Consider the following 115343-nt stretch of genomic DNA (forward strand, 5'->3'; position numbering starts at 1 on the left):
AATACAAAACGGATAAAGGCAAAATTAAAAATGAGCCCGGTGCAATACCGGACTCATTTTTATCAAGCTGCCTAATGAAATAACCGTGTCTAACTTTTAGGGGTCACTTCACAATTAATAATTGCAAAATGGCTTTTTAACTTATTTTAAATCGTCAATTGTGAAAGCACCTGGAAGTAATTGCCCAACAGTCACTTCTTTTTCATCACCTTTTACATTCGTTAGTAATACAGGCATTTTCGGATCACAGAATTCAGCAATTACTTGTCTACACGCACCACATGGTGAAATCGGTCCATCAGTTTCTCCTGTAATAACTAAGTAACTAAAATCGCGCTCCCCTTCTGATACCGCTTTAAATATTGCTGTTCTTTCTGCACAGTTACATAAACCATAAGAAGCATTTTCTATATTACAACCAGTATAGATTTTCCCTTCTTTCGTAACTAACGCTGCGCCAACAGGAAATTTAGAATACGGAATATACGCTTTCGATAACATCTTGTTTGCTTCTTCAATATATTTTTTCTTATCCATATTATTTCCCCCTCAAAGTAAATGAAATGATCATTAGTCAGTAATAACTGTATGAACTAATTTAGGAGCCACTGCTGTTTCAGCAATAGAGATGTTCTCATAAATTTTTGCTTTTACATCTTCTACATTTTCACGATTTGCGTAGATTGTTACGAACGGCTCGCCTTCTTTTACTGCATCGCCAACTTTTTTACGTAACATTAATCCTACTGCTAAATCGATTTCATCTTCCTTCGTTGCACGACCTGCACCAAGTAACATAGCTGCAATACCAATCTCATCTGCAACAATGTTAGAAATAACACCTGAAGTTTTTGCAGGTACATCAATTACATACTTCGCTTGTGGCATTTTTTCTGGATTGTCTACAATTGAGCTATCTCCGCCTTGATTGCTTAAGAACTCTTTAAATTTCGCAGTTGCTTTTCCGTTTTTCATCACTTCAATTAGCATTTCACGAGCTTCTTCTAACGTATTTGCTTTTTTCGCAAGTACGACCATTTGACTTCCTAATACAAGTACTAATTCTGTTAAATCTTCTGGACCTTCACCTTTTAACGTATCAATCGCTTCTTTCACTTCTAGAGCATTACCAATCGCAAATCCAAGAGGTTGTGACATATCTGAAATAACTGCCATTGTTTGACGTCCTACGTTATTTCCGATACGTACCATTGCATGTGCTAATTCTTTAGCATCTTCTTCTGTTTTCATAAATGCACCAGCACCTGTTTTTACATCAAGTACGATTGCGTCAGCACCAGCTGCAATTTTTTTACTCATAATTGAACTTGCGATTAAAGGAATTGAGTTAACAGTTCCTGTTACGTCGCGTAATGCATAAATCTTTTTATCTGCAGGTGTTAAGTTTCCTGTTTGTCCAATAACAGCTACTTTGTCACGGTTTACAATATCAATGAATTGTTCTTTCGTAATTTCAACGTGGAATCCTTCTACCGCTTCTAATTTATCAATTGTTCCGCCTGTATGTCCTAAACCACGACCAGACATTTTTGCTACTGGTACATCTAAAGCAGCTACTAACGGTCCTAATACTAATGTTGTTGTATCACCAACACCGCCAGTTGAATGTTTGTCTACTTTAATTCCTTCAATTGCTGATAAGTCGATCGTTTCTCCAGACTCAACCATCGCCATCGTTAAATCTGCACGTTCGCGATCTGTCATATCTTTAAAGAAGATTGCCATTGCAAGCGCACTCACTTGATAATCAGGGATACTTCCGTCTGTATATCCATTAATAAAGAATTTGATTTCTTCAGTCGTTAATTCTTTGCCGTCACGTTTTTTTGCAATAATATCTACCATTCTCATTACAATCACCATTCCTTTTTATATTATATAAATCTATTAAAATAATAAGCCAACGATTGTTGCTGATAAGAAACTTACTAATGTTGCACCGAATAGTAATTTCAAACCAAATCTTGCGACTACATTCCCTTGCTTTTCATTTAAGCTCTTAACTGCCCCTGCAATAATCCCAATTGAAGAGAAGTTTGCAAATGAAACTAAGAATACAGAGATAATCGCTGTCGTTCTATCTGAGAAATTAAAGTTTCCTTGTGCTAAATCTGTCATAGCGACAAATTCATTTGATACTAATTTTGTTGCCATAATATTTCCGGCATTAACTGCTTCATGCCAAGGTACACCCATAATAAATGCAAATGGTGCAAATGCATAACCAAGAATTTCTTGGAATGAAATACCGATTACACCTTTAAATACTGCATTAATGAATGCGATAAGAGCAACGAAACCGACTAACATAGCTGCTACTGTAATCGCAACTTTAAATCCATCAATAATGTATTCCCCTAATACTTCAAAGAAGGTCTTCTTCTCTTCTTCTTGTACTTCTAACATATCTTCTTCCTCAGTAACTTCATATGGGTTAATGATAGAAGCAATGATGAAACCACCGAATAAGTTAAGCACTAAAGCGGTTACAACATATTGTGGTTTTAATAACACCATATATGATCCAACGATAGACATAGAAACTGTAGACATTGCTGATGCACATAATGTATACATTCTTTTCTCTGGCAATAACCCTAGTTGTTTCTTAACTGAAATAAATACTTCAGATTGTCCTAAAATCGCAGATGCAACAGCGTTATATGATTCTAGTTTCCCCATTCCATTTACTTTACTTAATGCTAGACCGATAGATTTCACAATAATAGGTAATACTTTAATATGTTGCAAAATACCTATTAAGGCTGATATAAATACGATTGGCATTAATACACTTAAAAAGAACGAAAACTCTTTTTGATTTACTAATCCACCAAATACGAAATTCACACCGTCAGCGGCATATTTTAATAGCTCTCCAAAACCATCTGCTATTCCGCTAATTAATATATTCCCTACACTTGTATTTAATAATAGAAACCCCAAAATGAATTGTAATATAACCATCGTTATGATTGGACGATATTTGACTTTCTTTCTATCATTACTAGCAAGCCAAGCGATACCTAAAATCAATACGAGGCCAAAAACACCGATTAAGTATTTCATAAGCCGTTTCCTCCCATTCGTATCCGCTTACATTTTTTTCAATTATTAAAGCAATAGATATACTTTAAACGTATATCTATTGCTTTAAGCTTTTATCGATTAGTAGTTATCTGTAGCACCTTTTGCATCATTTAATACGATTGCAACACTAGCACTTGCTCCAACGCGAGAAGCTCCAGCAGCTACCATTTTGTCTGCATCTTCACGTGTACGAACACCGCCAGATGCTTTTACACCAACGTTTGGTCCTACTGTTTTACGCATTAATGCGATATCTTCAGCAGTTGCTCCGCCAGTTGAGAATCCAGTTGAAGTTTTTACGAAATCAGCACCAGCTTTTACTGATAATTCACAAGCACGTACTTTCTCTTCATCTGTTAATAGGCAAGTTTCAATGATTACTTTTACAAGAGCTTTTCCTTTTGCTGCTTGTACTACTTCATAAATGTCTTTTTCAACAAGTTCGTTGTCGCCATCTTTCAAAGCGCCTACGTTGATTACCATATCAACTTCAGTTGCACCTTTTGCAATAGCATCTTTTGTTTCAAATGCTTTTGTTTCAGTAGTGCTTGCTCCTAATGGGAAACCGATTACAGTACAAACGTCTACATCATGTCCAGCTAGTTCATCAGCCGCTAATTTTACCCATGTTGGGTTAATACAAACAGAAGCGAATTTATATTCCTTTGCTTCTTCGATTACTTTCATAACATCTTCTTTAGTAGTATTAGCTTTTAAAATTGTATGGTCAATTAACTTTGCAATGTTCATTATCTTCACTCCTCATATCTTTTAACAACTTCATTCTAACTCTTAGTTGAACAAATGTAAATACACTTTTGAAATTTTGTTCATTCTTTTTTAAAAGGCATTTTCTTGTAGTAAATAAAGCGCATTCTAACAAAGAACACTTCATATATAATCAAATTTTCTATGTTAACAATGGTAGTATGTATCTCCATATCCATAATTATTTTTAAAAAGGCAATTTGTGTTCAAAAAAGACTCCTATCATTCATACATAACAAAATAAAAGGAGTTCTCAATATGTTAATTTTGAGAACTCCTTTTATTTCTAACCTTTTTGATAATGTAACAGTTCTTTTGCTGTATGCTGATCGATAATTAATACATTTGCATACCCGCCACGTAACGCACCATCAATTGCTTTTATTTTTCTATTACCACCTGCAACTAAAATAGAGCGTTTCTTTAATTTCAGTTCCTCTAACTCAATTCCAATGGTACGCTTATTGATTTCTTCACTACTAATATTTCCGTCTCCATCAAAGAAACGTGAACAAATGTCACCGACCGATTGTTTTTTGAGTAAATTTGTTTCATCCTTATCGAAATAACCTAATCGGAATAATAGCGCTTCGTCTCGCACTGTTCCTACAGTGAAAATTGCAATATTCGCTTGTTTTCCCATTTCGATAATGTGATGAATATGTCGATCCTGCTCCACTAATTCTTTTGTCACTGCATTATCAAATATAACCGGAAGAGGTAGATTTCTTGGCGTCGTTTGAAAAGCATCTGCAAATAAAGCTATCGTCTCATTCGCATATGTATTTACACTTGAATGACTAATACCACCTTTTAGCTGGACAACCTCTACCCCTTTTACATGTTGCGGTACGATTTTTCTAGCGATTTCATACATAGTCATGCCCCAGCTTACACCAACAATATCACCGTTTTTAACCGTCTTTTCCATATACTCAGCAGCATATTTACTTATATACTCTGTAATCGTTGCATATTCCGGTACTGGAGAAAATACCACATGTGCCTCTAACAAGTTGTACTTTTCTTTCAGTAAATTCCCGACGTTATCTAAATCAGCAAATGGATCAGCGATGCTAATTTGAACAAACCCTTTTTCTTTCGCGTACTTTAACAATCTAGAAATCGTCGGTCTTGAAATATTTAATTTATTAGCAATTTCTTGCTGACTATAATCTGATTGATAATATAATCTTGCAACTTCAACGCTTAATTGTTGTTTATCTTTTTCCATAGTAACTCATTACAAATCCCTTCCTGTATTTCCCTTTCGTTACAAGCATTATACAGCTTTATGCAAAAAAATTCGACTACCGAATTTTATCTAACTGAACTTCTATTCCACTTATTATATACAATGAAACCTTATTGTGTAGATTTACAAACCCAATATAGAAACACTTAAAACATATAAATCGGTTTATATGTAATTCTTTATTGCTTTTCCTGTAGTAACGATAACAAAGCCGTTCAATAAGAAACATGAAACATCGTCTAAAAGCTATTCAAATACCCCTCATAAACAAAAGATACTGTTCATAAGGGGTATGTATTCAATTTAAGTTTATAAAAATCGGATGGAAACACTGCAAGTTCTCACTTATTTAGAATAAGAGAAAAGATGATGTTTTATTTGTTCAATAAAATAATGATGGTGTATATTATCGTTAGATACGCGACTTGCCATAATAGCTCCCTCCATTGAAGATGCAAGAAAAGAAGCGAGCGATATAATATCTATATCTTCTTTAAGTTCTTGTTTCTCTATTCCTTCTTTTATGAGAGAAGCCATTAACATTACTGTATCATCATAACCTTTTGCTGCTGCTTTTTGTAATTCTGGAAATACTCCAGTACTTTCAATTGCGCTATTAAGTAATGGACAGCCTCCAGCAATAGGAGGATTATTAGCTGCATCTTGATATACAAGGAAAATTGCAAGGATTTTATCTATTGCTGTCTTTTTATTTTCCATTGCTTTATGAAAATGACTCCACATAATCTCACCACTTTTGTCATAGGCAGCAAGGACAATTTCTTCTTTACTTTTGAATCTACGATAAATAGATCCTTTAGGTAGTTCAGTAGCTGTCATTATATCCTGTATGGATGTGCGAGTTATCCCATTAGTATTAAATAAATATAAAGATGTTTCAATAATTTTTTCTTTAATCTTATCAACTTTAGTCATACTTTGTAATCCTCCTAATAAAAACGAGCTTAATATTCCAGGTGATATTTACCATCTATTTTCTTGAATTTTTTTGTAAGTATAAATAAGTTTGGAACAAAAATATATTATCCATCCCTATATTATGTGAACCTCAAACAATACAGTTTGAAAAGAGGTAATCAAATTGTATTATCTATATCATTCAAATAAATTTTCTGTCAAAATTAACATGTCCAATTATTTAATTCAGTCCTGTTATACAACTAATTTCACCTACAATTGTAGAAGGTGTAAAAATATATAGTTAATTTTAACGTATAGACTATGATTATTATATATAATTTTTATTAATATGTTTAGCTAAAGTGTTTGAACTACTCCCACTTTCACTTCGTATATTAGGATATCTCCCGCAGTCCTTGCAGTTAAAAGCCTTATCACTTCATTCTATAAAAAGCTAATTGTCAAAAATTAATGAGTACTGAAATTTGCTTGTAAATAAGCAACTGAGATATAAATATATTTGTTATTTACCATTTTTATTTTATTAATAATTTATAAAAGGGGTTTAAAAAACTAGAAACTTATAGTATCATTAGTTTCCGAACCGAACGGTCCGGTTCGGTATTAAATAAATATATTTTAGAAGGAGAACCTAATGCAGCAAGAAAAATCAAAGATTCTAAGTAACTTAATTATGGAGGTAATAAAGTGAACTTTATAAAAATGAATAAAAAAGAAATTATTATGCTAATAGTTTATACAATGTTTGCACTACTCCAAATTGGCTTGTTCATATTATTTGGCCTATCACTTTTAACTAACAGTAATTTAGTTGAATCAGAATTTGCTCTTAGTGCCATCGGTTTGACTGTACCTGCTATTGTAGGAATAATTTTCTTTAGGAAAGAAATTATTGAAAGTTTTACTTATTTTAAAGAGAAAACAATTTTGAAAATAGTAAGCATTCCTATGGTGGTTTTACTTATGGTAATTGTGGAAAATTCTATTATGCATTTTCTAAACATAGGTCAGCCAGAGAACCAAGAACAGGTCCTTACAAGGGGCGCAGAGGTGCCTATTATATTCACATTACTTCTATTTGGGATTATAGGGCCAATAATTGAAGAAATCATATTTCGTCATATATTAGTGAATCGTTTTTCGGAATATGTTGGTACTGCTATTGCATCCATCGTTTCGATTATAATTTTTGCAGGTCTTCATTCAAATCAACTTTCGGATCTTGCTATATATTTACCTGGTACGGTGATGCTTACTGCGGCTTATCTTATTTCTAATAGATCCCTTGCATATGTTATAGCGATACATATGTTAAACAATTTTATTCCTTTTATTTAATTGCATATGTCATAACAAGACATATGTAATTGAAGGTTTTGATGCAAAAATACTCTATGTTTCTATCGAGTATTTTTGGTACCAGAACCACTTTTTCTAAAGCATAAGAAATCTTATCAAAACTACAACTTATTAGGAGAGTATCGGTTATGATTGTAACAACAACGTCTGGAATTCAAGGTAAAGAAATTATTGAGTATATTGATATTGTAAATGGTGAAGCTATTATGGGTGCAAACATTGTCCGCGATTTATTCGCTTCAGTTCGTGATGTTGTCGGTGGCCGTGCTGGTGCTTATGAAAGTAAGCTAAAAGACGCTCGTGATATTGCAATGGACGAAATGAAAGAACTTGCAAAACAAAAAGGTGCGAACGCTATCGTTGGTATTGACGTAGATTACGAAGTTGTACGTGATGGAATGTTAATGGTTGCTGTCAGTGGTACAGCTGTACGTATATAAGTAAATAAAAAAACTGTTCCTCCCTTGGAATTTATACTTTGAGGAGGGGCCTGGTTCTGTTGCAGATTTTAAAGAATAAAAAGAGATGTTGATAAAGCATTATACGTCGAAAAAACACAGTTTGAGTGTAAACTGTGTTTTTTTATATAGAAGCCTCATCCCATCACTATCAAGCTAAAATTTTGTGTTAACTTGTAAAAAATGTACATTTTTTACTTTGGGGTAATTTTGAATCCTTAAGCTTATGGGCATGTGCTGGTACCCTCTAATACTGTACAAATTTTTTATAAATGGTTGTAAGGTTCTACGTTTTTGACCATTCTGTACAACGATAACTTTGGTTTATTGATTTCACCTGTAATCTGGTAGCCTATCCTCTGATACAATTTAATGGCAAGTTGGTTCTCTTTCTTTACCGTCAGAGAGCATTTGGCAAAGCCTTGCAGCGAAGCTTGTTCCTCAGCAAACTCAATTAATCTGGTACCTATCCCTAGTCCTCGACTTTCGGGCAGTAAGGCAATTGTTCCGATGTGAAACTCGTCATCTTCTCCCTCCTTCAAGGTAAACATGGAATAAAGCATTTTGATATTCAGAATGTTATAAACAACAAAACCCAGCTTTCGGAACGAAAGCAGCTGTTTAAAAGTGGGCCAGGCAAGACGATTTAAAACGGGTATGGGATAGCAAGTAATCATCCCTAAAGTTTTCCCGTCCATTTGAGCTTCATAGGCGTATTGATGACTAAAACGGTTGTTCTCCTGCCGCCATAGCTTACAAAATGTCCAATCGACTGTGTTCTTCTCCTCAGATCCTGCAAGTGGAAACGCCATGTATTCCAATGCCATTACATTTAGCTGGGCGCCGACCATGGATTGATGAACAGCCTTTACAATAGAGATTTTATTCATTATCCTATTGCTCCTTTTCACTTTCTATATTATTAATATTAATTATCATGGATTTGAATCAGTTCACTTCCCTCTCAATTCATCCTTAGCTTTGAAACCATAATAAAATGTATTTAAAACAAGCTCTGCAGCAGATTTTTTAGCCACATTTCCTTCATGTACCTGTTCCCAGGTATGGAAAAGCAGAGCATAAAGCGTATTCAAAATCCATTCACTGCTAACTGTTTGCTGAAAGTAACCTCTTTGTTGTAGCAATTCAATAACGCGTCTTAAGGGTTCCCTCAGCTTCTCTTCTGCTTCACCTAATTCTTTGTTGTTAAATACAGATGCATCATGACCTAGAAAATAGATTTTGTCACCTAAAGGGATTAACGCTTCAATGAGTTCCGGGATATAGTTTTCGCTTCTTTCCTCATCCAGTGGAATCTGGTTTACAGTATCACTTACCAGTTGTATAGCCCGATGGCCCAAGAACAGCATCAATTTCTCCCTGCTTTCGACGTAGCGATGGAGTGTAGCAATTCCAATTCCCGCATATTCCGCAATTTCATTCATCGAAGCAGTAGGATTTTCAACAAGCAATATAGTAGCTGAATCAAGAATTGCATTAAATCTCGCTTCCTTCAACGCTGACAAGTCTTTCTTCATCGTCAATCTCTCCCTTTTTCTGTATAAAGTCGTCATTTTTGATAGATAAATATATCATTTGATATTATAATAAACAATCTCAAATAAAGTGTCCAGCTGCTGAATGTAGCTTTTCAAAAAGAATTATATTCCTGAAACTGATAGTACTTTGAATGTTTCATTTTTAGCATTTCATTATTTAGATAACGATGAAGAAATTAAATTCTTTAATGTAATAAATACAAGAGCCAAAGGAAATGGTACGAGTTACTTTCTGCATAAAGTTATCGGTTTATTTTAAAATTCACTTCCGGGTATTTGGTTATCAGCCTTTTAAGGGTTGAGCCGTCATCCTTCTGTTTTACATACTGGTCAAAAAATGCCAGGCTGAATTCGTTAATAATATGATGAACTTCCTTTGGATTTTCACCTGGGCTCTGCAACAGAGGTGAGAACAAATGTAAATCGGTAAAGCTTGTATGATCCGTATGAGGAATGACTATTGACATACCACCGCCAGCTAACCCGCGTCCGTATCGCTCCCTCACTTCAAAGGGATCTGCTTCATCAGGCTCTTCTGCATTCATGAGCAGAAATGGTTTTCCAATGCCACTTTCAGGCAAGATTTCACCATACAATGTACCATCCATATTGATAGCTGCTTTGACACGAGAATCTTTTGCAAGTATTTGTGCTGCGGTAGCTCCACCGTAAGAGTGGCCAAACATTCCAATTCGCGAGGTATCCAGTCTTCCTGTAAAGAAACCGGTCTCATCGTTTTCGTTAAGTTTCTCTATCTGATTAAGGACAAAGCTGACATCTTCCTCCCATAATTTTATGTGACTATCTCCTTCATCAGTTAAATTGATGGGCTGTACGTAAGCAGTTCGACCACCTGGAAAGACGGTAGCTGCAGCATCAAAGGTATGATCGATACTTAGAACAATATATCCTTGACTAGCCAACTCCTCAACTTGAAACGTGTTTTGATTACGAAAACCATTAAAACCATGAGAGAAGAGTAATATGGGATAGTGATTCTCTGAGTCTGAGAGTTGTAAATCCATAAACGAATGAGACTTTACCAATTCCATGTGGCTGAATGCAAATGCAGGAATAGACAATGTTTTTTCCAATCCCTTGGAGAGCTCATTTATGTTACGAATATAAGGTTCTGGATCCCCCTTGCTTTTTTCAGCTGCAGGATACCAAATTTGCACCATCAGTTCGCGCCGATCGTTTGGATTTTTTGAATATGGTTCATTTCTCTGATGATCAACCCAATGATATAGCTTCGTACCGACCCTATGTGGACCAGTTGGTTCTTCAAATGAAAATACTGGCATAAGTAAGGGTAGCGCAACTGCTACAGACAAATAGATACATAGTAACGAAGTCTTAACTATGAATATACCCGAACTTCTAAAGCCCTTTTTCCGCCCAGCTAATAAATAGCATAAAATTAAGATAACTGGGGATACATATGCCGGAATCATCTGCCACCTAAAACCTTCTGCCAATAACTGAACTGTAACCATTACAACGGCAATCAAAGTAGCTAATTTAGACCACTTTTTCGTTTCTCTGCCTATTAACAGTATCCAACTCAATAGACTAAAATTCACTACTATCAAAACAACTTCCCAGAAATTCATTGGCCTATCTCCTTTGCATGCATTTTACTTCTAATTAAAGAGGTAGTTTTCAGCCTAAGCAAAAGCAGATGAAACACCTATATAGTTGCACCAATTATGCTTAGTAACCGTTTCATCCACTCTACTCCTTTATTCAAATTAAAAACTTAAAATGCCCAGCTACCTTTACGAAAAATTGGTTCTACAGTTCCATCTGGTAGAATACCGTCAATGTCCATCTCACTGCTGCCAATCATAAAGTCCTCATGTGTTACTGAAATATTTGCCCCTAACGTTTCAAGCTGATCGTTTTCTAAATCTCTTCCACCCTCTAAGCAAGTTGGATAAGCTTTACCAATCGCTAAATGGTTCGATGCATTTTCATCAAACAATGTATTAAAATATAAAATTCCCGATGCTGAAATTGGTGATTCATGTGGTACAAGTGCTACTTCACCTAAATAGCAAGAGCCTTCATCCACATTAATAAGCTCTTGTAATAAATCATGTCCTACCTGTGCTTCAGCTTTAACAATTTTTCCTTCTTCAAATGTCAGTTTAAAGCCATCGATAATATTCCCTTGATAAACTAATGGTTTTGTATTGCTTACATAGCCATTTACACCTTGTTTCATCGGTAACGTATAAACCTCTTCTGTCGGCATATTAGCCATAAAGATAGTATCATCAGGAGTTTTACCACCTCCAGTAACCCATTTATGCTGTGGTGCTAATGCAATTGTTAAATCAGTACCTGGCGCTGTATAGTGAAGCTTCATATATTTTTTATCGTTCAGTAGGACCGCACGAGATTCTAAATTTGTTACATGTTCACGCCATTTTTCAATAGCACTGCCGTCACCAATACGAACAGCTTTAAAAATAGCCTCCCATAATGCTGGTACTTGATCCTCAGTTGCTAAACCTGGGAACACCTTCGATGCCCACTTTGGTGAAGTAACTGCTACCATCGACCAAGCTATTGAATCCTTCATTACGGCGTTGCGATTGTTTCTCAGAGCAGCTCCTGCTACCTTTTGATAGGTAGCTAGACGATCAGATGAAATACCTGTAAATTTATCAGGATCTGTAGCATCTATCATTAATAGTGCTCCTTTACGTTCGATCAGCTCATCATTCATTTTGACTATCCACTCTGGGAAGCGATTAAATTCTTCATCTGAGGCATAATCAAAGTAAGCACGTTCCATTTCTTCATCCGAAAAATTAACATGAACACGCCCTGCCCCAGCCTTATAAGCCTCTTTCACAACTATACGGGCGAAATCCAATGCATCCACTGATGTATTGACTAATAAGTATTGCCCTGGTTGAATATTGACACCGATTTTCACCGTAAGTTCTGCATATGCTTGTAATTTTTCTTCAAAAGTCATATTATTTACCTCGCTTTTATTAAATTGGTTTTGAATTCCCCTCACTAACTTACTTTCTGAACAGGTTTTCTCAGAATTTCCATTTCCCATTTTTTATTAGAACATGATAACAACTAATGGATTTTTTCTACTACTCATATATTTAATTTCTAAACTTTGATTCAATTAATATTGATTTGTTTTTCAAAAAATCTAATCGAAGGGTATCAAACACTACATAAAGTTATAGAGTTCTTTATTGTGAAAGCTCACTCATTTCTTCCCAATCTTTTCAATGCTGCTGTACCTAAAGACTTACCATCAATGGGGCGTTTAACATTCTCAATCACTCCTTTATCTTTACAAAAGTATTTTTGATAGATAAACATATCATTTGACATAAGATTAAATCATTTTAAATGAAATATCAAGCCATGAAATTTAATTTTTAAAAAATTCGGTAAAAAACCATATAAAAATAGATTCTATCAAAGGGAGCGATAACGGAAAAATTTTTACGCACACATGGATACGAAATTACTGCTCAAAAATACCCTCTTACATTTATCTGCAAGGGGGTTTTCTTTTTATTCATTTTGCAAATAAACAAACGTGTTTCCACTTTACCTATTTTTTCATGTTTACATTATCCTATCTAGATGAAGCTATCTCCTAGAGGTAACGCCACATGCCCATCAAGTTAAGAGTTAAATTGCCCCCATAGAAAGGAAAACTGAATCGGATTGTATGAATAATTATGAAGAGATAGAATTTTCGTTTTGGAGATATTTCAAAAGTTTAGCTTGATGGGTATGTGAATCTCCTCTCTATAACAAATATTTTTTAGTAAATGTTAAAAATTTTACGAGAATGTAATTTTTTAACATTTTAATTTTTCTCAATTGTATAACTTTATTTTTGAACTATACTTAATTCGTAATCCCAAAATTAGGAAAGGAGCTTTGAGATAGGACATTTATCTTAATTGTTTACTTAGAGGAGTGATTTAAGAAATCAATGAAGGTAATGTGTTTCTAAATTAATCAGGAAGGGAACTTGAAGTGTTACTATGCTTTTTTTTACTCATCTAAAGATATCATCAACATTTTTTTATAAGTGTGAATTTAAAAAATCCACTTTCGGCATTAGTGAAAAAACTGATATTTCGTATGTAAGTAATAATGAATTTTAACGAAGGGACTGATCTATATGAACAGAAGAAAGAATTGTAGATTACAAAAAACTATAAAGGTGTTTGCAACATCTGCTATTTTAGCAACCACGTTATTTACACCTATTATGTCAAACAATTTAGATGTACATGCTGAAACTGCACAAACTGCAACTCAATTTGAACAAAGAGAGTTTGACCTTCCAGGTACAGGAAGTTTTTGGGATGAAGCAAAAAGAGAAAAAAGAAGTGAGCAAAAAAATTATATGCCAACAGGCATATATGTGAAACCTAATGAACAGGTTACAATTACAGTATCAGGAACGCAAAAGATTAGAGCCATTATTGGGACACATCAATATGATAAAGAATGGGGAAAAGAAATTGATCTTTCACCTGGCTCTAATACCATCTCTTCACCAAACGGCGGCGTATTAGGGTTAGATAATTTTCAAAGCACAGGAACAGTTAAGGTGCAAGTAACGCAAGGCGGTAGCCCTATTCCTTTCTTTGTATTAGGGAAACACACAAAAGCAGACTGGATTGCCATGATGAACAACTATCCAAATGCGCATGCAGTACAATTGAAATCAGAACGAGCGGTGCTAACTGTAACTCGTGATAGTGCCAATAAATATATTGTAAATCAAGATCCTGTGCCCCTATTAAATAAATATGATGAAATGATTCGAGCGCAAGACAAGTTAGCAGGGCTATCTGAAACAGATCCTAATCCTTTACATCGTTCAACTCGTCGTATTTGGGCCTTTGTAGAAAATCCTAACGCACAAAGTTGGGGCATGTATGCAAGTTGGGATGGAGCCGTCTTTACGACTGCTGGTGAAGCTATCAAAAGTACTTTAAATGTCAATGAGTTTGGGTGGGGACAAATGCATGAAGCGGGACATGCACGACAACAATATCCATGGACGTGGAATGATTTAAGAGGTATGGGTGAAGTAACTAATAATCTATATTCTTTAGCTGCATTCAAGAAAATATACCCAAATATACCAACACGTTTAGATACAGAGGGAGATTATAATAGAGCTTTTGCGTATTTAAAACAAACAAATAAGGAATATAAAAATATTGACGACCTGTTTGTAAAACTTGTTATGCTTTGGCAACTTCATTTGGCATATGGGGATGATTTTTATCCAAATCTCCACAAATTATATCGTGAGATACCAGAGGATCAACTTCCCAAAACAGACGAGGATAAAATACAGGCATTTATTTACAATACATCGAAAATAGCAAAACAAAATGTACTGCCATTCTTTGATAAATGGGGATTGAAAGCAACACAAGAAACGAGACAAAAAGTAGAAGCTTTAAACAATCCAACATTAATTGCACCTATATGGGAAGCGACGGATGCTAAACCTGTTAAACCACTTGCTGTATTGTCAAAAAAAATAATGAAGGCAAGTGCAAATAGTGAGGAATCAACGGGCTCAGCTAGTAAGGCGATAGATGGAAAAACAGATACATTTTGGCATAGTACTTGGACACCAAATCAATATCCTTACAATTTGACACTAGAACTTGGTGATACACGTACCATTTCACAATTGGCATATCTTCCAAGGCAAGATTGGTCAGAAAATGGCCGTATTTTAACTTACAATATTTATACGAGTGTAGATGGCATTACGTATGACAAAATATCATCAGGAACATGGGAAAATAATAGTGATAAGAAAACGGCAACATTTACCCCAGTTACTGCAAAGTATGTAAAAGTGGAAGTAACGAAAGGACAGAATGGATTTGCTTCAGCAGCTGAAGTAGATATTTTAGGGTATTAATTATTTTCACTTGTAAATGAGTATATGATCACAGGGTGGATTTTGAAATATTTTGAGGATCTGCCCTGTGATATTTTTTGCGTATTTCATGTTCTGTTTTCACTTTATAATTTCTGATAGGAAATTAAGTGAATAAGTTTCAGTTAATACTAATAAAGTAAAAGTCTATAATGATTCTTCAAAAATTTCTTCCTCAAAAAATCTTTTTTGTTTCAACATTTTTCTGACTACTTAGTTTTTCAAACACTGCTTCTGCTTCTTGACCATAATCTCTAAATGTACCTCCAGCAACAGAATCAATTTCTAAATATTTTTCCTTTGAAATCAGATTAGGAGTTAAGGAACCCTTATTCTCATCTCCTACTAAAGACATGTACATAAATATAAGTAGAAATATAACTAATAATCCTAATGTTATTTTCCCTATTTATTGTCTCCTGTTCTAAAAAAACAGTTTCTGTCTATCATACCAACAATAGGGAATGTCCTTTTAGAATTTATAAAAAATATAAAAATACATGACAAACTTATATATAATTGCAAGTTCAACCCTTACAAAAAAACAAGATAAAAAAATAAACAGCAGAACTAGTCCACTGTTTACTTCGCCACGCCTTCATGTAATTTTTCTGTATAATCCTTTACATCTTTCCAGCTATCTTTCGCTGTATGTAAATCTTCTTTTATAAACGTAAACTCTTCCGGACTAATTCCTTTTACGTTTTGTAGTAAATTATTATATTTTGCACCTACTGTATACCATTGATTTGATATATTTTGCAATGCTATAATTGCTGCATCAATTGTTTCTGTCATGTTTGTTGTTTTATTTTTTACATCAGTCAAAATTAAGACTTCTGCTTGCGCTCCTGAAATTCTATCTTTTAAATTAGCGATTTCTCTTTCTGCATTTGCGATATCTTTTTTCGCAACCGCGATCATTGGCCCGCCAGCAAGACATGTTATTAGCGCTACGCAAAGTACGCCACCAGCAATGACCATATCATTACTCTTTTTAATTGAATCGTTATATGTATTTATTTGTTGCTCTAAAGCTGGAATACCAGCATTCGTACTTGCCAATATCGCTGTTAACTGATTTGTATCCTCTTTGAAACTATTTGTATCTTTCGCCATTCTATCGCGAAAAGCTTTCAAATTCCCTAATAATCCATCTACCTCATTTTGATTCTTTACAATATCCGCATACAACTTTTCTAAATCCGCTTTTAATTTTCCGCTATCCTTTTGATCAATCGCTATTAACATGTCATTATAACACGATTGAAAAGTATTATTGTAATTAATAATATTTTGATCCGTTTTCATAATTTGAGGCTTCATATTATTTAACCAATATGCTGCATTAACTTTTGCATCTCTTTGATGCTGAATCATATTCCCTTTAAATTCACTATTAATCGAACTTATTTTACTTAAATCCGTCTCTTGTTGATTTTGAATTAATTTTGCATATGAATCCATTGCAAATATACTTGATGTTGTTTGTGCCATTACTTCTTGGAATCCAGCTGGTCCAAGAGAATAGTTTTTCACATTTTCTTGTAGCACCTTTACATTTTGTTCTGCTGCAAAAGGATGTAAAGGAAATACGTTACTCGTTGCCACCCCAGCAATCATTACCGCTAAAAGACATTTTTTATAAAATCGTTTCTGCATATTTTTCACCTATTCTCTTTATAAGGATATCAAAAGCTCCTGCTCACAACTGAACAGGAGCTTCAAATCATTCATCAACACTTAACGCTCTAACGATTCGTATTCGATTATGCTTTTTTCGTATCTACTACTTTAATATCTTCAGCATAAATCTTTTCTGCATAGTCTTTAATGTTTTTCCAGCTATCTTTCGCAATGTTTAAATCTTCTTTAATGAAAACTAGGTCGTTTGGACTAATAGAATCTACATTTTGAAGTAAAGAATTGTATTTTGATCCCATTGTGTACCATTGGTTTGAAATATTTTGTAACGCTGTAATTGCAGTATCAATTGTATTTGTTAAATACTCTGTTTGTGTTTTAATGTTCGTTAATCCTGCTACTTCTAATTGCGCAGTTGTAACTTGTCCTGTTATCTTTTGAATTTCTGCTTGTGCATTATCAAGCTCTTTCTTCGCTAATACGATTCCAGCTGTACCACCGCCTACAGCTGCTGCACCACCTGCAATTAATGCTACTCCTAGCGGTGTTCCTGCGCCCGTAGCAATAACTACTGCACCACCGATAATTGCAATTGGTCCTAGAGCTGTCGCAACAGATGAACCGATAATAATTGCATTATATTTACTAATTGCTTCATTGTACGTTGTAATTTGATTTTGCAGAAGCGGAATCCCTGCATCTTGACTAGCTAATATAGATGTAATTTGATTTGCATCACCCTTGAAGTTTTGCGTATCCGAAGTCATTTTATTTCGGAATTTCTTCAAGTCTTCTACTAACTGATCCACTTGTGCTTTATTTTCATTAATACTACTTGATAATCTAGTTAAGCCTTTCGTAAGAGTCGCTTTATCCTTTACATCAACTGCAGCAACTAAAGTATCATAATAGTTTTGGAATTTCGTATTGTAGTTAATGATGTTTTGATTCGTTGAAATAAGCTGTGGCTTTAATACATCTAACCATTGCTTCGCATTTCCTCTAGCTGTATCTTGATGCTGAATCACCTTTCCTTTTAAAGCTGCATCAACAGTCGATACATTTCCAAAGTTAACATTACCTTGTTTAATAATTGTTAAAGCATACAGATCCATTACTAAAGCATTTGAACCTGTTCTTTCCATTGCATCTTTCAAGCCTTCTGGTCCTAATGAATATTCTTCATAGTCATTATAAGCTTTTGCTACCGCATGAACTGGAGCTTGTTTCACTGTACTTTCAGCTGCATACGTATGAGCCGGCATAATATTTCCTGCTGCAAATACTGCCATCAGTGCTGATAGAGCCATTACTTTATAAGGTTTTTTTGTCATTTTTCTTCTCTCCCTATATCGCTAATTATTTTTCTGTTTAATGTACTTCAACGTTTGTAACGTAATCTTCAAATTGATTTGTTTGCTTATTCATTTCATCACTTACTTTTTTAATTTGATTGAAATGTTTTTGAAGTAAACTACTGCCTGTATACGTGCCTTCTTCAACATTTGTTTGAATTTGGATCATATTATTATTTAAAACTTTCCAATCCGTTAATAACGTTTCTAAAGTTGTAATTTGACGATCAATTAATTCTGTAAAGCTATTTACTTGATCTTCAACGAATGTAATTTGAGTCGCCTCTGCTTCAGTTTGTGATAACTTTTGAATAAGTGGTAATAACTCTTTTTGCTTTTGTTGAATGCGAAGAGCTGCTTCTCTCGTTTGACTATCTGCAGCATTTACAATTTCATTACTTAAAGTACCGATAGAAACAAAATCAATTGTTTTCGTTTGTGCAGTTTGATTTGTGATTGTAAATACTTGTTTACCGATATTAATAGAACCTTTAATGATTTCTTGAGGTCTATTCAAAATAGTAGTTAGTTCAGCTTGAATTTCTCCTTGAATTCTTTTAATATCTTCTCTTAATTTCACAATATCTCCACTTGATCCTTGCAGTGTTTTTATTGCTTCATCGGCTTTAATTGATAAGTTGTTACTATCTTTATCTAATACCGTTTTAAATCGATTTAACTCTAATAAATCTTGCTCCATACTCTCTTGGATGCTTTGTACTTGCAATTGTAATTTTCCATATGCACTCATAAAATCTGCTTTTGCTTGCTGATCTTCATTTACGTTTCCTGCTAGTTCATAGAGCTTACTATAATAGCTATTAAATCTAGTGCTGTATCTCATCATCTCTTGATTTAAGTCAATTAGCTTCGGATTATATTCATCAATCCACTCTCGTACATTCGCCTTTGCAAACTTTTGATGATTCGTTAAGCTACTCATCGCATTTACCTTAATGTCTGGCTGTTGCAAAATAATTAATCCGTATGCTTGAATAAGCGGTGATTGTGATCCTAACATTCTAATTGAATTGGATAATGTATTTGGAGCAATTACATTTTGCGCATATACTGTTTTCACTTCCGTTTGCCCCTCCTTAGCGTAAGCGCTTACAGGAATGAAGCAACTCGTAGATACTGCTGTAACCAATAACCCTGTAATTAAAGTCTTTTTCACTTTAACTCCTCCTATGTATTAGCAACTATTACTATCGCATTTTATTATTCTATTTTCTTGCCCATAATTTGAGATGATTAAAATAGAGAACGTTCTCACCGTGATCCATGTATGAACCACCTCTCTCGTATTGCTACAGTACTTACTTATCGTCACAAAACATTTTATTATTTTTCATATGTGTTTAGTATGAATAATATTGTATAAATTTTCTATTTCATCGAAATCCCCACATTCACACAGTGAATATATTACATAAAAATATTATTCATTTTAAACTAAACAACATACGTAAATATGAAATTTCGTTTTGTTTTCATATAAGTTTTGTACTGTAAGGTCATTTAAACACAGCTGTTTATATAACGTAAAGAAGTATTTTCATTCCCTTTATTTTCAAGCTTTCATGTCCTTATTTCAAAATATAATCCGATTCACTTTATCGATTGAAATATCTACATATCACAACAGAAAACACTACTTGCAAACAACCGATAAAATTATATTGATATAATTTTTTAACCCCGTATGCAATTATGCATAGCATATACACAAAAAGGATAGCTTCATTTTCATGAAACTATCCTTAAAAAATCTTCTTATTTTTTCAAATGATATGGAACTGTCGTAATAACAACATTTCTTTTATAAAGTAAATACGCACGTATGAGTAAACTGGATTGATTATGAAGAATGTTATGCCAACCTTTTTTCGGAATGAACTGTGGTATAACGACCGTAACGCGGTAATTCGATTCACTTGCCTTATATTGCACTGTATCAATGAACTTCGTTAGCGGCTGAATAATACTTCTATAATGAGAATGTAATGTAACAAGCCTTACTTCAGGTTGCCACTTCTTCCATTTCTCTTCAAATTTCTTTTCTTCTTCTCTGTCAAAAGCAACATATACAGCGATAACTTGATCTGCCGAAAGAGACTTCGCATAGTTCAATGAATTTTCTACTACATGCGTCATACCTGCTACAGGAACGACAATTACATTCCCCTCAATTGGAATAAGAGGCTCGCAAGTTTTTAAACTTAATTGATCACCCACTGCATCATAATGCTTCTTAATTCGATGGAATAAGAAGATAATAACTGGTAAGAAAATAAGAATCGACCAAACTTGTGCAAATTTAGTTAAAAAGAACATGCTCATTACGATAAAACTAATAACTGCACCAATTAAATTAACCGTTAATCTTAAAGCCCATCCTTCAGGCTTTTCGCGAAGCCATTTTAATACCATTCCTGTTTGAGAAAGTGTAAATGGAATAAATACACCTACTGCATATAGTGGAATTAAATGTTCTGTTTGTCCTTGGAAAGCTACAATTAAAATAATCGAAGCAACTCCAAGTATAATAATACCGTTTGAGTAACCTAGACGGTCTCCTCTAATCGTAAACATTCTCGGTATGAATTTATCTTTTGCAAGGTTAACCGCTAATAAAGGAAATGCAGAATAACCTGTATTAGCAGCAAGAATTAATATTAAAGCTGTTGTACCTTGTATGAAATAGTACATGAAATTACGTCCAAATGTTTGTTCAGCAATTTGAGAAACAACTGTTACTTCTTTACTCGGAGTCACTCCGTAATAATAGGCTAAAAACACAATTCCTGAAAATAACACAGCAAGTAATGCACCCATTGCAAGCAATGTTTTTGCAGCATTGTTTGGCGCAGGATCTTTAAAGTTCGGAATTGCGTTTGAAATTGCTTCAACACCTGTTAAAGCAGAACTACCTGATGCAAATGCTCTTAGTAATAAAAATAAACTAATCCCTGCAACTGGTGTACCAATCGGCGCATGTAAAGTGGGTGAAACATGACCAGTTAAAATATTATATATGCCTACACCAATTAATATAAATAATGCTAAAACGAATAAATAAACAGGATATGCTAAAACGGAAGCTGATTCCGTTACTCCTCTTAAATTTAAGATCGTAATTAATATAACAAATATAACCGCAATAATTACGTTGTGTGCATGTAAGCTAGGAAATGCAGACGTAATTGCATCTGTACCAGCGGACACACTTACCGCAACAGTTAAAATATAGTCAACTAATAAAGATCCTCCAGCAATTAAGCCTGGATTCATCCCTAAATTTTCTTTTGATACAACATACGCTCCCCCGCCATGCGGATAAGCAAAAATAATTTGACGATAAGATAAAATAAGGGCTGTCAATAATACTAATACCCCAACAGCGATCGGAATGGAATACCAATAAGCGATCGCTCCAACACCTGCTAAAGCAATTAAAATTTGTTCTGGACCGTAAGCAACTGATGACAATGCGTCAGAAGATAAAATAGCTAAAGCTTTCGTTTTATTAAGCTTCTGTTCTCCAAGCTCCGTTGATTTTAACGGTCTTCCAATTAAAAATCTTTTAATAGATGAAACCAATGCTGTCCACTCTCCAATAATTTTGTACGAACTTTACTGCTTGTTACAGCCAGTAAACGATTTCCTCAGAAAACAAAAAATGTCTACAAGCCATAGCGAAATAGACTTGTAGACATTATTTTTTTTGTCGCACAAGCTCCACCTTCCTTCTCAATATAACGCTTACGAGGTTAGCTGTCGGATTCGGGCCTATGAGTAGCCCTACCTTTTTCAAGGATTCACCCCATCGGATTATGTACTAATCCGTAAAAACGGGTCCCCCGTACCATGCGGTTTCAGCGATTTAGAAAATTGAAACTGTGGATTATAATACTCCTTTATTTTCAAAAAGTAAACAAAAATTTTTAATAAGAAAAAAATTAAAATGATTGTGCATAATCCACTGAGAAATATACATAATGAATACTAAAAAATCCGCAAAGGAGACCCATATGTCTAAAGAAAAGAAGCCTATTTTTTCCGATTCATATTTAGATGCAGTAGCAAATGAAATTAATCAGTTATATGGTAAACGTGAACAGGAAATAAATTTGACAGATAGAACGAAAAGAAATAAATAATTTGTCATACAAAAAATAAAAAAGATAGCAATACACTTATATATTGCTATCTTTTTTATTTTTTCATACATCTAATTCTATTACAGATTTGTTAAAGGTCATCTCTTCATACACCTTTAAATTTTGATATATAGTGCCTAATAATGGTGCCGCTATAGAAAATTGCTCTGCTACATCCAGTAAATATCCTTGCAAGTGCTTCCCTTCAATAAACGAACCCTTCTCCATATCACGTTGCATCGATGACTTCATATCATACGAAATTTTATCAATCGTTTTCATATGTTCCTCGGCAATATTTTCCTTTACGGGAGCTCCTAATACTCTCATGATTTGTACAGATTCCTCAAATACATTACGGATAAAATCACGGCCGCCTTCACTTTCACGGATTGGTCCAATTGGTGCACGCATTAACGTTGTCACACCTGACATTACAGTAATAAATAAATATTTATGCCACATATCTTGCGTAATATTTTCACTTAAAACAAAACTAGATTTCGTACCTGCAAATGCTTTAGAAATATGCTTTACTCTCTCTGAATTTTGAGACTTAATTTCTCCAAATACAAGTCTGTTAGCAGCGCTAGTTTGTACAATTTCTCCTTGATCGTTTAACGTCGTCTCGATAAAGCATAAACCGCCAATTACTTTTTCTTCGCCGAATTCTTTTTGTAATAGCGATAAATGAGCGATACCATTTAACAATGGAATGATTACAGTATTTTCGCCAACAAACGGCTTCAAATCTTGAATTGCCTCGTTTAAGTGATACGCTTTTGTTGAAAATAAAATGACATCAAATGGAGAAGTTCTCTCTTCTTTCGTTATTAATTTCGGTTGAAAGGAAAAATCCCCGTTAACACTTCGGATTACAAGTCCTCTTTCCTCTAATTGTTTTTTCCGTTTACTACGAACAAGAAATGTAACATCTTCTCCCTTTTCGACTAATCTGCCACCAAAAAATCCTCCGACTCCACCAGCGCCTAATACTAAAATCCGCATACAGCATCCCCCTTTTCAAAATAAAATTTTATAACTTTTAGTATACATAACATTATACATGTCCTCTGCTAAATAAGCTGAATTTTCACTCTCAATTGAGTATAAAAGAGTGGTTATTTTCAAATAAATTTGGGCATGTTGTTTCTATAGCATATATGGAAAGGACACAATGTAGATGGAGGCAATACAATCAATTGAGGAAAAAGGTGTAGCAACAGCTATATTTCAATTTATATTCCCGTTTTCGTTTAAAGCTGGATATGAACAAGAGATGTTCCCTTTCTTACAAAAAAACGATTTTCGTCCTTTTCGGCTCGATCATCTCGATGATGAAAATACATATTATGGGGAGTTTAAAGTTTCACATCAAAATATGGAAGCATACTATCTTTCATTTACAAATAAAATTCTCTTTCCTCACTCAGAGCATCAAAAGGGCTTGCAACGTTATTCAAAGGACCTTAACTTAACTGGACATTTAACAACAAACCTTATTTCAATCCCATTCAAGATACACTCTATTGATGTAACACTTTGTCCTTATGAACTTGGCTTCTTAACAATTCGAACAGAAGTAAACACTGCTCCAAACATGACTTTATCTGAAGCAATCGAATTCGCTGCTCGCTTCCGTGTACTTGAAACTAAAAATGATACAAATGAGACTATTTGTATTGAATATAACGGAAAAAAGTATTCCCAAGTTGAAAAATTCATTTTTGGTTATTTATTTCATGGCGTAACTGATTTCTTTGAAAAGAAGAGATTAAGAAGTTCATACTTTCAAACCTTCCCTTTCTTCGAAGACCAAAGAATGTACGTCCAAACTTTATTGTCACTAAAAGAAGGTATGGAACTTAATGAAGTGGATGTTTATCGTACTTCTAGTCTTTCCGGATTAACAAGTGATGGTAAGCTATATGTGAGCGCAAATAACCTTCCTTACATTCATGACTATTTAAAAAAACACGCTTACCAGAGATGGGCTCCAAATCGTTATTTCATAATGGAAGAACATATTTTTACATGTGTAACAAATGAAGGAGAACGCGAAATCGCTAAACTTGCTAGTCAAATGTACGGGGAATTTTATTACGCTTTATTATTAAACCTATTCCATAAAATTGTTTTATTAAAAATGGCGAACGCCTATGCTGAGCTAAACATTGAACAAGATACTAATGAAATAGAGAAATTAATTTATTCGATCAATTCGTTCACTGCTAATTATTTTTCTTTAGAATTAGTATCCCAATCACAAAGTGAAGATATTTTCTTTCGTTTAAGAAAACTTTTTAATATTGAGGTTCTATACTCGAACGCGAAACAAAATCTTGATAGTTTGTTTAAATATCAAGAAAATGTCGCCTCTAAAAAAGATAGCCTTTTATTATTAATTTTAACGCTCTACTCTGTAGTGGGCCAAATGTTAGGGTTTACTATGATTGACCTTTTAAGAAACACCGATTCAAACAAAATATCGTCACCTCTTGAATTTTTCGCTCTATTAATTGCGATTAGTGGCATTGTCATTTCACTTATTTTAGGAGCCCAAAGTTTATACCAATGGGGTCTACAACATAAACGAAGAAAAGCTTGGGTAAAACAAACTGTACTTTCTGCCGTTAAAGAGAAAGAAGATAAAAATTAAAAAAGGTTATTTTCAAATTCTTGGCGCGCTGCAGTAAGTGAAATTTTTATGAGCGATTTTCCGATTATATCGGCGCAACTCGAAATATATCAGCGATTTTTTTAATATATCGACTTACCGACAAATGACAGGACCGGATAATAAAAAAAGGGTGCTCCAAAATAAAACTTGGAGTACCCCTTTTATTATACGAATTCAGTTTACTTCCCTGCTTCGATTTGCTCTAATGCAGCAGCTACTTGCTCTTCCGTTAATTCATGTTGTATTACGTAGCGGTTACGTGGACTTACACGACATTCATGAGAACATGCACGTAAATATTTCGCTTCGTTTTCTTCAGAACATAAAATTTTCTTATTACATTCTGGATTTGAACAGTTTACATAGCGCTCACAAGGTTCACCTGTAAAGTGGTCTTTACCAACGATAACATGTTCTTTTTGGTTTACTGGTACAGCGATACGCTCATCGAACACGTAACATTGTCCATCCCAAAGCTCACCTTGTACTTCTGGGTCTTTTCCGTACGTTACAATTCCGCCGTGAAGCTGACTTACATCTTCGTAGCCTTCGCGAACTAACCAACCAGAAAACTTCTCACAACGAATTCCGCCTGTACAATAAGTTAAAATCTTTTTACCTTCAAGTACTTCTTTGTTTTCACGAATCCAATCTGGTAATTCACGGAATGATTCGATATCAGGTTTAATCGCACCTTTGAAGTGACCTAAATCAAATTCATAATCATTTCGTGCATCAATGATAACTGTATCTTCTTGTTTCATTGCTTCATAAAAATCTTTTGGCTCTAAATACTTCCCAGTTATTTCGTGTGGGTTAATGTCATCTTCTAGACGAAGTGTAACTAACTCTGGACGAGGACGCACGTGCATTTTCTTGAATGCATGACCATCAGCTTCATCTATTTTAAATACGATACCGTCAAAACGTGGATCATTGTTCATTGCTTCCATGTATTTCTCTGTTTGTTCTACAGTTCCAGAACAAGTTCCGTTAATACCTTCTTTCGCTACAAGAATTCTTCCTTTTAATTCAAGTGAATTACAAAATGCTAAATGCTCTGCCGCGAATTCTTCTGGGTTTTCAATTGTTGTGTACATGTAATATAGTAATACTCTGTATGGTTTTGTAGTTGTCAATGTATTTCTACCACCTATCTAATTTTTAAAATCATGTATAAGTTAACGTTCATATCAAAACATATATAATAAGAAAATGAATCCCATTTTCTTTTCTTTATACTATTTTCTATCAGTTAACAAAAATAAAAAACAAGATTACACATCAAAACACTATGGTTATGTTGTAATCCCAATATATTATATATCATACAAATGCAATTCCATCAATTAATATGCTGTATTATCAGCTTTATGTTCACATAAATTTCAAAAACAGCCCTTTAATTCACTATGTTTCCCCACGTCATCACACCATAAACTCCCAATTCATTTTACATTATCACACCATCCATTGCATAAAGGCATATAATTTGCATTAAGGAAACTTTCGTGTTCAAATGAAATTATCACATAACATATTTAAATGTATTGAAATAATGAGTAAGAATAAATACAATAATTTCATCAAGTTAACATTTTAAAGGGGAAAACTACTATGAATAAAGATATAACAAAAGATGAACATCTCCCTTCTGAAAGTACAACCGTACAATCAGCTCACTTAGCTTTAAGTGGAGAAACAAAAGGCTGGAAAAGACTGTTACCATTTTTAGGACCCGCTTTTATCGCGTCCGTTGCTTATATTGATCCTGGCAACTTTGCTACAAATATCGCAGCTGGTTCACAATATGGATATTTACTATTATGGGTTATACTCGCTTCTAACTTAATGGCTGTATTAATCCAAACTTTATCAGCTAAATTAGGAATTGCTACAGGAAACAATTTACCCGAAATAGCTCGTGAAAACTTTCCAAAGCCTGTGTCTATCGGTTTATGGATACAAGGTGAACTAGTTATTATGGCTACAGATTTAGCGGAATTTATTGGAGCTGCATTAGGACTTTACTTACTATTTGGAATCCCGATGCTACCTGCCGCTTTAATTACAGCAGCCGGATCATTTATTATTCTTGAGTTTCAACGTAGAGGATTTCGTCCACTAGAAGCTATTATTACAGGAATGATTTTCATTGTAGTAATTGCTTTTGGGATTCAAGTTTTTTATGCAAAACCAGAATTAAGTCCCCTTCTTTCAGGACTATTTATTCCAAAATTCCAAGGTGTAGACAGTATATTACTTGCAGCAGGGATTTTAGGTGCGACAGTTATGCCGCATGCAATCTATTTGCATTCCGCCTTAACGCAGCGCCGCGTAGTCGGAACAAATGATGAACAAAAGAAAAAGATTTTCCGCTTCGAGTTTATTGATATTATTATTGCAATGGTTATTGCTGGAGCAATTAATGCAAGTATGTTAATTGTTGCTGCTGCACTATTCTTTAAAAACGGCTTGCACGTTGAAGATTTAGATGTTGCTTACACTCAATTTACCAACTTAGTAGGTCCTATATCAGCTGCTTTGTTTGGAATTGGGCTCTTATCAGCAGGACTATCTAGCTCTTCTGTCGGTACAATGTCGGGTGATATTATTATGCAAGGTTTCATTCGCATGCATATTCCGTTATACTTACGCCGATTTATTACAATGATTCCACCATTAGTTATTATCGCTTTAGGTGTAAATCCAACTTACGCTCTAGTCATGAGCCAAGTCGTCTTATCATTCGGTATTGCATTTGCACTAGTGCCACTTATTATGTTTACAAGTAACAAAAAGATTATGGGTGCACTCGTTAACCACCGTATAACAACATTTATCGCTTGGATAATTGCAGCACTCGTTATCGTTTTAAATATCTTCTTACTGTATCAAACATTTGTAGGGTAATGAAAAAAGGGTATTCCAATTTTAATTTGGAGTACCCTTTTTGGATGAAATGATTTTCTTCTAGTTACCACTTGTGTATGTCCCTCTTTCCGGCATCATGACACCATTTTCAGTTCGAAAGTAAAGTGGCAATCCTTCCGCAAAAAACATACTTACCTTAGACGGATCTTGCCTTTGATGATGAATATGTAAATGCGGCTCACTTGAACTTCCTGAGTTACCGACTTGAGCAAGAAATTCTCCTTCATTTACATGTTGTCCTTCTCTCACATTAATTGATCCTTTCTTTAAATGGGCAAGAATTAAAAATGTGCCCGTTTCATCTAGTCGTAAATAAATATGATTCCCAGCCATTGACTGAAAATTATCCGATCCCGGAACTAAATCTTGTTCATTATTATTAATTGATACAACCGTCCCAGAAGCTGGTGCCATTACTTTCGCTCCATATATTCCGTAATCCTCTAACTTACTACTTTTCACTTCAGCAGGTGGAATGAGAATATCATATGCCCACCTTTCATTTGGTTTTATAACGTGATAGTTCATTTCTAACCGATCACCACCCCAACCTATTAATGCTCGCTCATTCAAAGGAAAACGAACTACTGCTTTAGGACTCATCGATTGTATATCTGCTGGATAAGCAATTCTACCTATATTAGCAAACCAACCGACAGGCCAAGCTCCAATGATAGAAAACAGAATGATTAAAAATAGCGTTCTATCTATCCGCTTTCTAAAAATGCCTTTCCAAAAAAATATTATTACTGATCCTACCAAGAGGAAAACTGAAATAAAACTAAAAGCCTGTATACTCCACCAAACAAAAACTGATGTAACACCATTAGCTACATAAACTAAGATCCAACTTATAATTAAAAAAGAAACTATAATTACTAATAAAAATGCCTTCCACATGTCGCGTCCCTACTCTCATATCCTTTTTCTCAATGATACAAAGTAAAAATTACGACATATAAAAGAAATACTTACGACTTTCTTACTTTTTTATACTGCGGTAATTTCACAGTAAAAACTGTTTCTTTATCGTTACTACGTACAGTGATATCCCCTTGATGGAGATCGGCTATACTTTTTGAAATTGCAAGTCCTATTCCTTTCCCGCCCGTATGAGAACTACGTGATTTTTCACTACGATAAAATTTCTCAAAAACGTAAGGAAGGTCCTCTTTCGGAATGCATTGTCCAAAATTTTTAATTTCTACTTCAACATTCATTGTTTTATTGGAAATTTCAATTGCAATTTCCTTTCCATCTTTTCCATACATAATACTATTACCTATTACATTTTCAAATAGTCTCACTATAAGTGCTACATCAACTTCTACATGCAGCACTTCATCACTTTTAATATAAAAGCTCATATTAGCATCATCTAATTGTGGTACAAAGTCAATCATGATTTGTTCAATTAATGCTTTCATATCTACTTCATCTTTATGTAATTCAATCTCTCTATAATTTATTTGACAGTATTCTAATAAATCATCTATTTGATGTTTTAATTCATAACTTTTTCGCTTTAATATACTTACATACTGTTCACATTCCTCTCCATTCGAATGAAGTTTATTTCCTAACAGGTCCGCATAACCGATTAAAGATGTTACTGGCGTTCGTAAATCATGAGAAATATTACTAATCATTTCATTTTTCATTTCCTGTGATTTTTTTTCATTCTCGATAGACTCTTTTAAGCTTTTCGCCATTCTATTAACATTTGCCGCTAGTTCACCAATCTCGTCATTTTTCAAAATAGGTATATGTATTTCAAAATTACCGTCACTTATTTCCTTCAGGTTCTTGTTAATTTGAGACAACCTTTTCATCAGTGTTTTTGTCATACATGCAAAGTATGTTGTAGTAAAAATCAAAAAAACTATAAAATATAAAAATGAATATTTTTCCTCTAAAACATTAACCTGACTATATATATTTCCAACTAAAATTTGAAACACTATTATACTTACAGTCGCTAACAAGATGCTACATATGAATGCGATAAAAAACTTAGCTCTAATGCCTTGTAATGATTTAATCTTCAATTTTATATCCGACTCCCCAAACATTTTGAATAAACTTCGGTTCTTTTGGATTCTCTTCAATTTTATTTCTCAATCTTGCAATATGAACCATTACTGTATTATTACTTTCATAGGCTCTTTCGTTCCAAACGCTCTCATATATTTCTTCAATTGTGAACACACGATTCCTTGCAGCTGCCATTAAGTGTAAAATATCATATTCAGTTTTCGTAAGATTGATTCTTTCTCCATATAACATTACTGTTCTCGACACTTCATCTATTTCTAAACCTCTAATATTTATTTTCTTTTCCATTACTTGGGGAGCATTTTGATTGAAATATGTATACCTTCTTAATTGAGCTTTCACTCTTGCGATAAATTCAATTGTACTGAACGGCTTCACAATATAATCATCTGCCCCAGTACTAAATCCAATTACCTTATCTACATCCGATGATTTCGCGCTTAAAAACATAATTGGTAAACTATGTTTCTCTCTAATCCTTCTACAAAGTTCTATACCATCCATTTGAGGCATCATAATATCCAAAATAGCAAGTTGAATACTGTTATTATTTATTATTTCTAAAGCCTCTTCTCCGTTATGAGCACTAAAAACTTTAAAACCTTCTTGTTTTAAATTCACATTAATAAATTGAATAATATCTTTATCGTCATCTACAATTAATATCGAATTTTTTTCCATTTCCAAACCTCTTTTTTGAAATATATTCCACATCTAAGTTTATCATAAATCAAATCTACCCTTACACCTTGAATAATCTTTATTTTCAGATTAAATTATATAATAACAAATACATTCTATTTTCATGTGAAAAGGAGCGAAAATATGTTTCCTTTATTAAAAACTGAAAGACTTATTTTAAGAGAACTTACCGAAGAAGATGCACCGCGTATACTACAATGCTTTTCTAATACTAATGTACTGCGCTATTATGGCCAAAAACCGTTACAAGATGTTGATCAAGTGAAACAAATCATTCATAACTTTAAGTTGAGTTACAATGCAAGAAATGGTATAAAATGGGGAATCGAATTAAAAGACAAGAAAGAACTCATCGGTACCATTGGTTTTCACGATTGGTCTTCTGAGCATAAACGAGCCAATATAAGTTATGCCTTTTTGCCTGAACACTGGGGAAAAGGCTATGCGACTGAAGCTGTTTCTGAGGTTATATCATACGGTTTCCATACGATTCATTTAAAGCGGATCGGGGCAATTGTATTTCTTGAAAATGAAGCTTCCAATAAAGTACTATTAAAATTAGGCTTTGAAAAAGAAGGTGTTCTAAAAAATTATATGTATCAAGATGATATCCCATATGATACGAATTTTTACGCTTTATTAAAATCAGTTTAATAGAATTTATGTGTAAAAAACCTTACTTTTAAAAAGTAAGGTTTTTTGTATTTATTCATTAGCAATATAAGCATTCTTATAAGTATAAATACCACCAAATTGATGTTTTTCAATCCCTTTTACATAATCCTTTTGTACATACGCTGAGCCAATATGATAAAGCGGTGCCACAGCTGCATCTTCTAATAATACCTGCTCAGCTTCTCGCAACGCTTCCCATCGTTTTTCCGTATCTAGTACAAAATCCGTTTTCGCTTTCTTTATTAATTTATCGTAACGAACATTAGAATAATTCATTTTATTATTCGGATTCCCTGTCGTAAATAACTCTAAATAACTAATTGGGTCTTTATAGTCAGGTCCCCAATTTGCCATAGTTATATCGTAATCACCTATTTGTTCTAACTGTAATTTTTGCTTAAATGGCTGTTGTTTAATTTGTATCGTTAACCCTTGCAAATTCTTCTCTAAATCACCTTTTATATATTCTGCCATACGTATTGCGTTATCTTGTTCGAACGTTAAGAACTCTAGGTTTACTTGTTCTACCCCAAGCTCTTTTTTCGCTTCTTCCCAAAGTTTTTTCGCATTTTGCAAATCATATGAGGAAATATCTCCATTTTCTTTTCTAAAATCTTTACCAGTCACTTCATTTACATGACCAACTGGTACAAGTCCACTTGCAGGTTTTGCTCCGTTATTAATAAAGTGAGCAACGAAATCATCTTTATTTAACGCTAATGAAATAGATTGACGCACCTTTTTATTTGCTAACGCGTTATTTTTTTCATTAAAACGAAGCATAGCAATTCCAGGATCACTCGACATATGTAATTCCTTATTCCCTTTATACTTGTCTACAACTTGCGAATTAATAGGTACTCGATCCAAATCTCCGGCTTCATATAAATTTACAGCTGTCATTGTATCCTTTAGGATATGAAAGTTTATTTCATCTAATTTCACTTTCTTTCGATCCCAATATGTAGTATTTTTCTTTAATTGAAACTCTTGTTCATGCTTCCATTTTTCTAATACAAATGGACCGTTATATATGAGATTACTAGGTTCCAATGCATAATTGTTTCCTTGTTCTTTCAAAAATGATTCATGCTGTGGTAAGTATATAGGTAGTGCTAACAACTGTAAAAAATACGGAACTGGCTGTTCGAGTTCAACTTCTAACGTATAATTATTTATCGCTTTAACCCCAAGTGCATCAAGAGGCATTGTTCCCTTATTGATCTCTTTCGCATTTTTTACATAAAAGAGCATGGACGCATATTGAGAGGCTGTTTCAGGGTTAATTGCACGTTTCCAAGCAAATATAAAATCATTTGCTGTTACACTATCCCCATTTGACCATTTTGCATCTTTACGCAAATCAAATGTATATTTCTTACCATCTTCACTTCTTTTAAACGATCTTGCTACTGCTGGAATAGGCTGATCTTGATCATTTAATACATATAACCCCTCAAATATATTCTGCATAACGTGGGCTGATGTACCATCCATTGTTTTCGCAGTGTCCAGAGAAGGAATTTCTTCTGATACTGTTACATTTAACACTTGTTTTTTAACCTCTGTATCACTTTTATTCGCTTTATTATTACAAGCTGTTAATAATAAAGATGTAACAAGTGCCATTACCATTAAATGGCTCTTTTTTCGCTTCATGAGTTGTTCTCCTTAAATATAAAATATTATAAAGCGTAATATATTATAGCAGAAATACTAACAGAAAGATGCGACATTCTTTTGAATATTTATTCGTTCAAGAAAAAAGCTATCCTTTTAAAAGGATATGGATTACCTTGGAATCTTTTCGATTTTCAACGAAAAAAACATATAAACTAATAGGAGCTTAACTTTTCCACAATAAAATTGAAACGAATTGTCGCTTCAATAAATATTTTTCATTTTATGAAACAAATTGTAATATCATGGAAACATATAAGGACTGTACTATAAGTTTCTTTTTTTTTGTATTGTGAACATAAAAAGGTAGCTGAGATTATATTGGATTTAGTATGAAATCTAGGGGGGGAATTCTATACAAGTACAAGAGATAACCCTAGAGGAAAATAAAAAATACATGTTAATAGGTGGGAAAGTGCGATCTATTATTCCAGTTGTAAAATATCTCAAATATTTAGATAACACCTGTAAAAGTAGTAATACTCAAAAGACATACTATTATGCCTTGAAGCAGTACTTTATATATTTAAGATAGACTGAAAAAGATTACAAAGAAATAAAATTAGAAGATTGGACAGATTTTATTGGATGATTATGTCATCCATACAATCGTTTACATATAGCTTGCTTTTTACCCTTAAAATCTAAAAAGGCGGAACAAATAGTTAGAGTCTTAAATCTTTTGCACCAGAACCATAAAAAGGATTGAAACAATTCGGAACATAAATAAACAAAGACGAAGTCCTAAATCAGACTCCGTCTTTTCGATGTACAAAGAACTACAGTAATTAGTGCCATTGCTTTAAGTCCATTTCTAATCTGTAGACCTCTCTATATTCTTTCCAGCTTTGCACCAGAACCGAGACTTAGAACACTCAGGACTTGTTCACGTAAAACATCGTCTGCCAGAGCCGGGGTATTGCCCGTCCATGCGATATATCCATCTGGGCGAATCAAAAGACATCCATGCTCGTCGCTTCCCCAAAGGCGTGCCAAGTCACCGTAAGGGTCCTGCACGCTCAATCCTGGACCAATCTGCACAATCTCGATTTCAATACCCGTATCGGTTACTAGCTTGCTTGCTGCGTTAATCCAACCCTCACCTTGAAGCCAACAAAACAGGGTAAACTGACCTCCACCTACTAAATCCAAAGTTGAGACTTTGAGACCATCGCGAACCAACCATCCATGAGGCAATTTGTGACCAGGAATACACGAAGGGAAATAGTATAAATCTTTTTCACAATCAAAATTAATTTTCTGGATTCCTTTACCACTAATCGCCGTCGAATGATAGTGAATGTTCGTTTCCACGCCCAAGGCTGCAAATTCATAGGCTTTAAGACTTATAGCTTCCCTAAGTTTTACTCGCGTGACAGCATCCGAATTACTCGTCCCTTTCAGCGATTTGATACCGGTCAGCATATCTTCAGCACTGTATTGTCCATCAAGGTTAAGTGCTTCAAATATTGGTTTAAATTCCCGAACACTTTTATTAGCACGTTTTACTATCCTTTCACCAACAGGAGCACGTTCAACACTGTAAGTATCGAGTAAAGCTGATCCTGCCTTTCCTTTTAGCACAAACGCAATCTTCCAGCACAAATTATATGCATCTTGAATGGATGTATTTGAACCAAGTCCATTGGATGGGGGATGACGATGCACCGCATCCCCCATGCAAAACACCCTACCTTGGGAATATTGCGTTGCGTACATCTCATTAACCGTCCAGATAGATTTGTTTTTTATCTTAATTTCTATTTCAGAATCACCAATCAGTTGACGGCAAATGGAAATGGCCTCTTCCGTTGTTAGTTCTGGTGCGGGTTGGTTAATGTCATAGCCCCACACAATTTGCCATTCATTCCAAGGTCTTACCATGCGTAACAAGCCTAAACCGATCCCCCCAATATTTGCACCAGGTTGTATAATCCACCACAGATACCCAGGACGATGGGCAATGTGCTTCGTCAAATCGGCATCAAAGATGATGCTAATACTACCTCTTTTCCCCATCTCACCAGCCATCGGCAAACCTAAATCCGTGGCAACTTTACTACCTGCTCCATCAGCGCCTATTAAATATTTGCATCGAATTTGATATATCTCTCCAGTAAGGCGGTCTAACACATCAACCGTAACACCTTTCTCATCTTGTATATGAGAAAGATATTCCGTATCAAAGCGGACGTGTGAACCACGTGATGCAGCGTTTGAAAGTAGAATCGGTTCAAAGAGATGCTGAGGCAGATCATATTGTTCACACGGACTAGCTTCCAAATAATCCGTAGTCCGCTGTGGACTGTTCATTCCAAAAGGAAATCGACCGATCTCATCTCCTGTGAGAGATGTACAAAACACCACATCCCCCATAATTTCTTTTGGAGATGCCTTCGCAATTACTTCATCGGAAATGCCAAGGTCTCTGACAACTTCCATTGTTCGCTGACTCACATAGTGGGCACGTGGTGAGTTTGCCAACCACCTGTGTTTAGTGATGATAGTATTCTCGATGCCGTAAGAACTTAACATCAATCCAGCAGAGGAGCCTGCAGGCCCGCTTCCAATAATCACAACATCAGTTTCCAGCATAATACATCCTCGCTTTCTTTTATTTTATGAAACTTTTTAATTTTGATAGAGGCATATTGGATTAGTTTTCTTATGTACTGGCAAAAGGGAAATTCCAAGCTTCAAAAGAAGCTAACCACTCTAGATCAGAGGAGGCGTATCCAACTATTTTCGCTTGAATTTCTTTGTAATTTTGCAGTTCACTCGTGCCAAGTGACCATTCCTCCTACAGAAACCTAGCAACAAAGTAGTAGAAATTACGATGATACTTCAAATAATAAGCGATGAAGTAACAAGCATCGATCCACCATTTTTCATGTTATTCAATAGATACTGATTCTTCCAAGTTTACTCGGATTAATAAAAGTAAGAAATGCCGCCTGCTTTAAGTAATACGGTATAAAATTTAAACATCTGGCATTTCGAACAATAGACCTTAATCCATATGCACCAATTACCAAATCAGCATAACCCTCGCTACTATTATCGAAATACAAACGAACCCCTTTACCATAATTAAGAAATTTCTTAAGACGCTTTCCAAATTTGAGTGTACCAAGATTAAGGGTATTGACCACCAAGATACAAAAATCTCCATGCTGTATCATAAAGTAGAATGAGCAGTACTGCTCAATTATTTCATCATCCAAGGTCAACTCGGCAAATATCTCTCCTGTATATGTATTTTGGCTCGTGAATGTCTTGCGTTTACCATGAGCTTTGACCACGTTAGGAATGAGATGAAATCCAGTACGAATTTAAAAAACTCAAATCCCTAACATACACTATAATCAAAATTCTCAACCTCAAAACATTATAGGGATTGCAACTCCTCCAAGGCCATCGTCAACAACCGAAATGAGTTTAATTTTGGCCTCCTCCACTGGTATTAATTCTTGTCAGACATCAGTTCTAGCAACCTTTCTCGATTATCTATCATATTGGGGATGGAATCCATTTCCTCAACCTTCTCTACGAATTGCCAGAAACTATCGCTTTGATTTTTACCATATGTAGAAGCCATACTCACAAGCCTAATTTTTGACATAAAGTCTGGTATTTGATCCGGATTCTCGGGATCGCGAATGGTTCCTGCATTCAAAAAGTACGGAAGGAATGAAACATCCGGTGTATCAGGTGTCCACACTAAATAGAGTTCTTGAGGCTTATCTGTCACATTTGCAAATCCGTGGACGATATTTCGTTCAACATAAAATAACTCCTTAGGTCGCATTTGTACTATTTGTAATGTATCTTTCGGAGCACCTTTACCTGGAGCTTTCTCAAGGTCTGGATACCTGTTCTTACCTACAAAAATCGAAAAGCCTCCATTCGGTGCATAGAACCATTCATCTATCCAGTGATGAACGTGAGGTGGCGGTCCAACATGTGGTGGTACAACCAACTTGGCAAATAAGTATTTGCCCCCCGTTGTTTTTCCAGTTTGAATAAAATCAAAGGTTTCTCCTGCTGGCCCGAGGATAAGAGGCTCGTTCGCATCTTTCAATAACTCTGGAAAATCGAAAGGCTTATAATCTCCCACGTGCTCATTTTGGACTTCACTCTGTTCATCTGTATGCATTTTTTGGACCATATGTTTCACTCCTAGTCATTTTAGATTTTGCTCTCCAAATCTGAAATGGGTTAAATTTGAAAAACAACATTATTTTAACATAAATTAAAGATTTAGGAAGTGTTTTTTCAGAAAAATCAGTTTGATAAAAAATTCAATTTCATATACATATTTTAAAGTTATAATTTTAGATTGATTATACGAACGAAAGTTTAATATAATTAAAAATTTTCATACATACATCATAAAGGTTTTGTTGCAAAGTTTTCTAAATAAGACTACACCCTAGAATAAAGATAAAGAGAATCAAAAATACGATTTTTTAAAGGTAAACAATTCTTGGCTATTACTGTTGTTTTTCTCGAATCCATCTTGATGAACCTGAGGTCCTACAAGAACGAGGCGTTCCTGTTTCCTCTATAATATTCATTGCTTTTAATCCTCAAATACGGAAGTCTGATTTATCAAATATAATTATGAAGCGGTTTTTTAAAAAAAAGCAAAGAACTGTCTCAAAAGCCCATTTACTAACTTCTGAGACAACTCTATCATTCTTTCATTTTAAACCCCCTTTCTTTTTGCTTCTTTTCTTCCTTTATGAGCTAGGTAAAAATATTTACTCGCTTGTGAAGGGTGACCATTCTCATAAAGTTTAACTGCCAATATATCTGAATACTCTAGGATATATTGCCATAAGCCTTCTTCTTCAAAAAAGATAAAGCTTTCTACGATAACCTTTTCTAATTCTTCAACTGGTACTTCTTCAATTATTGCTTTTAAAATAGTAAAGTGATGTTCATATTCTTCTTGATCTAATTCCTTAGAAACCTCCATCCCCTTCTCAATCATTCTTAATGCGACTTTAGTTTCACCTAATTTAAAATTTTCCCTAGCCTCTAAAAAAATAGATCTAAAATGATTTGGTATTTTATTTGTTACTTCCGATAAATAACAAATCGCTAGCTTGGAAAGGTTTTGTTCCGAATACATGTATCCTAAATTGTGTGTTGTTTTTAAAATAAAGTTCTCATCATTTTTATTATTTCTTTTTTCAAGAATATCCATAGAAGTGGTTAAATAAATTTCTGCATGTTCAAACCTTTTTAATTGTATATACGCATGTCCTAATACGTTATAACATCTTGCAATTTTAAATTCATGTCCTAAATATTTAGAGAATATTCCTTTTGCTTTAGATACATGCTCAATAACCATGAGTGGTTGATGGAGATAAGAGTAAAATATAGCATAATTAAGATAAAATTCTGCTTCTTCTACTTCATCAGGAATATACTTTAAATCAGTTTCTGCTTTTTCATATAATTCTTTTGCCTTTTTATAATTTCCAAGTGTAGTTTCATGAGATGCTCTAAAAAAGTAATAATAATACTCCATCAGACTGTCTTTCGGAATATCCAAGGATTGAATCTTATCTGTATCTACAGAAATTTCCTTATCTAATTCTGTATATCTATATGTTAAAAGTGAGTAGTACAGCATTAAATCTTGATTTTCTTTTATATTTTCAATTTCAGCTTCAAGTTCTTTTTTTAGTTCTTTTGCGCTTTCAACATTTTGCATGCGAATTTCAAGATACCATTTATCAAGAAGTGCTTTTACATCCTCTTTTGTAATCACTTGTACATTCATAGACTCTTTCCCCTTTATCTGTAAATTACTTACATAATACCAAAAATAAACAGATAAATACATTTAATATTCTAAATGTTTGATCATGGAGATATTTCTCAATAAAATAACCTTACTAGTTAAGTTAATTATGTGAACAGCCCTAGAAACGAACCTTATATCTAAATTTACCGAAAATTCATAATAACAATAGCCAAATAATAGCATTTTACTACTAGATTATTTTTCCGAAAATTCAAATTTAAATTGAGAAAGATTAAACACGCTTACATATCTATGGTTAGAGTTATAAAATTTTATGTATGAAATTTAAGATTTTAATTCATACATATCAGGGGGAAGAAAAAAATGAAGAGAACTAAGAAACTATTAGTAATAGGAATTTCAGCAGCTAGTATTTTAGCTTTTCAAGATTTTAGTGGTTACCAAATAGGACAACCGCACAAAGTTATGGCCGCAGAAACATATCTAAAAGTATCGAATCAAACCGAACTTTTAGAAGCTTTGAAAAAAAACAACAGTGCTATCGAGATTATGCAAACATTTACTGTTGATCAACCAATTAAAATTCCAGTTAATGTAACAATTAAAGGGAATACAAAAGATACCAAGCTAATATTCCAGTCAAACATTGACGGTATTGAAGTTACGAATAATAATTCTATTTCTAATTTACGTATAGAAGTATCACCTAAAAATAGAGCTATTTATAACTCTTATACCCAAAATTCGATAGGGAATCTAAAAGTTGAAAATGTAGAAACAATTGGTAGTGTCGAAATTCTAGCGAAATCAAAAGTTCAAAATGGAAATATAGCTATTAAAAATTTACATATTATTGAGGCCGATGTGTTAGATAAATTAGAAAGACCAACAGGTTTCGGTGTATCAGTTATCCAAGGTGCATTAACTATTTGGAACCAACAACCATCAAAAGACTCAAATCTTTCGGTTCATTTAGACGAGATAAACATTGGTGAAAAAGGAAAACCAGTTTTGGGAAGTGGTATTTTTTTAAGTGGATATGGACATAATGCTCTACCAAATAATAATGGAATATTAACCGCCGATGTTGTTAATACTGGTGAAATTCACTCTACAGGGAATATTAAGTTTGGGACACCTGATGTTATTTCTGGTGGTGTATTTGTAGTCCATGGCGCAAAGGTAAATAATTTAACTAATAAAGAAAAAGTCACAACGTATGGCGCAAATGATATGGTACTAGATAATTGGGGTGAAGTATCACAATGGATTGCACAAGACTCTATTATATCTTATGGACCAAGTGGAGTTGGATTTGTTAATTTTGGTAAAATAGATAAACTTAATGTACTGGGCACAATAGAAACATTTGGTTTAGGCGCTCGTGGTTTTAATGCATACACTGGTGTAATTGGTACTGCGAATTTCCAAAAAATTATCACACATGGTGATGGTGCTACTGGTATACAAACAAGTACTCAGGTTGAAAATATAACAGTAAACGATGGGATTTTCACATATGGAAATATAGGAGATTCTTTAGTACAAGGTGTTATTAAGAAAATTGCAGCTCATGGACTAAGTCTATTAAAAGGTACGAATGCAAACAAAATTGAGATTAATGGTGGGATTCATGTTGAAGGAAAGGATGTAAATACCTTGAATGTTGAAAACGGTGTTTATATGAAATCATTGATTGTAAATGAACAAAGTAAAAATTAACTGGATTCTTGTCGACTGCTATAACACGAGGCTTTTTTGCTTTCTAATCTCTTATTTTTCTTAGGTAACAATCGATTGTACTTCCTTTCGAATCAACGGCACGATACACGTATATCCATTGCTCTTTTTATTAATTCCATAAGACATTTAACTATGAATAAATTTTGTTTTTCGTATTAACTTTAATAACTTTTTACTAATAGCCATAGTAAGCATCACCATAAAGCTAAAAAAACACCCCAAATCAAAACAAAAAAATATGCATTTTTTTGTTTTGATTTGGGGTGTTATAAAATTTTTAAGTTGATAGGCATGTAGTCATAAGGAGGACGCCTATTTGAGGAGAAACCATTTTAGTGAAAAGCTCACGTTGAGTATTTTTACATATCTCTCAATTGTATTATGTAAGACCGCCATTTGAAAATATTACCTGTCCATTAATCCACCGTCCTGAAGTTACTAAAAATATTACAATATCGGCAATGTCTCCTGGTGTACCTAGACGTTCAAGGGGTGCTGCTTTAGAAAGATTATCGATTGTTTTCTCATCTTTTCCGTCCAAAAATAATGGTGTTGTAGTTGGGCCTGGGGCCACCGTATTAACTGTGATACCTTTACCACGCAATTCGCGAGCCAATATCATTGTCATTGATTCAACCGCTGCTTTACTTGCAACGTAAGCACCATATGTTAGGAATTTTGTACGAGTAACAGAAGTAGAAAAATTGATAATGGCACCACCCTTGCGGACACGTCGCGCGGCTTGTTGGGAGATTACAAAAGCTCCGCGAATATTTGTACGGTACATTTTATCTAGATCAGCTAAGTTCATATCTGCGATAGAGCTGAGTATCATGATACCTGCTGTATTGATTACAGCGTCAACTCCCCCCCATCTTTCTTCAACTATATCAAAAACTTCTTGCATAACTTTTTCATCTGCAACATCTCCACCTATACTAATTGCTTTTCCTCCTTGCTTTACAATATCATTCACTACAGTATCCGCTTTAAACTTATTGCCAGAATAATGCACAGCAACAGCAAATCCATTATCGGCTAATTTTTTTACTATGGCTTGTCCAATACCTCCAGAACCTCCTATAACAAGTGCAATACGTAAATCTTGTGTTTCATTAAATATTTTTTTCATGATAACTCTCCTTTGTTATTACAGTATAAGTAACACAGACTGGTTTACCTTCTCCTATAAAACAAACTTCAGCATTACCACTAGATATTTTAATGATTTCTGTATTCTAATATAACAAAACACCCCCCTTTTATGCTTCGCTGAGTATCTATTCTTTAAATAAAAGTAAATTCCCTCCCTAAACTAACCTCTTGTTAGAATAAATATCAAATTAACATTTATAGATATTTTGCAAGATTTTTAAAAATTAAGATAATCTTTCTGGACTTATCGTTCCGAAATGTTTATACTAAATTACATGAATGGAGGTGTTGTAAATTGGGTAGAAGTATTAGTTTTAACAAAGAAAATGCTTTGGATAAAGCTATGTATTTATTTTGGGAGAGAGGTTATGACGCTACATTTATCTCAGACCTTATTAAAACGATGGAAATAAGTCGCTCTACTCTCTACGATAGTTTTGGAGATAAGGATGAATTATTTAAACTGGTTTTAGAACATTATAAAAACTATAGCTATAAAAAGAGACAATTACTTTTTAGTGGTATAAACACGAAAGCATCACTTAAATCCTTTTTTTATAAACATATTGAAAAATGCTATTCAGATCACATTCCAAAAAGTTGTATTATAACCAACTCTTCACTGCTTATTGGACATATTGATCCTTCCATAGAAGAAATACTTATAAATGATTTTAATGAACTTGATAAAGTATTTAAACAAGTCATTGAAGAAGGAAAAAAGAAAGGAGAAATCTCACAAGATGCTAACTCTGAATTAATGGCATATTCTTTATTAAGTTTAAATCATAGTATTAATTTAATGTCCAGATATAAAAAAGAGAAAGATTTAGCCTATCATCTAGTGGATAAGACTATTGCAGACCTATAGTCTTTCTTTTTTAAAGTTTCTGGAACGAACGTACCAAAATAAATAAAAGGAATGATAAAATTGACTAAAAAGACAAATTTTCTAATATTTATTTTAGCAATTAGTTGTGGTTCACTTGCTGCAAATATTTATTATGCACAACCAATTGTACAATTCATTGCAAAAGATCTGAACATTTCTTCTGATTTATCTGGATTGCTCACTACTTTGACACAAATTGGGTATGGATTGGGGTTATTTTTTATCGTACCGATCGCTGACTTATTGAAAAGTAAGAAAATAATAGGAATTCTTATCGCGCTAACTATTTTTTCATTAATTGGTACGCTAATTTCGACAAACGGAATTATTTTTTTACTATTAACAACTATAATTGGCATTGGGGCCTGTGCAGCTCAAATGTTAGTTCCACTAACAATGAGAATCGTGCCAATTGAAGAGGCAGGTAAATATGTGGGTAAAGTGATGAGTGGTTTATTGATTGGGATTATGATTGCTCGCCCATTATCTATCGGAATAACAGAGTGGTTTGGCTGGAGAATGGTATTTCTTTTTTCATTAATAACCCTAGTTACCGTATTACTGTTAATTCTAAAATTTTTACCCAACTATGAAGTTATCTCAACTAGTAACATGACATATCCAAATTTAATAACTTCTATGGTAAAGCTACTAATAAATACTTCTCCTTTACAACAAAGAGCTTTTTATCACGCATGTTTATTTGCTGCATTTAGCCTTTATTGGACAGCTATTCCAATTTTATTAAGATCAGAGCCATTACATTTTTCAAATAATGAAATTGCATTATTTGGCTTTGTTGCAATTGCTGGAGCTTTATTAACTCCTACTATTGGTAAAATAGCAGATAAAGGTTATATTTTTACAATGACTAATGTATCAATGGCACTCGTACTATTATCGATCGTACTATTATTCTTTGTTCAAGATCATTCACTATTTAGCATAATTTTAATTCTTATCTCAGGTATCTGCATTGATATTGGTGTAGCAGGAAATTTATTATTAGGTCAAAAAATTATCTTTGGTTTGAATCCCGAGATAAGAAACAGACTTAATGGATTATATATGACTATTTTCTTTTTGGGAGGAGCCTTTGGTTCATGGATTGGAAGTTATACTTACTATAAATTTAATAGTGAAGTAACTTTACTCATTGGAGCTGCTTTACCTTTAATCGCCTTAATAGTTCATTTAATACACAATAATACAATAAGTTTATTAAAAACCAAAAATAAATACATGTCCTAACTATCAATGTACTCTAAAACTAGCGTCAACATCAAATTTTTTGGGTAGTATTAGCATTATCACTTCTGTTGCAAAGTTTTAAAAAATATAGTGAGGTTTACAAATTAGAAATAGGCTGTGGAGAAGATTCTCTCCACAGCCTAAAAAAGTTATCTTTGTAAACCTCGTTTATAACGACTTGCTTCAAATATAATACGCTCTTCATCTAACGTTTTACATTCACCATTCCAAACGACACGTTTTCCGTTAATAATTACATCGCTTATATCTTTACCACTCGCAGCATATACAAGGTGTGATAACACTTCATCTGCTGGTTGTAGATGCGGCTTGTTAGACGGGTCAATCGTAATAAAATCAGCACACTTACCAGCTTCTAGTGACCCTGTTTGTTTCATCCCGATTACTTCCGCAGCTCCTTTTGTCGCAAGAGAAAGAGCTGTTTCAACTGGTAATGCTGTTGCATCTTGGTGAATACCTTTTTGTAATAAAGTCGCTATGCGCATTTCTTCAAACATGTCTAAATTATTGTTAGATGCAACACTATCTGTTGCAATTCCTACTTTTATTCCTGCTTCTAGCATCGCTTTTACATTCGCTATACCAGAACCTAGTTTTAAATTACTATTTGGGTTATGTGCTACTCGAACATCATGTTCTGCTAAAAATGCACGCTCATCATCATTTAATACTACACCGTGTGCAATAACTGTTGGGCGTTTAAACAATCCGCAGCTCGCTGCATATTCTACTGGACGTTTTCCGTACTGTGCTTCAATATCACGTACTTCACGCTCTGTTTCAGAAAGGTGGATATGAACCATTGTTTGATTCTCTACTGCAATACGAGCACACTCTTCTAACAATTCTGTACTACATGTATATGGACTATGTGGTGCAACCATCGTAGTTAACATGCCACTTTCTTTATAATAACGCTTCACATATTTCTCAGCTTCTTCAATCGCTTTCTTTTCATCGTCTTTCGTTCCGAAGCTAAATAAAGTCCTTGAAACAGCAGCTCGCATCCCGCTCCTTGATACCGTTTCCATAATTGCGTCTTGATCTACTCCAATTGGATTAAACATGTCAGAGAATGATGTTGTACCACTTTTCACCATCTCAAGTAATCCTAATTCCGTACTAGCGACCGCAATTTGGGGAGTAAATTGACTTTCCAGTGGCCAAATTCTCGTCTCAAGCCATGGCTGTAATAACATATCATCTCCAATACCTCTTAGGAGACTCATTACAACGTGTGTATGTGTATTTACAAGCCCTGGTAAAACCCACTTTCCTTTCATGTCAATTACTTCATCTACTTCAAATTCATTAGCGAATTCTCCGCTCTTTACATCTATAATTTGATCATTCTCTACAATGATATATCCATTTTCTATCACTTCGTTTTGTTCATTCATCGTTACAATTGTAGCGTTTACATAAGTTGTTTTCAAAAGTATTTCCCCTTTCAACTCTATGAAGTTCCCTTTAATAAGTTACCACCATTATAGTAACTTATTAAAGATTAAGAGTCAAAAGATAATTTTAATTCTTTCGTTATTTTTCCCTTCAAAATGCTATATTGTTTTTCATTTGTATCTGCAAATGCTTCTTCCCGATTTGACTTTTCATCCATATAATTCAATTTCCCATTGAATTGAGTCTCTGTAAAATCAAATCTCTGCCCATCTATAAAGTTATAAAAGTGCCATACCTCTCTTACTTTTGTCTTTTTAATTTCTCCTCCGTATATGTCTTGAACGACAAGAGCTGTAACACCACATTGTCCCTTTGCTGGGTTTTCAATTGTCCACTTTGAACTCGTTTCAATCGACCACGATTTTATTAGTGCTTCATATATTCTTTTTTCCTTTACATCATCCATTCTAATCTTCCCCTACTATTAATAGTTTTACACATCATATTTCAAAAGAGGCAGTACACGACCCTTAAAGACAGTTGATGGTGTCTCTCCTATTAACTGTGCTCCCATTTTCAAGTAATATCCTTTTGCATTCGGATCACTATCAATTGTAAAACTTTTTAATCCTAGTTCATTGGCTTTTTCTATTACATACTCCCAAAGTATTTTCCCGTAACCTTTTCCTTTGTAATGAGGATGAATGTACAAGAAATCGAGAGCTTTATCATTACGTAAAAATGAGAAAAAACCAATCTTCGCATTATCGTTTTCTAAAACATATACAAAATTATTTTTTATGTACTCTTCCGTAATTGTTAAATCTTCCTTACAAGCAAGTATGAATTCTTCACTATAATTCCACGTTGCTTTTGAATGTAGTGCGAGTTCACTTAATTCATTTGCTTCACTTAATAATGCTTCTCTTATCTTCATGATTCTTTTTCCTCACTTTCAATATGTACACTACTAAATTGATTCGGAAAGCACTTCAAAAAAACCTTTAATTTCCATAAAATAGAAATTGATTTTATAAATCTTTATTATAATCAGTACGATTTTCAACAATTTTTTTAAAGAAAAAGAACGCCATCCCTAAAAGTTGGCGTTCTCTTTTTCTAAAATTTAATCTTCAAGCTCACTCATTCGTTTTACTATTTTGTACGATACAAACCTATACAGTTTCTACTACCGCTTCAAGCATTGTTCCATTTTTAGCATAGTTCGTATGCCAAGAAAAAGCTTTTTCTAAAATATGAGGAGTTTGTCCACCTCTTATTTTTGCTTCTTCGTAATAAGCTCGTAGCTGTTCACGATACATTGGATGTGCGCAATTCTCAATAATAAGTTCCACTCTTTCTCTTGGCGCAAGTCCCCTTAAGTCGGCATATCCCTGTTCAGTGACGATAACATCTACATCATGTTCAGTATGGTCTACATGAGAAACGAAAGGAACGATACTTGAAATGTTACCACCTTTCGCAATCGATTTAGTAACAAAGATAGCTAGGCGAGCATTTCTTGCAAAATCGCCAGACCCACCAATACCATTCATCATTTTTGTACCTAAAACGTGAGTAGAGTTAACATTTCCGTATATATCTAATTCTAATGCAGTATTAATTGAGATTAATCCAAGGCGACGAATAATTTCAGGATGATTGGAAATCTCTTGTGGACGCATCATTAATTTGTCACGATATTTTTCAAAGTTAGAAAATACTTGTTGCATTTTCTCTTCAGAAAGCGTGATAGAACAACAAGAAGCAAAATTGACTTTTCCAGCATCCATAAGATCAAAAACTGCATCTTGTAAAACCTCGGAATATACTTCTAAATCTTCAAATTCTGAATCTAACATTCCATGCAATACGGCGTTAGCCACTGAACCAATTCCTGATTGTAACGGCGCTAAACGATTTGTTAATCGGCCTACTTTGACTTCTTCTCGAAGGAATTCTATTAAATGCTGTGCCATAATAACAGTTTCTTCATCCGGAGGAACAATTGTCGATGGCGAATCCAATTGATTCGTAAACACAATTCCCTTTACTTTTTCAGGATCAATTGGAATACCGATTGTTCCAATTCGGTCATCTGTTTTCACAAGCGGAATTGGAAGCCTCTCCCCTTGTTTAACTGGTTCATATAGATCATGTAGCCCCTCTAATTGCGCGGATTGAGCCATATTCATTTCAATAATAATAGACTTAGCATTTAAGGAAAACGCTAAGGAATTTCCAATTGAAGTGGTTGGAATAATCATTCCGTCCTCTGTAATCGCAACCGCTTCCAAAATAGCGAAATCTATATCCAGAACGTCAGCACGGAGTAACTCTGCTGTATGAGACAAGTGTTGATCCACAAATAAAAAGTCTCCGTTATTAATTCCTTTTCGCATAGTCGCGTCAGCTTGGAAAGGTAATCTTTTCCCTAAAATTCCTGCCTCAGCAAATAATTTGTCTACATCCGATCCTAAAGAAGCCCCAGTATAAACATTTACTTTAAAAGATTCATCATTCTTAACTCGGTTTACAAGCGCAAATGGGACTGCTTTTACATCACCTGCACGTGTAAACCCACTTAAGCCTAAAGTCATTCCACTTTGAATCCAGGAAGCTGCTTCTTCAGGTGTAACTACCCGATCTTTTAGACGTTGATCTCTGATTCTATCTAAATTGTTCTCCATATGTAATCCCTCTCTCATTGAATATTCATAATTATTTTACACATTAACACTATCAAAATAGGGATTTTAGTATACAATGCCGAAAATTCAGACAGAACAGCAAATCTAGGTTCTAAAGCAGAAAAATTTAGAATCCTAGAAGTTTACGGAAATAACTAGCATATGATTGACTAACTGGTACTCTCTCACCATTATCCATTGAAAGTAAAAAAGTAGAATGGGTATCAGGATAAATCGCTTTAATATGATTAACATTTACAATAAACGAACGGTGACATCTAATAAATGAATCTTTCGGAAGCAAGTATTCGAATTCTTGTAGAGAGTATTTATGTGTTCCTGATAACTCTTCTGAATTCACGTACGTCTTTTTATCTTTAGCCTCTAAATACATAACCTTTGAAAAAGGAACCGGAATCCAGCCGTCTGTTGTTTTTAAAGTAACGACTGACTTTCCATCCGTTAAAGCTGGATAAATTGCCGTTACGCACCCTTCAAGCTTTCCATTGTTTGAAAATGGTACAGCCATTCCATGATAAGGAATACCAAAAACATCCCGATTCATAAACTCAGAGGTTTTTTGATTCATCACCATCGCTTTATGAGCAATCGTTCCTTCCTTTATAGGATCCCCGACACTAATCTTTAAATCAATTCGTTTACTTGGCCGATAGTAAATATATTCTTTCGTATTCGAAACAGCAATTGAAATTTCATCTGAAAATAATTCACCAACAACATCTAGTAATAAACCTAATGTTCTATCTTCCATTCTATTAACACCTCATTCACTATTATACTACTATTATGAACGAGCATCTGTTGCTTTATAAAAAGTTTGATTTTAAATTACTTTTAAAATTAGTTTTATTCACTATTACTTCGTTACTACAAAAAACCTCACTTCAGAAAAGTGAGGTTTCCTCTCATACAATATTTCTTTATTTTTTATTAAGTAAAGTGAATTTAAGAATTTATTGCCCCTATTTCTGTATAATAAATAATCCCAAACTACAAACAGTTTTGGATTATCTTTCTCATTTATTATGCGCATCTAACCACGAAATTAAATCTTTAAATACTTCATCCTTATTTACTTCATGAAACATTTCATGTCTACCATTTTCATATAAACGTAGTGTCACGTCTTTCACACCACATTTTTTATAGTTTTCATATACTTCTTTTACACCTTTCCCCATATCGCCAACAGGATCACGATCACCAGAGAATATATGTATTGGAAGATTCTTTGGCGTCTTCTTGTATTCTTCTAGTTTATTTACTTCTAATACTCCAGAAAATAATTCTCGGTAAAAACTCGTCGTACAAATGAAACCACATAACGGATCCGCAATATATTTATCAACTTGATTATTATCTGAAGATAACCAATCAAATTTTGTACGATTTGGCTTAAAGTTCGAATTGAAGTTTCCGAAAGATAAAAAGTTTAACATTGGACTTTTCGTTTTTGCCCCGCGCAATTTCATTTCGATTGTTGCTACTTTATGACCAATAGCTCCTAAAAGCCCTGGATTTCCACCTGTTCCTGAAATTAGAAATCCATCATATAGTTCACCCCTAAGTTGTACAGCACGTCTTGATAAAAAAGAACCCATACTATGTCCAAGTAAAAACAAAGGACTTGACTGTTCTTCTTTTATCCTTTCTGAAACAAAGATAACATCCGATACAACTTGATTCCACCCTATATTTGGTTCAAAATGACCATAATCTTCTTCTTTTTTTACTGTTTTCCCATGTCCTTTATGATCATGCGCATAAACACCATACCCTGCTTCCAATAAAGCATCTACAAATTCTGTATACACCCCTGCATGCTCTGTCATGCCATGTGCAATCTGAATAATTCCTCTCGGATCTCCTTCTGGTAACCATTTACGCAAATAAATTTCCGATCCATCCAATGCCGTAACGAAACTTTCCTGTACATTCATTTCGTCAGCCCCCAAATTTATTATGTATACCTTTAAGAAAAATGAATATCCATTCACTTTTCTTATTTTATATTATATGTAATTGCTTTCATTATGACAAATGATGTATTTTTCAGACTTGCTTTCAAACTAATTTCTTGACGAATCAATAATAAAATTATATAGTTACTTACATAAAGTAATTATATAATTTTTAGGAGGTTTCTACTGTTATGATGCCATCACTATTTTTAGCACATGGTTCGCCTATGCTCGCTATTCAAGATACAGACTATACACGATTTTTAAAAACACTTGGAGAAACATATAAACCGAAAGCAATTGTTATTTTCACTGCTCACTGGGAAAGTGAAGTATTAACGATTTCCTCATCAGATAACGAATATGAAACAATTTATGATTTTGGAGGTTTCCCCCCTGAGTTATACGAAATCAAATATCGTGCGAAAGGCTCTTCTAGCATTGCATCTATGTTAGAAACAAAATTTAAGAACAAAGGTATTCCAGTCCATCATAATATGACGAGAGGTTTAGATCATGGTTCATGGACACTCCTGCATCGCATGTATCCAGAAGCAAATATTCCTGTCGTGCAAATATCAGTAAATCCATTCCTTTCTGCAAAAGAACAATTTGAAATTGGAGAAGCACTTAAAGGACTCGGACAAGAAGATATTTTAGTAATCGGGAGTGGCGTTACCGTTCATAATTTACGAGCACTGAAATGGAATCAAACTACACCTGAAAAATGGGCAATTGAATTTGATGATTGGATTATTAAACATATGCAGAATAACGATAAAGATGCATTGTTTAATTGGGAGAAAAATGCTCCTCATGCACAATTAGCAGTACCAAGAGCAGAACATTTTGTTCCTTTATTTATCGCTATGGGAAGTGGTGAAAATAGCGGTGAAGTCATTCACCGTAGTTACGAGCTTGGTACATTAAGTTATCTTTGTCTTCGATTTTAAAGAAAAGGATGAAGCACATGCTGCTTCATCCTTTTTCTTTTTCATTCACTTAGTTAACTAACTTCCAAATGTCGTTTCTCTGATACCTCTTCGTTCTTATTATGAAAATAAACCCAAATACACGCAATAAATAATAGTGAAGATGTAGAGAGGAAAACATATTGGAAACCTGCATGCGCTGCAATTTGTCCCCCGAGCACTGGACCAATCATATTTCCTAAAAACTGAAATGATTGATTATATCCAAATATTCGTCCCGTAACATGGGTTGGTGTATGTTGTTTTAGTAGAGTTTGTACGGAAGGTAATAATCCTGCTTGTGCGATACCTAATAAAAATCGAAGAATTAATAGTTGCCAAGCTGACGTTACAAATGCTTGCGGGATAAAAATAATTCCTGCAGCAAATAACGCTACAACTAACGTTTTTTGAGGACCGATATGATCTGATAATCTTCCTAGTCTTGGTGCTGCCAAAATAACTGCTAATCCTGTCGCTGACATAACTGCACCCGCAATTGTTTCAATATGTGCAGTATGAGGACCTACTAAATTTTTCACGTACAATGTAACAATTGGTTGAACTGACATATTAGCAAGTTGAATAATAAATGTTGTTACAAATAAACTAATAATTAAATGCTTCGCTGGGACCATCGTCCATACTTTTTTCGGCTGTGTTTTTTTTGCTTGAGCAGAGTGATTTTCTTCATGCAGGAAGAAAAAAACGATGAGAAAGGAAAGGAATAAAAAAGCTCCTGTAACAAGAAAGACATGACGCATTCCAATTAATTCAGACAAATAACCTCCAAGTAACGGGCCAAGTAACGAACCGCTCACACCACCAGTTGAAATTGTGGAAATCGCCCAACCTGAATGTTCTTTCGGAGTTTCTGCTGCAATAAATGTCATCGCTGTTGAAAGGAAACCAGATACTGCTCCCATTAAAAATCTTAGTGCGACTAGTTGATACACATCCGTTACAAACCCCATAAGCGTCATAATAATCGCCATACCGAGGCTGGCACGAATAAGCATCAATTTCCGTCCATGTATATCACCAAGCTTTCCCCATATTGGCGATACGATCGCACCCATTAAAAATGTTACACCAAATGCAAGTCCCGACCACTGTGCAATACTTGAAGTGCCAGTTACTCCTAATTCCTCAATATAAAAAGATAAGAAAGGAATTACTAAACTCATACCGGCTGCAGTGGTAAAACAACCTAGCCAACAAATCATTAAATTTCGTTTCCAGCTGGCCATTTTCACACCTTCTTTCTTTAGATACCCATTCTACACCCTTTCTTGTAAAAAGTTTAGTAATTTGCTTTATATGCAAGATTTACTACAAAACCCGCTATTTTCTAGTAAAAACCACTACATCTCTACATCATTTTCATAATAAAACCAACTCCCCTAAATGAAGTTGGTTAATTATTATCTATCGGTATTAAACGAGCATTACAATTTCTCTCGTAAAACTCAATGGGACCTGCTTGTCCAATAATCGCATATTCATATCCATCTTGCTTCATATTATATAAACAATGATGCAATAATTCTTTTCCTACACCTTTCACACGATTTTGTTTCGCTATGCCCATTGGACCAAACAAGCCTTTCTTTCCTCTCACTACATCGTAACAGGCGAAACCAACTATTACTTCCTCCTGCTGTGCAATATAGATAGGTAACTTTTCGTTATATGTCCGAAATCCATAATCAACCGACTGTAACCACCGTTCACCAAATTCATCCACTACAAATCGTGATAACTTATCAAAATCAGAAGGACTAACTCTTCTTACATGACAAAATAATGTATTATAAATAGATTTAAAACTATTTAAATCAACCGCTAAGTCTCTCGGTGCAGCTGTAATACATAATATATCTTTTTGCATTTGTGTATGTATAAATCCACCAATATTTGTATCTACACGAAATAATGCATACATAACATGTCCTTCATTTACTACTACTTGCTGAAAGCGTTCCATACGTTTCTTCGCTATTTGTAAAATTTCTATCGCCTTATAAGATAGTTTATATTGCCCTATTTTTTTATACTCTTGATTATGTAAATCGAATTGTTTTCGTAACGAAAGTTTTTCTAAAAAATATGGACCGACTTTGTGAAACAAATACATAAATAACTCAGCGCAAACTCCTGTACCTTCTTTACACATACCTATAAACAGATGGACTGGGTGAATTATGTTATACTCACTCTCTTTTGCTGCAATCTCCAATATTTTATGCACACGTTTTGTAAATTGAAATTCCTCCATATGTGTTTCCATCCTCTACTAATTTACTAACAAACCGTAACCATAAATAATTGAAACAATTACACCCACTACCAATATACCTGGAAGTAAATTTGCCACCTTGATTTTAATAATACTAAGCAAGTTCAATCCAATAGCAGATATCATAATGCCGCCCGTAGCCGTCATCTCCACTATAAATTGGTTCATTAATTCTTTCGGGACAAAACTATTAATTTGTGTTGCAAAAACTGCAATACCACCTTCATATAAAACAACTGGAATCGCCGAAAATACTACGCCAATTCCTAGAGTTGTCGTTAATATAATAGAAATAAATCCATCGATAATCGCCTTTGTAAATAAAATATCATGATTTCCGCGAATCCCACTGTCAAGTGCACCAAGTATCCCCATCGCGCCAATTGCAAAAATTAAAGTAGCTGTTACAAAACCTTCTGATATGCTACCTTTCCCTTTCGATCCAACTTTATTTTCTAGCCAATCCCCTAAATGTTTTAACTTTTCTTCTAATTGTAACCATTCTCCAATTACCGTACCAATCACTAAACTCAGTATGACAACAAGAAAGTTTTCACTTTTTAATGCCATTTGAAGCCCAAGCACAGTAACCGCTAAACCGATTGCGTGCATTATCGTCCCTTTCATACTTTCTGGAATCCTACTAAATAATTTACCAAGTAAAGTACCAAATATAATACAAATCCCATTTACAACTGCTCCTAATATAACCATTTCTCATTCTTCACCCTTCGAATTCTTTATTTCTATATTTTGGTTTACACATTGATTTACAGGTTATCTATATGTTAACTTAATATTGAGAATATTAACAAATGTTTTCCACTACATAACCCGCTATTTTTTGTAACTTTAATTACCTTTAATAGATTCAGTGTTAATTTAATTGCGGGATAATATTAAAAGGGAAGGTATATATGAAAACTTTACTAAAACGATTTTTGTTAATAGCCTTTTTCATTACACCGATTGTTTTATTAATCAATTACTCTTTTATTTCAAAAGCAAAAGACAAACCCGATTTGCAAAACAAATCTAGTAAAACCGCTTCAAAAAGCGAAAAGAAAATAGAAGACCAAGAAATCACACTCACCTTCTCTGGTGATACAATGTTTGATTGGCAATTACGTCCTATAATCGAAAAGAATGGGGCTGATTACCCATTCCAACATGTAAAAGAAGAAATAAAAAAAGCTGATATTTCTTTTGTGAATTTAGAGTCGGCATTTACAACGAAAGAAAAGAAAGCACCTGGGCAACTGTTTTGGATTAAAAGTGATCCATCCACACTACAAGCTATTAAAAACACTGGATATGACATCGTAAATATTGGGAATAACCACACACTTGATTATGGGCAAGATGGATTATTAGATACGATTTCTCACGTAGAAAAATTAAAGTTCCCTTACATTGGAGCCGGAAAAAATGCGAAAGATGCATATACAGCACGAGAAATGACCGTAAAAGGGAAAAAGTTTAAATTTCTTTCCTTCGTTCGATTTATGCCTGATTCTAATTGGGTAGCTGGTGAGAATAAACCTGGCGTTGCGAATGGCTATGATTTAAATCTTGTAACAAAAACAATTAAAGAACAAAAACAAGATGCAGACTATTTAATCGTCTATATGCATTGGGGCGTTGAAAAATCAAACCGTCCGGTAGAATATCAAAAGCAATATGTACCTAAAATGGTTGAAGCAGGAGCTAACGCGATTGTCGGGAGTCACCCACATTGGTTACAAGGATTTGAGTATTATAATAAAGTTCCTATCGCTTACTCATTAGGTAACTTTTTATTCCCAAGTTATGTGAATGGAAAAAGCGCCGAAACTGGCGTATTAACTTTAACTTTTAAAGGAAATGATGTCCAAATGTCATTCAATCCTTATATCATTCGCAACAACCAAGTTTCCCCTGTAAATGAGGAAGAAAAGAAAAAAGCTCTTCAATATTTACAAACAATTTCAACTGATGTAGAAATTGATGATACAGGGAAAATAAAAAACAAACGAAACTAGACAGTTCAAGATCTATTTCTCTGTAATTTACTTTACAGAATAGGTGATAAACATGCTGAAAGACTTATTAGAAAATGTAAGTTTGTTAGAAAACGTTTATAAAATGTCTATAGCAGTTCTACTTTTATGTTCCTTTTATTCTGTGAGACTATTTAAAAAAATAAAGCGAGAGAGAAATCTTACTCCTTTTGAATTTACAATGTATGTAATCATTCGTATTGCGATACTCTTTTGGTTAGCTAGCTTTATTCTTCTTGAATTTAATGAGTACCTAGTTTAACTATAAAAAAGATAGAACAAGCACTATATTTCCTCGCTTGTATCTATCTTTTTTATTTAGATGCTAACTCTTCCCTTCTATTAAATAAGCAAATCAAACAAAACAGGGTTTTTATTAAGCTCCATAAATTGAATATTATTTTCTTTAAAGCGAGTAATTAATTGCTCATAATCTCCTTTATGTTTTAATTCTACTCCGACTAATGCTGGACCATTTTCTTTATTATGTTTCTTAATATACTCAAAGCGCGTAATGTCATCTTCTGGTCCTAATCCTTTATCAAGAAATTCTCTTAGCGCACCTGAACGTTGCGGAAATTCAATGATAAAGTAATGTTTCAGTCCTTCATAAATGAGCGAACGCTCTTTCATTTCTTGCATTCTATCAATATCATTATTTCCACCACTTAGCGTACATACAACTGTTTTACCTTTTATTTCATCCCTGTATAAATCAAGTGCTGCAATAGAGAGTGCACCAGCCGGTTCAGCTACAATCGCATTTTTCTTATACAGTTCTAAAATCGTCGTACAAACTTTCCCCTCTGGTACTAAAACAATATCATCAATTACATCTTTACAAGTTTCAAATGTTAACTTTCCTACTTTTTTAACAGCTGCCCCATCAACAAAGCTATCTATTTTATCCAATGCCACATTTTCATTTTGAAGAAAAGCCTCTTTCATAGATGCAGCTCCCATTGGCTCTACACCAATAACCTTTGTAGTAGGACTAACACCTTTTACATATGTACCAACTCCTGATGCTAATCCACCACCACCGATTGCTGTAAAGATATAATCAACCGGTTTCTCCATATCATGCATAATTTCAACTGCCACTGTCCCTTGACCAGCAACTACATACGGATCATCAAACGGATGAACAAATGTCATTCTATTTTCTTCACAATAACACTGTGCTTCTTGGAAAGAGCTATCGAATGTATCACCAACTAATACAATCTCTGCGAAATCACCACCGAAAAATTGTACTTGTGATACTTTTTGTTTCGGTGTTGTTGTGGGCATAAATATTTTTGACGGAATCTTCAATAAATTACACGTATAAGCAACTCCTTGCGCATGATTACCAGCACTTGCACAAACAACACCGTTTTGTAACTTTTCTTTCAGTAAACTTTGAATCAAATTGTATGCACCACGAATTTTGAAAGAGCGAATTAATTGTAAGTCTTCTCGTTTTACATAAACGTCACAATCATATTTCTCAGATAAAACTGTATCACGTTGTAACGGTGTTTTAATAACGATATCTTTCATGCAATTATGGGCCATTAAGATATCTTCAATTTTCACTCTCTCCTTTACCTTTTGCACCATTATATATCATCCTTATCTCTTTTAAATTGGCTCAATCAAAATTCGGGATTTTCAGAACAGCCCCTGTATTCGCCGATGTTACCATTTGTGCATAACGTCCAAGCCAGCCAGTTTTCACTTTCGGTTCTGGTCGTTTCCATTCTTTTTTACGCTTTTCTAATTCCTCATCACTCACCCTTACTTCTAGCAAGCGTTCTTCAACATCAATACATACAATATCCCCTTGTTCAAGAAGTGCAATCATCCCGCCCGCTGCTGCTTCTGGTGAAATATGTCCTACTGAAATTCCACGTGAAGCTCCAGAAAAACGTCCATCCGTTAATAATGCAACCTCAGCACCTAATCCCATTCCAGCAATTGCTGATGTTGGTGCTAACATTTCTGGCATACCAGGGCCACCTCTTGGTCCTTCATAACGAATGACAACTACATCTCCTTTTTTCACTTTCCCAAGCATAATGCCAGCAAGTGCCTCATCTTGTGAATTAAAAATAACGCAAGGTCCTTCAAAACGCTTTACCTCTGTTGCACCGCTTTTAATAACCGCTCCATCTTTCGCAAGGTTGCCTTTTAATATACGCAATCCTCCTTCCTCACTATGAGGGTTTTCGAGAGAGTGAATAACTTCCTTATCTTTAATCTCTGCCTCAGCAATATTTTCTCTTAATGTTTGCCCAGTAGCAGTTATTCGATCAAGATGAAGTACTCCTTCTTTCCGGCTCATCTCTTTCAAAATTGCACTAATCCCGCCCGCACGATCAATATCTTCCATATGCCAATTTGAGGCTGGACTTACTTTACATAAATGGGGTACACGTCTTGAAACTGCATCAATACGATTCATATCATAATCTAGTCCTGCCTCTTGTGCGAGTGCTAGCGTATGTAATACTGTATTCGTTGATCCACCCATCGCCATATCAAGTGCAAAAGCATCGTCAATCGCTTCTTCTGTTACAATATCACGCGGCTTAATATCTCTTTCAATTAAAATTTTCAATTTCTCTGCTGCTTGTTTAATTAACTCTTCACGTCTTGGATCAATTGCTAAAATACTCCCGTTACCAGGAAGAGCTAAACCTAATACTTCACATAAACAATTCATAGAGTTCGCGGTAAACATACCCGAACAAGAGCCACAAGATGGACAGCCATGATCTTCAATATCTTTTAATTCTTCTTCTGAAATTTTCCCAGATTGATAAGCTCCTACTCCTTCAAAAACAGAACTCAGATCAACAACTTCTCCTTTAGATGTTTTTCCTGCTGCCATCGGGCCGCCTGAAACAAACACAGTCGGAATGTTAATACGTAGTGCAGCCATCATCATACCTGGTGTAATTTTGTCACAGTTTGGGATACAAATCATGCCGTCAAACCAGTGTGCATTTACAACCGTTTCTACTGAATCTGCAATTATTTCACGACTCGGAAGAGAATAACGCATACCGATATGTCCCATCGCAATACCATCGTCAACTCCAATTGTATTGAATTCGAATGGTACCATACCTGCCGCACGAACTGCCTCTTTTACAAGTTTCCCAAACTCGTTCAAGTGTTTATGCCCTGGAATAATTTCAATAAAAGAATTACAAATCGCTATGAAAGGTTTATCAAAATCTTCATCTTTCAAACCAGTTGCTTTTAATAAACTACGGTGCGGCGCTTTATCAAAACCTTTTTTAATCATGTCACTTCTCATCTTGTCAAATCCCCTCTTACATATTTTTCATTTATACTCTCTTACTCTATTTCTTTACTAATTCTTTCGGTGCATGAATCCAACTCATCATTTCACGAAGCTCTGCTCCCACTTTTTCTAATTGATGATTTTGTTCTGCTTTTTTCATTGCGTTATATGTCGGACGCCCTGCTTGATTTTCTAAAATCCATTTCTTCGCAAATTCACCTTGTTGAATTTCTGTCAAAACACGCTTCATTTCCTTCTTCGTTTCATCTGTAACAATTCTCAATCCTGTTACATAATCTCCAAACTCTGCCGTATCTGAAATAGAATGGCGCATATTCGTTAATCCACCTTCGTACATTAAGTCAACAATTAGCTTTAATTCATGCAAACATTCAAAGTATGCAATTTCAGGACGATATCCACCTTCCGTTAACGTTTCGAACCCGGCCTTCACAAGTGCAGTTACCCCGCCGCAAAGTACAGCTTGCTCACCGAATAAATCCGTTTCGGTTTCTTCTTGGAATGTCGTTTCAATTACACCCGCCCGTGTACAACCTACACCTTTTGCATACGCTAATGCTACATGTAGCGCTGTTCCCGTCGCATCTTGATGCACTGCGACTAATGCCGGAACACCATTTCCTTCTTGATATACACGGCGAACGAGATGACCTGGACTTTTTGGCGCAACCATTGCTACATCTACGTAACTTGGCGGATTAATTTGGCCGAAGTGAATGTTAAATCCATGTGAGAAAAGTAACATTTGTCCTTCACGGAGATTCTCTTCTACTTCTGATTTATATACATGTGCTTGCTGTTCATCTGGCAATAACATTTGTACAACTTGTGCGGTTCGAACCGCTTCTGAAACAGACATTACTTCAAACCCATCCGCTTTCGCTACTTCATACGACTTACCAGGACGAACACCAACTACTACTTCTACACCAGAATCACGTAAATTTTGTGCTTGCGCATGACCTTGTGATCCATAACCAACTACTGCAACAGTTTTCCCTTGTAATAACTCTACATTTGCATCTTTCTCATAATACGTTTTCATATTCCATACACTCCTTATAATTTATTTACTTGTAGAACATCAATTAATTTTTTCAACTGACTAACAAGTAATGTCGCTTCATTTTCAGTACAAACTGCTGTGAGTTTCATTTCAGAAACACCACTAGTATCTCTTTCGTTTAAATGTAAAGAAGAAATATAATAACCACGTCGAGCAAAAATCCCACTTATACGTAATAAGACGCTTGGCTCGTTATGAATAACGAGTGAAAAAGTATGACTCATTCTTCCCACCTCTTCATAATCATTTCGTTATTCCCTTTGTTTGGCGGAACCATCGGAAATACGTTTTCACCTTCTTCTACACAAAAATCAACTACGACAGGACCTTCGTGAGCAAATGCTTCTAACATCACTTGTTTTGCCTCGGTTGAATTTGTTGCTCTTAATCCCTTTACTCCATAAGCTTCTGCTACTTTCACAAAATCTGGTGATCCAATTTTTGATTCTGATAAACGATTTTCATAAAACATTTCTTGCCATTGCCTTACCATCCCTAAAAATTTGTTATTTATGATAAATACTTTTACAGGGATGTTATTTTCAGCAATTGTTTGTAGTTCTTGAATGTTCATTTGAAAAGAAGCGTCACCTGCAATACAAATGACAAGTTCTTCTTTTTTAGCTAGCTGAGCACCGATTGCTGCTGGAAAACCAAACCCCATCGTTCCTAATCCTCCAGAGGTAAGGAACGTCCGAGGTTTTCTTGCTTTATAGAAGTGAGCAGCCCACATTTGATGCTGACCTACTTCTGTTGTGACAATCGCTTCACCATTCGTTAATTCACTTACTAAGTTGATCACATGCTGTGGTTTTAACTCAGATTCTTTTTGCTTATAAGAAAGTGGATATTCTTCTTTCCATGCCTTTACCTTCTGAAGCCATTCGTCTGTTTGTGTATAAATAGACATATGTAACAACATGTGTAACGCTTTTTTTACATCACCAACAATCGGATGTTCTACAGTTACATTTTTATGAAACTCAGAAGAATCAATATCAATATGTACTTTTTTCGAGTTTGGAGAAAAAAGTTCTAATTTTCCTGTTACACGATCATCGAAGCGAACACCTAATGCAAGTAGTAAATCACATTCTGTTACCGCCATATTAGCAGCGTATGTCCCATGCATACCAAGCATCCCTAGAAACAATGGATCTCCCGGCGGATATGCACCAAGTCCCATTAAAGTTGAAACGACTGGAATACGGTTCTCCCTTGCGAATTCGAAGAGTTCATCGGATCCACCTGAATGAATGACACCTCCTCCAATATAAAGAAGTGGACGCTTTGATTTTGAAATTGCTTTAGCCACCTCTCTAAGTTTCATGCTGTCTGGTACAAGTTCTGGTTTGTACCCCGGAATATCAACTTCTTCATTAAAGAAACTGGTGACTTTTGCATTTTGAACATCTTTTGGAATATCGATTAATACCGGTCCCGGTCGTCCGCTTTTGGCGATGTAAAAAGCTTCTTGCACAATTCGTGATACATAATTTACATCACGAACTTGGTAATTATGCTTCGTAACAGGTACTGTAATTCCGACAACATCCGCTTCTTGAAATCCATCTCTACCAATTAAAGGCGTCGCAACTTGACCGGTAATGACAACTAAAGGAATCGAATCCATATAAGCGTCTGCTAAGCCCGTAACTAAATTTGTCGCCCCTGGGCCAGAGGTAGCAAAGACTACCCCGACCTTTCCAGAAGCTCTCGCATATCCTTCAGCCGCATGAATGGCAGCTTGCTCATGACGAGTTAAAACATGTTTCAAACCACTTTCGTATAACGCATCGTATACTGGTAAAATCGCTCCGCCTGGATAGCCGAAAACGGTCGTTACACCCAATTTCTTCAAACATTGAATCACGTGCCCAGCGCCTGTCATTTCTTCATACTGTAACTTCTCATACGCTGTATACTGCTGCTTCATTTCCATTAACTCCTCTCCTTATTTATGCTAAGCTTTCCGTCAGCCCAGGAACACGTACTCCTCTTTCTCTCGTTAATTTTTTAAATTCTTCGGTCAATTGTTTCGTTACACTTCCTGGTTTCCCATCTCCAATTTCTCTCGAATCAACTTTTACAACTGGAATTAACTCCGCTGCTGTTCCTGTTAAAAATACTTCATCCGCTACATATACATCATGGCGAGTGAATGGTCTTTCCTCACACGGAATATTCAGTCGTTCACATAGCTCGATAACACTATTTCTCGTAATACCTTCTAATGCTCCTAAATAGGATGGCGGGGTTAGCACTTTTCCATCTTTCACAACGAAAACATTATCGCCAGAACCTTCACAAACATATCCTTGTTGATTTAACATAAGAGCCTCTAACACTCCTGCTTGTGCTGCTTCAATTTTTACAAGTACGTTATTTAAATAATTCATTGACTTAATACGTGGATCTAACGCGTCTGGCGTATTACGTCTTGATGCAACAGATACAACGCTTAGCCCATTATCATAAAATTCTTGTGGGAATAACTTTAATTGTTCTGCAATGATAATTACGCTCGGCTTCACACAACTTCTCGGATCGAGCCCTAAGTCACCTTTTCCTCTTGAGACAATTAAGCGAATGTAAGCATCAGCGTATTCATTTTTTTGGAGTGTATGTAAAACTGCTTCTTCCATTTCTTCTACCGTCATTGGAATTGTTAGTAAAATAGATTTCGCTGATTCATATAATCGTTTCACATGTTCTTTTAAACAAAATACATTTCCTCCGTAACTACGAATCCCTTCAAATACACCGTCTCCGTATAAAAAACCATGATCATACACTGAAACAACTGCCTTTTCTTTTTCTACAAATTCCCCATTCATGTAAATGTACCGGTTTCCCATCTCACATCGCTCCTCTTTTTTCTCTATTTTTGCAATCTATTTCTACATCGATTGCTGAGATGAGTATTTTTAACAGAATATTCAGTATATAACTTTTAAAAATATACTCGTCTCAACAATCGATTACTTACATACTTGTAGCAATCCATTGCTGAGACGAGGGAATCGTGGTACCACTCAGCTTCCTTATACTTCTCACGAAATATAAGCTCTGCAAGTCCAATTAGACTTTTGTTTTTCTATCGGGAACAACCCCGCTACTTTTTACTAGTTTTCAAAAGTAGTGCTCCAAGGTGATTTTCAATGATTGAATTGTTACCACCCTCACAGCCTCGGGGCAGCTCTCTGAAACAATCTTTATCATTTACTCTCCTCTTCTACGCATTCTCTTCTTCTATTTTTAAAAATAAAAACTCTCGCCTCAGCAATCAACTACTACAATTTAGTAGCTTTGATTGCTGAGGCGAGAGTTTCGCGTTACCACTCAGCTTCCTTATACTTCTCACGAAATATAAGCTTTGTAGGTCCAATCAGACCTCCGTCCTTTTACCGGAGACGATGCCGCCGCCCTCTACTCAGTTTCCCTTTCGCAAGCGATGCTCCGAGGTGATCTTCAATGATTCGATTGTTACTACCCTCACAGCCTTGGAGTAGCTCTCTGAAACGATCATAATCATCTACTTTCCTCTTCTTTGCATATACAACATATAAAGTTAGAAAATTCTTAATTAACTTTTATTTGTTACACGTATTATAGGACGTTGTTCTTTTCGTTGTCAATATGTTTTTTTCAAAAAAATCAAAATTCATTCTATTTATTTTTTCTCAAATCAAAATTGGAATGCATTACTTACATACACTCATATATTACTTAAGTATGTTTGCATTACTACATAAAGAAAAACTTATAAAGTTTATGAGGAGATGAGGAAACTATGTTAAAAGGGAAAGTAGCGTTAGTTACAGGAGCAAGCCGAGGAATTGGACGAGCGATCGCTAAACGTTTAGCAAATGACGGTGCATTGGTTGCTGTTCATTACGGTAGTCGAAAAGATGACGCTGAAGAAACTGTTCATGAAATTCGATCAGATGGTGGCCAAGCTTTTTCTATCGGCGCAAATCTAGAATCCTTACACGGTGTAGAAAACCTTTATAACGCTTTAGATACTGAATTACAAAAGCGCACTGGTGAAACACAATTTGATATTTTAATAAACAATGCTGGCATTGGTCCTGGTGCTTTTATTGAAGAAACGACTGAACAGTTTTTTGATAGAATGGTTTCAGTAAATGCAAAAGCTCCATTCTTTATCATTCAACTAGCACTACCACGTTTACGTGACAATAGCCGAATTATTAATATTTCATCCGCTGCCACCCGCATTTCTTTACCTGATTTTGTTGCATATAGTATGACGAAAGGCGCTATTAATACAATGACTTTTACGCTAGCAAAACAGCTTGGAGCACGAGGAATAACGGTGAATGCAATACTTCCAGGATTTATTAAAACAGATATGAATGCAGAACTCTTGAGCGACCCGATGATGAAGCAGTACGCTACTACTATTTCCGCTTTCAATCGCTTAGGTGAAGTAGAAGACATTGCCGATACTGCTGCATTCCTTGCTTCTCCAGACAGCCGCTGGGTTACTGGACAATTAATTGATGTGAGCGGAGGATCTTGTTTGTAAAAAACATATATTTTCAAATCTTTTTTATTGCGCAATAAAACAATTTATATAATACTATATAAAACATATACATTTAGGAGGATTACAGCAATGTCCGAAAAAACATACGAACTCGCAACCTTCGCAGGCGGTTGCTTTTGGTGCATGGTAAAACCATTTGATGAACTTCCTGGTATTCATAAAGTACTTTCTGGCTATGCAGGAGGTCATGTAGAAAACCCAACATATGAACAAGTAAAAGCTGGAACATCTGGACATTTAGAAGTTGTTCAAATTACATTCGATCCTTCTATTTTTCCTTATCAGAAATTACTAGACTTATATTGGCCACAAATCGATCCAACTGATGATGGCGGACAATTTTTTGACCGTGGTCCATCTTATCGTACCGCTATTTTTTATCATAACGAAACACAAAAAGGGCTTGCTGAAAAATCAAAACAAGCTCTTGCAGAAAGCGGTATGTTTAAAGATCCAATCGTGACTGAAATTCGTCCTGCTGCACCTTTTTACGAAGCAGAGGAATACCACCAACATTTCTATAAAAAGAATCCAGAGAAATATGCTACTGAGCAAAAGGAATCTGGTCGTGAAGACTTTATAAAAGAAAATTGGCAAAAAAAATAATAAAAACGCATCGTGCTTTTTGAGTACGATGCGTTTTTATTTTTGATAAAAGTACCATACAATTAATAGAACAATTGCTGTTAGTGACCAAAGTACTATCTCGTTTTTCACTCTATTCTTTTTCTTAGTCATTTCATTCCCTCCTAATAACTATTAAACATATTCAATTTTTTCTTTGTTTAATTATCCATCTTATATACGTGAATACATCCTTACAAATTCTAATAGCAAGACCACCAATAATTCCGATTGCAATGGAAATTACTAGCATCTGTCCAAAACTAAAAGAATTTGTGTACATTATGTAGAGAACGATACATATAAGTAAAACATCCGGTAAAGAAAGTAAAAACCTTTTAAGCATTCCTTTATCTCCTCTATACTTTTTAATTTATATCTTCTACTGTAACTTTGAAATAAAATTTGTTCAAAAATTCCATTTATACCCTCATTTTATGAAAAATAATAAGAATCCCTTTTCAAAAGAGATTCTTATTCAGCAGATTTAAGTTTAATTATTTTCTACATATCCTATTCCATAATTACTCCTAAAATAGAATAATATTACTAATGATTTATTGTAAATTGACTATTTGCCAGGCAACCGAATGTCGCGCCAGCTACCTACATCGCATTGGCCAAATTCATTATTACCTACCGCGATCACCGTGCCGTCTGATTTTAGTCCGACTGTATGTGCACAACCAGCCGCTATCGCTACAATATCTCTCCAATCACTTACGTTACATTGACCATACTCATTCCAACCCACTGCCACCACGGTACCGTTTGATTTAAGTCCGATTGTATGATTCGTACCCGCCGCTATTGCTACAATATCTCTCCAGCCACTTACATCACACTGGTTATGTTTATCATTCCCCACTGCCGTCACCGTGCCGTCTCGTTTAAGACCAACAGTATGACAACGCCCAGCTGCTATCGTATCTTTAGGCCACCGTTTCACTTTTAACATTTCTTCTTTCGGTGAAATATAATTCATATTTACCTCCTTCAAAATAAGCAACTGTTTCGAAATATATCTTTTATCAAACTTTATTTCATTATCAAGACCTAAATCGTAAAAAGTCATAAATAATAAAGAGTGATACATATTAGTCATAGATAATATGTATCACTTTTCACTACTTTTTCCGCAATCTCGCCCTTTAATGGAATAATAGATTACTTATAACTGGTTTGTTGAAATATTATAACCAAAAATATTTTTGTTGACTATGACACTGGTGTCATACTTTAGAATTAAGTTTGAACATCTGAAAGGAGGCATTTTCATTGAAGAAAAATGACCAAAGTGAGAAAGAACAAAATATCAGTCAAGTATCAGATACAGATGTATCTGTGATGAAAAACCCGAACCTTTCGCCTGTTACAGTTATCGGCCTGGGTCCCATGGGCCAGGCGCTAGCTGGTGCATTCCTGATGAACGGCCACCCTACGACATTATGGAATCGAACCGCCGAAAAAGCCGATTATCTTGTTTCTCAAGGGGCGATCCTTTCGAATTCGGTTACCGGCGCAGTCTCTGCAAGCCCTCTGGTGATTATTTGTGTTCTGGACTATAATGTCGTCCATGGAATCCTTGGCCCTGTGGGAGATGCCCTGAAGGGACGGACACTGGTGAACCTCACTGCCGACTCGCCCAAACGTGCCCGTGAAATGGCCACATGGGCTGCCCAACACGGAGTCGATTACCTCGATGGGGCGATTATGACCCCTACTCCGACCATCGGAACGCCTGCGGCTTCCGTCCTGTATAGTGGACCAGAATCCATCTTTAAGGTCCATCAACCGACCTTGGCAAGCTTGGGTGGCACCACTTCTTATCTTGGGACGGACCCTGGACGGGCGGCGGCATATGATGTGGCCCTGCTCGACCTCTTTTGGACCTCCATGAGCGGTTACGCCCACGCTCTCGCCCTTGCCACTGCCGAGAATATTCCGGCAAAGGAGTTCGCTGTCTATGCCCAGGGCATCATAGACATCTTGCCCAACATCATGGCTTATTTGGCAAGTGAAGTAGACTCGGGTCACTACCCTGGTGACAAGTCCAATATCATCTCAGCCTCGGCAGGAATGGAACACATCATCCATGCTGCTCAACACCACGGCCTCGATGTCAGCGTCCTGAGTGCTGCAATGGCCGTAACCCAGCAGGCCATCAACGAAGGCTATGGAACCGACGGATTCTCGCGCTTGACCGAACTGCTAAAGAAACCGTCCGTATAACATCATAGTCGTCTGTAGAGATCCCGGGTCCCGCCATGATCGCGGACTGGGATCTTCAATTATTGAGTTGTTTCAACTAGGGGCATTTCCATTTCTCATTCTTCTTTTATCCGTCATTTGCATGATTTGTTTTTCCAACCGATGCTTTACAACGTCCAATACACTGATTTGTCTGTTGATTTGATCCAGCTTCACTTGATAAGTTTCCAGCATTTCTTCACAAAATTCATAGTCTTCCGGACCATTATCCTCGCATTTCAATATTTCTTCAATTTGTTCCGTTGTCAGACCCAAACCCAAATAAAGTTGGATAATTCGAATACGTTTGACGGCAGATTCATCGAACTCGCGATAATCATTTTCAAGGCGTACAGCGGTAATTAGATTTTTTTTCTCATAATGCCTTATAGATCGGACACTTGCACCTGTCTTTTTAGACAGCTCGCCGATTTTCAATAGAAACGCCTCCCTATTAAATATTCGAAAACCTTATCTTATAATATGACATTAGTGTTACGGAAAATAATAACATATAGGTTTTTGTTTCATTGAAGTTGTTAGCGTTGAGACGAATTACAACCTTATCGTTAGCGAAATAGTATTTTTTTACATTAAATGTAGGAGAATGTATCCACTCATCTTTTTGTATCGTATTTTAGTTCATTAAAACATCCTATTCAATTAAATGACCCTTTTTTGAACAAACAGGGATGAAGAGCACTATTCTTACCCATAAACTTAATTTTTTTATATACCTCTGCATAAGCAACCTTCAATTGCTCTCTAAGTTGTTTGTTATCACCTTCTAATTTTCCGTTTCAGTGATTCAATAAGGACATCCTTGTTGGTATCATTTATTTCACGCTTAATTTGTTTTGATGTAGGTGCTTGTGATTGTTTCTGCCTTAACGCTTCAATCTGTTTACGAATATCGACATTGTTGTACAGTGGTGTTTTCGTTACACCCGATTCATTAGAGACACTGTTAAAATTAATTCTCTCATTGACTCGTATGAGCCGTTTAATAGCTTCGTCTACCTTCTGGTATTTGCTCTTCTTTCTTCATAAAGCTGTTTTAAATGCTACCCAAATAACAACTTGAAAGTCTTGATGTAAGTGGTTCAGTTTTTCAAATAATCGTTCTAAAACTGATTGGGAGATATGGTCATAAGTTTTTTGATTTCCGTTTATCTATTGAACTAATTATGCTCTAATAATCATAGTACAGTTAAATTTTCAATCTACTTTTTCAAAAAATAAAAACCTCCAGTTTAAGTACTAGAGGTCTTCCATTTTATTTCTTCAATCTCTCAATAAAATCCTGTAATTTATCAAGTGATTTCATATTTTGATTACAAGCTACACCGTCTTTACAAATATAGTTTCCCTTTTTCACGAAAGTTCCCGGTATATCACCTTTAATTTCAACTAAAAACATCCCTACTTCTTCATGTCCGTGACATAAAGAACAAATACTTTTTTTATTTAAACTTTGGAACGTTCCTTGTAGACCAACAAACTTATTTTTATCATTTTTCGCTATAATAAACTTCCTGCTTGACCCTTTATCAATCCAGCTTAAATAAGATATTTCTTTCATGTCCATTTCTTCCATATCAGGAAGTTTTAATTTTTTCGCTTTAGGAAATAATTTCTTTAACGTTTGTGCTGTAACTTCTTGAAACGGAATGACATACGGATTTATTTTCATTAAAAATGATTCTGCATCTTCTCTATTTTGAACTGTTAATACCGTATCAATTAACTCTTTCTGCTCATCCGTTAAATTCTCAAATACATGTATTATTTTTTCAATCGCAAGTGATTTTAACGCTTGAATTACACCTCTATCATTTGCCGTTGCATGCCCATTCGCTAAAATATAAGCTTGTGATTTTATAAAATTATATTGATCACTTCTAATAAACGCTTCCATCTTTATCACTCCATACAAATTGTTGTTCTAGTTCTATTGTATACAATGATTTAGCTTTTTGATATGTAAAAGATAACTTAGAAATGAACAATACATACATCGCTTATTCTCTACCGATTCATTTCCTGACAAAAGAAACCATCGTCTGTTTTCCATTCTGCATACAATACGTCTTCAAATTTAGTAATCCCTTTTTTCTTTATTTGTTTATACAGCCATCCTTCATCAAAACCTGCTTCCCTCAAATTATCCTTAACTACTTTCCCATCGCTAATTAATGAAATCGGTAAGTATACAGGCTTATGTTTTAAACTTAAATCATTTATAGTGGGAGATTCATATTTACTTTTTTTCAATACACTTATGTTTCCGTTAGGTTCTAATATCATATATTCAACTTCTCGAATTGAAAATATATCTTTTTGTTGTCTTAACATTTGTTGTAATTGGTTAATGTCCAAATGATTTGATTTTAATTGTTCTCTGTCAATATGCCCATTACGAATGATAATAGAAGGGTATCCTTCAAAGAACTTTCTTGTCCTTCTAAATTTTTGTGTTATTACTTCTATTGCGTAAATTAATATTACCCATACAAAAACAGCGTATAAAATAGACCATACTCTCACCTCAGGATCATATACAGTGTTTCCAACTAGTTCTCCGATTACAATCGCAGAAATAAAATCAAAAGGGGTTAGCTGTGATATTTGTGTTTTCCCTAATATTTTAGTAGCAATTAATAAAACAAAAAAACCAACAAAAAGTTCTATCGTTATTTGTCCAAGATGATTCATATGTGTTCACCTTTCTGTAATATGAAATATAACGTTTTTATTCCTATTCACATTTCTATACAATACTATTGCGATTCATTTTTTCTATTATCATGCCCATTCACACCCTATATATCCAATACATACAAAGCAAAAAGAGTCTAGTTCAAAATAATATTTGAACTAGACTCTTTTATGCTCATTTAGAATACACAATCTTTTTAATCGTTTCCCCAGAAAGAAAATATTTTTCTGCAAGTTGATGAATAGCAATCCCACTTTTAAACGCTTCTTTAATTGCTTTATTTCTTTCATCTAGTTGTTTTCTTCCGCCAGATCGTGTACCCCATTTATAATGTTTCGTTTCTTGTTTCGGAATGTAAATTGTTTCACCTTGTATATACTTTTGAATTTCAGTAATTAAACTCTCTGGTAAAACAGCATTAGCTTTTACGTATTTCATTTCTGCTCGCCCCTTATTTTTTATGGTTCATTTCAATAAGGTGCAAAGCCAAATATAAAAAATGATACGAGCTCATATAGGCGATTGTATATTACTTGTCTACCTCACGCAAAGTATCGCCATTTCCATACTTGGCTTTGCATGAGACGTTGCAGTGTCTGGCAATTGAATTATAATCGCCATATAAACACCTCCTAATATACCTTTTGCATTTTATTATATGATAAATTCCTTCTCCTTGCATCCACACCCTTCTTAAAGCACGAAATTACTTAGTTTGATATAATACTTTTTAACTGAATTAAAAATCATTGTGAGGTTACATTATGAAGAAAAAAATTATCATTACAATCGTTACACTATTCTTTATTATCACGGCATTATTCGGAACATACAAATTGATGAACGCAAGAAGCTTTCAATTATTTGGAGATTTAACACAACGCGTAGAAACAAATGAAAAAGTGATTGCTTTAACTTTTGATGATGGCCCTACTAACAATGTAAAACAAATATTACCGCTACTAGATAAATACAACGCTAAAGCTACTTTCTTTTTAATTGGAAATGAATTAGAGCAAAATTTATCGTTAGGAGAAGCTATCGCGCAATCTGGGCACCAACTCGGAAACCATACATATTCTCATAATAGAATGGTTTTCAAAACACCTTCTTTTATTAAAGATGAAATAGAAAAAACGAATTCATTAATCCGCCAAACAGGATTTACAGACGAAATTGATTTTAGGCCCCCTAACGGTAAGAAGTTAATAGGGCTGCCATATTATTTAAATAAAAACAATATCGAAACAATCACATGGGATCTTGAGCCCGATACTTTTTATAAATCTGCGGCTGATAAAATTAAATACGTTAATAAAAATGTAAAACCAGGTTCTATCATTTTACTGCACTCTATGTATGATGAGTCAAATGAAAATTTACAAACGATTGAAGGTATTTTAGATTCTTTATCTAAGAAGGGCTATCAGTTCGTAACAGTAAATGAATTGCAAAAAAGAGCAAAATAAAAAGGTAGCGTATCTTTGTATGATACGCTACCTTTCTTTTTATATAATGCCAAGTACATTTAAGAATACGATAATAATCGCAATTGGTGCGATATAACGAAGTAAGAATAACCATAATACGAATAGTTTATAACCTTTATTTTTACTTACACCTAGCTCTTTCATTAATACATCTTTCTTCATTTTTAAAGGAACAAAGATAGAAACTAATAATACACCAAGTGGCATTAATACGTTACTTACTGCATAGTCCGCTAAATCAAAGACTGTCTTCCCGAAAATCTTCAGATCACTTAATATACCGAATGATAATGCTGATGGTACCCCAACAACGAAGATTAATAACCCTACGATTAAGGCCATTTTTTCACGTTTCCCTTTACCTTTTGATGTTAACGATGCAACACTAATTTCTAACATCGAAATTGCTGATGTAATCGTAGCGAAGAAGAATAGTAATAAGAAAACGATGAAGAATAATTTTCCGAATGCCATTTTACTGAAAATAGCTGGCAATACGATAAATAATAGTCCTGGTCCTTGAGATGGTTCCATCCCAAATGCGAACACAACTGGGAAAATTGCAAGTCCTGCAAGTAATGTAATAACAAGAGTTAAGGCTACGATAGAAAATGCTGAACGTGGTAAGCTTTCTTCTTTCGGTAAGTATGAGCTATACGTTACCATAACGGCTACCCCAACAGATAATGAGAAGAACGATTGCCCCATTGCGTATAAAATAACTTCTGATGTTACATGTGAGAAATCAGGTTGTAAGAAGAAACGAACGCCTTCTCCAGCACCATCTAACGTAAGTGCACGAACGATTAATACAAAGAATAAAACGAATAGTGCTGGCATGAAATATTTATTTACTTTTTCAACACCATTTTGTACACCTTTACTTACGATGAAAATAGTAATAAGGATGAATAATAGCTGTGATCCAACTGCTAAATATGGATTGGAAATGATTTCACCAAACGTAGCTTCGTATGCTCCATTTCCTTCCCATAGTCTACCTGTAATTGCATTCCATAAATATAATAAAATCCAGCCTCCTACAACACTGTAGAAAGAAAGTAATATGAAACATGTTACAATTCCTAATTTACCTAACCAAGGCCATAACGTTTTAGGAGCAATCTCTCTATATGCATCGACAGCCTCTTTTTGTGTACTTCTTCCAATAACAAATTCAGCTAATAATAGCGGTAAACCAATTAATAATGTGAAACCGATGAAAATTAGGAAGAACGCTCCGCCTCCTCCAATGCCGGCCATATATGGGAATTTCCAAATCGCCCCAAGACCAATTGCCGAACCTGCTGCAGCTAATACGAAACCTAATTTCGATGTCCATTGCTGTGAATTCATTTGTTAATCTCCTCTCTATCTCTTTTTCTTTGTTACAATTCGGTATTTATATTGTTCTATCAATACTCTTTTCTAATACGTTCACTTCCTCCCTAATAATAAAAAAACGCCCCTACGTAAATACGTAGGGACGACAAAATTATCGCGGTACCACCCTAGTTGTGAAGAACACTAAGAAACCACCTAAATAAAAACGCCCCTACGCAAAAACGTAGGGACGATAAAATATCGCGGTACCACCCTAGTTATGAAGCCACACCAAAGTTAGGACCTAAATAAAAAACGTCCCTACGTAAATACGTAGGGACGATAAATATCGCGGTACCACCCTAGTTGTGAAAAAATCTTCACCACTTTATTTGATAACGGTATAAACTACCGTCTTTCATTTCCTCAAAATATGAGATTTATGAAAGATGCTCCAGGACGAACTTCACGAATAATCTATATACTGATTCACACCAACCATCAGCTCTCTGAAATAGGGAGATATTCACTACTATACCCTTTCATTGCCCAAATATTATTTTCCGAATTGATTACTATCATTTTTATCACACATTAAAAATAGTGTCAACTTATATTTCGAATTTTTATGTATTACAATCTATTTTAAAATTCGAAATATAAGTTTTAGTTTAGAAAACAAGTAGCTTAGTACATAACGAATTCTAACAGGCAATAGAAAAAGAATTACGTATTATTGATACTTATTCAATAATACAAATCATCTAGAAACATAACCTGTCTCTCTGTATTCATTTTTTAAGAGTTTGATGGATACCAAGAAAATTTCGCATCACTATCCAGTGGTCTATTTTTCGTTTCTTCTTTAATTACACGAAACCATTCATTTAGAATTTGAGTTTTGGGCAATTGAGCAGCAAGGCTATCTTCCCAAATTACATGTGAGAACCAGGCTTTCGTTTCCCATTCAAACTGCAATTGTGCGAACGAAATTATAGGGTGATCAGCTCCACGAAATTGCTCATTTACTGCATTTGAAACTTCTGGAGCTTGCGGTAACAACTCGTTCTGAATTCTATTTCTTATCGTCTCATTTTCTAGCTGATCCCAGAAATACAATTGCCCATTTATTTGATAAAAAATATCAAATGAAGCCTCACCTTTCTTCAAATTCAATAACACGAAGGCACGTTCCACATCATTGTCAGCCGCTTTTACAGCATTAACAATTATATTTTGTGCCATTGATACCCAGTAACTAGTCGCTTCCTCTACCGGTGATTCAACATACAATTCTTCACTTAATTCATGAAGAGTAGCTTCTTGCTCATTTACTTTTTCAACTTTTTTAAAAAACCTATTAAAAAACCCCATAACTTCCCCCTTATTACTATTTTCTATTTCACAAAATAAAAAATAGATTTTTCTTGCTCATCCACATTTACTCCTGGTGCGTATGTATGAACTTGTTGCAACACTTCTTCTATTAGCAACTCTAACTCCTGCACACTTTTTTCTGGATTCCCTATTAATGTGTCCGCCATACGTTCATATAATTTTTCAGGTTTAATAGTCATTCGTTCCACATTATTAGGCATCCATTTAAACGCTGGATGATGTACGTACATTTTATTCAAACCAAATAAAACACCGAATATGTTCCTTTGTACTTCGCAAATAACGTCATAAAGCATAAGCCAATCTTTCCGTTTTAAAAGCGCCTTTCGATTGTGCCAACGATTACTTAACCATAGATTTTCTGAAATCATCCGTTTTGCTAGTTCATCTGGATATGCCGCTACTTTTTCTTTTAATTCATTCACTTTCCCTTCTCCATACAAACTAACACCATCATGAATGGATGATACAATACATTGTTTTTCATAACTTATATCATATTGATCCACCACATCCGAAATCACTTTCTCTACTGTCTCTGTTAAAAAGTTACTAATCTCTAATTTAATTCCCTCTTTCGTTAAATACGTTTCCGACCATTCTTCTTCCTCATACGGATGATACGATAATATTGTCCCATCAATATGATGAATAGGGGCCCTACGATCCTCATCTTCTGGCGGTGTTGACCATAAAATATGTAATTCTATATCTGAATGTTCATCTTCAAGCTTTCTAGCTACTGAACCCGCTAAAATAATAGCTTCTACTTTCGGATTTTTCCTATAAATCTCTGAAATCTCTATCGCTTTCTCTTTTAATCCCATTTCATTTCCCCCTAAAATTGCAGTAATCCCCTATATTTCATTTATCTATTTCGATATTACAGCTTGCATTACCTTTTCAAATTCCTACTTAATCATATTTGTATCCAATAGCGCTGAATAACTTCACCAGTACGAGAAGAAACTACTTCATTTTCTAACACACCTCCAACCTTTTGAATCGTTTTAGCAGAACCGATATTGGATTTATCGCAAGTTATTAATACTTTCTGCAATCCTAATTTTTGCGCTTCAGCTAATGCAAGTTGTAGTTGTTTCGTAGCGTAACCGTGGCGACGTTTATTCGGATGGACACTATATCCAATATGACCGCTTTCCCGTAATAATTCTGGATTTAATCTATGTCTAATATTCACAAAACCTATAAGTTCTCCTTTTTCAAAACTTAAAAACTGACTAGATGACACTCGATTAGCTAGTAAATTTTCTCCTAGTTCTTGTTTACTCACTTTTTCAAACCATTCATCAAGAGAATCAAAGTTTTGTAAAGAACTACTTCCATGTGGTTGTTCCCCTGAGTGTAAAAACGCTTGTCTATACGCCGTAATATGCTCACTATATTCATGGATTGGTTTTAATAGTTTCATTGTTCTTCTCCCCCTCTTCATTCCATAAAACAAACACCTTAATAGCAGCTATTCACTATTAAGGTGTTTCTATCCTTTTTATTCAAATAACCCCATGCTTAAATAACGTTCACCTGTATCAGGCGCAATACATAAAACTTTTTTACCAACGCCTAGGCGTTTCGCTATCATGATTGCAGCGTAAACAGATGCTCCAGAAGATGGCCCAACTAATAATCCTTCTTGTCTAGCTAAGTTTCTCATTGTCGTTAAAGCCTCTTCATCTGCAATTTGAATAATTTCGTTATACACTTCTGTATTTAAGTTTTTCGGAATAAATCCTGGGCTTGTTCCTACTAGTTTATGAGGACCTGGTACACCACCGGATAAAACGGGAGATCCTTTCGGTTCCACTACTGCAATATATAAGTTTGGCAATTTCTCTTTTAACGTTTCACCAGTCCCTGTAATCGTTCCGCCTGTTCCTGCCGTTGCAACAAAAGCATCAAGCTCTCCATCCATTTGTTCGTAAATTTCAAGTGCAGTCGTATAACGGTGAATATTCGGATTAGCTGGATTTTCAAATTGTTGCGGGATAAAACTATTAGGTATTTGTTTTTGCAGTTCTAACGCCTTCGCAATTGCTCCTGGCATTCTTTGTTCTGCTGGTGTTAAAACTACTTCTGCTCCGTATGCTTTCAATAAATTAATACGCTCTTTTGACATATTATCTGGCATAATTAAAATCGCTTTATACCCTTTAGCTGCTGCATTCATCGCTAAACCAATCCCTGTATTCCCGCTTGTCGGTTCAATAATTGTATCTCCTGGTTTGATGAGACCATTTTCTTCTGCAACGTGAAGTAAATTATAAGCAGCACGGTCTTTCACACTGCGCGATGGATTAAACATTTCTAGTTTCACATACACATCTGCTGCGTCTTCCGGAATAAATTTAGATAATCGGACGACAGGTGTATCTCCTATTAATTCCGTAACGTTTTCACACAATTTCATAGCGCATCCCCTATTCTATCGTTTTCTTATCACTTGGCAGTAACCATGAAGTGAGTCCAATTAATGGTAGACAACTACATAATAGCATAATAAATTGCAGGCTATATATATCTGCTAATTTCCCAAGAACTACAGCACCTAGAGCACCAAGGCCGAACGCAAGACCTACAATTAGACCTGATACCATCCCTACTTTTCCCGGAACAAGCTCTTGCGCGTATACAACAATTACACTAAAACTACTTGAACTAATAAAACCGATACATAAAAATAAAGGTACGACCCACACAAGTGAGACATGTGGTAATAACAGCGCAAGTGGTGCTGAACCTAACATTGAAAATACAATGATATTTTTCTTACCAAATCGATCTGCTAACGGTCCTCCGAAGAAAGTGCCTAACACACCAGCAATCATAAATGCGAATACGAAATACTGGGCATTTTTTATAGATAAACCATAATGCTCAATTAAGTAAAATTGATAGAAATTCCCAATACCGGCACCGTACCAAGAGCGCACAAAAGTAAGAAAAACAAGAAGTATAATAACGAATTTAATGTGCGTACTTACAATTGCATTTTCCGCCTCAAGCGCAGCTCTCTTCTTCCTTCTTACAGCGCCGGTTGCTAATTCATTTTTGTACCAATTCGATACGAAAATTAATAATGCAATTCCTACTGCTGCAAATGCTGTAAAACCTAATGAACCAATTTGACCGAGTGGAACGAAAATTAGCGCTGTAAAAATAGGAGCTAAAGAATTCCCCGTGTTTCCCCCAACTTGATAAATCGCTTGCGCTAACCCTCGTTTTACACCTGCCGCCATATACGCAACACGAGCGCCTTCTGGATGAAAGACCGCGGAACCTAAACCAATAAATAAAACAGAAATAATAACAATAATAAAGTTTGGTGCAAACGCGAGTCCAATCATTCCAAGCATACTTGAAAACATGCCGAGTGGTAATAAAAATGGTGACGGCTTCTTATCTGAATACATACCAAACACCGGTTGCATAATCGATGACGTCATATTTAACGCAAACGCAATCCACCCTACTTGCATATAGGATAAATTCATCGTTTTTTCCAAAATAGGAAACAACGCCGGCACAACTGCTTGCATCGAATCATTTAAAAAATGCCCAAAGCTAATCGCAAATAAAATTCGATATATTGTCGGTGTTTCTACAGTTTTTTTGTGTGAAACTGCCTGCATATGTGAATCTCCCCTTTCTGTACAAAATATATATTTATTACAGTAGGTGTAATAAATTCTGACTTTTGAAACATTTCTATTCTATACTGCTTTCATTTCTTTTTCCAGAAATATAACTTAACTCCCGTCATTGGCTTGCATCCTTGTAACTTTCAGCGGTAAAACAGTACAAAAAAAGACAACCCAATCACATACTGGGTTGCCTCTTACATTAAATTGCAAAATGCTTATACTTCTCGTAATCACTCGTCTTACATTCTATTTGTAATTTGGTACCTTCGTTTTCGTAACTCGTAGATAAAACGTGTGCATGATTATTGAAATACGAAACTACCTGTCCTTGATCATATGGAATTAACATTTCACACTTCGTATATTCTTTATAGATGTGTGAGCGAATCATTTCTACAAGTTCTTCCATTCCAACATGTTTCTTCGCTGATAAATAAACGCGATCTTCTTGCACTTTCGGAATTTCAACATCTACCATATCTGATTTATTATAAGCATAGATCGTTGGAATATTTTCTACTCCAATTTTCTTTAACGTTTCATTTGTAATATCAATTAATTGTTCATAATTTGGATTTGCGTAATCTACAACGTGAATAAGTAGGTCTGCTTCCGCTACTTCTTCTAACGTTGAACGGAACGCCTTCACAAGATGATGTGGTAATTTACTTACAAATCCAACTGTATCTGTTAATAAAAATGATTTATTATCTGGCAAATCAATATTTCGTACAGATGTTTCTAACGTCGCGAATAACATATCTTTTTCAAATACTTGTTTTTCTTCTGTACCATTATAAATTTCAAGCATTGCATTCATCGTCGTTGACTTTCCTGCATTCGTATAACCTACTAATGCTACAACAGGTATTTCATTTTTCTTACGCTGCTTTCGCTGCGTTTGACGCTGGGCAACGAGCGCTTCTAAATCTTTATTCAAAACTGAAATTTGTTCTTCAATTTTACGACGGTCTAACTCTAACTTCTTTTCACCGACACCTTTATTTTTCGTACCAACGCCGCCGCTCTGTCTCCCTAACGATTCACGAAGACCGATTAAACGAGGCATCATGTACTGAAGGTGTGCTACTTCTACTTGTAGCTGTGCTTCTTTCGTTTTCGCACGTTGCGCAAAAATATCTAAAATTAAAATGGTACGATCAATTACCTTACAATCTAAATCCTCTTCTAAATTTCGAATTTGTGAAGGAGATAATTCATCATTAAAGATAACCATATTCGCATCTATTTCTTGTACATACGCTGCAACTTCTTCAATCTTTCCTTTTCCGATATAATGCGATGGATTTACTCGTTGTAAATTTTGCGTTACTTGCCCAATTACCTCTACATCACAAGCTTCCGCAAGATTTGTTAACTCTTCCATCGAATATGCAAAATCATCTTCATTACCTAAATTTACTCCAACTAAAACTGCTCTTTGTAATACTTCTTCCATATATTTATTCCTCCATTTCGATTACGTAAAATAAAAAACACAGGTCGCTGCCTGTGTTTTCGTAAACGGATAAGGGTTCACCAAAGAAATAGAAGAAAGCTATGCTTTCATCCTATTTTATAGTCAAAAAGTCCCAAGATTGTATACGTATCCACAGTAAGTGTTCACTTATACAATCCCATTCTATTTATAAAGGCAAAACAAAAAGAGGGCGTATTCGTCCCTCCCTCTTTTTCACATATAAGCTTAATAAAGGGTTCCTTTAAAATAGGCAGACCAATCCCGTTCACTCTGTACACAGACAGAGCCTTTGAGCGCTATTCAATTATTGGCACAAAGTATTGAGACGTAATCTGATTAAGATCAAAGGAAGCCCCTCCGTTCATTTTAAGTTACATAAAGTGTAGCATAAGTAATTCGCTTTCACAAGGTTTAACAACCTATATCACACTAAAGAAAATCTTTATATTTTTACTTTAATCGTCATTTTTTGCGAGTTTTTCTCACAACAAAAATAACAAAAACAATTATCAATTTTAGAAACTTCTCGTATATTATTTTTACAGCACTCGCCAAATTCCTTCATAGTAAGTTAAGTATTATCGTTTTAATACAACAAAAATCTTTATTGACATTTTTATAACCTAATATTAGTATCAGGTTATAAAAATAAAAGTTAGGAGATGTTTCTATGCATTCTAAATCTCGTATTACTGCAATTGGTACTTATGTTCCAGATCAAATATTGTCTAATAACGATTTAGAAAAGATGGTCCATACGAATGATGAATGGATTGTACAAAGAACAGGAATGAGGGAAAGAAGAATCGCTAGCGAAGAAGAATACTCCTCAAACTTAGCCATTAAAGCAATTAAAAATTTATGTACAACATATAAGAAAAACTTAGAAGATATCGACTGTATCATTGTCGCTACTACTACTGCTGATTACGTTTTCCCTAGTGTTGCTTGCCAAATACAACAATACTTCAACATACCTCATACACTAGCTTTTGATTTAAATGCAACTTGTGCTGGTTTTACATATGGACTACACGTCGGTAATAGCTTAATCACTTCTGGATCACATGAAAAAGTACTTGTCGTAGCGACAGAGACATTATCTAAAGTTACTGATTATAGCGATAGAACGACCTGTATTTTATTCGGTGATGGTGCTGGAGCTATTTTATTAGAAAGAGATGAAGACACCCCAAGCTTTATCGCTGCTCACATGGGAACAAACGGTGATGGCGGCATTCATCTATATAGAACAAACTTATCTACTACTATGAATGGCACACCACTGCAAACAAATGAAAAAATCGTTCAAAATGGAAGAGAAGTATATAAATGGGCAACACGTACAGTGCCAAAAGGCATAAAAGATTTAATACATACCGCAAATATGCAAGTAGATGATATAGACTGGTTCATACCCCACAGCGCTAATTTACGAATGATCGAATCTATTTGCGAAAAATCTCAAATTCCAATACAAAAAACATTAACGAGCGTGGAATATATGGGGAATACCTCTTCAGTCACCATTCCACTCGCTTTAAATTTAGCTATAAAAGAAGGAAGGTTAAATAACGGAGACACACTTTTACTATACGGATTTGGTGGCGGACTTACGCATTTAGGACTTATTGTAGAGTGGAATTTAATTTAAGTGTATAAAAAGAGGTTCTAGTCAGTAACTAGAACCTCTTTTTCATTTAATTTCTTGCCCCTTTTCGAGACCATATCACAACAGGAATAAGTAATAACGCTAACACGCCTCCAGCCAATGACAATGCCGCATAACTTGAATTCGCTACTACCATACCTGACATTGCTCCACCAGAAGCTCCAGCTAGCGCAATAAAAACATCTATTTTCCCTTGTGTTTTAGCACGTGTAGACGGTGTTGTGGAATCAACGATTTGTGCTGTACCACTTATCAATCCGAGGTTCCATCCTAGCCCAAGTAAAGACAGAGCAACGATTAATAATAATAAAGAATCACTTGGCGCTATCGCAGCTATGACACCCGCTGCAAGTAAAATCACTCCACCAGCTATGCTCATTGTAGTTCGGCCAATTTTATCAATTAACATTCCTGTAACGAGAGATGGAAGATACATTGCACCTACATGAAAACCTATCACAAGTCCTACTGCACTTAAACCGTGACCGTGGTGTCCCATATGAACTGGCGTCATCGTCATAATCGCAACCATCACGATTTGCGTAAATATCATTACGATTGCTCCAACTGTAATACCTCGTTTATTTTCTTTCGCTTCTTCTGTTATTGGTTGTCCTTTATATGTATGTTCCTGTTTATATCTTTCTATTATGTTAGCAATAATCAAAGGATCTGGACGAAGCATAACAAAAAGAACTAGACCCGCTAGTATAAATGCTGCTGCCGATAGTATGAACGGACCTGCAAGTTTAGGAACTCCAATTGAATGAGCAAAACTACCCATTACCCCTACTAAATTTGGTCCTGCAACTGCACCGAAAGTCGTCATTACCATCGTAATACTAACAGCCGTTGCTCTCTGCTTCTTATCTGCTAAATCTGTACCTGCATAACGAGCTTGTAGATTCGTGGCTGTACCGGCACCATATATGAGTAAAGAAATAAGTAAAAGAATAATGCTGTTCGTTAAAGCTGCCATTACAACACCAATTGCTCCAAATCCGCCTACTATAAACCCTGTTGCAAGACCTATCCGGCGTCCATATCGTTGCGAAAGCTTCCCTACTATGAAAGCTGCTAATGCCGATCCCAATGTAAACATAGCAGTCGGTAACCCTGCAAATGCATCTGTTCCAAGCATTTGCTGCGCAAGAAGTGCTCCCACTGTAATACCAGCAGCTAGTCCTGCACCGCCAAACATTTGTGAAATGCTGACGATTATTAACGTTCGTTTGTATAGTTTTTGTTGCTCTTCTTCTGTGTACACATGATTATCTATTAAAGCCCCTGCCTTATCTAGCAATTCCCCATCCTCCTTTTAAAATTAATCCCTCTTGTTAATGTACTATGTATAACGTTACATATTCAATGGCATTTTCCATTCATCCCTTTCATTCTAAAAAACTTTCTAATCATACTCGACTTATCCCATGCTATATTAAAAATACTACTATTCACAATATGCAAGGAGAAAACAATGAAAAAAACAGGCTAATAGCAGCCTGTTTTCCTTTACGCTTCTTCTACTATCCTTCCCCTTCTCTTTTTACTCAAAGCTTTCCCTTCCCAAAACAACAAACTTACGAAAGCACAAATTAAAATAATTGGCACACTTGCTTTATATAAATCTGTAAAACTCATAGCCATCTGATTCTTGGCATAATGATTCACATCATTTGAAAATGTGAGTACCTCTTTCTTTATACTTTCCTCTTGTTTTTCAACTTCTTTTGTCACTTTCCTCATAACTTCTTCTCTTTTTACATCTCTATATTCTACTGGAACTTTTCTTAATATTTCATCCGTCTTGTCGCGAATCAATTCTTCCTTTTTCTCTTTACTTAATCCCATTGTCATTGCATTTTGTTTCTTATTTATATTCGACTCTAAACTTTGATTCTCTATTTTCTCTTTAGTCATTTGTAAAATTTCAGTTTGCTCAGTACTATTCACATGAATAGTACGCACCTTTTCTTCTGCATAACGATATACTTTTTCTTTATTTACAGTTAAATTGTGAGTTAAGTTAGAGACAAATATTGCGACCGCCAATACAATTCCAACTTGTCGTAACATTGATACAACACTTTGAGAAGCAGTTAATAATTCTCCTTCAAATGAAGACGCACTTAAAACTATAATTGGCCCCACTACTAAACCATATCCAACACCTAATATCATACACGGAATAATAATTTCTATATTTGTTGAATGAACATCAATCATTTGCAACCAATAGTAGGAAAGCCCCATAATAAGAAATCCTGACAAAATAATAGTTACTTTTCCGAGTTTTTTAATTAAAGTTGCTGCAACTGGTGAGACAAAAAATATCATTGCTGAAATAGGTGTCACTAAAAAAGCCGCTTCAATTTCCGTTCGACCTTGTAGTTTCGTCAAGAACGTTGGAAGCAATACAGTAACTCCAATTAAAAATAAATTACTCAATATAACAACGATCGACGCTCCGACAAACATTCGATCTTGAAATAACTTTAAATTCACCATTGGGTTATGAATCTTTCGTTCTACTAAAATAAATAGAATAAGAGAAATAGTGCTAATTGCATAACAAGACAAAGCAATATTACTTTGCCATCCCCATGTATTACCTTTTACTAATATGAGAGTAAATGAAAAAATTGCTGTGCTACTTAATAGTAGTCCTATCCAATCTATTTTTGAGATAATACGTTCTTCATTTTTTATTTGTAGCATGATGCAACATAACACGATTCCTATTATACAAACCGGAACATTAACGAAGAACACCCATCTCCATCCTAAATTTTGCGTAATAATTCCACCTATTACTGGTCCCATAGCAGCTGACAATCCTTGTGTTACTCCTAAAATCGCAAGCGCAACATGCCTTTTAGCTAATGGCATAGCTGATACACCAATTACCATACTTGTTGGAAATAAAATCGCTGCCCCAATACTTTGTATAAAACGAGAAAAAATAAGAAAATCACCTGTATTAGCAAAAGCGCAAAGTACCGATCCACCACCAAAAATCACCAGACCCAGAATATACATCTTTGCTTTTCCAAAGATATCAGCTATCCGCCCTAACGGAATGGCAAGTACTGCAATCGTCATTGTATAAACATTTAATACCCAAGACATATTTTCTAACGAAGTATTTACACTCGATTGTATTGCCGGTAAAGCTATATTCATAATTGTCGTATCAATCATACAAAGAAAGATACCTAGACACATTAAAAAGACAATCTTAATACCCTTTGATTGCTCCATCTTTATATACCCCTTTATTTATTGTGAACGCGTTTTTCATTCTTCTGTTTTATTGTTTTCTTTCGCCTCTAACTCTTCTAATTTTTTCTTCAAAGTCTCCACTTGTGCACTATACGATGCAATACCTACATCTAGTGAAATTTCTTCGACGAAAGTAATACCTACTCTCCACTTTTCATATTTCAATCGAAGATCTGCAATGTACGCTTCTTTTCTTTCAATTTCATCTTTAATCCATTTTTTTATTGTTACATCATCACTATAGTTACCAAAATACATTCTCATTAAAAAATCCGAACGTAAAACATCCTTCTCTACAGGCGTCTGCATGTATTGATAAAACTCTTCACGTCCTTCATCTGTAATAAAGTACATTTTCTTATTCGGTTTCCCCTCTTGCATGACAACCTCTTTTTTTATTTTCCCTTCATTCTCCAATTGTCGTAACGTTGGATAAATCATTCCAAAACTTCCATCAAAAAAATGAGTAAATACGTCTTCAAACACAATTTTAATATCGTAACCAGACAATTCCTTTTCCATTAATAAACCTAAAACAACATCTCTTCCCTTCAAAGTAAAACCCCCACACATTATATAATCAATAATCATATTAACAATATTAATATGATTATTGATTATATACCTTATTCTTTTAATTGTAAAATGTTTCTAAATAAAAAAGCCCCATAATTTGGTTTCACCAATTCACAGGGCCATTTTCTTTTTTACTCTTTCACACCTACATCTTGCAAAACTTCAATATCCTCTTTCATTTCATAATAATAAGAAGGCAATTTTATACCATGTTCTAAGAAATAATCCTCAATGAATGAAATAATAATTTTTAACGTTTTCACACGAGCATACAATTTATCGTTACTTTCAATAATATGCCACTTCGCATTTGGCTTACTTGTTTTTTCAAACATGTCTTCCATCGCTTCAACATATTCATCCCATTTTTCACGATTACGCCAATCTTCGTCTGTAATTTTCCATCTTTTCAAAGGATTTTTCTCTCTATCTTTAAATCTCTTTAACTGTTCCTCTTTACTTATATGGTAGAAGAACTTCCCCATTATGTAATGGTCATCTGTTAGTAGTTTTTCAAAATCATTAATCTCATCATATGCTCTCATCCACTCTTCCTTTGTAGCAAAACCTTCAACACGCTCAACTAACACACGACCGTACCATGAGCGATCAAAAATAGTAATTTGCCCGTACTGTGGAATTTTGCGCCAGAAACGTTGCAAATAATGGTAACGTTTTTCATGAGGTGCAGGCGCTCCAATTGGATCTACTTGGAACCCACGTGGGTCAAGATGTTCCGTCACCCGCTTAATTGCCCCACCTTTACCAGCCGCATCCCATCCTTCCATAACAAGCATAACCGCGATTTTTTCTTCTTTCAAAATTTGTTGTAATGCTAATAAGCGCCTTTGATATTTTTCGAGTTTCTTATTGTACTTAGATTTTGATTCAATTTTTTTCGTTAAGTCTACTTTAGCAAGATGTCCATTTTCCATAAAACAAATCCCCCTTGTTGTATGACAATGTTATTTTAACATATTTTTGGCAATTTTTTCATATCCTAAAAAGCTGTGTAGAAACATCTCTACACAGCTTCCCTCTCTAATTTCACATATACAAGCACATTTAACTACATTAAAATAAATAATTTATACGGAACTCTTAGTATATTCTTTTTATTAAAACATAAAAATAGCCCTTTTAAAAAGGGTAGCAATCTAAGTATAGAAAAAACAAATTTATTCTTTCTTACTACATACGTAATTATGCCAGCTATAAGAGTAGTGAATAATATATTAATTCACTACTCACAATACCCACTTTACATTATATGGTATATTAACTCGTAAAAAGAAGATAATAACAAGTAAATCCATTAAAGAATGGGAGCTCTAAAAAAAATGAAACGAAAAATATTAACTCTCTTTACGCTTATATGTTTAGCACTACCAATGCAAGCTAGTGCTTACACATTTCAGTCACTACCGATTGCGTCAAAGTCTAAACAATGGTATGTCGAAATTGATAAATCTCATAACTCAAACAAGCAAGCAATCCAGCCGAAACAAGGTGTATTTGATACGTATAGTTTACTCGTAAAAAACATCGGTCATGATGTATCAAATGTATCTGTGGAAATACTTGATAACAATCCTACCTCTAAAGCTACCTTTAAACCTTCTACACCTAATGAAAACATTTCTAAAAGTCATACAAGCTTTGACTACATGGTATTCCCATTAGACTTTAATAGTCATAATTTTAAAGTTGTGATCACTTGGGAAGAAAAGAATTTCTCTTATAACGGCCATCCGGTAAATGAAGGTAAAAAAATGAAACAAACATTTGTATTTAATGAAGAATAAGTCCTAATTTCTTTAGGGCTTATTCTTCTTTTTTGAAACCTACTTGTATCGCTTCCGTCACTTCTTTTGTGATTTCTATTTTTGTTGCTTCCATACTAATTTTTTTGTGCCAAATGTGTATGGAAGGCTTTTCATTACAAAGATGTTTTATTAATACTAGTTGATTATATGCTAAGTTATTTTCTATATAGGTCTAGCCCTCTTTTCCCATATAATCAATTAAATCGACGAATACTCGGTACAGACAATGCTATTCCAATTGTTAAAATTACTAAACTAGCTAGTGTTATAATAGTTATCTCGCCACCTATGACAGTAGCTAACCAGCCTACAACTACGTATCCTAATGGCAATAAAGCAAAAGAACCCAACATATCAAGGCTTGCCACTCTTCCGAATGCTTCTTCTGGTACAAGCTCCTGTAAACTCGTTTCCCAAATGAGTCCAAATATCATCATGCCAAATCCTTCAATTGCCATTAAGAATATTAAAGCGGGTGCCCAAGAAATGAATGGCATAATTAATAAAGCAATGCCACTCATTAAAACACCTCCATAAGCCAGTAATCCTCTCTTATGCCACAGCTCTTTCCCACCAAATATTAATGCGGCAATTACAGCCCCACCACCAGAAAAGGCCATGCCAAGTCCATACACGTAAGCTTCAAAATGATGATGAACATTAAATAACCATGGAATTAATACGACGATAATACCGGCATAACAAATATTTATAAAAGAAAAAACTAAAATTGTAATCCACAGCCACGGATGACTTTTTAAAACTAAAACACCTTCCATAAACTCTTGTTTGTAATTAAGCTTACTCTTTTCAATGGGTTTTACTTTTTTAAACTTAATTTCTTTTAAAAATAATAAACATAAAAATGATAATAAGTACGTTGCTGCATCTAGTCCGAAACCTATCCCTGCAGATGCAACCGATACGATTAACCCACCAAGTGCTGGCCCAATTAATCGTATACCTTGATTACTCATTTGAGTGAGTGCGTTAGCTGCATTACGAATTTCAGGGACGAATACTTTCGCCCTTACAGCAGAATATGCTGGTTGGAATATCCCTTCCATAAGTCCGTATATGGCAACGAGAATATATAAAATCGTAATTGTTAATAAATCCATAAATATAAGCGATGCAAGTAATAGCATTAATATACAGCGGATTATATCCGTAAATAACATTAACCTAACCCGATCAATTCGGTCTACAATTAAACCCGCAAATGGTAAAGCAAGAATATTAGGTAGCATGTACATTGCCATCGTCATCCCCATTACAACTGTTGAACCAGTTAATGAATACACAACAACTGGAAGTATGACCATAGTTATCGAACTACCTAAGGCCGAGAGTAATTGTCCAATCCATAAAAACTTAAAGTGCGTTGATACTTTAACTGGTAATAATAATTTTCCAATATAACCTAAACTTTTCTCCTTTTGTATTTCCCCTTGCATGTCTCTCCCCTCTTTTCAAATGACTATAGAATACATAATATATGACTGAAAATTTATAATATTATATTTCTAATTATATAAGAAACAATTATGTTATGGTAAAATTATCAAAAAAATATAAAGGAGAATACATCATTATGCCTCCAAATTCACATAACATCGAACATCAGATCTATACAATGTGTATGATCCAACGTAACAATGAAGTTTTACTCATAAAACGCCCCAACCATCGAGGTTTCCCTGGCTACATCGCTCCTGGCGGCAAAGTAGATTTCCCCGAAAGTATCGTTCAAGCCGCTATAAGAGAAGTAAAAGAAGAAACCGGATTACTTGTTTCGGATTTAATTTTTAAGGGATTAGATGAATATGTAAATCCGAAAGGGAATGTTCGATATATGGTATTTAACTATTGGACAGACTCATTTGAAGGTGAACTTCTTTTGAACCCTCCTGAGGGTGAATTATTATGGATACCAATCGATACAGCACTAAAGCTACCTATGCAAACTTGGTTTAAAGAAAGATTCCCATTATTTTTTGAAACAGGCACTTTTGAAATTCAACGTGTTTGGGATAATGAGCTAAATAAACAAATTTCTATGACAATTACCCATACATAAAAAAGCTTGGAAACCCATCCAAGCCTTTCTTACTTCTGTGCAATTTTTTCAATCTTATAATGAATATGTAAAAATTCAAGTCCAAATAGCCACATGCTATGATGAGCTGTTAACATTTTATCCTTACCCTCTGTAATGATGAAAGTCTCTGCTAACGGTAAACGGATTGTTAAGAACCGAGTATGTAAATAAATCCCCTCATCTCCCTGGCCATTTTCTCTTAACTTACTAGTAATGATTAAATCATGATTATCATTATATAGTTTCAAAATACCAGTCATATTCGAATAAGGTAAAGGTAAGGCGATATTCATATATGTCTCATTCTTATTTGTATGCTTTGAATAAAGAGCTACAAAAATAGATTCACCTGCTTCATTTTTCCTTATCCAAGCCCTTACATTCTCTCTTCCATCTTTCTCATCTATTACACTAATGATAGAGCCATGCATCGTTTCCCAATTGCCGCCCATCCCTAAATGTATTTGTCCTACATGCTTGCTCATTTTCTCATAACAAAATGCAAATAGGCGGAACCAACGAGCCCATTTAATATTTGATTGCAACTCATACTCTGTTGTATTTTCATAAAAACGAATAATACTTAAAGGTACCTTCGTCACGTCAAATGACTCACTATGAAAATCAGTTATTTGATCAACTAAACCGTTGTATTCCTTACTGTCTACTAAATTGCTGCTATATAAATAAGCCTCACCAATTACCACATTTCCTCTTAACTTACTCATTGGTTTCCCATAGTATTTATAATTCGGAACACTCTTTTCAATCACCCAGCCGATAAATGCCGGTAAAGCTACTCCAATTCCATTGACAACACCATGAATCCAAACCATTTGAGCAATTGTAATCGTCATTACATACTTCAAATTTCCGTATGAATATATAAGTGAGAACATAATTGTAACCATGAGTGTACTAGACGAAACGATTAGAAGAATCTTTGCACTGATAGCATTAAATTTTGCTCTCCAAACGTAAAATCCATACCCATAAATTGCACATAAATATAGGAACACTGCAAAAAATTCAAATATTCTTGAGTATGTAATTCCTATTGCAACTGTCATAGGTGAAATCATGATGATAAACATAATAGCATCATACACTTTACTTCTCTTTTCTCTTTTTCTCCCTATTAAACCAGCTGATAATGGCAATAGAAACGCCGAATAATGAAAATGTGCAGCTGTGAGTAAAACAATGTCAGAGCTAAAATGCATAATTGAAAGTTTTGCTACTGAAGCAAAAAACCAAAAACCACCTAAAAACAAATAAATAAACGCACTATCTATGGCGATTTCTTCTAACGGCTTCCATCCTCTTTCTAGCAATCTACGTACACCAAATAACGCAACAATTCCTGTATATACAAACCAAACTAGCGCAAATACATTGTAATTTGTGACGAAAGCTAGCATTGCACAAATTGCTGCGATTGGATATAAAAACGATACGAATTTATAAAATAATAAATACGATCCATCTCTTTTTCTTTTATCAATAATACAAAGTGACATTGGTATAAATAATAAAACAGATAATAATATAATTGCTTCAACAGGATTTATATTCGACCACTCATATATTAGAAAAACAACATAACAAGCAAGCCCAAATATTATATTTTTCATATCGTTTATTTCCTTTCCACAAATGTTCCCTTATATGAAAAAAGCGAGCCAATTAACGGGTTTCGTACTTGTACATGAATTCTAAAACACTGTAGTGTTGCATCATAACTTTCAACAATTTTTGCTTCACCATACAAAAATTTTGGTAACGGCATTTTTCTTCCAAACATATAAAACCATTGTTTCTTTGAAGAAATATGCATTGCCCCTAACTCATCGATATGAAAATGCAGTGTAGAAACGAGTAAATGTGGTTCGCCAAAATAATCTACAATTTCATTTTTGTTTTCATCAAACTGCATAACTGCATTAAAATATCTTTTCTTATTATGGAAATAAAAAGTACGGTTCCACCTTACTAATTCTTGTCCATATTCATCTCGCTCAGCTATGTTTTGTATCGTAAATGGAATTTCCTCTCCTCGTTCCGAGAAAAACATTCGAAACTTCGATGCAATTTTCAATATAAATTTCACGAAAAAAGAGCCACCGTAAATTTCATCCATCTTTCCTTCCCCTGTAAAACTATTCTCTTCTGTAATCGCATAACGCTTCTGCAATTCAGGATGAAGATTTTTATAGGTATCCTCTAATAATCGTTCATACATATTAGCCATACACTTATCCCTTTCTCGCTCTTTTGCAATTTTTCGCGCTTGGTAAATCGAAACTATTTATATAACCGACAATTGATAACCCCATTAAAAGAACATTTAATGTAATCGGATTAAACGGCCCTGTAAAGCTTGCGATATTCGTAAATCCTGCCGCAAATGTTAAAACTAGTAATACAATAATATGCAGTATAAATAATTTTCGTTTTGTTAGTGGCAACAGCCATACGACACCGAAAATTATTTCTAACACCCCAATTATTTTAAGTATACATACACTACTTTCATTTGAATCGATTAATAAAGAAAGCATCTTTACTTCTTCTAAATGAGTAAACAGTAGTTTTGGCACTATCCCTTGATATATCCATACAAAAGCAAATAAAAAACATACGAGCCAATACGTCATTGTTCTTCTAATTAGTAACCTAGGATGAAGCCCCTTTTCTAACCACAATTTTAAAGCATCAAAACTCCAAGCAGTCGCCCAACCTAATAACGGACGAAAAATATAGGAATCTACCACATTTCCTATACGACCAAATCTTGTATCATAATCATATTGTGTCTCAAAATGGATGTATTCTTTATTGGGCGTATACTTCCAATAACCACGTCCTATTTGAATAAGAGATAATGTATTATCCGTCCAAAATTTTAAAGAAGAAATTCTTTCACCAGTTTCTTTTCTTATTTCACCTATTGATTCCCCCTCTCCAACTATTTCAAGCCCAAATCCAATCTTTGTTTTATACAAAAACTTCTGTGGTTCCCCTTCTTTTTTCTCTAAATACGAAATTTCAGTAAAGCGAGCATCCCACTCTGTATGTATATGTGGTTCTTGCGTATATTCCCATAATTTTTCCATCGTCGTGTTCATTTTTGTCGCAACATAAATAGGCTGTTTCCTTTTCATTCTCCCCACCTCCTATGCACTATAAGTTTAATGTACATGCAATGAATTTATTTTGCTACATTTTTCACAAACTTCCTCAAAAAAAGAAAGAATTTTTAAAATATATATAAAACACTTGATTCCCCGAAAAATTTAAATTATTATAAAACAAATGTTACCAACAACTTCATAAATCAAACACTCTCGCCTAAAACGTGAGATAGAGGTTGCGATACTTATGAGTATTCTAATGGAGACACAGAGATGTCTATGAACTTAGATGAAAGGAAGTATTGCCGAAATTGATAAGTTTCTCTGCATTTATCAATTGGGGCTGTTTTCGAATAGAAACAGAACTGTCATATGTACAGACGTGTACGTATGAAGAGCTATCTACAAAAAAGAGATATCATTTTTTATGATATTCCTTTTTTGGCGGTTTTTTTTATTAGCTCCGTTTTCTGTTTCCCTTTTCCTGTAACAGCACCATCCTCACTTATTTGAGATGGTGTTTTTTGTTTGTCTTTCTGGTAACTACAGGAGTATTGGGATTTATATATTTCCTAATCTATTCTTAAAAATAGACGAAAGAAGGAATCTGTAATGGAAACAATTGTTCAAAAATTCGGTGGCACTTCTGTCGGAAGCGTCGAACGCATTCAACATGTAGCAAATTTAATTATTGAAGAATATGAACGAGGTCATAGCATTGTCTCTGTCGTTTCAGCAATGGGAAAAAGCACAGATGAACTTGTCGCACTCGCTAACGCTATCACAGAAAATCCAAGTAAACGTGAAATGGATATGCTTCTATCTACAGGAGAACAAGTAACTATTTCATTATTAACAATGGCACTGCAAGCAAAAGGCTATCATGCAATTTCATTAACAGGGTGGCAAGCTGGTATTACGACAGAATCTGTACATAGTAGTGCACGGATTACTGACATTCATACAGATCGTATTCAATCTTATCTTGCTGAAGGTACGATTGTTATTGTAGCTGGTTTCCAAGGAGTCAGTGAAGATTTTGAAATTACAACGCTTGGACGAGGCGGTTCTGATACAACTGCTGTCGCATTAGCTGCTGCACTAAACGCAAAAAAATGTGATATTTACACAGATGTGACCGGCGTATATACGACGGATCCACGAGTTGTAAAAGATGCTTATAAATTAGATGAAATTTCTTATGACGAAATGTTAGAACTTGCAAACCTCGGTGCTGGCGTATTACACCCGCGTGCTGTTGAGTTTGCTAAAAATCATAACGTAGTTTTAGAAGTTCGCTCAAGTATGGAACAAGAAAACGGAACAATTGTAAAAGGAGAATGTAACATGGAACAACAATCAATCGTTAAAGGTATTGCATTTGAAGATAATATTACACGCATCACAGTGAAAGGATTAGAACAAGGTTCACTTTCAACTGTTTTCTCTACATTAGCAGCGGCACATATTAATGTAGATATCATCATTCAAAGTATTACAAATGAAGAAACTGTTCATCTCTCCTTCTCCATTCACTCGAATGATTTAAGAGAAACATTAGAAGTATTGGAACAAAATCAAGAAACTCTTCACTACGAATCTGTAGAACATGAAAATCACTTAGCAAAAGTATCAATCGTAGGATCTGGCATGGTATCTAACCCAGGTGTCGCTGCAAATATGTTCACTACTTTAAAAGAAGAAGATATTCATATTAAAATGGTAAGTACATCAGAAATTAAAGTGTCTGTCGTTATTGACCGCCTTCATTTAGTAACAGGCGTTGAGGCGCTGCATCAATCATTTATGGCGAAAATTGAGCCTTTCGTGCAAATGAGCTAATTTGATATGTTTAGTAACGCTTATAAAAAAAACATATTAATCTACTTCCTTCCTATTAAATAAAAAGCTATTCGTTAACAAGATGCTATATGATATATTAAAAAACACCTTGTCACATTTTCCTATACTGTGACAAGGTGTTTTTGACTGAAAGGAATTTGTAACTACTTAGTAGTATAATTATGAGGATAATTAAATAATAAACTTTTATACATAAGGAGATAAGACTATGGCAAAAAACAAATTACTACGAATGGACAATGTCAGCATCGTTGTAGAATCCCTTGATAACGCAATCTCTTTCTTTGAGGAGATTGGCTTGAATCTCGAAGGTCGAGCAAATGTCGAAGGTGAATGGGCTGGTCGCGTAACTGGACTCGGTTCTCAGTGCGTAGAGATTGCTATGATGGTCACTCCAGATGGCCACAGCCGAATTGAACTTTCGCGATTTCTCACCCCTCCTACTATAGCAGATCACCGAACAGCTCCTGTAAACGCCCTCGGTTATCTACGCGTCATGTTCACCGTTGAAGATATTGACGAAATGGTATCCAGACTCACTAAGCATGGTGCAGAGCTCGTTGGCGAAGTAGTTCAGTACGAGAACTCGTATCGTCTCTGCTACATTCGTGGAGTCGAAGGAATTTTAATCGGTTTGGCGGAAGAACTCGGTAATAAATAAGCAAGTGAAGTTTTATAAAAAAGAGGGAATAGCTCTATATTTAAGCTATTCCCTTACTTCTATTAAAACAGATGAATGTTTTCTTTCTTGCAAGCTTCACGTAAATCGTCAGGCCATACAGAAGATTGAACTTCACCGATATGTGCTTTACGTAAGAAGTACATGCACATTCTTGATTGTCCAATGCCACCGCCGATTGTTAATGGTAGTACGTCTTCTAGTATACCTTTATGGAAATCATACTCACGTTTGAAGTCTTCACCAGTTTTCGTTAACTGCTCATCAAGTGATTTACTATCAACACGAATTCCCATTGATGATAACTCAAATGAAGATTGTAGTACTGGGTGCCAGAATAAAATGTCACCGTTTAATTTCCAATCGTCATAATCAGCTGCGCGTCCGTCATGCTTTTCACCTGAACGAAGTGCATCACCAATTCCGATAATGAAGACTGCACCGTGTTCTTTTGCAATTGCATGTTCACGATCTTTCGGTGTTAATTCTGGATATTTATCTTCTAATTCTTGAGAAGTAACGAAAACAATTTCTTCCGGTAAATACTTTCCAAGGAACGGATATTTTTCAAATAAGTGATCTTCTAAATCTTTGAATATTCCATAAATTGTTTGTACTGTTTTTTGTAAGTATTCAACAGTACGCCATTCTTTTTGAACGATTTTTTCCCAATCCCATTGGTCAACATAAATGGAATGCGTTGCATCAAGTTCTTCATCACGACGAATCGCGTTCATGTTTGTATATAAACCTTCACCAGCTTCATATCCGTATTCATGTAATGCAAATCGTTTCCATTTCGCTAGTGAATGAACAATTTCTAATTCTTCTCCTGAATGTAACATATCAAATTCAATTGGACGTTCTACACCGTTTAGGTGATCGTTTAATCCTGATTTTTTCGTTACGAATAATGGTGCAGATACGCGGAATAGTTCAAGGCGTTTTGCTAATTGGTCCTCGAAAAATGTTTTAACTTCCTTAATTGCGATTTGAGTCTCTCTTACTGTCATTAATGATTGATACATGGTGGTTTCCTCCTAAAATGTTTGGATGTTGTGAAAAGAAGCCAACAAAAAAAGCCCTTCTTTCCCAAAAAACTGGGACGAAAGGCTTTGGTTCCGCGGTACCACCCAAATTAGCAACAGAGGTTGCTCACTTATACAATACGGAGATGAAATATCTCGATACTGTTCTTCTTGTAACGGCGAAGTTCCCGGCTAAGTCTACTTTCCTATAAAGGATTTCGGTTAGCAACTCCAGGAGGTTCTTCATAATAGGCTTCGTATCAGGCTCACACCACCCCTGACTCGCTTAAACTACGTCCTACTACTACTCGTCCTTTCATAGTCGTTTTGTTGTCACATCTCTGAAACATTTTATTAATGATTATTCTATACAAAAAATAAAGAAAGTCAACAAAAAGTTTTAAAATGTTTTTCAATTCTTTATTTTACGGCTTTATTGATTGTTGTTAATTTAACATCTTTACTTTTTCTGCCTCGTCAATCCCAAAAATGTTTCACTGACCGAAACTAACGTATACACAACAATTAATGTGATCGTTCGGAATATAGAATCTGCAGTATTTCTTATTATTTTCATTTTCTTTATAATTCCTTTCAGTTTACTTGCAAATTCATGTTATACTATAGCATTCAAGCAGTTTATTTTTACTTACAGCAATCATAGTCATTTATAAAGAGTATTTTCTAAATCATTGACTATTATCAAATAAGATTTTTATATAACGGAGTGATCATATGAGTAAAACGAAAGCAAAACCGAAAAAAGGTGTAGGACAAGGTACAGGAAGTAAAGGATGGAACCGTTGGCAATCAAGTGCAAAGAAAAAGGCAGCTGCCAAACCATACAAAAGTAAAGGTACAAAGAAGTAATTTAAATAACATTTGATTTCTTTACTTTGCACAAAACAAAATATAATTATTACAACAAAAAGCTATGCTTTCACATGTGAAAGCATAGCTTTTTCATATTAAATCATTAAAATATCTCTTATTTCTTCCTCCGTAATGGATGCTAATTTTTCTTCTCCTGGCTCAATCACTTCAGCAATTAAATTTTTCTTACTTTCTTGCAGTTCATGCATTTTCTCCTCAATTGTTCCGTGGGCTACTAGCTTTATAACTTGTACTGTATTTTTTTGCCCCATTCGATACGCTCTATCAGCCGCTTGTTGTTCAACAGCTGGATTCCACCATAAATCGTATAATATTACTGTATCTGCACCAGTTAAATTAAGTCCGGTACCACCAGCTTTTAAAGAAATGAGAAATAGATCCCCTTCTCCTTCGTTAAACCGATTGCACAGCTCTACACGTTCCTGTGCTGGTGTACTCCCGTCTAAATAAAAGTATGGAATTGCTTGGCGATTTAACTCACGACCAATAATGGAAAGCATCTTCGTAAATTGAGAAAAAATTAATATTCTCTTTCCTGTACTTCTACATTCCTCTAAAATCTCTAACAGTTGTTCAAATTTAGCTGAACTTCCTTTGTAATCATCAACAAATAAAGCAGGATGGCAACAAATTTGTCGCAATCTCGTTAAACCAGCTAAAATTCTAATTTTATTTTTACGTAACGTATCTTTGTCTAAATGCTTTAACGTTTCTTCCCTTAACTTCGCTAAATAAGCAGCATAAAGACTCTTTTGATCGGGTAATAACTCCGATGATTGTAAGTGCTCTATTTTCTCTGGCAACTCATTTAATACGTCCCCTTTTAATCGTCTTAATACGAATGGTTTCACTCGCTTCGCTATATCTTCACGCCTTAAATCACCGAACTCTTTTCTTCCTGGTAATAATTCTGGGAAGACGACATGGAAGATAGACCATAGCTCTTCTAATGAATTTTCTACAGGTGTACCCGTTAGCCCAAAACGGTATTCAGCTTGAATTGTTTTCACAGCTCTTGCCGTTTGCGTTGTAGGGTTTTTAAACGCCTGCGCTTCATCAAGGAATAGTGTATGAAATGGTCTTGCATACAATCTTATATCTCTTCTCAGTAATGGATATGACGTAATTAAAACATCAAATTCCGTTATATCTTTCAAAATTTTCCGGCGCTCTGCTTGAATTCCATCTGCAATAACTGCTCTAATATGCGGGGCGAATTTTTTCAATTCACTAAACCAATTATAAACAAGAGATGATGGTGAAACGACTAATATCGGCAGTTTCTTTTCTCGAATCTCAGGCAAAACAGAATCTATAAAAGCAATGCTTTGCAACGTTTTTCCAAGTCCCATATCATCTGCTAAAATACCGCCAAAACGGTAATGAGCAAGTGTTTTCATCCATTCGAACCCATATACTTGATACTTTCTCATTTCTGCATTTAAAGTATTTGGCACAGCAAACTTTAATTTTTTCGGGTTTTGAATGTTTTCTACTAACTCTTGAACAGAATCATCCAAACTTAAAACATTGCCTTCATGAAGTCCGTTCATCCATTTTACACTTCGAATAAGCGGAACATTTACCTCTTCTCCATGTAAAAATTCTTTCCGAATACCTGATTCTTTTATAAACTGATTAATTTCATTAAACTCTTTACTCTCTAGCGATAAAAACGAACCATTCGCCAATCGATAATATTTACGTTTCTCTTCAAGGGCCGCTAATACACCTTTAATTTCTGCTTCTGGTATTCCTTTTATATCAAAACGAAATGACAACCAATCAATTCTTTCTTTTCTTCTCACTCTAATAAGAGGAACTGCATCCCCTTTACTAATTCGCAATTTGATTGCTGTTGTCGCATAAATATCAACTAAACCTTTTAATGTTGGCACAACGTGATATAAAAAGTTATACTCAGCTTCTTCATTATGCATAAAGTAACCGCCTTCTGTTTTTGCAAAAGCACTTTCACTCATAATGTCTAAAATCTCTTTTTCCTTTTTCTCATCACGATTAAAAACAGACGGCTGTCCATCCTCTTCTAGCGGATTAATCATGACGTTCCCATAGTGAAATTCAAGACCTGCTAATAAGCGATTTTTCACGCGGTCTAAATACAATTTCGCTTTTAGCGAAGGTGTTTCAACACGATCCGATATTACTTCATCAATGTGTACAGTTCCGAGCTTCATTAATCCTGGTACAACTTTCGCGACGAAATGTTCCATCTTACTTTCTGGAATATAAAACTGATTACTATTTGAGCGACTCATCATCTTTTGTAATTCAATAAGTCGCATACAATCTTCAATGTGTAAGTGATATAATTTCCCATCGTAAAGTGCATTGTTATACATATCCATAACTTGTACACGATTTAAACCCTCTATATGAAGTGTAAATCCGCCATTATTTCCCTTCGTAAATTCAAAGTGTAACGGCAACAACCCTTTTGAAACTTGTAATCCCTGAAACAGTTGTTCATTTTGTTTCAGCTGTACATATTCAGCTTTAGAAAGTGAAAAGAGCATATCTTTCCATGAAGCTGGTGGTATAAATATCATACTTTCATCTTGTTTCGCATGTACTTCTAGCGTATCTTCATACATTTTTTCGTTATGATACATTTTAATGAGCTGCTGAATAATCGCATCCGTTTCTTGTTTAAAACTATGTACATCTGGTGTATATGTAAATTCATTTGAACAATGAAAAGACTCTCTTTTCTCCACCTTAGAAAGAAATTCTCTAATATGATTTATGAAATACACTTTGGCAAGTTTCAATTGAATTCCAAGAAGAGCCCCACCACTTCTCGTAGCAACTGGTGTACATATAAACTCAATATCTAATATTTCACGTGTATCAAAACGGTGTTGTTTACTTTTTGGCCTCAGTGGTTTGTCTGCAAACAGCTGAAACATACCACTTGTCAATTGATCATTTCTGCTACTAGTGGAGCTCATTCCACCTGTTTGTTGATTATAGTTTATTTGTATTAATACTGCTGCAACATGTTGACAGTACGTTTGAAAAGACGCTAATGAAGGACAACTACATTTTGCAACAACATCACCCTTTTTGGCTTTTGCTACTGTAACATGGAAATCCTCGTTCCCTTTTACTGTCGCCTCACAAATTTCTTTATTTTCATCGTAATGATCTATTATCACTTTATTTGATTTATAATAGGCTTCACCTCTTTTATATGAGGTCTCTCCGCACACTTCTTTAATAATCGATTTATTCAATGTGAAACTCATCGCTTTGACACTTCCTTAATATAAAACCATTTTCTCTTACTTAACATTTTACATGCTCCACGAGAAAATATAAAATGTTGATTTAACAAAAGAAGATGCTTATTTATAAGCATCTTCTTCACTCTATCTCCATCAACCTCTTCGCCTCAAAATACAACACTTGAATAAACTTCTTCGTATTAATTCGCGTATGACCAGAAGATGCGAGTTCATCTTTCGTCATTTCTGTCATCCGTTTTCTAACTACGGTAAAATCGAAAAATTTTGGAGCATAGCTTTCAAATTTTGGATTTGAAAAGTCTGTTAATCCTAAAGAAGCCAAATGATTTAACGACTGATAAATAGCTCGACGTACTCTTTGTTCAGACGCTTTTTTCTCTTTATCAATATCCGCCTCTAAAGCTAGATCCCCTAATTTCCTTATCGTAATATGATGAAAAATTTCTTTTAACGCAGGAAAGCCAAACTCAAATGTCTGTGCCTTTTCTTGACCATATAAATATTCCAGCATACTAAGTAAATCTTTACTTCCATTCTCTCCCGCAATACCGAGTTCTGATAGTAAAAAGCGTCCTAAATCCCCTATCTTTTTTCCTTCTTGCACTGGTTCAGTACGCAATTGCGGCTTTTCCCACTGAAACACGTTATTCAATGATTTTTGAATATCATGTATAGAACGCTCCAATCTAATACGCTCCATCACTTTGCGTACAACAGATACAACTTCGATTTTGTTTAATGGTTTTGTAATATAATATTCTACACCAAGTGTATATGCCTCACCTATAAGCTGCTTCGATTCCACTTGAGAAATCATAATGATTTTCCCCGTGAAAGTTGACGCAATGTGACGAACTGTTTCAATTCCGTCCCTCATCGGCATCAACAAATCAATAAATAAAATATCTACTTTTTTAAAATTTAGTTGATCCGCTTCAATAAAAGCTCCGTCATCCGCCTCACCAATTACTTCTCCAAGATCTCCATCTTCAATAATTTGCGAAAGCATCGAACGGAAAACTTCATCATCGTCTACGATATAATAAAACAAATCTATTCCCCTTCCTGCTTTAAACTATCCTCTGGTAAACAAACGATAAACTTACATCCTCTTTTATTTTCTCGGTCTTCTAATTTCACTTCTCCGCCTAGCTCTGTTACCATTTCATTTATGTAAGAAAGCCCAATACCAGTTGACGGTGTTCCCGTTTGATCATACTTGGAAGTAAATCCTGGCTTAAATACTAATTTCTTATACTTTTGTGTAATACCAGGCCCATCGTCAATTACTTCAAAAAATATATGCTGATTTCTTTTATATAGCTTAATAATAACGAAACCTTTATCTTCAATTGCTTCAACTGCATTTGCAACTAAGTTATTAAAAATTGATAGAACTGTATACACGTGGTATGCAGCATGCTCACCTTCTATATGTTTAGAAAAACGTATATCCTTTTCTAGCATTTCAGCATACTTCTCGTTTATTCTAACAATCATCTCTGCTAACTCATGTCCTTCTACATATTCAGCCACATTTTTATCTAATAACAGTTTAGATAATCCTGCAAATATCCTTTGATTATCCTTTTTTATTTCATGCACTTCCCCCGCTATTTTCAATGCTGTTTTACTACTTGAATCAGCGCTTACTTGTAAATTTCGATATAGTTGATATGCTTCTTGTGTAATTAACTCCGCATTTTGTAACGTCTTTTTCAAATGAACAGATTCCACATATAAATTAGAAAGATGCATTAACATATTTTCATTTTCTTTTCGAACTTGCGATTCTTTTAATTTCGTTTCATATAAATTCATCATATTTAAAAAACCAAGTGCAAAGAAACTACGAAAAATAGCAATAATAATAAGTTTATTCACTTCAGAAATCGTTATTGTTGTACCTAGTACTAACATGTGATAAAACGCAAGTTCTGACATACTTGCAACAATTTCAATTGAAATTCCAAGGCATCCAATAATGATTGGTTTCTGATGGAACTTATTTACCCTACAAAGCGAAAAAAAACTGCCATAAATAAAATAATAGAAGAACACAGGATAACGCAAATAAAATGATTCTGTCATATGAAATGAACCTTGCATGATCCAGTCAAGACATACTCGGAATAAGACTACAGATATACCAACAAGAATACCTGCAACTCCTGCTGGTACTCTTCTTAAAAATAATAATAAAAAGAAGAATAGCGGTGTACCGAAGCTAACTCGAAACGTATCATTAAAGGGATGAAAGTTCAGCTCCCCAGCAATCGGAACAACGACCATTAATATAATTAAAAGGGACATATCTTTCTTCCATAATTGATTCCAATTCAAAGGTGACACTTCCTATACTTTTTTTCAGTAGTAAAAGTGAAAGCCCGCTTATTGTTATAAACGGGCTTTTTTTCTATATTCTAACCTTTTCTACCGCTTTTATTTGGCGATACTCTGGCTTCCACATTGCTTCTTGCACTGCCATCTTGATATCGTTATCACTTAAGTTCACTCTTGCAATACCTTCTGCAACTGCAACTTTCGCTACTTCAATTGCAACCATTTCTGAGATATTACGTAATTCTTCGACCTCTGGTAAAATAGGTGCTCCTGGCTGACTTGTATCTACCATACTTGCAACTGCTTCAGCAGCCGCTGCGAACATTCCATCCGTCATGACGCTTGCTCGTACTACAATTGTTCCAAGACCAAGCCCTGGGAAAATAAGTGCATTATTTGATTGTCCAATCACATACGTTACACCGTTATATGTAACTGGTTCAAATGGACTTCCTGTTGCAACTAACGCTCTTCCTTCTGTCCACTCGATTAAATCTGCTGGTTTTGCTTCAGCAAGTGGCGTTGGATTCGACATTGGTAAAATGATTGGTCTTTCTACGTGAGAAGCCATTTCTTTAATAATCTCTTCTTTAAATGCACCTGCAACAGTAGATGTACCAATTAAAATTGTCGGTTTTACATGTTTCACAACTTCAGCAAGTCCGATCACATCATTTTCTTTCCACTCACTTACTTCTGCTTCTTCTCTTGCGTACGGAATTTGGAAATCAAGAAGATCTTCCATATTATCTGTAACTAACCCGTTACGATCAATACACCAGAAACGCTTATATGATTCTTCTTCAGATACGCCTACGCGGACCATCGCATCTCTAACTTGATCTGCGATACCGATTCCAGCCGTACCAGCACCAAATACAACAACGCGGTGTTCACTTAGCGGTACACCAGAAGCTTTCACTGCCGATAATACTGCCGCAAGTGAAACTGCACCTGTACCTTGAATATCATCATTAAATGTACAAACATCATGACGATATTTATCTAAAATTTTTCGTGCGTTACGAGAGCTAAAGTCTTCCCAATGTAAAAGTGCTTTCGGGAATTGTTTGTTTACCGCTTGTACAAACGTATCAATAAATTCATCGTAAGCTTCACCTGTTATACGAGGGTGACGATTTCCAATATAAAATGGATTGTTTAATAGCTCCTCACGGTTTGTACCTACATCTAAAATTACTGGTAATACACGACTAGGATCGATTCCAACTGCAGCAGTGTAAACAGCTAATTTTCCGATTGCGATGTTAATACCACCAACGCCCCAGTCACCAATTCCTAATATGCCTTCTCCATCTGTTACAACGACTAAATCAATGTTCTCAGCTGTTGCACCGATATTGGTAAATGCTTCTTCGATACCTGATGAATCGTTAATTGATAAATAAACGCCACGTGGTTTACGATATTCATGACTATATCTTTGAATTGCTACACCGACAGTTGGTGTATATACAATCGGTAACATTTCACGTAAATGATCTGTTAATATACGATAAAATAATACTTCATTTCGATCATGTAACGCAGTTAAGTATACATTCTTTAATAAATCATCCGGCTGAGAACTAAATTGTTCGTATGCTCGGCGTGCCTGTTCTTCTAACGTTAAAACCGCTGGCGGTAATAACCCTTTTAAACCTAACTCTTCTCTTTCATTTTGTGTGAAAGCTACCCCTTTATTTAAAAGTGGTGTTGATAATACTTCTGCTCCTCTTAATGTTGTTTCTAATGCACCATTAGAAGCTACTGTAAACTTGCTCATAACATCCCTACCTCTATTCATATATAGCATTTCTATATTGTAAACAAAGAAGAGGGGCTTGTCCCCCCTCTTCTTTTAATTTTTCTTTAAAAGAGTTGCTCCTGCAATCCCTGGATGTGTCATTTCGAATGGATCTAGAATTAACTCTAAGTCCTCTTGTGACAATACACCATTTTTCACACAAAGTTCTCGAACGGATTGCCCTGTCGCGATTGCTTCTTTCGCAACGCGAGCTGCAGCTTCATAACCGATATGAGGGTTCACGGCTGTAATAATTCCTACACTCTTCTCAACATACTCTTTTAAGCGATCTTCATTCGCTTCAATTCCTTTTAAGCAATTATCTGTAAAGGCACGGAAACCGTTATTCATAATGCTAATCGATTGCAGTAAGTTGAAAACAAGTACTGGTTCCATCACGTTTAATTCTAATTGTCCTGCTTCTGAAGCAAGGCAAATTGTATGATCATTACCTATTACTTGGAACGCAATTTGATTAATAACTTCTGGCATAACAGGATTTACTTTCCCTGGCATAATAGATGAACCTGGTTGACGAGCTGGTAACATGATTTCTGCTAAACCAACACGTGGACCTGATGCCATTAAGCGAAGGTCATTTGCAATTTTAGACATATTCATCATACATACTTTCAGTGCTGCAGATACTTCTGTGTATGCATCTGTATTTTGCGTTGCATCTACTAAGTCTTCTGCACCAACTAGTGGTAGTTCACTAATTGCAGCTAAATGTTTTACAACTGCTTCAATATATTCTGGGTCTGCATTTAAGCCTGTACCAACTGCAGTTGCTCCCATGTTCACTTCATATAAGTGTTGACGTGATTGCTGAATTCGTTTCATATCACGTTCAAGTACACGAGAGTACGCTTTAAATTCTTGTCCAAGACGAATTGGCACAGCGTCTTGTAAATGCGTACGACCCATTTTAATCACATGATCGAACTGTTCTGCTTTTAATTCAAATACATCGTGCATATAACCCATCGTTTGTAATAAACCTTCTAATGCGTTTAATGTTGCGATATGAATCGCCGTTGGGAATGCATCGTTTGTTGATTGCGCCATGTTTACATGACTATTTGGACTAATATAATGATAGTCTCCCTTTTCCATTCCTAATAATTCAAGCGCACGATTGGCAATGACTTCATTTGCATTCATGTTCATTGAAGTACCTGCTCCGCCTTGGATTGGATCTACGATAAAATGATCATGCCATTTTCCATCGAGAATTTCTTGAGCAGCTTCTGCGATCGCGCCGCCCTTGTTCAATTCCAATCTTCCTACATCTGTATTCGCAAGCGCTGCAGCTTTTTTTACAACTGCGAACGCTCTAATTAAACCTTCATGGATTTTGTATCCTGTAATTGGGAAGTTTTCAACTGCACGCATTGTTTGTACGCCGTAGTATGCATAGTTTGGTACTTCTTTTTCACCTAAAAAGTCTTTTTCAATTCGAACACCATTTTTAACTTCAGTTAATGTTGCCATGATTATTCACTCCTTAACGATTTCTTATGCTGCTTTTGTTTCTTTGACTGTTTCTACATATTGTTTTGCTTTCTCATTATCGAATTCGCCTTCCCACTTCGACATAACAATGGCCGCTAATGCATTTCCTAATACATTGACAGATGAGCGAATCATATCTAAAATGCGGTCAATTCCCGCAATTAACGCGATACCTTCTAGTGGTAACCCCATTGAACCTAACGTTGCTAATACAACAACGAACGATGCACCTGGAACTCCCGCCATACCTTTGGATGTTAACATGAGAACGAATAATAACGTTATTTGCTCTGTCAGTGACATGTGCACACCGTACATTTGTGCAACAAATAATGCCGCTAACGCTTGATAAATAGCCGATCCAGTCAAGTTAAATGTATAACCTGTCGGAATTACGAAAGAGGCAACTGCCTTTGGACAACCGAACTCTTCCATCTTTCTCATTATATTAGGTAAAACAGCTTCTGAACTTGCTGTCGTAAATGAAAGAATAAGTTCTTCTTTTAAAATTTTCATTAATGTAAAAATGTTTACGCCAACCATTCTTGCATTAATACCTAATACAATCACAACGAATAGTATAACAGTTACGTATACAGCTAGCACTAGTTTTCCTAAAGGAAGTAGTGTTGCTACACCAAATTTTGCAACCGTAACCGCAATTAATGCGAATACACCAAATGGTGCAAATTTCATCACTTGATTTGTAACCCAAAACATCGCTTCGAGTACACCTTCAAAGAAGTTAAAAACAGGCTTTCCTTTTTCTCCAATTGCTGCGACTCCTAAACCGAATAATACTGAGAAGAAAATAATCGGTAATAAGTCACCTTGTGCAATCGATTCAAATACGTTTTTCGGTACGATATGAACAATCGTCTCAGCGAATCCTTGCTTCTCTGTAGCATCTGCTGTTTGTTTATAAGAAGAAATGTCACTTTGCTGTAAGTTATTCATATCAACGCCAGTACCTGGCTGGAATATATTCGCCGCGAGTAACCCCATTAAAATAGCGATCGTTGTAATGATTTCGAAATAAAGAATTGTCTTCCCGCCTAATTTCCCAAGCTTCTTCATATCGCCTACACCGGCTACCGCAACAATTAATGCTGAAATAACAATTGGTACTACAATCATTTTAATTAAGTGAATAAATATATCCCCAATTGGTGTGATATAAGAAATCGCCGTTTTATTGCCATAAAAGACTGCCCCTACTACAATCCCTAAAACAAGCGCGACAAAAATTTGTGTTGCCAATCCGAATTTTTTCATTTATGTTCATCCCCTTCATGCGAACGCTTTCAATTTGAATTTATAAAAGCTACTCACACATCTTATAAGCGAACCTACAAAATCATACAAAAACCTACAAGTTCGTCACAAAAAATTCAAATATTTTTCTTCTTTTTTTCATTGACACCATTTTGTTAAAAAACGATAAAATAAACTTGATAAGTAATCAGATTGTTTCGTATAATCAAAAAGATATATACTTAAAACAACTCAAAATGAAAAGGAGTGGATGATATGAAAAACTATACAAAACAATTCGTCTTATCTTCTTCTTTTCTTTTTCATTTTCTTAAAAAGGAACAAGGGCATTTGCCTTTGTTCCTTTTTTTATCCTTTTCGGCAAGAAGACTCCCTCCGATTTGTGTTACGGGTGAAACTCAACAATTCAGGTGGAGATGAATTGCCGTCAGAAGGTAGGCTGAACTCTTTTGTTTCGCTCATAATAATTTTTTGAGTGCGAATGTTTGTTTTTTTGTCTTACGATATAATCTGCGTAGATAAGGAGAGGAGGGAATAGATTGTAAGACAACGAAATTGGATAATGCTTATCATTCAGCTACTTGAGTCAAAAGGAATTACGATGAAGAACATGTTCGCATGTTGTTTCATTTCGTTCCAAATATGGATTTGTTAAAAAATTTTTAATGAGTCCTCTAAGAAAGACGGTGAAAACAATGGCCAGAAAGAAAGCAGTGAAAGTATTACGTAAACAAAAGAAAAGAGAAATCATACAACGATTCACTCAAAAACAAAATATTGGGCGAGCTTGCTTGACTGCTAAAGAATTCCGCTTACTGCAACGCATGTCACATAGTTCAAAAGCATTGCGAAATGTTGGATTGTACACGATTAAACAAAGTTACTTGAATCATAATAAAATGGCTACTATAAGAGAAGTGGATACTGCCATGCAAGCCGATATGAATTACTGGGGCATTCAATCAAATTCGGTTCAAGCGATTCGTAGAGCCTTGTTTACAGAAGTGAAGAGCTTTTTTAAAGCGTTGGAACAGTGGAAGAAAAAAACTGAGCAGTTCACAGGGCGTCCTAAGTTTCCGAATTATTCTCGTTCCACTGACAAACGAATTATTGAAATCTATCAAGTGCCAAAAGTGGATGAGAACGGGTATTGGATGATTCCGATGAATGTTGCATTCAGAAAAAAATTCGGTTCTATTAAAATACGTATGCCAAAAAACTTAAGAAATAAAAACATCTCCTACATTGAGATTGTACCAAAGCAAAAAGGTCGGTTCTTTGAGGTGCATTATACATATGAAATGCACGTTTCTCAAATGAAGAAACCACCTACGACCACTAGTAACGCTTTGAGTTGCGATTTAGGTGTAGACAGATTGTTAAGTTGCGTAACCAATACAGGTGATGCCCTCTTAATGGATGGGAAAAAACTAAAATCCATAAATCAATACTTCAACAAAATGATATGTAATCTAGGGCAGAAAAATATGGACAATGGAATTTCAAAACGTATTATAACGAATAAAATGGCCGCACTTTGGCATAAACGAGAAAGACAAATAAACGGTTATATTGCACAAACAGTAGGTCTGTTGTTCAAAAAAGTGAAAGAATTCGATATAGATACGATTGTTGTAGGGTATAACGCTGGTTGGAAACAAAACTCTCATATGGGGAAAAAGAATAATCAAAAGTTTGTTCAAATCCCATTTCAGAAATTGATTGCAGCGATTGAGAATAAATGTGTAAAAGAAGGCATTCGCTTTTTCAAACAAGAAGAAAGCTATACTTCAAAAGCTAGTTTTCTTGATAAGGATCCGGTTCCAGTTTGGTCTAAGGATGATAAGACGCAATATCGCTTTAGCGGCAAACGAATTACGCGTGGTCTGTATCAAAGTAAAGCAGGAACATGTATCCATGCTGATATTAATGGTGCGCTGAATACATTGAAAAAGTCAGGAGTTGTAGAATTGGATGGCAATCTCAAAGTGAAAACGCCGATTCTATTAGAAGTGCAAAAACGTAAGGCTATTGCTTTGTGCATAGCTTAGTGGGTGCGTCAACCATCCATGTGTACGCGACTTGTCGGGGCTTGTAGCACACGCCGGATTCATCTGAGTGGTGGCTTCTTCCATAAGGGAGAACTGCTCTTTTTCGAAAGGGTGATGCAAGTGGGAAAACAATCGTTCGTTGTCAGTACCAACCAAAAACAGACTCGGGGTGTTACCATAAGGTAGCATGAATGCTAGAGCGTCAAACTGTCTAGCGATAGACGAAAAGACCTAGTGTTCGAACTCAAGCCCCCACTGAAAGGCTTTATCTCAGTGGGGGGAGTTGACTGCGATCTATATAGGGGGAATTGTTATGAGACCATATAAACGTGTCTTAATTAAATTAAGCGGCGGTGCACTTGCCGATCAAACTGGAAATAGCTTTAACTCCAAACGATTAGAACATATCGCAAACGAAATTTTATCCATTGTTGATTTAGGTATCGAAGTATCCATCGTCATCGGTGGCGGTAACATTTTTAGGGGGCATCTAGCTGAAGAATGGGGAATCGATCGCGTAGAAGCTGATAATATCGGTACGTTAGGTACAATCATTAACAGCTTAATGCTTCGCGGTGTTTTAACAAGTAAAACAAATAGAGAAGTACGCGTTATGACTTCCATTCCATTTAATGCTGTAGCTGAACCATATATTCGCTTGCGTGCAGTCCACCATTTAGATAACGGGTATATCGTTATTTTTGGAGGTGGTAACGGGCAACCATTTGTTACGACAGATTACCCAAGTGTTCAAAGGGCCATTGAAATGAATAGTGACGCAATATTAGTCGCAAAACAAGGAGTAGATGGCGTCTTTACAAGTGATCCAAAGCATAATAAATCAGCAAAAATGTACAGCAAACTAAACTATAATGATGTTGTTAGACAAAATATACAAGTCATGGATCAAGCGGCATTACTGCTTGCCCGGGACTATAATTTACCAGCACATGTCTTTAACTTTGATGAGCCTGGTGTCATGAAGAAAATATGTTTAGGCGAACATGTGGGGACGTTGATTAATGATGATGTTACGATGCTGGTGCATGAAAAATAATGATTTCCCACCAAAAAAGGGTGCCTTTTGTAGGCACCCTTTCCTAATTCATCATCACAAATAGAAGTCAACCAATCCCGCCACTTTCTCCTTACAACGCTCCCAAAAAGATAACTTCTCAAAAAACTCTTTCGTCATTTCTTTCGAATCATGAAAATCCTCTGCTAACGTCTTATTAACTTGTCCTACAATAGGACCACCATAAATATAAAAATTCATTTCATCATTTATATTGAAGCTACGCGAAGTAAAGTTTGTTGTACCAATAACGGTTAATTCATTATCAATAAGCATTAATTTACCATGGAACATTCCTTTTTTATACCCATATACAGTAATCCCATTATTAACAGCTTGACGTATGTATGGATACGCCGCTTCTTTTATAAGAGGTAGATCTGGTTTATATGACCAAAGTATTTTTACTGTAACACCACGCTTTTGTGCTGCGATTAAAGCATTCATGGATTCTTTATTTTTCGCTATAAAATACGGCGTTGCAATTACAATGGAGTGCTGAGCTTGTTTTATAAGATCTATATATTTTTCAGCGACGTGATGCCCATTATAACTAACCATAGTATGTAATGTATTCCCTTTACTAGCTTTATTCGTACTTCTCTTTATATCTTCTTTCGTATCTCGTTTCCAATCTAAAGCAAATTGTTCCTCTAAATCTTTTGCACCTTCTCCTTTTATCCGTACATGATAGTCTCTCCAGTACCCAAAGTGTTTATCTTTCCCTAAGTACTCATCCCCTATATTAAAACCACCTGTATAACCAATCTCTCCATCAATCGTTGTAATGCGGCGATGATTACGATGATGAAGGGAATAAAACCCGAATGGTAATTCCTGTTTTCTACTATATGTAAAATGCACACCATTTTTCTGTAATTCTTTTTTCATCTTTCTTTCAAATGATAAATCGTTAAGTAAATCGACAGATAAATATACGTTTACTCCTTCTCTTGCCTTTTCTTTTAATAAGTTCAAAAAAGTATGACTGCTTTTATCATCCGATAAAATAAAAAAATAAGTGTAAATAGATTGTTTCGCTTCTTTTATATCAGTAAATAACCGTTTATAAAATGACTTTCCTTCTACATATAATTGAAAATCACTATAATGAGGTGCATACTCTGTTGGCATGTTTTTCCCAGTTTCCATTTTCCTACCTAAATTAACATCAATATGCATACAAATTAAAATAAAAGCGAAAATAGCAATAATAATAGAAGTAATTCGTAATATTTTTTTAATCATTTTGATTTCCTTTCGCTCATTTTTCTTTCCATCCTTCTATTTTGGCATTCAAATCCAGATTTCATGCTTCATACAAAAAAGGATGTGACTTAACGTCACACCCTTTTCATATTAAACAAAGTTTCTCGCATCATTATTTCTTCCAAACTTATAAATAGCAATTAAGAAGAATGCTACCGCAAAGGCGAATAAGATTAAAATGTTTACATACAACTCTGAAAATGGAATTCCTTGCTGTAGTTTTGCTATCGTGTCTAGCAACCAACGCTGCGGAAGGAAATCAGCTACTTTTTGTACCGCTTTTGGCATAATGTCATATGGAAAATAACATCCGGCAAGTAAACAAGTTGGTACAATGACCAGATTTTGCATCGTATTTGCCGATGCTGAGTTTTTCGAAAAAGCGACAAGGACTAACGATATTCCAATCGCTATTAAAGCAAATAGCATGAGTACGCCAATCATCACTATGAAAGGCATATTGATATTCGTATGAAAAACATTCGTTAGGAATAGGGTTGTAATTAGAATTTGTACTGTTAGCATCATCATATTTACTCCGACATTAGATAATATAAATCTCTTCCCATCTATCGGTGTTGATAGGAGTCTAAAGTACGTTCTATTTTCTTTTTCTTTTAAAATAGAACCTGATAAGTTCGCTGCTGAAAACAGCATAAACATAATAAGGTAACCCATCGTTTGATTTGTCATATCTTTATTTTTCGAAGTATCTTCTAGCGTTGCAGTTTTCATCTTAAATGCACTTTTTTGATAGCCTGCGTACATAGTATCAAATGTACTTTGATCTGTTCCTGCTACTTTACTAATAGCTACTACATTATCAATATAGTTATATAAATATGATTTTATAAATGCTGTTACTTGATCACCTTTAATCGATGCAATTTCAATATGATCTGGTTTCCCTTCTCGAACACTTTTTGAAAAACCAGAATGTAATGTAATAACTCCATCAAGTTTTTTGGAAGTGAGTTTATCTTCTACTTCCGACTCCTTAACCTTACTCACTTTCACATGATTTAATCCTTCTAAAAACTTTATCGTATCATTTGCTATCGGCTCATTTTCCTTATTTACAATCCCGATATTTAACGTGCCTTGCCCCGCATTTCCGTATATCGAAAAAGAGATGAGTGTTCCGATTATCGGTAAACTAATAATAATGAATAACCCTTTTTTATTTTTCAAAAGGACAGATAGCGTTTTTTGTATGAGCCATAAAATATCTTTCATACTATAGCCCCTCCCGTCTACGTAATGCAATAATTGCAATTAATAAAAAGAGTGCTGAAATCCCAAGATTTAAACATATTACTGGCAGTACCGCTCCTACATCGTTTGCATAAATAATTTTCATGACAGCTGTGTTTGCCCACGTTAATGGTGATAAGTTCGTAATGAAATTTTCTTCTACTACGAAGTATGCACCACCAAAAATAGAAGCTAACTGTATAACAACAAGAATAATTGCTCTCGATGATTCAGCTGTTTTCGTAATATACCCGATCCCTAAACCAAAGCTAATTGCTAGAAAGACTTGTGTTAATAAAATAATAAATATGATTCCAAGGTGGTCGCCCCAATTCGCTTGAAATACAAATTTACTAAATAACATGACAAGTAATACGCAAAGGGCGTTTGCTACTAGGCTACCAAGTACTTTTCCAATGAATATTTCAGCTTTACTTATAGGTGCAGCAATGAGACGATCTCCTGTTTTACGTATTCGTTCTCCTCGAATTAAAGAACTCGCTCCCATCGCAGCATATAGTGCAATCATCGTTGTCATTACAACCGCATAGTAATCCATAGAACCTGGTTTTTTCGCAGCTTGTAAAGATGTTTCTTTTATATAATCATTATGATTTCCGTTTGAAATAACCGTACTAACCTTAGTAGGATCTACTTTTGCAACTTCGACCGCTACATTGTACTTATCAACAAATGTTGTAAGCATTCCTTCCACAATACTTCCCTCAATACTACTTTTGTCACTCCCATAAAATTTTGCACCATCTTTATTTAACTCTACATAAACAGCATATTTATTTTGCTTCACTTCTTCTTTCCCATCTATACTGCCAGAAGCTTTTTTAAAATGAACACCTGATTTATCCACTTCTTTCGTAAATGCTTCAAATGATTGAGAAAACGTGTTACTCGCTTCATCTTTATATAGAACTTGTATATCTTTAATCGATTGACTATCGCTATTAAATGCATTACTTAAAGCTGTTCCTAACACAAGCATAAGCACAATCGGAAATGCTAACATAAAAACTAAAGTTCTTACGTCTCTGAAATCTCTTTTAATATGCATAATTGCAATATTGAAGATGTTCAATTGATGAACCTCCCTTTACCTTTTCTTCATTTACTTTTTATTTATCTCGTAAGTTTCTTCCCGTCAATGTAAGGAATACTGTTTCTAAGTTGGGAGCCTGCTCCTCTAATGAACGAATTTCAATATCATGATTGATACAGTGTTGAATGATTTTATTTAAATTATTTAATCCCGCATCAGAATTCACTTTAATTACGTTTTCTTCAATTTGAACTGCTTTCACACCGTTTATCTCTTTTAATTTTTCTACATCTAAATTCTCTACCGATTTCACTTCAATCCAAATATCTTTCGTGTCAGTAATAATTGCTTTTAACTGTTCTTTCGTACCTTCTGCAATTACTTTACCATGATCTACTATCGCTATTTTCGTACAAATCTCTTCTACCTCTTCCATGTAGTGACTCGTATAAATAATTGTACTTCCCATTTCATTTAATTTGCGTACTGACTGCAAAATGTAGTTTCTTGACTGTGGATCAATTCCAACTGTCGGCTCATCCATAATAATTAACTTCGGTCTATGAGCAATTGCACAAGCGATATTCAGTCTTCGCTTCATCCCACCAGAAAAGTTCTTCGGATAGCTTTTCTGTTTATCACTAAGTCCTACAAATTGAAGAGCTTCCTCTACCCTAGCTTTTAATTCGGCTCCTCGTAATCCGTACAATCCAGCAAAGAATTTCACATTTTCATAGGCAGTTAACTCTTCATAAATCGCAATATCTTGCGGAACAATACCGATATTCATTTTCGCAAATCGATTATGTTTCTTTATATTTTTTCCTAGTATGCTAATCTCACCTTCATTACTTCTTAACAAACCAGCAATCATATTTATCGTTGTACTCTTACCAGCACCATTTGATCCTAAAAAGCCAAATATTTCTCCTTCTTTAATAGATAAAGACATATTATCAACTGCGATGAAATCACCAAATTTTTTCGTTAAATTTTTAATTTCTAATGTATTCATCATTTTCACCCCTATTTCGGTTTCTCTGCTTTTAGTATAAACAAAAAGAATGAACCTGCTCAGTGCAGAAGTTCATTCTTTTCACATGAGAATATTCACTTTTTTCATATGAGATGGTTCATCCTCGTACCATTCTCTTTATATTGGTAACAACATCGTTACTGAAAAACCACTTGTCCCATCTACAATAATTTTTCCGTTTACAGACGCCGTTCGCTCCTCCATCCCCATAATACCGAGACCTTTTTTAACAAGAGCTACCCCTTTTCCGTTATCCTTCACTTGCACCTTAACCATCTTGTTAAGCACATGAATATCTATAGAAATAACTGTCGCATCAGCATATTTCATTGCATTTGTTAGTGCTTCTGTAACATTCTCACCGATAATTTTCCACTGAATGGGAGAAATCATATCTAAGTTCCCTTTGTATACAAAAGGAATATTCACATCATTCTTACCGGCAAATTCCTCTATGAATAATTTCATACGATGAATGCCAATTTGCTCAGTTGGAGGCTTCATATTTTTTAATGTAATGCGAATACTTTCAATTCCATCTTTTGAAATGTGAATTGCATTTTGTAATAACTCCGCAGATTTTTCTTTATCTATTTCCATTAACCTTTTTGCTGCTTCCATTTGAATAAGTGCACCCGTCATCGAGTGACCAATTTTATCATGAATTTCTTGCGATAACCGATTTCTCTCTTCTAGCTTAAATGTGTATTCAGATTGTCTTATGTACTCTTTATTTTCATGTAAGCTTTTCGTAAGTCGTTGCATATCTTTTCGCATCTTATCATTTTGCGATTCAAGCTTTACTACACGCGATATATATCGCTCTGCAATAGTTAAAACGAGAAAAGAAAATGCAACAATTAATCCATAAGTCATTCGAATACTTTCATCTGCAATCG

Annotated in this window: 97 protein-coding genes, 3 pseudogenes, 2 riboswitches and 3 other annotated features (1 of these 105 running past the window's edge); of the genes and pseudogenes, 25 read left to right on the forward strand and 75 right to left on the reverse strand. The window is 34.9% G+C overall.

From position 1 onward, the window contains the following. Window positions 1-141: 141 nt before the first annotated feature. From ACTFSL_RS00005 to ACTFSL_RS00030, 6 genes are all read right to left on the reverse strand, one after another. Window positions 142-537, reverse strand: coding sequence for a cytidine deaminase (locus ACTFSL_RS00005; protein ID WP_061457043.1), 396 nt, complete (start codon window positions 535-537; stop codon window positions 142-144). 33 nt (window positions 538-570) lie between these two features. Continuing rightward, complete coding sequence (locus ACTFSL_RS00010; protein WP_002093946.1) at window positions 571-1872, reverse strand: pyrimidine-nucleoside phosphorylase; 1302 nt, start codon at window positions 1870-1872, stop codon at window positions 571-573. Between the two features lie 36 nt (window positions 1873-1908). Beyond that, window positions 1909-3090, reverse strand: a complete 1182-nt coding sequence (locus tag ACTFSL_RS00015; protein WP_000876188.1) for a NupC/NupG family nucleoside CNT transporter — start codon at window positions 3088-3090, stop codon at window positions 1909-1911. Between the two features lie 99 nt (window positions 3091-3189). Continuing rightward, window positions 3190-3861 (reverse strand): deoxyribose-phosphate aldolase, encoded by a 672-nt coding sequence (deoC, locus tag ACTFSL_RS00020; RefSeq protein WP_001017441.1) that lies wholly within the window; start codon window positions 3859-3861, stop codon window positions 3190-3192. Between the two features lie 304 nt (window positions 3862-4165). Continuing rightward, window positions 4166-5113, reverse strand: coding sequence for a sugar-binding transcriptional regulator (locus ACTFSL_RS00025; protein WP_000409781.1), 948 nt, complete (start codon window positions 5111-5113; stop codon window positions 4166-4168). A gap of 366 nt (window positions 5114-5479) precedes the next feature. Next, window positions 5480-6070, reverse strand: coding sequence for a TetR/AcrR family transcriptional regulator (locus ACTFSL_RS00030; RefSeq protein ID WP_000169640.1), 591 nt, complete (start codon window positions 6068-6070; stop codon window positions 5480-5482). A gap of 693 nt (window positions 6071-6763) precedes the next feature. On the opposite strand from ACTFSL_RS00030, the gene ACTFSL_RS00035 reads away from it, so the two are divergent. Next, a complete protein-coding gene (locus ACTFSL_RS00035) occupies window positions 6764-7414 on the forward strand; it encodes a CPBP family glutamic-type intramembrane protease (RefSeq protein WP_001009308.1) in 651 nt (216 codons plus the stop codon). A gap of 149 nt (window positions 7415-7563) precedes the next feature. Continuing rightward, complete coding sequence (locus tag ACTFSL_RS00040; RefSeq protein WP_000637505.1) at window positions 7564-7875, forward strand: heavy metal-binding domain-containing protein; 312 nt, start codon at window positions 7564-7566, stop codon at window positions 7873-7875. Window positions 7876-8159: 284 nt separating this feature from the next. On the opposite strand, the gene ACTFSL_RS00045 is transcribed toward ACTFSL_RS00040, so the two are convergent. The 4 genes from ACTFSL_RS00045 to ACTFSL_RS00060 form a co-directional block, all read right to left on the reverse strand. Then, the gene (locus ACTFSL_RS00045) at window positions 8160-8783 is read right to left on the reverse strand and encodes a GNAT family N-acetyltransferase (protein WP_001033856.1); all 624 of its coding nucleotides are present in this window, start codon (window positions 8781-8783) and stop codon (window positions 8160-8162) included. Between the two features lie 63 nt (window positions 8784-8846). After that, a complete protein-coding gene (locus ACTFSL_RS00050; RefSeq protein ID WP_000710981.1) occupies window positions 8847-9431 on the reverse strand; it encodes a TetR/AcrR family transcriptional regulator in 585 nt (194 codons plus the stop codon). A 263-nt stretch (window positions 9432-9694) separates the two neighbouring features. Further along, window positions 9695-11065, reverse strand: coding sequence for an alpha/beta hydrolase family protein (locus ACTFSL_RS00055; RefSeq protein WP_088338953.1), 1371 nt, complete (start codon window positions 11063-11065; stop codon window positions 9695-9697). A 146-nt stretch (window positions 11066-11211) separates the two neighbouring features. Next, window positions 11212-12441 carry an aminopeptidase gene (locus tag ACTFSL_RS00060; RefSeq protein ID WP_088338952.1) on the reverse strand — a complete coding sequence of 410 codons (1230 nt, stop codon included), beginning with the start codon at window positions 12439-12441 and terminating at the stop codon, window positions 11212-11214. Window positions 12442-13629: 1188 nt separating this feature from the next. Here ACTFSL_RS00060 and ACTFSL_RS00065 point away from each other — a divergent pair. After that, window positions 13630-15405 carry a M60 family metallopeptidase gene (locus tag ACTFSL_RS00065; protein ID WP_001081793.1) on the forward strand — a complete coding sequence of 592 codons (1776 nt, stop codon included), beginning with the start codon at window positions 13630-13632 and terminating at the stop codon, window positions 15403-15405. Between the two features lie 193 nt (window positions 15406-15598). On the opposite strand, the gene ACTFSL_RS00070 is transcribed toward ACTFSL_RS00065, so the two are convergent. From ACTFSL_RS00070 to ACTFSL_RS00090, 5 genes are all read right to left on the reverse strand, one after another. Then, entirely contained in the window at window positions 15599-15778 is a 180-nt protein-coding gene (locus ACTFSL_RS00070; RefSeq protein ID WP_000060529.1) for a hypothetical protein, read from the reverse strand. Window positions 15779-16005: 227 nt separating this feature from the next. Then, window positions 16006-17085 carry a non-hemolytic enterotoxin subunit C gene (nheC, locus tag ACTFSL_RS00075; RefSeq protein WP_088338951.1) on the reverse strand — a complete coding sequence of 360 codons (1080 nt, stop codon included), beginning with the start codon at window positions 17083-17085 and terminating at the stop codon, window positions 16006-16008. 107 nt (window positions 17086-17192) lie between these two features. Further along, window positions 17193-18401: a non-hemolytic enterotoxin NHE subunit B gene (nheB, locus tag ACTFSL_RS00080; RefSeq protein WP_088338950.1), complete on the reverse strand. Its 1209-nt coding sequence runs from the start codon at window positions 18399-18401 to the stop codon at window positions 17193-17195. Window positions 18402-18438: 37 nt separating this feature from the next. Beyond that, on the reverse strand, window positions 18439-19599 hold the full coding sequence (nheA, locus tag ACTFSL_RS00085) for a non-hemolytic enterotoxin NHE subunit A (RefSeq protein ID WP_088338949.1): 1161 nt from the start codon (window positions 19597-19599) through the stop codon (window positions 18439-18441). Between the two features lie 599 nt (window positions 19600-20198). After that, window positions 20199-22025 (reverse strand): APC family permease, encoded by a 1827-nt coding sequence (locus ACTFSL_RS00090; protein ID WP_000254887.1) that lies wholly within the window; start codon window positions 22023-22025, stop codon window positions 20199-20201. 144 nt (window positions 22026-22169) lie between these two features. After that, window positions 22170-22316: riboswitch (cyclic di-AMP (ydaO/yuaA leader) on the reverse strand. Window positions 22317-22456: 140 nt separating this feature from the next. Here ACTFSL_RS00090 and ACTFSL_RS00095 point away from each other — a divergent pair. Next, window positions 22457-22585, forward strand: a complete 129-nt coding sequence (locus tag ACTFSL_RS00095) for a hypothetical protein (RefSeq protein ID WP_000031873.1) — start codon at window positions 22457-22459, stop codon at window positions 22583-22585. 63 nt (window positions 22586-22648) lie between these two features. Here the strand turns inward: ACTFSL_RS00095 and panE are convergent, their stop codons facing one another. Next, a complete protein-coding gene (gene panE / locus ACTFSL_RS00100; RefSeq protein WP_088338673.1) occupies window positions 22649-23593 on the reverse strand; it encodes a 2-dehydropantoate 2-reductase in 945 nt (314 codons plus the stop codon). Between the two features lie 175 nt (window positions 23594-23768). On the opposite strand from panE, the gene ACTFSL_RS00105 reads away from it, so the two are divergent. Further along, the gene (locus ACTFSL_RS00105) at window positions 23769-25244 is read left to right on the forward strand and encodes a hypothetical protein (protein WP_088338672.1); all 1476 of its coding nucleotides are present in this window, start codon (window positions 23769-23771) and stop codon (window positions 25242-25244) included. A 200-nt stretch (window positions 25245-25444) separates the two neighbouring features. Here ACTFSL_RS00105 and trhO read toward each other — a convergent pair whose 3' ends face one another. After that, the gene (trhO, locus tag ACTFSL_RS00110) at window positions 25445-26404 is read right to left on the reverse strand and encodes an oxygen-dependent tRNA uridine(34) hydroxylase TrhO (protein ID WP_088338671.1); all 960 of its coding nucleotides are present in this window, start codon (window positions 26402-26404) and stop codon (window positions 25445-25447) included. 478 nt (window positions 26405-26882) lie between these two features. Between trhO and ACTFSL_RS00115 the strand changes: the two genes are divergently transcribed. Next, the gene (locus tag ACTFSL_RS00115) at window positions 26883-28178 is read left to right on the forward strand and encodes an Nramp family divalent metal transporter (protein WP_048656561.1); all 1296 of its coding nucleotides are present in this window, start codon (window positions 26883-26885) and stop codon (window positions 28176-28178) included. 60 nt (window positions 28179-28238) lie between these two features. Here ACTFSL_RS00115 and ACTFSL_RS00120 read toward each other — a convergent pair whose 3' ends face one another. From ACTFSL_RS00120 to ACTFSL_RS00130, 3 genes are all read right to left on the reverse strand, one after another. After that, on the reverse strand, window positions 28239-29099 hold the full coding sequence (locus tag ACTFSL_RS00120; protein ID WP_000265298.1) for a M23 family metallopeptidase: 861 nt from the start codon (window positions 29097-29099) through the stop codon (window positions 28239-28241). A gap of 71 nt (window positions 29100-29170) precedes the next feature. Further along, on the reverse strand, window positions 29171-30271 hold the full coding sequence (locus ACTFSL_RS00125) for a HAMP domain-containing sensor histidine kinase (RefSeq protein WP_162837403.1): 1101 nt from the start codon (window positions 30269-30271) through the stop codon (window positions 29171-29173). Further along, the gene (locus ACTFSL_RS00130; RefSeq protein WP_000414517.1) at window positions 30237-30935 is read right to left on the reverse strand and encodes a response regulator transcription factor; all 699 of its coding nucleotides are present in this window, start codon (window positions 30933-30935) and stop codon (window positions 30237-30239) included. Before ACTFSL_RS00130 ends, ACTFSL_RS00125 begins: the two co-directional genes overlap by 35 nt. A 144-nt stretch (window positions 30936-31079) precedes the next feature. On the opposite strand from ACTFSL_RS00130, the gene ACTFSL_RS00135 reads away from it, so the two are divergent. Then, window positions 31080-31610, forward strand: coding sequence for a GNAT family N-acetyltransferase (locus ACTFSL_RS00135; RefSeq protein ID WP_000484220.1), 531 nt, complete (start codon window positions 31080-31082; stop codon window positions 31608-31610). Between the two features lie 51 nt (window positions 31611-31661). Here ACTFSL_RS00135 and ACTFSL_RS00140 read toward each other — a convergent pair whose 3' ends face one another. From ACTFSL_RS00140 to ACTFSL_RS00155, 4 genes are all read right to left on the reverse strand, one after another. Continuing rightward, complete coding sequence (locus ACTFSL_RS00140) at window positions 31662-33290, reverse strand: peptide ABC transporter substrate-binding protein (RefSeq protein WP_119683188.1); 1629 nt, start codon at window positions 33288-33290, stop codon at window positions 31662-31664. 852 nt (window positions 33291-34142) lie between these two features. Further along, window positions 34143-35906: an FAD-dependent oxidoreductase gene (locus tag ACTFSL_RS00145; protein WP_088338669.1), complete on the reverse strand. Its 1764-nt coding sequence runs from the start codon at window positions 35904-35906 to the stop codon at window positions 34143-34145. 868 nt (window positions 35907-36774) lie between these two features. After that, the gene (locus tag ACTFSL_RS00150) at window positions 36775-37479 is read right to left on the reverse strand and encodes a cupin domain-containing protein (protein WP_000250257.1); all 705 of its coding nucleotides are present in this window, start codon (window positions 37477-37479) and stop codon (window positions 36775-36777) included. Window positions 37480-38019: 540 nt separating this feature from the next. Beyond that, window positions 38020-39108 (reverse strand): tetratricopeptide repeat protein, encoded by a 1089-nt coding sequence (locus tag ACTFSL_RS00155; RefSeq protein WP_088339144.1) that lies wholly within the window; start codon window positions 39106-39108, stop codon window positions 38020-38022. A gap of 348 nt (window positions 39109-39456) precedes the next feature. On the opposite strand from ACTFSL_RS00155, the gene ACTFSL_RS00160 reads away from it, so the two are divergent. Further along, complete coding sequence (locus ACTFSL_RS00160) at window positions 39457-40815, forward strand: hypothetical protein (RefSeq protein ID WP_000831506.1); 1359 nt, start codon at window positions 39457-39459, stop codon at window positions 40813-40815. A gap of 46 nt (window positions 40816-40861) precedes the next feature. Here ACTFSL_RS00160 and ACTFSL_RS00165 read toward each other — a convergent pair. Both ACTFSL_RS00165 and ACTFSL_RS00170 read right to left on the reverse strand, forming a co-directional pair. Then, window positions 40862-40942 (reverse strand): annotated as a pseudogene (locus tag ACTFSL_RS00165) (DDE-type integrase/transposase/recombinase); the annotation flags it as partial. Window positions 40943-41215: 273 nt separating this feature from the next. Continuing rightward, complete coding sequence (locus ACTFSL_RS00170) at window positions 41216-41968, reverse strand: SDR family oxidoreductase (RefSeq protein WP_000719190.1); 753 nt, start codon at window positions 41966-41968, stop codon at window positions 41216-41218. A gap of 318 nt (window positions 41969-42286) precedes the next feature. On the opposite strand from ACTFSL_RS00170, the gene ACTFSL_RS00175 reads away from it, so the two are divergent. After that, window positions 42287-42862 carry a TetR/AcrR family transcriptional regulator gene (locus ACTFSL_RS00175; RefSeq protein ID WP_000533754.1) on the forward strand — a complete coding sequence of 192 codons (576 nt, stop codon included), beginning with the start codon at window positions 42287-42289 and terminating at the stop codon, window positions 42860-42862. 51 nt (window positions 42863-42913) lie between these two features. Further along, window positions 42914-44134: an MFS transporter gene (locus ACTFSL_RS00180; protein WP_082180656.1), complete on the forward strand. Its 1221-nt coding sequence runs from the start codon at window positions 42914-42916 to the stop codon at window positions 44132-44134. Between the two features lie 149 nt (window positions 44135-44283). Here the strand turns inward: ACTFSL_RS00180 and ACTFSL_RS00185 are convergent, their stop codons facing one another. From ACTFSL_RS00185 to ACTFSL_RS00210, 6 genes are all read right to left on the reverse strand, one after another. Then, window positions 44284-45609, reverse strand: a complete 1326-nt coding sequence (locus ACTFSL_RS00185; RefSeq protein WP_119683186.1) for a bifunctional S-methyl-5'-thioadenosine deaminase/S-adenosylhomocysteine deaminase — start codon at window positions 45607-45609, stop codon at window positions 44284-44286. Window positions 45610-45662: 53 nt separating this feature from the next. Next, window positions 45663-46022: a YunG family protein gene (locus ACTFSL_RS00190; protein WP_000342909.1), complete on the reverse strand. Its 360-nt coding sequence runs from the start codon at window positions 46020-46022 to the stop codon at window positions 45663-45665. A 27-nt stretch (window positions 46023-46049) separates the two neighbouring features. After that, window positions 46050-46493: a GNAT family N-acetyltransferase gene (locus tag ACTFSL_RS00195; RefSeq protein ID WP_000701896.1), complete on the reverse strand. Its 444-nt coding sequence runs from the start codon at window positions 46491-46493 to the stop codon at window positions 46050-46052. A gap of 238 nt (window positions 46494-46731) precedes the next feature. Next, window positions 46732-48246, reverse strand: a complete 1515-nt coding sequence (locus tag ACTFSL_RS00200) for an acetyl-CoA hydrolase/transferase family protein (RefSeq protein WP_088338161.1) — start codon at window positions 48244-48246, stop codon at window positions 46732-46734. Window positions 48247-48373: 127 nt separating this feature from the next. Then, window positions 48374-49018: a LytTR family DNA-binding domain-containing protein gene (locus ACTFSL_RS00205; protein WP_000390210.1), complete on the reverse strand. Its 645-nt coding sequence runs from the start codon at window positions 49016-49018 to the stop codon at window positions 48374-48376. A 265-nt stretch (window positions 49019-49283) separates the two neighbouring features. Then, window positions 49284-50207, reverse strand: coding sequence for an alpha/beta hydrolase (locus ACTFSL_RS00210; protein ID WP_001102583.1), 924 nt, complete (start codon window positions 50205-50207; stop codon window positions 49284-49286). 212 nt (window positions 50208-50419) lie between these two features. Between ACTFSL_RS00210 and ACTFSL_RS00215 the strand changes: the two genes are divergently transcribed. After that, on the forward strand, window positions 50420-51181 hold the full coding sequence (locus ACTFSL_RS00215; protein ID WP_119683185.1) for a DODA-type extradiol aromatic ring-opening family dioxygenase: 762 nt from the start codon (window positions 50420-50422) through the stop codon (window positions 51179-51181). Window positions 51182-51234: 53 nt separating this feature from the next. On the opposite strand, the gene ACTFSL_RS00220 is transcribed toward ACTFSL_RS00215, so the two are convergent. The 3 genes from ACTFSL_RS00220 to ACTFSL_RS00230 form a co-directional block, all read right to left on the reverse strand. Further along, window positions 51235-52449 carry a multidrug efflux MFS transporter gene (locus ACTFSL_RS00220; protein ID WP_000179303.1) on the reverse strand — a complete coding sequence of 405 codons (1215 nt, stop codon included), beginning with the start codon at window positions 52447-52449 and terminating at the stop codon, window positions 51235-51237. Window positions 52450-52616: 167 nt separating this feature from the next. Further along, a complete protein-coding gene (locus ACTFSL_RS00225) occupies window positions 52617-53477 on the reverse strand; it encodes a GNAT family N-acetyltransferase (protein WP_119683184.1) in 861 nt (286 codons plus the stop codon). 18 nt (window positions 53478-53495) lie between these two features. Beyond that, window positions 53496-54212 (reverse strand): DUF554 domain-containing protein, encoded by a 717-nt coding sequence (locus ACTFSL_RS00230; RefSeq protein ID WP_000236030.1) that lies wholly within the window; start codon window positions 54210-54212, stop codon window positions 53496-53498. Between the two features lie 203 nt (window positions 54213-54415). Between ACTFSL_RS00230 and ACTFSL_RS00235 the strand changes: the two genes are divergently transcribed. Together ACTFSL_RS00235 and ACTFSL_RS00240 are read left to right on the forward strand one after the other, a co-directional pair. Then, window positions 54416-55519 carry a CapA family protein gene (locus ACTFSL_RS00235; protein WP_088338165.1) on the forward strand — a complete coding sequence of 368 codons (1104 nt, stop codon included), beginning with the start codon at window positions 54416-54418 and terminating at the stop codon, window positions 55517-55519. Between the two features lie 52 nt (window positions 55520-55571). Beyond that, complete coding sequence (locus ACTFSL_RS00240; protein ID WP_000910233.1) at window positions 55572-55799, forward strand: hypothetical protein; 228 nt, start codon at window positions 55572-55574, stop codon at window positions 55797-55799. Between the two features lie 80 nt (window positions 55800-55879). Here ACTFSL_RS00240 and ilvA read toward each other — a convergent pair whose 3' ends face one another. From ilvA to ilvE, 6 genes are read right to left on the reverse strand one after another with little or no spacing between them, the layout of a single operon-like run. Then, window positions 55880-57142, reverse strand: coding sequence for a threonine ammonia-lyase IlvA (ilvA, locus tag ACTFSL_RS00245; protein ID WP_440041067.1), 1263 nt, complete (start codon window positions 57140-57142; stop codon window positions 55880-55882). 31 nt (window positions 57143-57173) lie between these two features. After that, entirely contained in the window at window positions 57174-58847 is a 1674-nt protein-coding gene (ilvD, locus tag ACTFSL_RS00250; protein WP_001255815.1) for a dihydroxy-acid dehydratase, read from the reverse strand. Window positions 58848-58893: 46 nt separating this feature from the next. After that, on the reverse strand, window positions 58894-59901 hold the full coding sequence (gene ilvC / locus ACTFSL_RS00255) for a ketol-acid reductoisomerase (RefSeq protein WP_000861147.1): 1008 nt from the start codon (window positions 59899-59901) through the stop codon (window positions 58894-58896). A gap of 14 nt (window positions 59902-59915) precedes the next feature. Beyond that, entirely contained in the window at window positions 59916-60146 is a 231-nt protein-coding gene (locus ACTFSL_RS00260; protein ID WP_000019916.1) for an ACT domain-containing protein, read from the reverse strand. Then, the gene (gene ilvB, locus ACTFSL_RS00265; protein WP_002183472.1) at window positions 60143-61858 is read right to left on the reverse strand and encodes an acetolactate synthase large subunit; all 1716 of its coding nucleotides are present in this window, start codon (window positions 61856-61858) and stop codon (window positions 60143-60145) included. Before ilvB ends, ACTFSL_RS00260 begins: the two co-directional genes overlap by 4 nt. A gap of 22 nt (window positions 61859-61880) precedes the next feature. Then, entirely contained in the window at window positions 61881-62780 is a 900-nt protein-coding gene (ilvE, locus tag ACTFSL_RS00270) for a branched-chain-amino-acid transaminase (protein WP_000528352.1), read from the reverse strand. Window positions 62781-62929: 149 nt separating this feature from the next. Next, window positions 62930-63169 (reverse strand) — a binding site (T-box leader). Window positions 63170-63715: 546 nt separating this feature from the next. On the opposite strand from ilvE, the gene ACTFSL_RS00275 reads away from it, so the two are divergent. Next, window positions 63716-64474: an SDR family oxidoreductase gene (locus ACTFSL_RS00275; protein WP_000911822.1), complete on the forward strand. Its 759-nt coding sequence runs from the start codon at window positions 63716-63718 to the stop codon at window positions 64472-64474. A gap of 90 nt (window positions 64475-64564) precedes the next feature. Then, window positions 64565-65101: a peptide-methionine (S)-S-oxide reductase MsrA gene (gene msrA, locus ACTFSL_RS00280; protein ID WP_001291883.1), complete on the forward strand. Its 537-nt coding sequence runs from the start codon at window positions 64565-64567 to the stop codon at window positions 65099-65101. Between the two features lie 163 nt (window positions 65102-65264). Here msrA and ACTFSL_RS00285 read toward each other — a convergent pair whose 3' ends face one another. Continuing rightward, on the reverse strand, window positions 65265-65465 hold the full coding sequence (locus ACTFSL_RS00285; RefSeq protein WP_088338166.1) for a hypothetical protein: 201 nt from the start codon (window positions 65463-65465) through the stop codon (window positions 65265-65267). 225 nt (window positions 65466-65690) lie between these two features. Then, a pseudogene (locus ACTFSL_RS00290) lies at window positions 65691-66038 on the reverse strand (chromosome condensation regulator); the annotation flags it as partial. A 428-nt stretch (window positions 66039-66466) separates the two neighbouring features. Here ACTFSL_RS00290 and ACTFSL_RS00295 point away from each other — a divergent pair. Next, the gene (locus ACTFSL_RS00295; RefSeq protein WP_281968650.1) at window positions 66467-67351 is read left to right on the forward strand and encodes an NAD(P)-dependent oxidoreductase; all 885 of its coding nucleotides are present in this window, start codon (window positions 66467-66469) and stop codon (window positions 67349-67351) included. A 72-nt stretch (window positions 67352-67423) separates the two neighbouring features. Here ACTFSL_RS00295 and ACTFSL_RS00300 read toward each other — a convergent pair whose 3' ends face one another. From ACTFSL_RS00300 to ACTFSL_RS00320, 5 genes and pseudogenes are all read right to left on the reverse strand, one after another. Continuing rightward, window positions 67424-67807, reverse strand: a complete 384-nt coding sequence (locus ACTFSL_RS00300) for a MerR family transcriptional regulator (RefSeq protein ID WP_088338169.1) — start codon at window positions 67805-67807, stop codon at window positions 67424-67426. A 284-nt stretch (window positions 67808-68091) separates the two neighbouring features. Beyond that, a pseudogene (locus ACTFSL_RS00305) lies at window positions 68092-68413 on the reverse strand (DUF6262 family protein); the annotation flags it as partial. A 232-nt stretch (window positions 68414-68645) separates the two neighbouring features. Then, a complete protein-coding gene (locus tag ACTFSL_RS00310) occupies window positions 68646-69287 on the reverse strand; it encodes a FusB/FusC family EF-G-binding protein (RefSeq protein WP_000387071.1) in 642 nt (213 codons plus the stop codon). 110 nt (window positions 69288-69397) lie between these two features. Beyond that, a complete protein-coding gene (locus ACTFSL_RS00315; RefSeq protein ID WP_088338170.1) occupies window positions 69398-70084 on the reverse strand; it encodes a DUF421 domain-containing protein in 687 nt (228 codons plus the stop codon). 178 nt (window positions 70085-70262) lie between these two features. Beyond that, window positions 70263-70526: a CD3324 family protein gene (locus ACTFSL_RS00320; protein WP_000878326.1), complete on the reverse strand. Its 264-nt coding sequence runs from the start codon at window positions 70524-70526 to the stop codon at window positions 70263-70265. Between the two features lie 326 nt (window positions 70527-70852). On the opposite strand from ACTFSL_RS00320, the gene ACTFSL_RS00325 reads away from it, so the two are divergent. Next, window positions 70853-71557, forward strand: coding sequence for a polysaccharide deacetylase family protein (locus ACTFSL_RS00325; protein ID WP_000726858.1), 705 nt, complete (start codon window positions 70853-70855; stop codon window positions 71555-71557). A gap of 39 nt (window positions 71558-71596) precedes the next feature. Here the strand turns inward: ACTFSL_RS00325 and ACTFSL_RS00330 are convergent, their stop codons facing one another. From ACTFSL_RS00330 to hflX, 7 genes are all read right to left on the reverse strand, one after another. Further along, on the reverse strand, window positions 71597-72934 hold the full coding sequence (locus tag ACTFSL_RS00330; protein ID WP_001088187.1) for a sodium-dependent transporter: 1338 nt from the start codon (window positions 72932-72934) through the stop codon (window positions 71597-71599). 299 nt (window positions 72935-73233) lie between these two features. Beyond that, window positions 73234-73456: a binding site (T-box leader), on the reverse strand. Window positions 73457-73699: 243 nt separating this feature from the next. Continuing rightward, entirely contained in the window at window positions 73700-74275 is a 576-nt protein-coding gene (locus tag ACTFSL_RS00335; RefSeq protein ID WP_000505546.1) for a hypothetical protein, read from the reverse strand. 23 nt (window positions 74276-74298) lie between these two features. After that, complete coding sequence (locus ACTFSL_RS00340) at window positions 74299-75126, reverse strand: DUF4037 domain-containing protein (protein WP_000523163.1); 828 nt, start codon at window positions 75124-75126, stop codon at window positions 74299-74301. A 92-nt stretch (window positions 75127-75218) separates the two neighbouring features. Further along, window positions 75219-75731: a GNAT family N-acetyltransferase gene (locus ACTFSL_RS00345; protein ID WP_088338171.1), complete on the reverse strand. Its 513-nt coding sequence runs from the start codon at window positions 75729-75731 to the stop codon at window positions 75219-75221. Window positions 75732-75809: 78 nt separating this feature from the next. Continuing rightward, window positions 75810-76727 (reverse strand): cysteine synthase A, encoded by a 918-nt coding sequence (gene cysK / locus ACTFSL_RS00350; RefSeq protein ID WP_000762273.1) that lies wholly within the window; start codon window positions 76725-76727, stop codon window positions 75810-75812. Window positions 76728-76737: 10 nt separating this feature from the next. Then, the gene (locus tag ACTFSL_RS00355) at window positions 76738-77949 is read right to left on the reverse strand and encodes an MFS transporter (protein ID WP_088338172.1); all 1212 of its coding nucleotides are present in this window, start codon (window positions 77947-77949) and stop codon (window positions 76738-76740) included. Window positions 77950-78160: 211 nt separating this feature from the next. Continuing rightward, a complete protein-coding gene (hflX, locus tag ACTFSL_RS00360) occupies window positions 78161-79420 on the reverse strand; it encodes a GTPase HflX (RefSeq protein ID WP_119683183.1) in 1260 nt (419 codons plus the stop codon). Between the two features lie 691 nt (window positions 79421-80111). Between hflX and ACTFSL_RS00365 the strand changes: the two genes are divergently transcribed. Continuing rightward, window positions 80112-81095, forward strand: coding sequence for a ketoacyl-ACP synthase III (locus ACTFSL_RS00365; RefSeq protein WP_088338174.1), 984 nt, complete (start codon window positions 80112-80114; stop codon window positions 81093-81095). 46 nt (window positions 81096-81141) lie between these two features. Here the strand turns inward: ACTFSL_RS00365 and ACTFSL_RS00370 are convergent, their stop codons facing one another. The 4 genes from ACTFSL_RS00370 to ACTFSL_RS00385 form a co-directional block, all read right to left on the reverse strand. Continuing rightward, window positions 81142-82416: an MFS transporter gene (locus tag ACTFSL_RS00370; RefSeq protein ID WP_088338175.1), complete on the reverse strand. Its 1275-nt coding sequence runs from the start codon at window positions 82414-82416 to the stop codon at window positions 81142-81144. 209 nt (window positions 82417-82625) lie between these two features. Then, complete coding sequence (locus tag ACTFSL_RS00375; RefSeq protein WP_440041072.1) at window positions 82626-84374, reverse strand: MFS transporter; 1749 nt, start codon at window positions 84372-84374, stop codon at window positions 82626-82628. 36 nt (window positions 84375-84410) lie between these two features. Next, complete coding sequence (locus tag ACTFSL_RS00380; protein WP_000678333.1) at window positions 84411-84950, reverse strand: PadR family transcriptional regulator; 540 nt, start codon at window positions 84948-84950, stop codon at window positions 84411-84413. Between the two features lie 152 nt (window positions 84951-85102). Then, window positions 85103-85906, reverse strand: a complete 804-nt coding sequence (locus tag ACTFSL_RS00385; RefSeq protein ID WP_088338821.1) for a polyphosphate kinase 2 family protein — start codon at window positions 85904-85906, stop codon at window positions 85103-85105. 405 nt (window positions 85907-86311) lie between these two features. Between ACTFSL_RS00385 and ACTFSL_RS00390 the strand changes: the two genes are divergently transcribed. Beyond that, complete coding sequence (locus tag ACTFSL_RS00390) at window positions 86312-86776, forward strand: hypothetical protein (protein ID WP_000823333.1); 465 nt, start codon at window positions 86312-86314, stop codon at window positions 86774-86776. Between the two features lie 215 nt (window positions 86777-86991). Here ACTFSL_RS00390 and ACTFSL_RS00395 read toward each other — a convergent pair whose 3' ends face one another. Continuing rightward, window positions 86992-88254 carry an MFS transporter gene (locus tag ACTFSL_RS00395; RefSeq protein ID WP_001161164.1) on the reverse strand — a complete coding sequence of 421 codons (1263 nt, stop codon included), beginning with the start codon at window positions 88252-88254 and terminating at the stop codon, window positions 86992-86994. A gap of 137 nt (window positions 88255-88391) precedes the next feature. Here ACTFSL_RS00395 and ACTFSL_RS00400 point away from each other — a divergent pair, with 137 nt between their 5' ends. Next, window positions 88392-88877, forward strand: a complete 486-nt coding sequence (locus ACTFSL_RS00400; protein ID WP_088338822.1) for an 8-oxo-dGTP diphosphatase — start codon at window positions 88392-88394, stop codon at window positions 88875-88877. Window positions 88878-88906: 29 nt separating this feature from the next. On the opposite strand, the gene ACTFSL_RS00405 is transcribed toward ACTFSL_RS00400, so the two are convergent. Genes ACTFSL_RS00405 through ACTFSL_RS00415 form a run of 3 tightly spaced genes read right to left on the reverse strand, consistent with a single transcriptional unit; the run spans window position 88907 to window position 92062 of the window. Next, on the reverse strand, window positions 88907-90532 hold the full coding sequence (locus ACTFSL_RS00405; RefSeq protein ID WP_088338823.1) for a YndJ family protein: 1626 nt from the start codon (window positions 90530-90532) through the stop codon (window positions 88907-88909). 5 nt (window positions 90533-90537) lie between these two features. Then, the gene (locus ACTFSL_RS00410) at window positions 90538-91149 is read right to left on the reverse strand and encodes a DUF4166 domain-containing protein (protein ID WP_088338824.1); all 612 of its coding nucleotides are present in this window, start codon (window positions 91147-91149) and stop codon (window positions 90538-90540) included. 4 nt (window positions 91150-91153) lie between these two features. After that, window positions 91154-92062, reverse strand: coding sequence for a DoxX-like family protein (locus ACTFSL_RS00415; protein WP_088338825.1), 909 nt, complete (start codon window positions 92060-92062; stop codon window positions 91154-91156). A 192-nt stretch (window positions 92063-92254) separates the two neighbouring features. Next, window positions 92255-92441: riboswitch (Lysine riboswitch) on the forward strand. A 203-nt stretch (window positions 92442-92644) separates the two neighbouring features. Between ACTFSL_RS00415 and ACTFSL_RS00420 the strand changes: the two genes are divergently transcribed. Next, on the forward strand, window positions 92645-93874 hold the full coding sequence (locus tag ACTFSL_RS00420) for an aspartate kinase (protein WP_088338826.1): 1230 nt from the start codon (window positions 92645-92647) through the stop codon (window positions 93872-93874). Window positions 93875-94103: 229 nt separating this feature from the next. Further along, on the forward strand, window positions 94104-94556 hold the full coding sequence (locus ACTFSL_RS00425; RefSeq protein WP_001107259.1) for a VOC family protein: 453 nt from the start codon (window positions 94104-94106) through the stop codon (window positions 94554-94556). A gap of 62 nt (window positions 94557-94618) precedes the next feature. On the opposite strand, the gene asnA is transcribed toward ACTFSL_RS00425, so the two are convergent. Next, entirely contained in the window at window positions 94619-95602 is a 984-nt protein-coding gene (gene asnA / locus ACTFSL_RS00430) for an aspartate--ammonia ligase (protein WP_000284917.1), read from the reverse strand. A gap of 70 nt (window positions 95603-95672) precedes the next feature. After that, window positions 95673-95931: a binding site (T-box leader), on the reverse strand. Between the two features lie 406 nt (window positions 95932-96337). Between asnA and ACTFSL_RS00435 the strand changes: the two genes are divergently transcribed. Continuing rightward, window positions 96338-96472 carry a DUF3934 domain-containing protein gene (locus tag ACTFSL_RS00435; protein WP_000047588.1) on the forward strand — a complete coding sequence of 45 codons (135 nt, stop codon included), beginning with the start codon at window positions 96338-96340 and terminating at the stop codon, window positions 96470-96472. Window positions 96473-96570: 98 nt separating this feature from the next. On the opposite strand, the gene ACTFSL_RS00440 is transcribed toward ACTFSL_RS00435, so the two are convergent. From ACTFSL_RS00440 to ACTFSL_RS00465, 6 genes are all read right to left on the reverse strand, one after another. Then, window positions 96571-99765 carry a DEAD/DEAH box helicase gene (locus ACTFSL_RS00440; RefSeq protein WP_088338827.1) on the reverse strand — a complete coding sequence of 1065 codons (3195 nt, stop codon included), beginning with the start codon at window positions 99763-99765 and terminating at the stop codon, window positions 96571-96573. A 118-nt stretch (window positions 99766-99883) separates the two neighbouring features. Continuing rightward, entirely contained in the window at window positions 99884-100816 is a 933-nt protein-coding gene (locus tag ACTFSL_RS00445) for a response regulator (protein ID WP_000500302.1), read from the reverse strand. Between the two features lie 2 nt (window positions 100817-100818). Continuing rightward, the gene (locus ACTFSL_RS00450; RefSeq protein ID WP_002023846.1) at window positions 100819-102117 is read right to left on the reverse strand and encodes a sensor histidine kinase; all 1299 of its coding nucleotides are present in this window, start codon (window positions 102115-102117) and stop codon (window positions 100819-100821) included. 64 nt (window positions 102118-102181) lie between these two features. Beyond that, window positions 102182-103894, reverse strand: coding sequence for an oxaloacetate-decarboxylating malate dehydrogenase (gene malS, locus ACTFSL_RS00455; protein WP_119684180.1), 1713 nt, complete (start codon window positions 103892-103894; stop codon window positions 102182-102184). Window positions 103895-103969: 75 nt separating this feature from the next. After that, window positions 103970-105409, reverse strand: a complete 1440-nt coding sequence (gene aspA / locus ACTFSL_RS00460) for an aspartate ammonia-lyase (RefSeq protein ID WP_000224205.1) — start codon at window positions 105407-105409, stop codon at window positions 103970-103972. Between the two features lie 24 nt (window positions 105410-105433). Further along, the gene (locus ACTFSL_RS00465) at window positions 105434-106705 is read right to left on the reverse strand and encodes a cation:dicarboxylate symporter family transporter (RefSeq protein ID WP_000713289.1); all 1272 of its coding nucleotides are present in this window, start codon (window positions 106703-106705) and stop codon (window positions 105434-105436) included. A 695-nt stretch (window positions 106706-107400) separates the two neighbouring features. Here ACTFSL_RS00465 and ACTFSL_RS00470 point away from each other — a divergent pair. Next, window positions 107401-108756 carry an RNA-guided endonuclease TnpB family protein gene (locus ACTFSL_RS00470; protein ID WP_088338906.1) on the forward strand — a complete coding sequence of 452 codons (1356 nt, stop codon included), beginning with the start codon at window positions 107401-107403 and terminating at the stop codon, window positions 108754-108756. Window positions 108757-109069: 313 nt separating this feature from the next. Next, the gene (gene pyrH / locus ACTFSL_RS00475) at window positions 109070-109813 is read left to right on the forward strand and encodes a UMP kinase (protein ID WP_001248059.1); all 744 of its coding nucleotides are present in this window, start codon (window positions 109070-109072) and stop codon (window positions 109811-109813) included. Window positions 109814-109867: 54 nt separating this feature from the next. Here the strand turns inward: pyrH and ACTFSL_RS00480 are convergent, their stop codons facing one another. From ACTFSL_RS00480 to ACTFSL_RS00500, 5 genes are all read right to left on the reverse strand, one after another. Next, window positions 109868-111079, reverse strand: coding sequence for a phospholipase D-like domain-containing protein (locus tag ACTFSL_RS00480; protein ID WP_000591890.1), 1212 nt, complete (start codon window positions 111077-111079; stop codon window positions 109868-109870). Window positions 111080-111190: 111 nt separating this feature from the next. Beyond that, window positions 111191-112336 (reverse strand): ABC transporter permease, encoded by a 1146-nt coding sequence (locus ACTFSL_RS00485; protein WP_061457018.1) that lies wholly within the window; start codon window positions 112334-112336, stop codon window positions 111191-111193. A gap of 1 nt (window position 112337) precedes the next feature. After that, complete coding sequence (locus ACTFSL_RS00490) at window positions 112338-113447, reverse strand: ABC transporter permease (RefSeq protein ID WP_001020146.1); 1110 nt, start codon at window positions 113445-113447, stop codon at window positions 112338-112340. A 37-nt stretch (window positions 113448-113484) separates the two neighbouring features. Next, window positions 113485-114423, reverse strand: a complete 939-nt coding sequence (locus tag ACTFSL_RS00495) for an ABC transporter ATP-binding protein (RefSeq protein ID WP_001093818.1) — start codon at window positions 114421-114423, stop codon at window positions 113485-113487. Between the two features lie 138 nt (window positions 114424-114561). Next, a protein-coding gene (locus ACTFSL_RS00500; protein WP_000397693.1) for a sensor histidine kinase crosses the window boundary here: on the reverse strand, window positions 114562-115343 show its 3' portion. It continues 319 nt past the right edge of the window; 782 of the gene's 1101 nt are visible here — the last part of the coding sequence; its start codon lies off the right edge, out of view; it ends in the stop codon at window positions 114562-114564.

The organism is Bacillus cereus group sp. MYBK108-1, assembly GCF_051917185.1.
GTDB classification, from domain to species: domain Bacteria; phylum Bacillota; class Bacilli; order Bacillales; family Bacillaceae_G; genus Bacillus_A; species Bacillus_A cereus.

What these genes read in the sequence shown, in the direction of transcription:
- ACTFSL_RS00005 (WP_061457043.1), bottom strand. Translation starts at nt 537, where the DNA reads ATGGATAAGAAAAAATATATTGAAGAAGCAAACAAGATGTTATCGAAA.
- ACTFSL_RS00010 (WP_002093946.1), bottom strand. Translation starts at nt 1,872, where the DNA reads ATGAGAATGGTAGATATTATTGCAAAAAAACGTGACGGCAAAGAATTA.
- ACTFSL_RS00015 (WP_000876188.1), bottom strand. Translation starts at nt 3,090, where the DNA reads ATGAAATACTTAATCGGTGTTTTTGGCCTCGTATTGATTTTAGGTATC.
- deoC (WP_001017441.1), bottom strand. Translation starts at nt 3,861, where the DNA reads ATGAACATTGCAAAGTTAATTGACCATACAATTTTAAAAGCTAATACT.
- ACTFSL_RS00025 (WP_000409781.1), bottom strand. Translation starts at nt 5,113, where the DNA reads ATGGAAAAAGATAAACAACAATTAAGCGTTGAAGTTGCAAGATTATAT.
- ACTFSL_RS00030 (WP_000169640.1), bottom strand. Translation starts at nt 6,070, where the DNA reads ATGACTAAAGTTGATAAGATTAAAGAAAAAATTATTGAAACATCTTTA.
- ACTFSL_RS00040 (WP_000637505.1), top strand. Translation starts at nt 7,564, where the DNA reads ATGATTGTAACAACAACGTCTGGAATTCAAGGTAAAGAAATTATTGAG.
- ACTFSL_RS00045 (WP_001033856.1), bottom strand. Translation starts at nt 8,783, where the DNA reads ATGAATAAAATCTCTATTGTAAAGGCTGTTCATCAATCCATGGTCGGC.
- ACTFSL_RS00050 (WP_000710981.1), bottom strand. Translation starts at nt 9,431, where the DNA reads ATGAAGAAAGACTTGTCAGCGTTGAAGGAAGCGAGATTTAATGCAATT.
- ACTFSL_RS00055 (WP_088338953.1), bottom strand. Translation starts at nt 11,065, where the DNA reads ATGAATTTCTGGGAAGTTGTTTTGATAGTAGTGAATTTTAGTCTATTG.
- ACTFSL_RS00060 (WP_088338952.1), bottom strand. Translation starts at nt 12,441, where the DNA reads ATGACTTTTGAAGAAAAATTACAAGCATATGCAGAACTTACGGTGAAA.
- ACTFSL_RS00065 (WP_001081793.1), top strand. Translation starts at nt 13,630, where the DNA reads ATGAACAGAAGAAAGAATTGTAGATTACAAAAAACTATAAAGGTGTTT.
- ACTFSL_RS00070 (WP_000060529.1), bottom strand. Translation starts at nt 15,778, where the DNA reads ATGTCTTTAGTAGGAGATGAGAATAAGGGTTCCTTAACTCCTAATCTG.
- nheC (WP_088338951.1), bottom strand. Translation starts at nt 17,085, where the DNA reads ATGCAGAAACGATTTTATAAAAAATGTCTTTTAGCGGTAATGATTGCT.
- nheB (WP_088338950.1), bottom strand. Translation starts at nt 18,401, where the DNA reads ATGACAAAAAAACCTTATAAAGTAATGGCTCTATCAGCACTGATGGCA.
- ACTFSL_RS00095 (WP_000031873.1), top strand. Translation starts at nt 22,457, where the DNA reads ATGTCTAAAGAAAAGAAGCCTATTTTTTCCGATTCATATTTAGATGCA.
- panE (WP_088338673.1), bottom strand. Translation starts at nt 23,593, where the DNA reads ATGCGGATTTTAGTATTAGGCGCTGGTGGAGTCGGAGGATTTTTTGGT.
- ACTFSL_RS00105 (WP_088338672.1), top strand. Translation starts at nt 23,769, where the DNA reads ATGGAGGCAATACAATCAATTGAGGAAAAAGGTGTAGCAACAGCTATA.
- ACTFSL_RS00115 (WP_048656561.1), top strand. Translation starts at nt 26,883, where the DNA reads ATGAATAAAGATATAACAAAAGATGAACATCTCCCTTCTGAAAGTACA.
- ACTFSL_RS00120 (WP_000265298.1), bottom strand. Translation starts at nt 29,099, where the DNA reads ATGTGGAAGGCATTTTTATTAGTAATTATAGTTTCTTTTTTAATTATA.
- ACTFSL_RS00125 (WP_162837403.1), bottom strand. Translation starts at nt 30,271, where the DNA reads ATGTTTGGGGAGTCGGATATAAAATTGAAGATTAAATCATTACAAGGC.
- ACTFSL_RS00130 (WP_000414517.1), bottom strand. Translation starts at nt 30,935, where the DNA reads ATGGAAAAAAATTCGATATTAATTGTAGATGACGATAAAGATATTATT.
- ACTFSL_RS00135 (WP_000484220.1), top strand. Translation starts at nt 31,080, where the DNA reads ATGTTTCCTTTATTAAAAACTGAAAGACTTATTTTAAGAGAACTTACC.
- ACTFSL_RS00140 (WP_119683188.1), bottom strand. Translation starts at nt 33,290, where the DNA reads ATGAAGCGAAAAAAGAGCCATTTAATGGTAATGGCACTTGTTACATCT.
- ACTFSL_RS00145 (WP_088338669.1), bottom strand. Translation starts at nt 35,906, where the DNA reads ATGCTGGAAACTGATGTTGTGATTATTGGAAGCGGGCCTGCAGGCTCC.
- ACTFSL_RS00150 (WP_000250257.1), bottom strand. Translation starts at nt 37,479, where the DNA reads ATGGTCCAAAAAATGCATACAGATGAACAGAGTGAAGTCCAAAATGAG.
- ACTFSL_RS00155 (WP_088339144.1), bottom strand. Translation starts at nt 39,108, where the DNA reads ATGAATGTACAAGTGATTACAAAAGAGGATGTAAAAGCACTTCTTGAT.
- ACTFSL_RS00160 (WP_000831506.1), top strand. Translation starts at nt 39,457, where the DNA reads ATGAAGAGAACTAAGAAACTATTAGTAATAGGAATTTCAGCAGCTAGT.
- ACTFSL_RS00170 (WP_000719190.1), bottom strand. Translation starts at nt 41,968, where the DNA reads ATGAAAAAAATATTTAATGAAACACAAGATTTACGTATTGCACTTGTT.
- ACTFSL_RS00180 (WP_082180656.1), top strand. Translation starts at nt 42,914, where the DNA reads ATGATAAAATTGACTAAAAAGACAAATTTTCTAATATTTATTTTAGCA.
- ACTFSL_RS00190 (WP_000342909.1), bottom strand. Translation starts at nt 46,022, where the DNA reads ATGGATGATGTAAAGGAAAAAAGAATATATGAAGCACTAATAAAATCG.
- ACTFSL_RS00195 (WP_000701896.1), bottom strand. Translation starts at nt 46,493, where the DNA reads ATGAAGATAAGAGAAGCATTATTAAGTGAAGCAAATGAATTAAGTGAA.
- ACTFSL_RS00200 (WP_088338161.1), bottom strand. Translation starts at nt 48,246, where the DNA reads ATGGAGAACAATTTAGATAGAATCAGAGATCAACGTCTAAAAGATCGG.
- ACTFSL_RS00205 (WP_000390210.1), bottom strand. Translation starts at nt 49,018, where the DNA reads ATGGAAGATAGAACATTAGGTTTATTACTAGATGTTGTTGGTGAATTA.
- ACTFSL_RS00210 (WP_001102583.1), bottom strand. Translation starts at nt 50,207, where the DNA reads ATGAATGTACAGGAAAGTTTCGTTACGGCATTGGATGGATCGGAAATT.
- ACTFSL_RS00215 (WP_119683185.1), top strand. Translation starts at nt 50,420, where the DNA reads ATGATGCCATCACTATTTTTAGCACATGGTTCGCCTATGCTCGCTATT.
- ACTFSL_RS00220 (WP_000179303.1), bottom strand. Translation starts at nt 52,449, where the DNA reads ATGGCCAGCTGGAAACGAAATTTAATGATTTGTTGGCTAGGTTGTTTT.
- ACTFSL_RS00225 (WP_119683184.1), bottom strand. Translation starts at nt 53,477, where the DNA reads ATGGAGGAATTTCAATTTACAAAACGTGTGCATAAAATATTGGAGATT.
- ACTFSL_RS00230 (WP_000236030.1), bottom strand. Translation starts at nt 54,212, where the DNA reads ATGGTTATATTAGGAGCAGTTGTAAATGGGATTTGTATTATATTTGGT.
- ACTFSL_RS00235 (WP_088338165.1), top strand. Translation starts at nt 54,416, where the DNA reads ATGAAAACTTTACTAAAACGATTTTTGTTAATAGCCTTTTTCATTACA.
- ACTFSL_RS00240 (WP_000910233.1), top strand. Translation starts at nt 55,572, where the DNA reads ATGCTGAAAGACTTATTAGAAAATGTAAGTTTGTTAGAAAACGTTTAT.
- ilvA (WP_440041067.1), bottom strand. Translation starts at nt 57,142, where the DNA reads ATGGTGCAAAAGGTAAAGGAGAGAGTGAAAATTGAAGATATCTTAATG.
- ilvD (WP_001255815.1), bottom strand. Translation starts at nt 58,847, where the DNA reads ATGAGAAGTGACATGATTAAAAAAGGTTTTGATAAAGCGCCGCACCGT.
- ilvC (WP_000861147.1), bottom strand. Translation starts at nt 59,901, where the DNA reads ATGAAAACGTATTATGAGAAAGATGCAAATGTAGAGTTATTACAAGGG.
- ACTFSL_RS00260 (WP_000019916.1), bottom strand. Translation starts at nt 60,146, where the DNA reads ATGAGTCATACTTTTTCACTCGTTATTCATAACGAGCCAAGCGTCTTA.
- ilvB (WP_002183472.1), bottom strand. Translation starts at nt 61,858, where the DNA reads ATGAAGCAGCAGTATACAGCGTATGAGAAGTTACAGTATGAAGAAATG.
- ilvE (WP_000528352.1), bottom strand. Translation starts at nt 62,780, where the DNA reads ATGGGAAACCGGTACATTTACATGAATGGGGAATTTGTAGAAAAAGAA.
- ACTFSL_RS00275 (WP_000911822.1), top strand. Translation starts at nt 63,716, where the DNA reads ATGTTAAAAGGGAAAGTAGCGTTAGTTACAGGAGCAAGCCGAGGAATT.
- msrA (WP_001291883.1), top strand. Translation starts at nt 64,565, where the DNA reads ATGTCCGAAAAAACATACGAACTCGCAACCTTCGCAGGCGGTTGCTTT.
- ACTFSL_RS00285 (WP_088338166.1), bottom strand. Translation starts at nt 65,465, where the DNA reads ATGCTTAAAAGGTTTTTACTTTCTTTACCGGATGTTTTACTTATATGT.
- ACTFSL_RS00295 (WP_281968650.1), top strand. Translation starts at nt 66,467, where the DNA reads ATGAAAAACCCGAACCTTTCGCCTGTTACAGTTATCGGCCTGGGTCCC.
- ACTFSL_RS00310 (WP_000387071.1), bottom strand. Translation starts at nt 69,287, where the DNA reads ATGGAAGCGTTTATTAGAAGTGATCAATATAATTTTATAAAATCACAA.
- ACTFSL_RS00315 (WP_088338170.1), bottom strand. Translation starts at nt 70,084, where the DNA reads ATGAATCATCTTGGACAAATAACGATAGAACTTTTTGTTGGTTTTTTT.
- ACTFSL_RS00320 (WP_000878326.1), bottom strand. Translation starts at nt 70,526, where the DNA reads ATGAAATACGTAAAAGCTAATGCTGTTTTACCAGAGAGTTTAATTACT.
- ACTFSL_RS00325 (WP_000726858.1), top strand. Translation starts at nt 70,853, where the DNA reads ATGAAGAAAAAAATTATCATTACAATCGTTACACTATTCTTTATTATC.
- ACTFSL_RS00330 (WP_001088187.1), bottom strand. Translation starts at nt 72,934, where the DNA reads ATGAATTCACAGCAATGGACATCGAAATTAGGTTTCGTATTAGCTGCA.
- ACTFSL_RS00335 (WP_000505546.1), bottom strand. Translation starts at nt 74,275, where the DNA reads ATGGGGTTTTTTAATAGGTTTTTTAAAAAAGTTGAAAAAGTAAATGAG.
- ACTFSL_RS00340 (WP_000523163.1), bottom strand. Translation starts at nt 75,126, where the DNA reads ATGGGATTAAAAGAGAAAGCGATAGAGATTTCAGAGATTTATAGGAAA.
- ACTFSL_RS00345 (WP_088338171.1), bottom strand. Translation starts at nt 75,731, where the DNA reads ATGAAACTATTAAAACCAATCCATGAATATAGTGAGCATATTACGGCG.
- cysK (WP_000762273.1), bottom strand. Translation starts at nt 76,727, where the DNA reads ATGAAATTGTGTGAAAACGTTACGGAATTAATAGGAGATACACCTGTC.
- ACTFSL_RS00355 (WP_088338172.1), bottom strand. Translation starts at nt 77,949, where the DNA reads ATGCAGGCAGTTTCACACAAAAAAACTGTAGAAACACCGACAATATAT.
- hflX (WP_119683183.1), bottom strand. Translation starts at nt 79,420, where the DNA reads ATGGAAGAAGTATTACAAAGAGCAGTTTTAGTTGGAGTAAATTTAGGT.
- ACTFSL_RS00365 (WP_088338174.1), top strand. Translation starts at nt 80,112, where the DNA reads ATGCATTCTAAATCTCGTATTACTGCAATTGGTACTTATGTTCCAGAT.
- ACTFSL_RS00375 (WP_440041072.1), bottom strand. Translation starts at nt 84,374, where the DNA reads ATGGAGCAATCAAAGGGTATTAAGATTGTCTTTTTAATGTGTCTAGGT.
- ACTFSL_RS00385 (WP_088338821.1), bottom strand. Translation starts at nt 85,906, where the DNA reads ATGGAAAATGGACATCTTGCTAAAGTAGACTTAACGAAAAAAATTGAA.
- ACTFSL_RS00390 (WP_000823333.1), top strand. Translation starts at nt 86,312, where the DNA reads ATGAAACGAAAAATATTAACTCTCTTTACGCTTATATGTTTAGCACTA.
- ACTFSL_RS00395 (WP_001161164.1), bottom strand. Translation starts at nt 88,254, where the DNA reads ATGCAAGGGGAAATACAAAAGGAGAAAAGTTTAGGTTATATTGGAAAA.
- ACTFSL_RS00400 (WP_088338822.1), top strand. Translation starts at nt 88,392, where the DNA reads ATGCCTCCAAATTCACATAACATCGAACATCAGATCTATACAATGTGT.
- ACTFSL_RS00405 (WP_088338823.1), bottom strand. Translation starts at nt 90,532, where the DNA reads ATGAAAAATATAATATTTGGGCTTGCTTGTTATGTTGTTTTTCTAATA.
- ACTFSL_RS00410 (WP_088338824.1), bottom strand. Translation starts at nt 91,149, where the DNA reads ATGGCTAATATGTATGAACGATTATTAGAGGATACCTATAAAAATCTT.
- ACTFSL_RS00415 (WP_088338825.1), bottom strand. Translation starts at nt 92,062, where the DNA reads ATGAAAAGGAAACAGCCTATTTATGTTGCGACAAAAATGAACACGACG.
- ACTFSL_RS00420 (WP_088338826.1), top strand. Translation starts at nt 92,645, where the DNA reads ATGGAAACAATTGTTCAAAAATTCGGTGGCACTTCTGTCGGAAGCGTC.
- ACTFSL_RS00425 (WP_001107259.1), top strand. Translation starts at nt 94,104, where the DNA reads ATGGCAAAAAACAAATTACTACGAATGGACAATGTCAGCATCGTTGTA.
- asnA (WP_000284917.1), bottom strand. Translation starts at nt 95,602, where the DNA reads ATGTATCAATCATTAATGACAGTAAGAGAGACTCAAATCGCAATTAAG.
- ACTFSL_RS00435 (WP_000047588.1), top strand. Translation starts at nt 96,338, where the DNA reads ATGAGTAAAACGAAAGCAAAACCGAAAAAAGGTGTAGGACAAGGTACA.
- ACTFSL_RS00440 (WP_088338827.1), bottom strand. Translation starts at nt 99,765, where the DNA reads ATGAGTTTCACATTGAATAAATCGATTATTAAAGAAGTGTGCGGAGAG.
- malS (WP_119684180.1), bottom strand. Translation starts at nt 103,894, where the DNA reads ATGAGCAAGTTTACAGTAGCTTCTAATGGTGCATTAGAAACAACATTA.
- aspA (WP_000224205.1), bottom strand. Translation starts at nt 105,409, where the DNA reads ATGGCAACATTAACTGAAGTTAAAAATGGTGTTCGAATTGAAAAAGAC.
- ACTFSL_RS00465 (WP_000713289.1), bottom strand. Translation starts at nt 106,705, where the DNA reads ATGAAAAAATTCGGATTGGCAACACAAATTTTTGTCGCGCTTGTTTTA.
- ACTFSL_RS00470 (WP_088338906.1), top strand. Translation starts at nt 107,401, where the DNA reads ATGGCCAGAAAGAAAGCAGTGAAAGTATTACGTAAACAAAAGAAAAGA.
- pyrH (WP_001248059.1), top strand. Translation starts at nt 109,070, where the DNA reads ATGAGACCATATAAACGTGTCTTAATTAAATTAAGCGGCGGTGCACTT.
- ACTFSL_RS00480 (WP_000591890.1), bottom strand. Translation starts at nt 111,079, where the DNA reads ATGATTAAAAAAATATTACGAATTACTTCTATTATTATTGCTATTTTC.
- ACTFSL_RS00485 (WP_061457018.1), bottom strand. Translation starts at nt 112,336, where the DNA reads ATGAAAGATATTTTATGGCTCATACAAAAAACGCTATCTGTCCTTTTG.
- ACTFSL_RS00495 (WP_001093818.1), bottom strand. Translation starts at nt 114,423, where the DNA reads ATGAATACATTAGAAATTAAAAATTTAACGAAAAAATTTGGTGATTTC.